The organism is Candidatus Pseudomonas adelgestsugas, from assembly GCF_004124255.1.
GTDB classification, from domain to species: domain Bacteria; phylum Pseudomonadota; class Gammaproteobacteria; order Pseudomonadales; family Pseudomonadaceae; genus Aquipseudomonas; species Aquipseudomonas adelgestsugas.
Genome location: NZ_CP026512.1, coordinates 1,441,785 through 1,557,127, shown reverse-complemented (window position 1 = coordinate 1,557,127; position 115,343 = coordinate 1,441,785). Strand labels below are relative to the sequence as shown.

Here is a 115,343-nt window from a genome sequence, read left to right as displayed (position 1 = left end):
CATAATGCCTTGCATAGCGATATTGTAGATAAGCGCTATATGGCGCTTGTGCGCGGCAATTGGGCTGGTTCAATTAAGAGCGTGTGTGTTCCGTTATGTAAAAGCAGCTTACGCTCTGGCGAGCGTATTGTCACGGTAGGCGAAAATGGCAAAGAAGCCAAGACCATGTTTAAGGTATTGCATCGCTTCGGTAACTTCGCCACCATGGTTGAGGTTAAACCAATGACCGGGCGTACCCACCAGATTCGCGTACACAGCTTGTACGCAGGTCACTGTATTGCTGGTGACACTAAGTATGGTGAAGAGTATTTCTCCAAGAAAATCTACGACCTGGGTGGTAAGCGCCTATTTTTGCACGCTCATATGCTAACCATACCGCTACCTAATGGTGGCGAGTTAAAGCTTCAAGCGCCGGTTGATGAGATGTGGGCTAAAACTGTGGAGCGTTTGAATTTAGAGCCTCGACTATAAAGCTGCTAATTTTTGATTGAGGTCACACGCTATGTAATTATTGATTTTGATCGTAGAAGTAATGCGCGCAGCCCCAGCCTCCTCTGACTCTTCAGTCATATGCTGATTTAATGGTTAATAGTATTATGAGACTGAACTTGCCTGAGGCAATTCTTACTTTGTACCCTAAAGCTTAGGCCGGTTGAGCCAGATCAAGTATTCCACGTCTATTTATTTCGATTACTTACCATCGCGCCATCGCGTTAAAAAACTACACCTTCACCGTTGCTTAACAGTGTGCTGTAATTGTTTGAGGTCTGTTGTACCAAGTCTTAGCTACTCGGTACACCTGGTTGTTAGCCAGACTAAGGTGCTTAAGTTAACGGTTTAGATAACTGCATGCATCGCCTGCGCTACAAATAAAATAAATAGCAAATATCAATCTTTAATGCTAGAGCAGATTTTACGTATCATAGTTTGGCATTGCCGCCAGACAATAATATTATAGTGACGCTGTTTTAACTTAAAAATAGCTCAAAGTGCAGGCATGAATAGCGTGGTGGCTAATGATTGCGCTCAGTTTGTTAAAACTTTGCAGCAATATAAGAGCTTAAGTAAAATAATTAATCATCTTTCTGAACTGTAAACTTTAGCTTACTGCGAGTCCAAAAAGTTTTTACTGGGGTTAATGGCATGAGTGATGATTGGGGAGCGCTCAAAAAGACTGAAAGCGCTAATGATAAAAGTTGGAAGCTATTGGAAAAAACCATACTAGCTAGCGTTAATGAGCAGCGTCGTGCGCGATACTGGGGGATTTTCTTTAAGTTGCTGACTTTTGCTTACCTGATAGCCATATTAGCGTTATTTAACTCGCTAATAGAAATAGAAAAAAGTGGTAGCCGTAGTAACAACTACATTGCTTTGATCGAAGTACGTGGGATGATTGCAGACAAGGAATCTGCCAGTGCTGACAATATAGTTAGCAGTCTGCGTGCCGCATTTGAAGATTCTAAGGTTAAGGGTATAATTATGCGTATCAACAGCCCGGGCGGTAGTCCGGTACAGTCAGGCTATGTGTATGATGAGATTCGTCGTCTGCGCACTCTGCACCCAGAAACCAAGCTGTATGCAGTTATCTCTGATCTTGGTGCTTCGGGTGCCTATTATATTGCCAGCGCAGCAGATCAAATTTATGCTGATAAGGCTAGCCTGGTTGGCTCTATAGGTATAACGGCAGTTGGTTATGGTTTTGTGGGTACCATGGAGAAACTAGGCGTGGAGCGCCGCACATACATTTCAGGTGAGCACAAATCATTTCTGGACCCATTCCAGCCACAAAAAGCCGATGAAACTCAGTTCTGGCAAAGTGTACTCGACACTGCTCACCACCAGTTCATTGCCAGCGTTAAGCAAGGACGTGGCGATCGTCTACAGGATAAAGATCATCCGGAGTTATTTTCAGGGTTAGTATGGTCTGGTGAGCAGGCATTACCACTTGGTTTAATCGACGGTTTAGGTAGTGTAAGCTCAGTAGCTTGGGATGTGATTGGTGAGAAAGATTTGGTAGATTTCACCGTTCAAGAGTCGCCGCTTGATCGCTTTTCTAAGAAGCTTGGCGCTAGTGTGATAGATAAGCTGGCTTTGTATTTAGGCTTCCAAGGCCAAACTTTTCAGTAAATTTTAAATTATAGAATAATTAATTTAAGAAATTTGCATATTGCAGTCAGATTATCAGACTACTACGTATCAGTAGTACGCTAACTTAGATCTGTAGTGTATTAATGTCTCCAGTGCTGTGCAGCAAGCCACTTTTGCTTAGCCTGTCAGCTTGTATGCCGTTCGCGTATTTATAAGGTTTTTATGCTCATGCTGCTTGGTGTATGTATATAAACGGTAAGCCATTAAATGGTAATGATAGCTCAGCTGATAGGGCTGTATCTTAACTACTGCATCAATCCATAAATAAAGGTGGCTTATGCGTTGGTTACCAGTGATATATTTGCTATAGTCTTGACATGTGTGGGATTTGCTAAATATTCGTTTGCCTATCATAGACAGTCTGATTTAAGCCTACAATCAGATGTCATTAACAGTTAGTAGCAAAAACGTTAGCTGCTTTCGACCAGGTGCCTAACCAGTTCGATAGCTGATTTATTTTCACGATTGCTTTTGTCAGTATTTGGCGAACAGCTTGTGATGGTCAGTGTAGGTGAAATAGCAAGTGGAATCTAGTTTGCAATTTTATGTGATAAGTCGAGCTAGATTCGAACAGTATTAGCGACTATTTTAAAGACAAGATAAATTTTAGTAGTGTGGTTAAGTCGATGTGTATAGTTAAATTTTCTTTGACATGTCTAGGTATGTACTTATAATGTTTACGCCGATGCTAAATAATGCGTTTCCAATTCAAGTTAATCCGTATAAATTAGCTGATAGCAACATTTCTCTTCAAGGTGAAATGTTGCTAGCTTGTTTTGATAGACTTTGCAGCCAGTCTTTCAATACTTTAAATATGGTGCAAATAAAATTTATTTTTAAGCGAGATGAACGTAAGTCTGTAGTAATCAATAGTATTATTAATACTGAAGGGCAAATGGTCTGCCAGCGTTGTCTGGAGCTATTTACCATGCCAATACACAGTAAGTGCAATTATGTTGTAGTGAAGGAAGGTGCAGATACCCAGTCACTACTAAAAGATTATGAAGTGCTGGAACTTAGCGCAGATCATTTGAATCTGCATGAATTGATTGAGGATGAGTTACTGCTTGCATTGCCTATCGTGCCTGTTCATAATGCGGAAGAATGCCAGCAGCCGACATGGCTAAATGCTGAACCTAAATTGAGCGATAACGAGATAATACGGTACAGCCCGTTCAGTATATTGGCACAGTTTAAGCATAACTTAAACGTTTAAGAGTTAAGCAATCATGGCTGTTCAACAGAACAAAAAATCTCGCTCTGCCCGTAATATGCGCCGTTCGCATGACGCTCTCAAGGCTAACACCTTGTCCATAGAAAAGACTACTGGTGAAGTTTACCGCCGTCACCACGTATCGCTAGAAGGCGTATATCGTGGCCGTAGAGTGATTATCAAAGGCACTATTAAGTGATTAATTGCTTATTAGTGCAAATATCGTTGCGATGATATGCAAGTACTTGGTCATAGTCTCTTTAATATTATTAGTGTTCTTATTACCAGTTTGTCTGCTATGTTATCATTAAATACGATCATTGTAGATTAGCTTTTTATTCTTTAAAAAACTATGACCTTTGAGCTTTTTTTAACAAAAAGTATGCGCGTTTAATAGTTACAGCAGCCAGTAAAACTATAATAATGAATAAAAACTGATGTCAGCCTGAACGGTAAGTTTAACTCTTCAATGTTGGTGACTCTGGTCTATTGAGTGATAAGCAACAATCTTAAGACTGGCAGGTTGCCATGTGTCGGCCTACCAATTGACATGGTGGTGTGCATGGTATTGCAGCTTCATGTATTGAAGACGTCTCCTTGTATTAATTAGCCTAGCTATATATTTATGGTGATTTTAACTAGGAAACACTATTATCAGTTGCTAGATTTTAGTGTAAACGTCAATTACAGAGTTAAGCATCTGTTACGATTTACGGTAACAGGCTCAGTAGCAGTAAAAGTTTTAGCATAATCTAGCCATGTATTGCGTTGTTTAATCAATATAGGCACCGAAGACATTAAAGGTAAAAATAAGCAGGTTAAGTTGGCTATTACATTGCTTTAAGGTGTGGAGTGGTTGAATCGTATTTGGTTTTGTCGAAGTTTAATGGTGTGTACCGTAAGTGAGATAGATGCGTTGGTATGTAACTGGTTTATCGATAATATTCTGTTTATGCGGTTGCCTGCAGGTTTGTCTTGTATCAGCACAACATAATAGTCAGCACAACATAATAATGTGAGTTTTCTGGAGCTACATGGTATTGCAGTGAAAGATTATAGCTCTATGTATAAATAAATTTTATAGCACGACTGTATGAGTGTTAATCAAAATTCAAGAAAACTTACCGCCATACTTAAGGGTGTGTGGCCTTGAAAGTTTGTTGCTTTAGGCGAATTAGCTAGGAAGTGCTTAAATATAACTGACTAGTTGCATTAACTATTTAATCTGTTCATTCTGTTTATTTTATGAGTTCCCATTGTAGACGTGAGTGTTTTTTGATAATTAGATCATTAGGTGGAGGCTTGTTACATGTCTGCAACCTTTGCATTCGTCTTCCCTGGTCAGGGTTCGCAGTCTATAGGAATGCTGGCTGAGTTAAGTGCGCAATATCCACTTATTCAGGAAACTTTTAAGGAAGCGTCCGATGTTTTAGGTTACGACATGTGGTCACTAACCCAGCATGGGCCGAAAAAGTATCTCAGTCAAACCGATAAAACCCAGCCAGCTATCCTGACTGCTTCAATTGCTTTATGGCGCTTATGGCTATCTAAAGGTGGCGAGCGCCCAGCTTATGTCGCCGGTCATAGTTTGGGCGAATATAGCGCTTTAGTTGCTACTGATAGCGTGTCCTTTGTTGAGGCGGTCAAGCTAGTTGAGCGTCGTGGCCAGTTAATGCAAGAAGCCGTTCCGGCTGGTCATGGCGGTATGGCCGCTATCCTTGGTTTGGATAATATTGTTGTAATTGAAGTTTGCGCTGAAGCGGCACATGATGAAGTCGTTAGCGTAGCTAATTTCAATTCCCCTGGCCATGTAGTGATTTCCGGTACCAAAGCGGCTGTAGTTCGCGCTATTGAAGGCTGCAAGGCTCGTGGTGCTAAACTTACCTTGCCTTTGCTAGTCAGCGTGCCGTCCCACTGTAAGTTAATGCGCCCTGCTGCAGAGCGTTTTGCCGAGTCAATCTTTGCCATTAACTGGCAAACGCCGCAAATTCCGCTAGTACAAAATGTTAGCGCGACTTTTGCTGCAGACCTTAACACTCTTCAGTGCGATCTGCTGAGGCAGCTATACAAGCCTGTGCGATGGGTTGAATTAATCCAGACTTTAGTTGCCAATAGTGTTACTAAGTTAGTTGAGTGTGGTCCTGGTAAAGTTTTAACTGGTTTAAACAAGCGTTGTGCTGACGGCGTGTCGGTTGCTAACCTCAATACTCTGGATGCCTTCGCTGCCGCTCGTGCAGCATTGTCCTGAAAATCTTTAGGAGAAGCCTGTATGAGTCTACAAGGTAGAGTTGCACTGGTTACGGGTGCAAGTCGTGGTATTGGCCAGGCTATAGCCCTTGAACTAGGTCGTCACGGTGCCGTTGTGATAGGCACCGCTACTTCTGTTTTAGGTGCTGAACGCATTGCCACAGTGTTGAAGGAAAACAGCATACAAGGCACTGGCTTCGAGTTAAACGTGACTAGCGATGAGTCTGTTTCTGTCATTTTGGCTAAAATTACCGCGCAGTTTGGCGCACCAGCTATTTTAGTGAATAATGCCGGTGTCACCCATGACAACCTCATGATACGCATGAAAGATGACGAATGGCACGACGTAATCGATACTAATTTGAACAGTCTATTTCGCCTGTCTAAAGGTGTTTTACGCGACATGACTAAGATGCGTTGGGGCCGAATTATTAATATTGGTTCCGTAGTAGGTGCCATGGGCCGCACAGGCCAAGTAAACTACGCAGCGGCAAAGGCTGGTTTAGAGGGTTTCAGTCGTGCATTAGCACGTGAAGTTGGATCTCGTTCGATTACTGTTAATTCGGTAGTTCCAGGTTTTATTGATACCGATATGACCAGAAAGCTTTCGGAAGCACAGCGTCAGGTATTGTTGGCTCAGATTCCGTTGGGCCGCCTTGGTCATGCTCAAGAGATTGCGAATGTGGTTACTTTCCTGGCATCCGACGGTGCTGTATACGTGACTGGGGCTTCAATCCCAGTTAATGGTGGAATGTATATGAGTTAGATTTTGATTGATCACTTCAAAAAGTGTCATACGAATTTACTAAAATAAGTTATAAAGCTGCAACTATAATTTATAGGCAGGTGGCCTGCTGGGTAACAGGGGCAGATCTTTCAGTTGAAAAGTTGAAAATAGCTTTATATACACTGATCAGCTGGCCAACTGCCTAAATTTATCCATTAGGAGTGAAAATAAGGTATGAGCACCATCGAAGAGCGCGTCAAGAAAATAGTTGCTGAGCAACTGGGTGTTAAAGAAGAAGTGACCAGTTCTGCTTCCTTCGTTGAAGATCTGGGTGCCGACTCCCTTGACACAGTCGAGCTAGTGATGGCCTTGGAAGAGGAATTTGAAACTGAAATCCCAGACGAAGAAGCTGAAAAAATTACCACTGTGCAAGCTGCTATTGACTACGTTACTGCCCATCAAGCGTAAAATAGTTTGTAGTTATCACTTGCCGTGAAAGAAAAAACCGCACAACTATAACGGCGTGCGGTTTTTTCTTTCAACTATGATAAGAATAAGCCGCGAAACAAGGTGTTATAATTAGACAAAGGAGAATGCTGTGTCGCGTAGACGTGTCGTAGTCACCGGTATGGGTATGCTGTCACCATTGGGTACAGACGTGCCAAGCAGTTGGCAGGGTGTCCTAGCTGGCCACAGTGGTATTAGTCTGATTAAGCACACGGATTTTTCTGCCTATTCCACCCGTTTTGGCGGTTCAATAAAGGGTTTTAATGTTGCAGAGTATCTCTCGATTAAAGAGTCCCGCAAACTCGACCTATTTATTCAATACGGTTTAGCAGCCGGTTTTCAGGCAGTACGTAATTCTGGTCTAGAAATCACTGACGCTAACCGTGAACGTATTGGTGTAGTGATGAGTTCGGGTATTGGTGGTTTAACTAATATCGAAGAAACTAGCCGCACATTGCACAATGCAGGTCCACGTCGAATTTCACCGTTCTTTGTGTCCGGTTCAATCATCAATATGATTTCTGGTTTTTTGTCGATCCACTTGGGCGCGCAGGGTCCTAACTACGCTATTACCACTGCGTGCACTACCGGTACGCACTGTATAGGTATGGCGGCACGTAATATTGCTTATGATGAAGCCAATGTGATGATCGCTGGCGGTGCCGAAATGGCTGCTTGTGGTCTCGGTATAGGTGGCTTTAGTGCGTCTCGTGCACTATCGACGCGCAATGACGAACCAACCCGGGCTAGCCGTCCATGGGACAGGGGACGTGACGGTTTTGTATTGTCTGATGGTGCTGGTGCATTAGTGCTAGAAGAGCTAGAGCACGCTAAAATGCGTGGCGCTACTATCTATGCTGAGCTGATCGGCTTCGGTATGAGTGGCGACGCTTACCACATGACATCGCCACCGTCTGATGGTGCTGGTGCTGCACGATGTATCACGAATGCCTTGCGTGATGCAAAGATTAATGCTAACCAGGTGCAGTACATTAATGCCCATGGTACCTCAACTCTGACTGGCGACCTAGCAGAAGTTAAGGCTATTAAGTCTGTATTTGGTGAGTATGCTTATAAGTTGGCGGTCAGCTCTACCAAGTCCATGACTGGCCACCTTTTGGGTGCGGCTGGCGCAGTTGAGGCGATCTTTAGTATGATGGCCATTAAAGATCAGATCGCTCCGCCGACCATAAATCTTGATGAGCCGGATGCAGGCTGCAACTTAAACTTCGTGCCTCACGAAGCACAACCGATGTTGATTGATGTGGCTATTTCCAACTCGTTTGGTTTTGGTGGTACTAATGGTTCTCTAGTTTTCCGTAGGTTCGTCTAGTGAATGTGCAGTGATTATTGGCGGTCCGTAAGAAGACAATGTGCTACTGCAAGGTTGAGGGTGTGCACATGGTGCGATTTGTTCTAGACTAACATTCCTTATCCAGACTGAGTAATTAGTGTTTGTTTGAATGCTGCTTGTAATGCCCTAGGTAGGGGTTGTAAATGCATCGTCTTTAGTATGGATAAAACGCTAATCAACAGCATAACACCGACTTATGCTGCTACTTTGAGTATAAGTGTTGTTCACATTGAACTTTTACCAAGGCAATAGTTCACACTGGTATATTACTAATTAAGATGCGCCTGTTATGCTGTATTTTATATGGTAATTTGCTAGTTTACTTATATGTATATTTATGGAATTGATAGTATTCATCTTTTCCGTGTCCTACTAGTTCGGCCAAGCATCATAGTTACTTTTAAGTAAGTGATCACCAGATCTAAAGTAGAATATTAAATACATGGCAGGCTTGATGTGAGATATGTCTGGTGGAGTTATTGGAGGCGTGTCAAGTAAACTATTCTTTATGCACGGCGATAGCTTGTTATTAATCTGGATTTTGCATTGTTGCAACTTCACCGCTCATGTGCACTAAAATTTTAGTGCAGGCTAAAATCCTATCGATAAGTTTTGATACTATTCTTGTTTACTTAAATTAAACCAATGGAGTTTTTGTGCAGTATTATTAATTGCCTTTTGCCATATATGTGGTTCGCGTTTAGATGAGTGATCAGTTTAGGCAACTCACCTATAAACTATAGAGCATTGTTCTCGTACTATTGGATGCTTAAGTTGACACGAAAAATAGTTCTGTTATTACAGATTAGTTTAGTCTCTGCTGGTTTGTTATCATGCTTAGCAGCCTGGAAATTTGACGCTATTTTAAAGCAGCCTCTAAATTTAACTCAGGTAAAATTACTTAATGTGTCAGTCGGTGCAACCCCAACAGGTACCTTTAATCACCTTAAAAATGATGGTTTGCTCGATAGTCCATTTTGGTTAAGCCTTTATTGGCGCCTTAACTTGGCTAACCAGCCGCTACAATGCGGCGAATACCGTATGATTCCAGGTATGACCGCCAAAGGCTTGATTAGCCTGTGGCAGCGTGGTGAAGTGGTGCAATACAGCTTAACGCTTGTGGAGGGTTGGAATTTTAATCGGGTACGCTTAGCTTTAGTCAAGCATGAAAAGATCGTACAGACCTTATCTGGCTTGAGTAATAGTGATGTAATGGAAAAACTTGGTCATCCCGGTGTGTTTCCTGAAGGGCGTTTTTTTCCAGATACTTATCGCTTCGTTCGCGGTATGACTGATGTTGAATTTCTAAAAAAAGCTTATAATCGCTTGGATTATATCCTGGCTCAGGAGTGGAGTAAACGTGCTGCTGATGCATCTTACGCTGATTCTTATCAAGCGTTAATTATGGCTACTCTGATAGAAAAAGAAACCAGCGTACCAGAAGAGCGCGGGCAAATCGCTGGCGTATTTATGCGCCGTATGAAGATTGGTATGCTCCTACAGGCTGATCCAACAGTAATCTATGGCCTTGGTGAGCGATATACAGGTAGGCTTACTCGTGTGCACCTAAAAGAAGCTAACCCATACAATACCTATATGGTTGCAGGTCTACCACCAACACCGATCGCAATGGCTGGTCGCAAGTCTATTCACGCAGCCTTGAACTATGTGCCCAGTAATCATTTGTATTTCGTTGCCCGTGGTGATGGCAGCCATATTTTTTCTGATGACCTAAATTCTCATAATGCTGCTGTGCGCGAGTTCCAACTCAAGCGTTGCACCTACTACCGATCTAGCCCAGCACCTACAGTAAAATCAATGCAAGATACGATACTATCAGCTGATTCCGCACCAGCTAAACAGTCTACTAATTTTGTGCCAAACACGGCTACGCCATAAAGCCCATAATGACTCTCACTAAGGACCGTCTATGACTGGTTTATTTATTACTCTGGAAGGTCTAGAAGGTGCTGGTAAAAGCACTAATCAAAATTACTTGGCTAATCGTTTGCGTGCTGAAGGTATTGAAGTAGTGCTGACGAGAGAACCAGGCGGTACAACGTTAACCGAGCGAATGCGTGATGTACTGTTAGCCCCCAGTGCAGAACAGATGAATTCGGATACTGAATTATTGCTGATATTTGCTGCTCGCGCCCAGCATTTAGCTAAAGTTATTCGCCCGGCACTAGCGCGTGGTGTCGTGGTTATTTGCGACCGTTTTACTGATTCTACTTACGCCTATCAAGGGGGTGGCCGGGGATTGCCTCTGGAGCGCATTGCTACCTTGGAAAGCTTTGTACAAGGCGATTTACGCCCTGACTTAACCATGTTATTCGATCTTCCTATAGAAGTAGGTATAGCCCGCACCAGTGTATATGGCCGTTTAGACCGTTTCGAGTTAGAAAATCGAGCATTTTTTGATGCTGTACGCATGGTATTCCTTGAACTCGCCAAGGCTAAACCGGCGCGTTATTCTCTTATTGACGCAGCCCAACCGTTGACCCAAGTACAGCAAGCAATCGATGCTTTACTACCTGTATGCCTGGAGCGTGTTCGTGGTTGAAGCCTATCCATGGCAAGACAGTGCCTGGAAAAGATTGACTAGCCGCAACAACTATGCTCATGCCTATTTGCTGCATGGTCCAATCGGCATTGGCAAGCGCGCTTTATCTGAGCGTTTTATGGCGAGTTTGCTATGCCATGGTCAAATTAATTTGCCAGCATGCGGTGAATGTAAATCTTGTCTGCTGCTTAAGGCTGACAGCCATCCAGATATTTATCTATTGGAGCCAGAGGATGCTGACAAGGCGATCAAGGTCGATCAGGTACGTAATCTTGTTAGCTTTGTGGCGCAGACTGCACAGATGGGATGGCGAAAAGTAGTGCTTATTGAACCAGTAGAGGCAATGAATATTAATGCCGCTAATGCCTTACTTAAAAGCTTGGAAGAACCTTCGGGCAATACAGTATTTTTATTGGTTAGTCATCAGTTTAGCCGTCTCTTACCAACTATTCGCAGTCGCTGTATACAGCAGGCTTGCCAATTGCCTAGTAAAGCCATGAGCTTACAGTGGTTAGCTAAAGTCTTACCTGAATGTTCAGAGGATCAGCGTGTCGAGCTGCTGACCCTAGTTTCTGGTTCGCCTTTAGCGGCCGTAAAAATGCACGCTCAAGGCGTATGCGAACAGCGCATCTTAGTAGTGGATGGTGTAAAAAAGTTACTTAAGCGGGAACTATTTGCCACGCAGCTAGCCGAAAGTACCTGGAAAGATATTCCGTTACTGTTGCTATTTGATTGGTTTTATGACTGGTCTAGTCTGATTATACGTTATCAGTTAACCCATGACAAAAACTACCTTGGCCTGTCAGATATGCGTAAAGTAGTTCAGTACTTATCGCAGAAAAGTGCACATGGCAAGGTGTTGAATATTCAAGATTGGATTCTTGCTCAGCGTCAAAAAGTTCTTGATAAAGCTAACCTTAACCGCGTATTATTACTTGAAGCATTATTAGTGCAATGGGTAAGCTTACCAGGCCGCCGTTAATTCGTATCTAACAAACGTGTTATTGGCAATATACTTACAGTGACTTAAGTTGTATTATCCTATGCTCGTAGATTCTCATTGTCATCTTGATCTCCTTGATCTTGTCCAGAATAGAGATTCCCTTGATGCGGTCCTCGAAGCCGCTCGTCATCGCGGAGTTGGGCATTTTCTGTGTATTGGTGTAAGCGCTAAGAATGCTGCCAGTGTTAAAACTATAGCTGAAAGATATGTGGATGTTGATTGCTCGGTTGGCATCCATCCACTAGACCTTAAAAATAATAAAATGCCAACGTTTGATTGGTTGTTAAATGAACTCAATCACCAGCGCGTGGTGGCGATTGGCGAAACAGGTCTGGATTATCACTATGAGCCTAAAACAGCCAAGCTGCAGCAAGTTTCTTTTGATATGCATCTGCAAGCCGCTAAGCAGACTGGCAAACCTGTGATTGTACATACGCGTAACGCTCGTGCTGATACCTTAGCTATGTTGCGTGAAGCTGCTTTGCCTCAGGCTGGCGTGTTGCACTGCTTTACCGAAGACATAAATATGGCTAATGCAGCCCTAGACTTAGGGTTTTATATTTCCATGTCTGGTATCGTCACGTTCCGCAATGCTAACGCTTTACGCAATGTAGCGCGCCAAATACCGGCCGATCGCTTATTAGTGGAAACCGATTCTCCGTATCTTACACCAACTCCTCATCGTGGCAAGCAAAACTTACCGGAGTATGTGCGCGACGTAGCGGATTACCTAGCAATACTGCGTGGTGAATCCTTTGAGCGCCTTGCTGAGCAGACTACAAAAAACTTCAAGCAGATATTCCCACTAGCTCATTTAAAGCCAGCACTGGTTTAAGTGTATTGGTCTTTGTCTAGCAATAATAATTGCCTTGTTGGTTCTCACTCCAATCAGTCATAGCGAAGATCGCTTAGGCAACTTTAGTTACGGAAGTAGACTTATGCAGACTAAAAGCGTAGTAATGGCTTAAGTGGTTAGCAAGTGCACTGTCCACTTCTAATGGCATGGCTCAAGATAACTTGAGTGTCGTTACTTCTGGTAGTCATAAAGTCATGTATATATTATTATGTTGGCTGCTGATGTTTTGTATGAAGCATTCAATCTTTGTCGATTTAATGCAAATCTAGCACATTATGTTGATGGTTAAGTCTAAAAAGTTAGTTGGTACATTGCTATTAGATTAGCAAGATCGTCATAGCTTGTAATAAAAAATATCGCCGATAGATGCCGTATTGCGGTGATTTATTTTTTGTATTTGCTAAGTCGTGCTTTAGAGTTAAAGCTAACTTATTTGCTAATAAATGGTCTCTCTAGTCATAGCTGGCGTGCATTTGTCTAAATTGTAGGTATATATAGACGAAAATACTTAATATCTTAAAAAACTGGTGTATTTCATTTATTCAGTAACCCTGAGTGCATTATTGCTGAATGGTTCAAAATGTTTATAGAGATGCTGCACGTTATTGTCTACTGTTGTACTCTCTAAAGAGTTTGCGATTGCTTCAGTGTAGCAGTTTATTAAAAGTAATATGGATTGAGTAGAATATGAAATGCGCAATGTTTTAATATCCAGAGTACTTAACAATTAAGTGAAGAGTATAAAAATATTGTTGAGTAAGATTAGGTGAATAGTGTAAAATGTCGATATCATTGATTAAGACTAAGTCAATGTACAAATAAAAAACTCCTCACAAGAGCATTTTAAGTCGTAAACTTACTTACATATTCTGGTAAGTTGGTCCACCTGCACCTTCTGGTGTTATCCAGGTAATGTTTTGAGAGGGGTCTTTGATATCACAAGTTTTGCAGTGTACGCAGTTCTGGGCATTAATCTGGAAGTGTTGATCGCTACCATCTTTGGTTGTTACTTCATATACGTTAGCCGGGCAGTAGCGTTGCGCTGGTTCATCATAGAGTGGCAGGTTAGTACTAATTGGAATGCTCTGGTCTGTTAACTTCAAGTGGCACGGCTGCTCTTTTTTATGGTTGGTACCAGAGATAAACACTGAGCTTAGCTTGTCGAAGCTTAATTTGCCGTCAGGTTTTGGGTAATAAATTTTTTTGCTATTCTGCATGAGTTTCAAGCAAGCGTAATCAGGCTTCGTATCATGCAAAGTGAACGGCATTTTGCCGCTAAGGATATTCTGATCGAACCAGTTAAAACCAGCGCCGATAATCGGGCCAAATTTATGTATAGCTGGGCCAAAGTTTCGGCCAGTGAATAGTTCTTTATAGAGCCAACTTGCTTCAAAGCTATCAGTATAGCTAGTTAGTTCATCGCCGCCCCTAGATGCAGCACATAGTCGCTCTGCTATGGCGTCGGCGGCGAGCATTCCAGATTTCATTGCTGTATGGCTACCTTTAATCTTGGCTACGTTCATGGTGCCTAGGTCGCACCCTATAATGGCTCCGCCATTGAACACCATCTTTGGTAATGAGTTAATACCGCCCTTAGCTAATGCTCGTGCACCATAGCTGATGCGCTTGCCGCCTTCTAGGTATTGTGCTAGCACCGGGTGATGCTTAAGGCGCTGAAACTCATCAAACGGCGATAAAAAAGTATTGCTATAAGATAGATCGACAATTAGTCCTACGACCACCTGGTTATTTTCTAGGTGGTAAAGAAACGCGCCACCAGTATTTTCGTTGCTTATGATGTCTAGTGGCCAACCAGTAGTATGTATGACTAAACCTGGCTTATGTTTAGCCTGGTCAATCTCCCAAATTTCCTTGAGACCGATGCCGTAGTGTTGCACATCGGTACCAATATCTAAATTAAAACGCTGAATCAGGTGTTTGCCAATGTGGCCTCGGCAGCCTTCAGCGAACAGAGTATATTTGCCGCGTAGCTCTATGCCAGGGGTGTACATGCCTTTTTGTGAACGACCTTCGCAGTCGATACCAAAATCACCGGTAATGATGCCGCGCACTATACCATTTTTATCGAACAACGCTGTCTGAGCGGCGAAGCCTGGGTAGATTTCTACTCCTAAATTTTCGGCTTGCTGGCCTAGCCAGCGGCATAGATTGCCTAGGGAAATAATGTAATTGCCTTTGTTTTGCATAGTCTTAGGCATAAAGAAGTTAGGTACTTTAGTGGAGGTTTTAGAACTGCGCAGTACATAAAAATCATCGCGCATAACTGGTGTCTTGAGCGGGGCTCCCAGCTTTTTCCAGTCTGGAAATAATTCATTTAGAGCGCTTGGTTCAAACACTGTGCCGGAGAGGATATGAGCGCCAACTTCGGATCCTTTCTCGACAACGCATACGTCAATTTTTTGATTGGCTTCAGCAGCCTTTTGCTTTAATCGGCAGGCAGCAGATAGACCTGCCGGGCCTGCACCAACAATAACCACGTCAAATTCTGCGTACTCACGCTCCACAGGTTATCTCCAAGTCTTAACAGATGTTTTATAGATGACAGGTTGGGTGCTGTCTCTTATATAATTAAAAATTATCTTTTTCTCTTTATATCTACACCACTGTCGGCGTTTAATACAAATATTTATGTAAATTATTTTTTTGCTAAATAAATCAACCCAACGCAACTCAGCTTACGACTAACTATTGTGTTGTATTGACCAGAATAAATATTCAGGTCAATATATAGCCAGTTTTGCATGTATCATAAGCAGTGCTACTGGTTTAAAGGCACGTCTAAGAGTAATACAGGTAACTCTGGTGCTAAAATAGTGTGTAATTTACACTATTATAAAAAGGCATGATCCTGTAGTTACCTTGCTATCTAATGATCACAATTTTTTGTAAGCATGATCATTTGCCAAAGTTTTTTGGAGTTATTCTTGTCTGACAATGAGCATCAAACTGCTAGTTTTGCTTAGGCGGCTTTCTTTTCACCAGACAGTAAAGAGGAACTCATGAAGGTTTTTGTAGCTATTAAACGTGTTGTTGATCACAATGTAAAAGTGCGCGTCAAGGCGGATCATTCTGGCGTTGATCTTCTTAACGTCAAGATGTCGATGAACCCTTTCTGTGAAATTGCTGTAGAAGAGGCTATACGCTTAAAAGAAAAAGGCGTAGCGACTGAAATTGTGGTGGTGTCTATTGGTCCAAGTACCGCTCAAGAGCAGTTGCGTGCCGCTCTAGCATTAGGTGCTGACCGTGCTGTCCTGATTGAGTTTGCTGGGGAGCTAACCTCTCTGGCCACAGCCAGGCTACTCAAAGCAATTATTGACAAAGAACAGCCTAAGCTAGTAATCCTCGGCAAGCAGGCTATTGATAGCGATAACAATCAGACTGGTCAGATGCTTGCTGCACTGACTGGTTATGGCCAGGGCACTTTCGCTTCTAAAGTTAAAGTTAACGGTGAAAACATATCTGTAACTCGTGAAATTGATAGTGGTACACAGATAGTTTCTCTAAAACTACCGGCTATCATTACCACTGATCTACGTTTGAATGAGCCACGTTATGCGACCCTGCCAAATATCATGAAAGCTAAAAAAAAGCTGCTCGAGACGGTAACTCCAGATGTTTTAGGTATTTCCATTGCTTCTACTAATAAGACTATTAAAGTTGAAGCACCAGCTGTACGCAGTGCAGGTATAAAGGTTAAATCAGTAGCTGAATTAGTCGAGAAACTGAAAAACGAAGCTAAGGTCATCTAACTATGACTATCTTGGTAATCGTAGAGCACAATAATAAAGTACTATCTCCGTCTGCCTCAAATACTGTGGCAGCTGCTGCTAAAATTGGCGGCGATATCCACATACTAGTTGCTGGTTATGGTGCTGGTTCTGTAGCTGAAGCTGCTACAAAAATCGCAGGCGTGAGTAAAGTGCTACTAGCTGACAATGTCGCGTACGCTTATCAATTACCGGAAAATGTTGCACCGTTAGTTGCAGAGCTTAGCTCTGATTACAGCCATATCCTGAGCGCTGCTACGTCTAATGGCAAAAATATCTTGCCATGCGTTGCCGCGCAGTTAGACGTTGATCAGATCTCTGAAATTATCTCGGTTGAAAGTGCTAATACCTTTAAGCGCTTGATCTATGCAGGTACCGTCGTTGCGACCGTACAATCGACTGCTGCTATTAAAGTGATTACTGTACGTACCATTAGTTTTAATCCAGTTACTACTACAGGTGCTTCGGCTATTATAGAAACAGTGTCCATTGTCCATAACAATAGCACTTCTAACTTTGTTAGCGAAGAATTAGTCATGTCTGATCGTCCTGAACTGACTGCTGCTAAAATCGTTATTTCTGGCGGCCGTGGCATGCAGAACAGTGATAACTTTAAGCGCTTATATGCGCTGGCTGACAAGCTTGGCGCTGCAGTGGGTGCTTCTCGTGCGGCTGTTGACGCAGGCTTTGCACACAATGACATACAGATTGGTCAGACCGGTAAAATTGTTGCGCCACAGCTATATATAGCTATTGGTATTTCTGGCGCAATCCAGCATTTGGCCGGTATGAAAGACTCTAAAGTTATCGTTGCGATTAATAGGGATGAAACAGCTTTGATCTTCCAAATAGCTGATTATGGACTGGTTTCAGACTTGTTTGAAGCTCTACTAGAGTTAGAGAAGTTGGTCTAATTTAGTTGCTTTACCTATTATAAAGCTAGGTCTTATGGATGGGCTTTATGTGTGTTTCTTTTTTAATCCATAGAAATTACTATGGACATATATCCTGTATTGCTAGCTATATTGCTGCTGCCAAGCTTGGCATTTAGCCAGCCAGTAATACAATTAATTAATCTATGGCGACAAGTGGTTACTAACTATAAATACAGTATACAGCAGGCGCATGGATATTTATCACTGATATACCGATAAATGTAGGCAAGTTAAAGACTTGTAACTGCTACTCATCTAACAACTAATATTGTTGATGGAATATCTAGCGTGTACACATAGGGACTTACCGTTAGTTCCTACATAAAGTCATTGACTAATCTGGTGATTATACATAGGTGTATACTCAGAGTGTATGCGCTTGATTGATTATTTTAGAATCTGCGCGAGCTAGTAACTTAACCAGGAACATCGCAGCCAAGCTTTAGCAGGATACTTTCTATACATTTTCTTTGTAGCGATCTATGACTGCACGTTGCGTCGTTTAATAAAGATGAAGGAATTGCTTTCCATGTCTGGTATTGCGCCAGCCGCCTTACAGCGTAACTTTAAACCTTAGATGGTGCAATTACAGCAATCTGTTAGCAGAGAATAAAAGCAAAAGTTTTAGTGATTCTCAGATCTTTTATGGCCTTTAACTATTTTAGTTTTGGCGAGCACATAGCCTCTATGCGTCGCATGGATAAATATATCTCACCTAGCAATCCATGAACAGACTAACGATATAAGTGCTAACATAAATAACTCGTTTGAACTAAAACTGTCTGAAGATATATTTGTTCAATCTAAAGCTCACAATAACTGAGCCAAGCGTATGCCATGTCCAAGTAAAGACTTCTGACCAATAATAGCCAGCAACATCTAAACGTACTGGATATTTTCATTATATATCTATATAAGCATTGTTAGTTTAGAGAAGTTTAATGAGTTGGCTTGGCTTGCCATTTGAACTGTATGTTACCGTTAAACGAATATATTGTGGGTATTGCGTGCTAGCCAACTAGGTAAGCACATAAATCTTGTAGCTCAGGTTGGCAATGGCTTCTAGATGATTATTGAAAACACCAATATAATACTACGTTTTACGTCTAAGGATGTAGCTCAGGCCGATTATTAATCATCTAGTACTAGTCCACAAAACTTAGTTTATACCGTGCTGAAGACTATACAGTTACTACAATTAAACTATAAGTATGTATTGCGTATTGAGAGCTATATAGATAACACCGTCAGTTATTAGGAAAACCTTAAGTTATCCTGCGACCGTGCGTAATCAACAGCTAATGTTCTAATGGACATTAGTAGGTCGACTAAAAGTGTATTTAGGTCTACGGCCATGGTAGCTATCATGGTTAAATTATAGAGAATAATTCTAAATGTAGTCGCGCGTACTGAACTGTCAGTTAAAAATTATGTTCTTTTGTCAGAATGTCTTAGCTGAGTACACTGCCTGCTTAAGGTTTAGTGCATTTTTCACAGTTACTGTGCATAGTTTTTTATCGCTGTCGTCAGTGCTTGATTTTTATAGCAACAATCCTAACACTTTTTCTAAAATGTACATATTTTTTTCACATAAAAAATAAAATACTTGTGATATCGAGTACTAATCATGATAAAATTATTAATTTATCAATACTAGGTAGCTGGCCGAAGATATTCGGCCAGTGGTTATCAACCAGGTGAGCGAGTACCTTCTGTGCGTAAAATGAGCTCACAACTGAACGTTAGTTACTCTACAGTAAGGCTCGACAACAGCCTGGTTATTACGTATACCAAACCGTCTTCATTGACGGCATCTGCGCCGGATATTACATGGGTAGAGTGTCATTGGTTAATTACTCATAGCAGTATCATCTAGTAAATATTAATTAATTCGCGTCGTAATGGTGTGTGTCCGTTAGGTGCAGCAGTGCCGAGTATCGATCAATTGCCGGTGCGCGCGTTGCATCAACAGCTGGCTACGGTCATGCGCTTTCATAGCCAACGTGGATTCAGCTATATGTTTAGCCCTGGTTTTGAACCGTTGCGGCGTTAGATAGCAATTCGCATGCGCGATGCTGGAGTTGGTGGACCCCCTGCTGAAGTAGTCATCACTCATGGTTGTGTCGACGCATTACAGATGTCTTTACGTGTGCTGACTCATTCAGGTGATTTAATTGCCGCTGAAGTTGCCAACTTATTATGGTGTATTGCAATTAGCAGATGTGCTTGGTCTCAAGGATATCTAGATATCTAGTGATTCATCTAATGATATAAGTCTTGAAGTACTACAATTGGCAGCTAAGCAATGGTTGATTAAAGCCTTAGTGCTAACTACCAGACTGAATAACTCCTGGGCGCTACTATGCCTGAGGAGTGATAGAAACAGTTGTTGCGCTTGGCCTTTGATTTTGATATCCAAATTGCTGAAGGACAACCTCTGCAGTGAGCTGATGTTCGAGCTGGGCCGTACTAAGGCCATGAAAGCCCATGATCACTTAGGCCTGGTGGATTTACTGCTCTAACTTTTCTAAAGCTTAGTCACCAGGCGTTCGCATTAGTTGTATGATTGCCAGCAAGTATCAGCAGGAAATTCAGCAGTTGTAGATGTTTAGCACCAACTCGGCGTGCAGTGTTACCCAAATTGGTGTTGTGACATACTTGGAAAACGATTGGTACGATTGGCATCTGCGTTAGATCCGTCAGGAATGCAGCAAGAATCTCAGCGCATTTCAGCTAGCAGTACAGTAGTATTTTCCTGAGGGTACAACAGATGACCAGTCCAATCGACGGCTTTATTATATAAGTTAAAGTTTACCGTGGCTGGTCAATACTCAGCAACTGCATGTACGTGCACTACAGCAAGAAATCAGTATTGCACCTGGGATTATCTTTAGTAATACAGAGCAGTTCAATCACTACATTCGCCTCAACTGCAGAATGGCCTGGAATCGTGAAGCAGGGCAGGCGCTAATGACGCTGGGTATATTTGGCTAGCCAATTATGCCAAGAGACTGCAGTAGGCTTCCGATTGACATAAAAAGCGCTGTATAGTTCGTCAAAGTAATCAACATGTTTATCATGCAACGCATAACGAGTGAATGTATTTTTTATTTTTAATGCTACTGGTAATATATATATTGTATATAGATTTGTTATCGTGATGAGTCCGTTAATTCCATGTAATACAAGCATAGTGCTGGCAAGAGCTATTCATGCCTACGAAAATAGTTATAAATTTATACTTTATTATCATCATGCTCATATGCGAAATTGTGCCTTTATGGTCATCTACATTTTATGTTTATGCAAATAACTATTTACGATAGCATTTTAATAAATAACCGCTAGCAGCTACAAATAACTATCATTGCATCTGCGTAACTAATAACTATGCAATATTGAAGATGCTGCACTAGACGTTGAATTTAGATAATACATGTACACGTATAGATAATATATGTTATTGATTGTCTATTATTAAAATAATAAAAAGCTCTTGTTTTTTGTGTGTATTGATTGCATATGTCAATTATAAAAAATGCTCAAGACTAGACAGTTAACAATAGTTAAATTTACATCACGCTTATGGTGCCATTTTAATGATTAGTTATAGACAGCGACATGTGAGTCACGCTATCTTTAGATCTGCTGATGGTGCTCTTGATTTGTAAATTATTACAAATGTTAATTCAATCGTTTACAATATTGCGCTCAGGTTATAGCAGTGTGCTATTGTGATTGACCTACAAGATTATGTATGGCGTACCTTTCGGTACTGTAGAAACCTTAAAAGAAAATATATGTCAAATACGCGCAGTCATTAAAGTAACTATTGCTTTAAGTGTAGCACTGGCCAATTTCTTAAGATTAAGATATATAAACTTATATATCTAGATTTAGCGATTAGGCACTGGATATCACTAACATAAAAGTGTTAGATCGCCTACGTAGGTAATCAAGATATTTATTACGTAGAGCAAGCTCGAGCTTGCCTGCTTATAAAAGTCTATATGTTAAGGTTAGCGGCCAAAGTTATCTACAACAAACTAGTACCTATAAGCTAGTAATTTTGTTCTCAATGAGCTGGATTTTCGCAACACCTTGAGACTATGGTTGTTGTCCTCAATGATCAAAATATCATCCCTATCTTTAACATCTCTACATCGTTTAAATATTCCATAACTATTAATTAATTCACCTCTGGTACAGGTGATGGGTTCGCGCTACTCTCTATAATTGAGATTAGCAAATACATCGTGAGAGTCTGGTCTTGTTTTAATTATGCGCTGCTTTATAGCAAAAATGTTATTGCTGTAGCCCTAAAGCCAATATACTATAGTTTTGGTAAACACGGAAAGTCTATCCATCGGTTTTGAGGGGGACGTTTCATGATCACCGTTTATCAAGAAGACATCAGCACTAACGTATTACGTCGCATGAAAGAAGGCGGCTTTGATTTTTCACGTTTTCACCCTATCGAGTTTTATGCTATCTTCCCGGATGAAGAACTGGCACGCAGGGCTGCTGATCGATTTCGTGGGGAATCTTTAAATGCCCAGGTCAGCGCTTGTGATAATGGCGCCTGGCACCTAGAGCTAAGTAAAATCATGTTCGCAACCTATGATGGTATAGGAGACTTTGAGCAAGATTTTGAAGCAGTGGTCGGGCCTCTTGGTGGGATTATGGAGGGGTGGGGCGTTAAACAGGAGGTGCGTGGGTTGTCTATGTAATTTATTGTATAGTAATATAAAATGCCTCGTGTAGAATGACCTTTTAGTCAGTCTTACCATGTCTGTATTATCTGAAAAAATTTTCACACAGATGGCATGTTTTGAGATACTAAAAAGTTATCTAACCTTGTGTAACCTAACGAAAATAATAGGAATAGTAACTCGTTGAAATGTTATAGCTTATTCTGATAAGCCATTTGAAGTATGTCTAATCTATAGGAAATGGCAAATAGTGAAATCAATAATGATTTATACTATTGATAGTTCAAACATGCATTAAAATGATGCACGGGAAATAGCATACGTGCCTTTTACATATAAAGGCGTCAGTATGCATTCAAATATTTATTCGACTTACTGGTTTTAAGTGTTTACGATGATAGTATCAGCCATGCAACAGTGCTTACGTTTTACTCATAACAAATACAGATCATGCTGTATTTGTTATGATGGTATATACGGTGAAGTAAGACACGCTTGCATGGGCCATTCTTGCGAATTTCTTGCTATAAGTTAGTCAAAGCTAATACAGTGCTACTAGCTTAGCGCTGACATGAGGTAGATTTGCTGTTCTATCTCTCAGATATCAACTGTATCATATTTACGTAGATAAATACATGGCTACTGAGTGCCTACTCATTGAATCGTGTAAAGATTTTAAAAAAATCTTTACTATAATAAAAGCTTTCGCCTATATTATAGCGCTGTTGACAGACATAACTGATTTAATGAGATACGGTGAAGTGTCCGAGTGGTTTAAGGAGCACGCCTGGAAAGTGTGTATACAAGAGATTGTATCGAGAGTTCGAATCTCTTCTTCGCCGCCACATTTGTTAAGCAAGAACTAACTGAGTTAGGCTTGCTTTATATTAAAATAATCTTGACAAAAGCTAAATTTGTAAATATTTGTAAAAAGCGGTGAATGTGTTCGCCGTCGTCATGTTACCACGTCAGTAAACAATCATCCAAGCAGTCAATGCACTTGGTAGCATTTTCCATAATATTAGCCAAGTTGATTAAGATAATTAATAGAAATCCAAGAGTAAGATCCATAGAAATAAATCTATATTAGCTGGTATGAGTTAGTCAAAATATGAAAGTAGTTAAGACCAAAGATAACCACACCTAATAATGCGGCTACGGCAAGTTTAGATTGAATATTAAAGTTTATAGTCATATTTAAAAGCCTGGTTCAGGATACGCCGTTTAGCCTTATCCAGTATCCTGATAATTTTATGCTAATCGTGTTTTTTACTTAATCACATCACCATAAACTTTAACTTTATAATAATTCATTACCTGGCACATAACCATTGTGTCTGCGTTTTAATATTAATCACTATGTCGTCGCTTATAATCTTAATGATTTATTCTGGGCGCTCATAAAACAGCTTATCTAGTCGATAAATATACTGCAGAGTATTAGAATGCCACTAGCAATGCTTCGCTGTGACCTAAAACAAGTATATTAGTTGCTATTATACTATTTTATAGCAAGCCAGCGTACTTATCAAGGCACATAAAGTAAGCTACAAAATTAGAGCTAATCATTATTGAACAACCCAAGTCAATCATAGATAAAGCCGTGTCAAACTTGCTCGCCGTCATTGCTAGATGCTAGCGGTACTTAGGATATGTGGTGTAATCATGTTTTATGCGTGAGAATATTGTCGCTACTAACTAAATCATGATCTTGATTGCAGTAATTGCTTGTGTCGCTGTAATGATGATAGTATGACACATATGTTACTTTTGTGATTCCACTCCTATGCAGTCAGTCTAACTTTTAGCCTGCTAAAACGTATAGCTTTTCTTATGATCACTTTGGTAGGAGGTTAGTCCTATCCTTGTAATGGTTACGGTATCTATACTAAAATATGCATTGTCAGTTCTGTTAGATTGTTGTTGACCAGATTTAGTTTGCAGTACTATTTATCTAGCTGGCTGTTCTTGGTCTTTAATGGTGGTAGCAGCTTACTTTTATCTATTATCACTCTTGCCTGCTTTGCTTTCATAATGAGCTGCTTACTAGCAGTTCATTATGACGTTAAAGATACCATAAACTTAGTTGTTACCGCAACTGTAGGTGTAGATTATATCTATTTTGTGAGAACAGTGTACTTTGAAGGCTTTGTACATCGGAGCGCTTATGGGTTAGGCTGGGAAAACTAATTTTTTATCAATAAAGCCATTTGATTTTATACGGAACGTAGTCAATTTTATACTAGTGCATCAAATTTTATTCAGCAGAGCTGACTTGTTGTGCAGGTTTCTTGTACCGTTCAGCCATGTTTTTCTTTGAAAACAGACGCTTTCTGTGGAAGGCTTCACTATATAATTGTCAGCCATGTTAGTATAATGGTTCAGATATTAGTACCTGCACAGATCCGTGCTAATTATATCTCAGCGCTGTCACTGCTAAGAATAAGGATGCTGCGCTTAAAAATTTTGCTAGTAAGTTGTATAAATAAACATGCTTTGCCAATCAAAGCTAATTACTGTGGTTATATGCTAGGTTTATATGCGCAGCAAGATGTATTGTTATTTCACAAATAGTTACGAATATGCAAAGCCAACTTCGATCAAGCTACGCACTACGTTATAAGGTTATTCTTTGCTGAGTATGGATTGTTCGCATGAAAATATAAGTTAGCTATTTGTAGTTATTCACTCAAATAATCAGTCAGTATCATTTCGGTTTATAGGTAAACTGGCAATTAATGTTGCGCTTATTTAGGATATAAATACCGCCAATATACTCTCTAAGCATATACTTTGTGATGTGAATTTATCATGTAGTTACTGTGGTCTGTCTTTCAGCGAAAAATGAAAGTAATAACTGGTAAAGTTCTCATTTAATTGAGCTATTTGATGTATAAATGTACAACATCTATATAGTCTGTAGCCATTTCTCTGTAGCAGTTGCCATATACAACGCTGTTTTCGTGCTGTATAAAGTTACGAGTGAAGTTCTAGCACTGGGCTCAATCATTAAAATTATTAGCTTAGCAGTACAACTGTATAAGTTTAACAGACTTAGAAGGTTTATGCGCTAGCTTTTGTGCAAGGTACGTTTTGACGATGCTGGTTGATCCTAAATCACTAGCGATGTGATTAATTGTGATGATGAAATGCTTGCTACCTTTCGCGGTTTTATGATAATTATGCTAAAAAAATTTAGCAGCACCAAGATAAGAAGTATTTTGCTTATGTTAGGATTTAACCTTAGCGTAACTAATACGTTCAGTTAGTTATTTAGGCATAGCTTGTGGTGTGTATTGTTAGTTAACTTTTGTCAAATGATATAGTAGCTATGTTTGAATTGGTTGTACACTAGGCAAGTGATCAAGCAAATCTAGCTTATGACAGCTGTAAAATTAGCTATCACTTATTAGTTAGTGTGGGCAGTTTTTAGTAGTTGTTAATATCGGCTGTGTTTTTCAGTATCTGAATACTATATTCAGGAGATGAGTGACCTGCAGTAAGTTGGCTGAGCCGTACAGCTAATCGCTAGATAACAGTTTGGCTATGAGCCACATATACGCCACTAAAATAAATGACGGAAGTTACATTGATTGGCCGGAGTTACTTGTTAATGTTTTCCTGCATGCTAATAGTTCTGAGGTCAGCGTAATAAATACTATTTATTTAGTAAGGTTGCATCCACGTTTTTAACGTTTTAATAATGTTACTAAGCTTGCAAGCGTAAGTATTATCGAAAGCGTTATCTTAAGAAGTCATCTCACTAGATATCATAATACTGTCGGTTAAACTGAACTAGTTTTAATAACTAAATTTTGGCATGCAGCTAATGAAATTTAGCATGCCATCTACGATTATCTTGATATGATGGTAGTAAATACTAACTAAGTGCTTAGTTACGGCAGTAAAGTCAAGCAACTGCAATTATGCTTGGGGCCTGCAAGCTCTCTTTATGTTTACGTGTATCATAGTAAATCGTTAAGCGCTAAATTTTAGGCGTATTGGCTTTAGGTTATTTATGGTATATATTTTTCTAGATAAGGCATGATGATAGAAGTACATTAATGATTATAATAGTTGCTAGTTATCGATATTGATTGGTTTTAACAAGATTTTTGAGTTTTTTCTTTCAGGTTTTATTGTGATGAATGCACCGCACATTATAGTTAATCCGATTAAGGCCGTGATTTTCGATATGGACGGATTATTGCTGGATACAGAAGGTATTTATACTGAAGTTATACAGATAATCGCTCAACGCTACGGTCGTACCTATGACTGGAGTATAAAGCAACACATTATTGGTTGCGGTGCACAGGACCTAGCCAAGTACATAGTTAAGGCGCTAGATTTACCGATTACACCAGATGAATTTCTAGTTATCCGCGAGCCACTGATGAGCGAGCGATTCTCTAATACAGTAAGTATGCCAGGCGCTGAAGAGTTAGTAAGGCATCTGAAGGCACATAATATTCTAATCGCTGTAGGTACCAGTTCGTCACGCAATTTGTTTAATCATAAAACTGCCTTGCATCGCGAATGGTTTGGTTTGTTTGATACGATTGTTGCTGCTGATGATCAGGAGATTAGTGCTGCTAAACCGGCGCCAGATATATTCCTAGCCGCTGCACACCGCCTCAGCGTGGCGCCAGAGGACTGCCTAGTATTTGAGGATTCGCCATTCGGTGTGACTGCTGCCAAGGTTGCTAAGATGACCGCCATCGCTATACCTGATGAAGCTATGGCTAATAGTAAATATAAGCATGCCGATCAGATTATCCGTAAACTTGCTGATTTTGATCTTGCTGCCTATGGCCTACCGCCAATATGCTAAATTAATTTTGTTATAAAAATGTTTTTGTGACAGTTATCTAGAATCATTGTGCACTAAAACTATCGTTAATAGTCAAGTTTGCTATAGCAATATAGCCAGCGTGAGGTCTAGCCAGACAGGCTGGAAAGTAGTAACTTACACTATCTGTATTTATAAATGTACTGCGATTAGCCCAATTAGATTCGTCATAAAATGATTAATCGCCGCTTCAGTAATGTTTATTACTAGATCGTTTAGTAATTCTTGCAAGTTTTTAAGTTTATTAGCTTAGACTACCGTATCAGGCTGAGTGTGTGTGGCCGTTTGCTAAATATAACAGTTTTGTAATGTCAGCGTGATCTGGTTAAGAAAACAGCAAAAAGTTAAAATCAAGCCGACACTTTAGCTGCTCTAGCTATTATGCTAGACGCTATTTAGGCTCAACTATACAAATGTAACAAATTTGGCGTGGGCTATTGCAAAGTAGATAGTAATTGACTGTGATCATTATAAAATTAGTCCAAGTAGTAACACTAGGCTAGGTAAGGAGATATGTAACGCTAGCTGGTTGCTATAGAACATCTACAGTATGATTACTGCTACGGTAATGGTTATATTTGCTATGAAAAAATTTTAGATACCTGGATACTAGCTAGCTCAACACAAGGTAGAAACGTGAATACGGTCGCAGAAGTTGAGAATAAATATACCGTCAAATATTTATCTATAGAGTGCCATTATAACTAGAGTCATAAGTTTAGTGCGGCCCTCTCCTATAGCAGTACAGAAATATCCTGGTACACCAAGATAGCAAGTTGTTTAAACTAGATTGTGACAAACACCTCCAGTACAGTGTTAAATAAACAAATAGCAAATAAATAGTTAGCGATATTATGTGTGTTGTTAGTCTATAGCGCAAAGATATTATAGAGGCTACTGCTATCTAAATAGATTTTGATTTTAGTAAGTGCCAAGTTATTACTTTGTAATGTAGGCCAAGTGTTAAATAGAAATAAGTTTGTATTTGTTGTTTTAGAGTTTATGGCAAAGGAGAGCAATTTGAGTGCAATTTTATTGCAAGGAGCATTTCCGTATTCAGGTGATATAGTGTATATATGTTTTGTTTTTTGTATAAAATATTTTGTATATTAAGTTATATATGTGTTAGCATTTGCTATATGAAAACTAAATTTAGTTGAGTATGTATAGGTATTTATGGTAAATATTTACCTTTAAAACGATATACATAAATAGTTTTAAATAGATATTTTTTAGCTGGTAGGCATATAAGCTTTTGGTACATAATTTCATGGCTATACGCAAAAAATGGCACTAAATAGCACCATTTTTTGCGTGTAAATTTTTAATTACTCTTTACTGATTATATTTCTAGTGTGTAATCCACACTCTTTGTGTGTATCTTCTTCCCACCACCAGCGGCCTTCGCGCTCATGTTGGTTTGGTAATACTGGACGGGTGCATGGCTCACAACCAATGCTAATAAACCCGCGTTTATGTAGACTATTGTACGGTAACTCCAGCATGCGGATGTAGTTCCAGGCTTCTTCGCTAGCCATCTGTATTAGCGGGTTAAACTTATATAAAGTACGTTTTGGCGTTGAGAAGTTAGCATCAACCTCTAGTGCCGCCACCTTGCTGCGGGTGCTTGGACTTTGGTCGCTGCGCTGCCCTGTGACCCAGGCGCTTACACCGGATAATTTACGGCGTAGCGGTTCAATCTTACGTATACCACAACACTCGTCATGGCGGTCCTTATAGAAGCTAAAGAGCCCCTTTTCCTTGATAAATGGTTCTAACTTGACATGGTCTGGTGAGATCAGTTCTATGTCTATTTTATAGAACTCACGCACCTGTTCGATAAACTGATATGTTTCTGGATATAAACGACCAGTATCAAGACTAAATACTTTAACATTTTTATTTAGTTTCCAAGCTATATCGATTAACACTACATCTTCAGCACCGCTAAAAGAAACCCATAAGCCATCACCAAACTGATGAAATGCTAGTTTTAGAATATCATGGGCAGATTTGTTAGCATAAATCTTAGCTAGTTTAGCAACGTTGAAAGTTTGGTTCATTAAAAAATTTTCCTGCAGATCAGTAGTGCTAAGTGCTTTATAACTGAGTAATGAGATTAAAATCTGCCCAGCGTTATGGCACATTGTTTCAATAGCTGCAACTTGATAGTTCTGTTGCTTGCTCAATCTCATGGGAGTTCTTTTAGAAAGTGTTTGTCGAGATTTCGAGGGGTAGTGCTGATTCATGCTATCTCAGTAGATTTTCCTCGAAATAAACCGACAGCTAGTATTGACTAAGCCAACCAACCTAGCGTTCCAAACTATAACTTTATGATAAAATAGTACCTATGCATTTCTAATAGATCTGGGCTTAAACTTTCCGGCATTCAAAGTTTAATCGCTACTATAAAAATGTCTGACAGTGTACCATAGTGGTTAGTTAATTAGCTGTATAAGAGTGTCTAGGTAGAAATTCTATTAGACATTTGCAGTGAATTCTTACAAACATTCATTTGTTAACTGATTTTCTTGGTTTTGTTAGAGCACTGCTAAATTAGCAATAAAGCGATAGTTTTGAGAGTGCTTGTAATTTTTAGCAGTCTATACGCTTGATACTTGAATCAAGAATTTATTAAGGCGTTAAATCAGCAGTTAAGCTTTGAGGCTACCTAATACAACGTCTACAAATTTCCTCGCTATAGTCAATAGCTGCATCACAGATGATGTCTAAACTTTTTTAATCCTGCAACTAGTAGGTAGATAGTCAAGCGTATATTGAGATGATACCAACATATACAAATATGTCTAGAGTATTACTCCAGAGCGAGCTATGTTTATAAGATGATCAAATTAGTCTTATCGAGTCAATAGGTGTAGAGCGCCATCGATTATTATCGATGTGTAAGTTTACAATCTCGATACGCTATATATAATGGTTGTATCCAATAGCTAGGATAGCTATTCTACATAGAAGGGGTGCTCAATTCGCTATTATTCTAAGGACGTTAAGAGCGCGGAAATAATATCAATGATGCTAACAAAAAAGTTGAGTAAAATTATGTTTGAAATGATCGGCTAAAAATTAGCCTCGCAGTTATTAGACAAATCTATTGTACTATTGGTAAGCACTTTTATCCGTATTCTTTATATAAAGATTTTTATATTTAGTTGAGATAATCTTTTCGAACCGCACAAGCAGGTTCTGATATAAAGTGTTCAGTGTAATTGCTGTGCCTGCAGAGATAAAAAGCATATTGTGTTATTTAGGCTATCAGACTAAAGCCGATGCGTATCTTAGATACTATAAGCGTGATTTTGTTATTACGCATTTAGTTGCATTGTACTTATTCCTTAGGTTAAAACATATAAACGTTAGCATTTTTTCCTACTGAAGTTATCATTATTATGAGCTTTTCTGATACTTTTTTAAAAGTGGCAAGATTTTTAGTCAGTTTGGTACAAAGTAGTTTTTTATTATCTAAACATGTATAGTTTAAGGCATGTGTCGATGCAATAGCGCATTGCCTCAACCAGAGAATGAATAATCTTGTAGATTTTAATGTCTTGGTGCTTATAGGTTTACCATAACGGTCTAAGTGTTCGCGTTTTACTCGAGCTCAGCTGTTTAAATGCTTAATTTTGCATTAAGCTGGATGCACCTAATGCTAATAATATTAATAGTTCTCCAGCTAAGAGCCAGTATTTAGATTTGCGCATAGATTACTATATATGCTATTTTTTTGAGACATCTTATGAAGATTAGCTTATTAATTCTTGGTTTAGAAAATATAATTTGCACAGCCAGCACAGGTACCTGTGCTGGCTGTGCAAAAAAAATTAGTATATTTCTCTTAACACGCACATCAAGATTTTGGCAATAAGTAGTAACTATGACTACTGATCTAATACGTTGCGCGTAGAACTTTACAAATCCAGTATTTGTCTACTTATTATTGATAATAAGTACTAAATTTGCTTTTCGTGATACAATGTTTATTGTTGATAACTAGGCAAAAACTAAATACCGGTCAGTTAATGTTGCTGCTTAATTAGATCCCTATGGAACAGTAGGTCGCTAGCTGTTAATCCGGTAAACACTGCTCAATATATGCAGCACAAAACCTGGCATTCGGGTTATAGTGAATATTGATTTCACGATCCGCGTGACTTGTTTTGAGTAAAGTTTAAATGTAAGTCGCGCGTTATGATTTACTTGAGATTTTGAATGAAGACTTGGTCGTTTGTTCGTATATATAGTCGTTTTATGAAACATAAGTGCAAAAAATTGATGAGTAGGTATAAATGTTTGTTTAATATATTTAGGGGGGGGGGCAATAAAGATGCGGATGATGTTTGTTAGGGGGTCATGTTTAATTTTGCTGTACGGTTTGAAGAGTTTTAAAAGTGGATATCAAAATTTGATGCATAGATTTTTATAAGCTCATATACTACGAACGTATCACGTAGTCTCTTAAAAAAGATAAAATGTTGCTTAATAGATGCATAAAGTTAAAACATCTTTTGATGTAACGTTTAAAGAAAAGACGTTAACTTCTAAGTTGAAAAGCAGATTTTATTGATTGTTCTATGCATATAGACTAGACTGCTCATAAAATTCTAGTGCTATAATTTATTGCATAACTTAAACTTCAGAAAATTGCCAACAATATGTATATGAGTTTTTGTGCTACAAAAAATATGTTACAAGCATGTCTTTGATAAATTACGTAAATAATTTGTTAGTAACGCTAAAATTTAGCTCAGTATAAATATCTCTTACTTATAAGTAAGTTCTGTTAGACTTGTTGCAAAGTTTTACATATGGTTTATGGGGCTGTTTTACAATCATTAGATAGGGAGTTAACGGATGAAACTGAAAAATACTTTGAGCTTTGCTTTTGGTGCTGTTATTGTTGCTGCTGCCTTTAGTGCTCTGGCGCAAGGCCAAGGAGCAGTTGAAGGGCAGCTGTTTTACGAAAAGCAGTATAACAATAGCGTTACGCATATCGAAGATGGATTTCACCCTTTCGCAGGTATCGGTTACTTTTTAACTGATGATGTGTCGCTTAACCTGAGCTATAATAATACCAACTATAGTCATTCCGGTAATGGTATTGGTAATAATAAAATAAAGGGTGACGCTAGCAGCGTGACCGCTCAGTATCATTTAGGTCAGGCTAATGTTAATTCATTGCGTCCATATATTGAAGGTGGCTTCGCTCATCAAAGCCATACTAATATTACTACTCACGGCCATACTGGCCGCAACCAGACTACTCTGGCAATCGCTGGGGCTGGTGCAAAGTATTACTTTACCAATAACCTATTTGCTCGTGCTGGTGTAGAAGCTGACTATGCCATCGACAATGGTAAGTTAGATTATGCTGCGCTAGTTGGTTTAGGTGTGAATTTTGGCGGTAACGCTAGTGCAGTTGATTCAATTTCTACTCCAGTACACACTTCAGAACCAGAAGCTCCAGTTGCTCAGGCTATTCGTGTTGAGCTAGACGTAAAGTTTGATTTTTCTAAGTCAGTTGTGAATTACAATAGCTATGGTGATGTGCAGCGTATAGCTAATCTCATGAAACAGTACCCACACATTACTATCGTTCTTAAAGGTCACACTGACTCAGTTGGTTCAGATGCTTATAATCAGAAACTCTCACAGCATCGTGCCGATGCTATTAAACAACTCTTAGTCGAAGATGGTATTGCTCCTGGTCGTGTAAGTTCAGTTGGTTATGGCAAACTCCGTCCAGTTGCTGACAATTCAACTGAAGCTGGTCGCGCCATCAACCGTCGTGTAGAAGCTACGATTGAAGTTCAAGCTAATCAGTAACTACTGACGAAAAAAAGCCCGGCTTAGCCGGGCTTTTTTTCGTCAGTAGTTTATCTTAAACACTTACTCCCCTGCTACTAATGCAGTTCACTGTATTAGTGTCAATAATATTACTAAGAACTAGGATTAATAATATCTGCAGGCTGCATATCCTGTAGATTTACATGAATATATGTAAATTCTGACTATAAGTCATTTTTCTTTTTAGTTTGCGCTACGCCACCCATATATAGCCTCTGATATCACCTTGCTTTCAACTATAACGTACCAGTTTTGACTGCTGTCGTTCTGAGTGCAGGCCCAAGGCTAAAGTTACGTTACGATTATTAATGTGTAATAGTAGTTTTATGTCACAGTTCTTTGTATTTACTAAACTAAGTCTTAGTTATTCAACTAACTTGTCCTACTAAATTTCATATGCACTTAACAATATCACTTTTTACTATCTCAACCAAAAAATACACGTATAAATCATCACTTTTAATTCGATTCTCGGTAAATAATAGTTATATGGCATGCCATAATCAAATTCTTACTTAATCTAAATTACATATAGAATACAATGCATCTTCTAGATGTGTATAAAACAATAAAGCGTTAGTTCTGACACACACTGCCGTCGCTAATGCGATGGCTTTTCAGGCTGACTAATATTGCTTTCTATGAATCGATAACAATATAATTTATCCTGTTATCCAGTAACAAGTAATTATAGAAATACGAATGACCACTGTCAACCGAAAACATACTATTCAAGGACAGACGAGGCATCCCGAATTATGTACTTACATTAATCAACTATTGATATAATTAGAAGTTCTGATCGAGCAGCAGCATAAATGATGCTTGATAAATTGAGATTGCGGTCGCTGACCAATAACTTGTATTTATTAAAGATCTACGATGATTGCTAGAAAGCAAAAAAAGCTTAGTAAGTCTAAACGACAACATTTTGTGTACTGTAATAAACACAGTGATTGCCATATGAAACCAATAGCTAGCACTTAACAGTATAATGCGGTAAACTTTTATGCAGTTTACCGCAATGAAAGTCTAGCGCTAGTTATTGATCTAAACCGATGGCGCATTTAAATAGTGTCTAGCTGTCAGCATTATCAAACGCATGCATCAGTCATAGCGGCTAAACTTTTAGTAGTTTTTTTTGAGCAACGCTGTAACTTCGTACAGACTAAGTTAAGTCTAGAAAAGACTGACGTTAAAAATTCAATGTTAAACTGCATAGTTTAGTGCAGTTTTAAGCGGCATTAGTCATTTACAAAGCGAAATCGGTTAATGTTATGAAGTATAACATTAACTTTGCTTTTTAGGTGTAACTACCATTTATCTACGCTAGTAGATTACATACTTGGTCATTACTAATTAAAAATTTTAATAGTATTTGATTTTTTCTCAAAAGAGCATTGTGCTCTAGCATGAAAATGTAGTTTATTGCAAGTATGAAAATACTTTTATCTATAAGCATACCTCGATATTAGCGTACACTCTAATATCAACTCTATAGTCAATATGCACAAACTAGGCAGGTAAAGCCTGCTATCAACTTTACATTAAAATTCAAAAATAGAGCATCTTACAGCGTAGCTGCTTTTTTATGCTGCGTCGGCATAGATACTTACGATACCTGTTATACTGTACGATAGTTATCGTCTCACATGGAGAACGCGCTAGCTTGTTGTATATTGTTGTTGTAGGTTAAACATTTTAGCTTAAAGAGAAAACCTCTAGGCGCAGAATGAATGTTTATATACCTTGTCAGCATATTTGCAATGCTTTTGTAGTTATCTATTCTTGCTAATCGTGCTATATAGTTTCACTATATCTTTATAACATAAAAAATTTAGGTAAGAACAGCAGCATTTAGAATCATTTGCAGAACAATTAAGTAATTAGCCGGTTAAGTAGATTAGCAGTTTTCCTGCATATGTAAAATACGCTTTGTATTATCGCTTTAGCATACTCTGCTCCACAGGTTTAGATGTTTTGTGCATCAAGTATAGCTTATGGATAACGTTGCCACCGCCATCTCTCATGGATAGTGGTAACGTTATATTTTATATGACTAAGCTTTTAAGCATCACATAATGCACGTATAGCGTATAATCTAACTGATAGCAAGATCATGAACTGAAGCATGCGTAAATAAACAAGCCCATAACATAGTGCAAGATTGCTCAATACCTGCGTGAACAATCATAAGTACGCCATACATGACGAATAGGTTTATCTACGATTTAAATCATAAATTTCAATAATCAAAAGCCTATCTGTGATCAAGTAGAAGGATCTTACATAGCGACCATTGTAGCTAATAACTAATATACGTTTTATAGTAATTTTGTATATTGATTAAATAATTTGTTGGTCAAACCTACTAAGGTAAAATGATTAACAAAGTTGGTGACAAGCTAAGCACATCAAATCATCCAATTGAGGTGTTGCCGTAGTAAGTAGATGTGAATGTAGATTCTGGTAACTTTGAAAAATACGCTTGACCTAGAGCTAAATAAACTAGCACTGGGATGAGCTCGATGCGCGTTCTGTAGCATTTGAATAATAACTACTTAGGTAGTATAGTGCGGTATTTTAGAATGCCGACGTAAGGTTTGGATGATTGCGTTTATCATGATTTAATCAAATAAAATGTTTCGATGGTTTTTTAGGATAGAGATAATGTTAACTGTTGAGGTTTGGGTCTAGTGCCGACAATAGCAAAATGGTGTCTCGCAGTATAATAACGCCCCCCTCAATGCACTCCACCCCTCCATGCCTCTATAGCAGTGAAACAGATTGAAATACAACTAACCATTGAAAAAGATGAGTAGTCAACTGGCTGGAACACTAAAGCTTGGCCTAGAAATGGCTACTGGATAGCTAAAATTAGACAGGAGTTATTAATCTGGAGCCGATATGAGTAAATGCAAAATTTATATATATGCAAAAAATGTTAAGCTCTTGAAACCCCATAATCTATTGCATGTATTATCAATGTCTTTCTAGACACTTACTGCATACTAATCACAAATAGTCTCTTATGTAGCCTCACGCTAAGAGCCTCGATTATATAAATTTATTGTTAAAATTATTAAAGGCTAAGGCTTGTATAGCTGTGTAGTTAATATATTAATTATTTCTAGAATCAAGTAATGTAATATCAGCAGTTAAATGTAGAAGTGTATACAGGAATCGTGAATAATAAACTGATAATCGTATTGTCGTTGATAATTGAGTTTTTATAGTGATAAACTATTTACCAGCAAGAGTACGGATATTATTAGGTTGCCTCTCCAGAACAAAACAACAGAGAAATATGTAACGCATCTAGTGGGTCATGTAGCTAGTGAACCAATAATTAAAATGATGTGCACAAAACTACTTGTTGAGTCTGTTAACGGTTATGAGTCAGACCTGAGTAAGTCACTGGAATGATTTGCCTATTTATACAACAACCATGGGGCAAACGCCTAGGTCTGCAGTCAGTTATGACTGACGCGATATTAGATTGATATCAATCAACAGTATTTTACTACACCTTATTTGTTAAATAAAAAATACAAAAAACAATTGCTATATAAACCGCACTTATCAGTTTAGAGTGAATCATAGATTATTGCTAGTTCTAATCAACTCTTTTATTGTTCACTGAACACCATTTCAGGTTTTTTATAAAGGCCGGTATAGAAGCTATGCGTAAAACGTTACGCATACATTATATATATTTAATTTGGATGGCAGTATCAGGTGTTGATTGTATAGCGATATTAATGAATATACAGATACACTTTGCATCTGGTGTATAATTCAGATTATAATTTTTTACAATCTTTGTCACCTTCCTACAACCATTAAACGATAGCTAGTGAATGTATACCTTAATCCGCAAGCTGCTATTTAAGCTTTCTACGGAGAGTTCACACGATCTATCCCTAGAGTTGATCGGGACTGGTGGCCGCCTAGGACTTAATCGCCTAATATGTAAAAAGCCAGCAAAGATACTAGTGTCAGTAATGGGTTTAAAATTCCCTAATCCAGTTGGGCTAGCTGCTGGTCTTGATAAAAACGGTATAGCTATTGATGGTTTTGCGCAAATGGGTTTTGGCTTTGTTGAGATAGGCACGGTAACACCACGTCCGCAGTTTGGCAACCCAAAGTCACGCATGTTTCGTTTGCAGAAAGCTGAGGCAATTATTAACCGCATGGGCTTTAATAACCTAGGCGTTGATTATTTGCTTTCGCGGATTCGGACTGCAAAGTACAACGGCATTCTTGGTATTAATATTGGTAAGAACTTTGACACGCCAATAGAGCGTGCCATTGATGATTACTTGATCTGCCTGAATAAGGTTTACTCATGGGCTAGTTATATCACAGTCAACATAAGTTCGCCTAATACACCGAGCTTGTCTAGCCTGCAGTTTGGTGACTCCCTCAAGCGATTACTTGAAGCCTTAAGTCGACGTCAGGAATACCTAGCCGTTTACTATGGGAAACGCGTGCCGCTAGTGATCAAAATTTCCCCAGACATACACGATAAGGAAATCGTATTAATTGTTCAGGCCTTAATAAATTTTGGCATGGACGCGGTCATTTCTACGAATACTACCATCAGCCGGGTTGGCGTTGAAGGGTTACGCCATGGTAATGAAGCTGGTGGGCTATCTGGCGCACCATTGCGAGATAAGAGTACCCATATCGTCAAAGTACTGGCCGCTGAACTAGCTGGGCGTTTACCGATTATTGCCGTAGGAGGTATTACCGAAGGTAAGCACGCAGCCGAAAAAATCGCCGCTGGTGCAAGCTTAGTACAACTATATTCCGGTTTTGTCTACAAAGGCCCAGCGTTGATTCGCGAATCAGTAGAAGCTATTATTGCTTTACTAGAGCGATGACTAAAACTAAAAGCTTTAACCATATAAAATTTATACCAAAAAAACTATTTTGTCCAGAATTTACTTGCTAGATTGAGTAGCTATATAAAGCTATAAGTTGACCGGCATATTTAGTACCATATACAAGATGATGGTCTGAATGGCGTTAAGTCTAGAGTTTTTTTAATCAAGCTTGTAATACTGCCTCTATTATCGCAGCATTCTTCTAGTCAACCGTTAATTCAGGTTCTGATATAAACAATAGAATCAATAAGTCAATCAAAGTTTATAATACTGTATATTAGCGTCATACCTATTTTATATCAGCATAAAGACTCTTTTTATCAGCGTATCACACTGAAGTGATCTCATAAGTAAAGCATTTCTTTCACTTGTAGACCGTCTGAATATTTTTAGCTTTGTTCTAAGCCAGTAGGTTTTACTATTAATAGCTCACCACTAGTATGGCTAGCTAATGTGTTGGTATTGTTATGGTGCTAACTTTTATTAAATTAAAAGTAATAAGTTATATTGCAGCAATAATCGTTTTATTATTAACCATGATACGCTTGACTACATTAGCATGCCTGACGCTACGGCTAACTTTAGAGATCAGATCATTAACATGTAACGCAGCAAGCTTCGTCTGGATTTAACTATGGAGTGATAGTGAAATTTGTTTTGCGGTGATAAAGCTCTAAGTAGCTTAAAACAAATACGGTTTGCTGCCTGTTGTATGTTTTTCCATGGCGGTTATACCGCTGCAGGTAATACTAACCACACTAATTATACCATTTTTTAATCCTTATATTAACAGTATCGTATATAGCAAAGATATCATCGTCTAGACGTTTAAAAGTTTTATAGACACGGAATCAAGAATAACTGTTTATCATTGCTTATTATTTTTAATAAGCTGATTATATAGATGTACAGTTACACGGTATTTAATGTAATAGTTTCTTTAACGCTGATATGCGGTGTATATGGCTTTTACATAGTATGATTTATGCATTAAAAATAATTAGTAGCAGTGGACATATTTTTGATAGGCGAGGTATGTTCAAGATTGTTATCTAACACGACATAATTGCGAATCTGAAAAAGTCTTAAATAGATCGTAACAGCGTTAGTATTTATGATGTAATGCGATATAGCAATCAGACATTGTAGTGGCAGTGCTTGTCGCCAGTGCTGGCATATCGGTTGTTGTTAAAACAACGGCTTTATTAGCTTATAAGTAAGTGTATAATAGACTTTTGTGTTTGTGGGTATCGTTATTATTTTATAGAGCAAACAGCAACACCATAAAACCATGTGTACAAAGCTATATTAAGCGCTATGAAGCGCAACCATAACTTTTACAGGCTGTGATGGGTGCATCCTAATACTTTAAATCTTTTAATTTTGATTAATTTTAATTGTGTAATGAATACATAAAATATTAGGTACGAGTTTAGTATGTAATAATAAACCTACTCGGCACTGTAATAACATGAGGGCGTAGCTTTCTTGATGATGAATTGATTCAAGTGTTTATGTTGGTGTCTGAATGCGGTGAAGTTGGTGATTTAGAGCATATTCACTAGGAAGTTTGTAGTTTCATAAAAATTTTATCATACAAAATGTACATAGGCTCAACCAATATTGCTTAATGTTAATTTAGCTCATAATTATATTCGATTTATTTGGTTTATAGTTTTTTAACTATTAAGCTAGCAAAGCTATTTGATTGTCAATCATGCATAATTTATATGCTGCTAGCAGACTAACTCTAATTCAATGCTGCGTAACTGAACTAAGCTGATGTGCGACGCCTGATAAATGCGAATTTCTTGGCTGCGTGCGTGAGAATGTGCGCCAGCGCACAGACCATTCCTATCAACCGTTGGCATGCTTTGGTTCTTTTCAAGCGTACACCTCTATAATACGCATCAAGCTTTTGGCATATAAATGTGTAATTTTAACGTCTTACAGAAAAGCGTGAATCGTTAATTCTCAATCCAGAAAAGCAGGAAGAGTTATCGGAAGAAGCTAATCGTAAATTATGCCACGTATAAAAATAGCAGGCCTAGATTAGGTATTACCCATTCAGTTAATTTACAGCTAGCTTTAACAGTAGCATATGGCATTAAACCCATCCATATCCAATGGGAAAAACCTTCAAGAGAAACTTGAGTAAGTTTATAGATTTAATACAAGTTGTGCGGTGCGATATAATCTTGTAGTTACATATCAACATCATTAGCAGTTTAAGCGTAAACGTTACTTGAATAATTGAGATTCTGATTTTGTAATGTTGCTGAATACTGCAAAACATGTCTCATGATATCAATAAAGAAACTAGCAAGATGATCAAAAATATCTTTAATTAGATTGCTAATGGTTTAGAAACGTTATTCTGAACTTGTTAGTAAAAGCAGTGCTTACTTCGAACTGACTGACAAAGATTTACTTGATACAAAAAACAATCATAGCTCGTTTATTAGGTAAGAAGAATAGAGCCATCCATTTGCTTTGTTAACCAATAGCGAACAGGTAATAACCGTATTCATTCCTAATATTTATTATCTTTACGGTAAACTCAGCGATATCTTTATGCTTAACAAAGCTAGCGTGCTACTGGATAATGCTAATGCTAAATGCTACAACTGATTTTAAAAAAATATCTTAGACTATATAGTCTATATATAACTTATAATGATATTTTCATAAACATGATTGATCTGTTTATTAAACATTAATAATGTGTCAACTAGATCTTACGTGATTAGTGGCTGTTGATGTTGCGAAGATAATAGTGATATTAGAGTTTGTATCAGTAGAGAATTTTAGCCTACTGTAATCTAGTTTACTGCTTTGACGAAAGCAGTCAATAAACATATTTATTGCAGGTATTTTTAATAGATTGTTAAAGTTATCTTTAGTTATGTTAGTTTAATAGCAATTTATTATGCGTAGTACAATATACTGGCTACAACATATATTTGTTATTGTGTTTTAAAGTGGTTTGCACGATGCTAAACTCTTTTGCTTTGCAGTATTTTTTATCAGAGGGATAGGATTACATGAAAATCGGTCTGCGCGAGTGGCTGATCATCATTATTGCAATTATTATTGTCGCTATTATTTTTAATATCTGGCGCTGTATGTGCAGCGGTAAAGGTAAGCTTAAATTTCGCCTAAAGCGCAACTTATCTAACTTGTCTACCGACAGTAGTACCGAGTTGCTGTTGCCAGCTTGCGCTCTAGATACTCATATAAAACCACAATTAGACGAGCACGACTTACCGTCGCTAAGTGCGTCAGTACGTGAAGTATGCAAGCCTTCTTTCAAGCATAAAAATCGTTATGGTATACAGGTTACTAAATCACATAATGGTAATTTTAATCTCTACGTTAATGAATCTCTTAATTTGAACGGCCAGAATAGTACTTTCTATGATGAAAACGTTAGTAAGCAAGCGGCTATGCCGCGGCAATCAGTAAATACTCAGTCAATTACTGAAGAAGTTCTGGTGATTAGCGTAATAAGCCGTGATGCTGCTGGTTTTAAAGGTCCAGTACTATTACAAAACATCCTTGAGAGCGGGTTAAGGTTTGGAAAAATGAATATTTTTCACTGTCATGAAAATATTTCCGGTAATAGCAAAGTGCTATTTTCTATGGCGAATGCAGTTAAACCGGGCACGTTTGACTTGAACGATATAGACTTATTCAGCACACCGGCAGTGAGCTTTTTCCTGGGTCTGCCAAGCTCATGCCATCCTAAACAAGCATTTAACATGATGGTGGCTGCAGCGCGTAAGTTGTCGCAAGAACTCAATGGTGAGCTAAAGGATGACCAGCGTAGCGTCATGACCGTACAGACTATTGAGCATTACCGTCAACGCATTGTTGAGTTTGAGCGTCGCGCTCTAACACAAAAACGCTGATGGCTGGTTTTTAGTATTGTCGATAAAATAAGCGCACTGATATTTTGGCAGCTTTGCTGTTCTTTTGCTTTATATGAGCATACTTATGATTGCTACCCATGACCATATTCTTAAACTACGCGCTGAATTAGATCAGCATAACTACCATTACCATGTACTTGACGAACCAAGTATCTCAGACGCTGAATATGACTGTTTGTTTCGCAATCTTAAGGCACTGGAAGCTGCGCATCCTGAGCTAGTGACACGTAATTCGCCGACACAGCGGATTGGTGGTACAGCGCTGTTAGCGTTTACCAAGGTTAAACATGAAATTCCTATGCTTAGCTTGGGTAACGCGTTTGATGCAACTACTATGGTCGAGTTTGATCGCCTGGTTGTCGAAGCTCTCGATTTACCAATTGAAGATGATTGTACCACGGTAGAATACAGTTGCGAACCTAAGCTAGACGGTCTAGCTGTTAGTTTATTATATCGAAATGGCGAGTTAGTACGTGGCGCTACACGTGGCGACAGCACTATCGGTGAAGACGTCAGCATTAATGTGCGCACAGTACGCAATATTCCGCTTAAATTGCACGGTAGTGGTTGGCCAATAAACATGGAAGTGCGTGGCGAAGTGTTTATATCTAAAGCTGGCTTTAAACGGCTGAATGTGTCGCAGATGGAAGTTGGTGGTAAGATTTTTGCTAATGCGCGTAATGCTGCTGGTGGCAGCTTGCGACAGCTAGATTCGAAGATTACCGCTAGCCGCCCACTAGAGTTTTGCTGCTATAGTGTGACTACTGATATTTGCGCTACCCATACCGATAATTTGCAGCAGCTGCAGAATTGGGGTATGCCTATTAGTCATGAGCTAAAGCTGGCCAATGGTATCCAAAATTGTCTTGATTATTATCGTGATATCAAAGAACGGCGCAACAGTCTGCCGTATGAGATTGATGGCGCGGTATTTAAGGTCAATAGCATTGCATTGCAACGTAAACTGGGTTTTCGCACCCGTGAACCGCGTTGGGCTATTGCGTATAAGTTCCCGTCTATGGAGACGTTGACCGAGCTAGTTGACGTAGCATTTCAGGTTGGCCGTACTGGTATTATAACGCCGGTAGCACGCCTGAAACCAGTGAAGCTTACTGGTGTCCTAGTATCTAGTGCCACTTTACATAACATGGACGAAATAGCGCGTCTTGGTGTAATGATTGGTGATACTGTGATTATCCACCGTGCTGGTGACGTAATTCCGCAAGTCGTGTCAGTAGTTATTGAGCGTCGCCCAGAAAATGCTTATGCCGTACAAATGCCTGAAAGTTGTCCAGTGTGTGGTTCTCCAGTGGAGCGCACAAAGTTAGTCAAACGCAGAAAAGGTAAGGAAATCGTAAGCAATGGCGTATTATACCGCTGTGCTAGGCGCTTGACCTGTAGTGCGCAACTCAAGCAGTCGATTATTCATTTTGTCTCACGCCGCGCTATAAATATTAGCGGTCTAGGCGACAAAACTATTGAGCAACTAGTGGATAAAAAGCTTATTTGCTCTCCTGCAGATATCTATAAACTTAAGCCTGAACAGATTATCACTTTACAAGGCGTTGCTGATATTGCTAGCAGGAAATTGATTGTAGCTATTAAAAATAGCAAGATGCCGACCTTAGCACGGTTTATCTATGCCTTGGGCATTGCTAACGTTGGTGAGGAGATCGCTAAGGTGTTGGCGCAATCGCTGTTATCTCTAGAACGCGTACAAAAGGCCTTACCGGAAGTGCTGACGTATTTACCAGATGTAGGACTAGAAGTGGCGCATGAAATTCGTAGTTTTTTTGACGATAGCTATAATCAAGGTATTATTAGTATGCTGCTTTCGCCAGATGAATGCGGCCTGCAATTACAGAATCAGCTTGACCTAAGCGCTCCATTTACCATTAGCGCCACTTTGGGCAGCTTGCTTGATAAGTTACATATTCCGAGTATTGGGTCTGGCGTTGCGCAAAAACTTGCGAATAGGTTTAGCAGTCTAGAAGGCGTCGTCAATGCTGATTGGCTTGAGATGCGCCATATTCTACCAGCAAAACAGGCTAAGGCTGTTCGAAATTTTTTCAATAACTCTGACAATACGAATTATGCCATTGCTATCGAACAGCAGCTCAAAGATTTTGGTATGCATTGGCAAAGTAAGAAGAAGTTTGTTAAAAACTTGCCGGAAGTAGGGCATACTTGGGTGTTAACCGGCTCACTAAAGTTAATAAGCCGTACTTTAGTTAAAGACATGCTGGAAAGCTTGGGAGCCAAGGTAGTCAGTTCAGTTTCTGCAAGAACTTATTGCGTAGTTGCCGGATTAGGCGCCACATCGAACTTAGCTAAAGCTGCTCAGCTTGGCCTTCAGGTGTTAGATGAAGAGGAGTTTGTCTCCTTCCTGGCCAAGCACAATATTACTGTTTAATTAGGTCTTGAATCAGAAAACGTATTATAGTAAACCAGTTTAATGTCTGTATGAGATTGTGAAGCATTACTTACAAAAAGCGTAGCAATCTTTAGAGTCTAAATCAAGATTTCTATATTCGTTATTTCAAGCAGCTAAGTTTGCACATCGCGCGCTATTCATGACTATATTCTGCTATAATAGCAAAATATAGAAATATTAGTGCTAATAACTATCCGTTTGCACTAGGCAACGCCTAGACTTATCTAGCATAGTGCTTAGTTACCAACTGTAACAAAATCTATTAGTTTCTATAGCCTGACCACGTAATCAGCATGTGACTAAAAGACTTGGTAACCTAGACGGTAGGCGCTTTAAGTTGTTGTGCGGATTAACCAATTACAGCTTTGATCACTTTGTGGCTAGCTAATCCCCTCTATAGAACAGTAGAGCTGTGCTTAGTCTTGCAGCACCAACTGCACTATTCCAGCGATCTTGTCAATCTAGGATAACTCTTAAAACTGCTGTAAGATTGGAATCTGCTCAGCGCTGACCAGTAGATTCATTAATCTACTGTAATTTACAAGTAGTATCCAGCAGCATTTATGCAGCAGCCCACTTTTTTGATCTTCGACTTCATAAGAATCAACTACCTCTAGTAAATAACGCGCTAATCAGATTAGATGATAATAGTGCGATCGCCATGAGCATCAAGGATGCCACCGTTGTCAATGGCGACATAGTTTATATGCAAGTGCGCAAGCTATGTTACATATAGCTCAACTGCTACTGCCATTAGGCAAGTTAATTACTAATAGTTACTAGACCAACAGTCATCAGTTCAAGCATTATGTTACCTATTTATCAGTACACTCGCCATTGACGCCGTAATTTTTTCGAGTATTATCTTTTATCAAAATAGGTAGCGTCAGGATTGTTGATAAATGTGCGTTAGCGCTTATGTACACCATGTACTTGTTGCTGGATGTGACTAGAACCTAAGTATGCCATGTAATATGTGGTAGATGTTGCAGGTACTGTTCTGAGTTTTAATATAAACGTCCATGAGACTGGTTTAGATTGCCAGATGTTCCTATTGCTATATTTTGTTTATACTGAATACCGTAGTAGTGTAGTATTCAGTAATGCCTATATCCAGCTAGCCTTATGTTTATTACCGCTGGTATTTAGTGCTAAATTATGTATAATTAATTTGGTTATGCAAAAAAGTCAACATTGCTGACTGAATTGTAATTTTGTAGCAGTTTAGCTGCTAAAGCTATTTTATATTTGTAATCCTGAAATAATTATTATAATATTCGACATTATAGATATAATGACAAAATTCGTTATAACGGTGACCACATTGGTCACCCCGCAACAATCACCCGTAAACCTGGTCAGATCTGGAAAGAAGCAGCCATAGCGTGGTATATTGTGTGCGGGGCACGGCTAGTGTGGTCGCCACCATAATGCTTTTTGAAAGCAATTAAAAATTTAAAATTTTAGCCAATTTACTAGCAATCACTGTCTTCAAGAATATTCCTTAAGCTGCGTTTAGTAATAAAATAAATATTACCTAGGAAGCAACTTAACTACTATCACCATTTCATGGTTTATTATCCTAACGGTTTTGTCTCTAGTGCCTGTGAGGCAGTTAGTATATTGATAGCGAAATAAAAGATAATAATATAGTCAGTACTACTGTCTTGATGGTAGTTACAGAAACTGTGCTTATGGAAGTCTTACATTTTTTTGCGTAAAGATAAAGAACAAATAGTATTAAATACAAGACTACAATTCTGTTGTCTGTAGCTAGAATAGTAGAAGTTTTTAAGTTGTCCCTATGAAAGTAATTGAGCAGTGCATTTACCTAAGTCTAGCAGCTCAAGGTAGTTTTAAGTGAAATATAGAATAGTGAAGTCCACCGTTTCGGTCAACCTATTTAAGTTTTCGTTTTTTAAAATGTTTTATAAACTGCAATTTAGTATTGCAATGAGTATCTCTTATTGACCAATACTATAGACTTAATTTCAGTAATAAAGGTGAATGAGAATTTTGTAGTGATAACTACCAAAGACGAGATATAATTAGCCTGCATAAACTAGGGCACTATAAGATAATAAGCATAAATGTTTTTACGTCAAAACTAAGATAGTTCGAGATGCTTGCGTAGGTACAAAATAGTGCATAAGCAGCTGAATACGTTTGATTAAATAATGTATATAATAATTTTTATTTACAATATTGATTGTCATGACTGGCCCTGCAAAGTTTACTGATAATTATCAATTATTCAGTCAATGCTCAATACAAAATGTTTGCATGCTTGCTAATTTGTAATATATGCAGTATAGAGCTGATATAATCACTAGAGAAGCTGCTCTATCTGTAGCGAATCGCTTAAAATTCTACCAAGTTATATTTAAGAAAGCACAACAATCTGGGTGCGTTGGTATTTTGAAGAACTTTATTTAAGGTATCTACCACAGTTAAGTCAAGCAGCTCTGCCTAGTTATACCCAGCATTATAAAGGTTGTACGTTGGCTGGTTATACTTGAGCATTCAGTTAAACTTTGCTATACAGAAAAAATAGGCGATGATCATGTAATTAATATATGATATGTTTGTTTACAAAATATATCATAAGCACTTATCATCTGACTATATGGTGTCCGATTAGGCATCGTGTTGCCTATTTAAAGATAACCATGAACTTGCATAGACCACGCTGGCTGAGAAACAGTAATCGGTTCAGCAATATTTGATTGCTAATATAGCCAGTTTTGCTGGTACGCTTAGTCTTTGGCTAGAATAAGGTAAGGTTTATCAATGCCGAATATCGTTCGTTTATCGATTGTATTAGTTAAAATAAATGTGCACGGATCGTGAGTCTAAAGAAACTAATCAATTACAGGTGGCAGCATAGCAATTAGTTAAATACACTCAACGCTAGATGTTACTGGGTATTTATATGTCAAAAAAGTTTTTTTACAGAATGCAAGTTATTAAATTAATAAAAGCTATTTGGTAAATTTGCTTATAAGAAACCAAGTTGCATTGTTACATCAAAGCTACACCAATCTATAGACTGATACAGTTGATTATTATCTCTTAGCTAGCATAGCTCGCTCTGCTAGATTTGAATCTCTTTGGGTTAACTTGGTTTTCTAGTGTAATACTTATTTTAAGCTTACGCCTAATCTGAATACATTACGGTGTAATTGTGCTGTCCTGTGTCACCGTAATCGGCTTAGAGAGGCACTGCTAGTCAGTTGTTTAGGTTGAACTCACGCAGCCGATAGCCGGCCGAAGTCCTGATCGCAGAAGATGTAGGTGACATCTGCAATGATCGATAATTAGATAATTGCAGTTTATATAAATAAATAACTAAACAGCCAAACAATTTATTAAAAATTAATAGAGGTTCTTTGGCTATTCAACTAAATCTAGAAGTTATAGGAACCATATATGTGGTTTCCTTAAACGCCCGTCGGTTGATCAAGTCCACAATTTAAAACAATGGAGTTCTGAGAAGTAAGTAGAAGCTGTGCATGTTTCCAGGTGTACAAAGTGTAACAATGTTATCAATCTTGCCCCAGAGCGTTATCCGTAGGAACTCATATAAAATCTGCCACACTAGTATGTGTGCTGGTAATTACACGTAATATAATTGTTACAGGAAATCTGAGCAGGTTAACTTGATTGTACATTAATTTATTGATGATATTGCATTCAAAACTTTTACTGCTTAGGCTTTTCTGTAAAAGTCTTCGCTACGTTAATCGTTACGGATTAATTGATTATCGGTAAACATAAGTAGCAAGCTCTCTTATAGAGCAGTACTATAGCACTGTGTAGATCGACGCTGGCGTTGCGTATAGCACGCAATTGCTTGCGTGCGTTATAGTTGCTAACTCACTAATACTAGTTAATAACATTGAGTAACGTGATTAGTGTTACGGCATGCCTCAGATACAGCCATGTACAAGTTGTGATCTATTGTTAATCGCTATAATAGCGCATATTAATGTCGCCGTATTCTATAATTCCAGCAATAAAGTAGCCCAGGATTCATGCCTGAAATTCTACTTGGCATTTGCCTCAGTGGCTAGACTCAACATCAAAGTATATAGCATGCCCTTAAATGTGCAGACTATCCTTGACCTAGAAATTGCTATAGCCCAGCTATCAAAGATCAAAAATATCATCGTACAGGAGCTATGCGGATAGCAGTGGAGAAATAGAAAATCCCCATAACATACTATGACTAAGAGGATATACTCTATTAAAATAAGCTTTTCTGAGCTAGGCTCGACAATCTGATCTAGATTAAACGAGCATGCTGGATGCAATTTTTCTCTTTCTTAGCTAACATTGCTAACATTATTAGTTTCCGCTTCCTAGTTATGACGGTTTTCGATGAGTTATCAGGTTCTTGCACGTAAATGGCGTCCACTTTTGTTCCGCGAGATAGTTGGTCAGACCCATGTGCTTAAGGCTTTGATTAATGCTTTTAACAGTAAACGGTTGCACCATGCCTACCTGTTTACCGGTACTCGTGGGGTAGGCAAGACTACAATTGCACGTATTATTGCTAAATGTTTCAACTGTGAAACCGATATTACTTCCACGCCATGTGGTACCTGTTCAGTTTGTCGGGAAATTGATGAGGGGCGTTTTATTGATCTTATTGAGATCGATGCTGCAAGTCGCACCAAGATTGAAGACATTCGCGAGTTACTAGATAATGTGCAGTATGCGCCGAGCCGTGGGCGCTTTAAAGTCTATCTAATTGACGAAGTGCACATGCTCTCCGGTCACTCTTTTAATGCCTTATTAAAAACTCTTGAAGAACCGCCGCTTCACGTTAAATTTATTCTTGCGACAACTGACCAGCAAAAACTTCCTGCAACAATTTTATCGCGGTGCTTGCAATTTTCACTAAAAAATATTACCACAGAGCACATAGTTAAACATTTAAGTTATGTGCTAAATATTGAAAATGTGCCATTTGAAGATGATGCGCTGTGGTTGCTTAGCCGTGCGGCTGATGGTTCTATGCGTGATGCTATGAGTCTAACTGACCAGGCCATTGCTTTTGGTGAAGGCAAGATTATGGCTGCTGATGTATATTCTATGCTGGGTACCCTTGATCATACTCAGGTGTTTCGCATATTGCACGAGCTCATTAAATGCGACGCTAAAGCGTTGCTCGAAGCTGTGTGCCACCTGTCAGAGCATGGCCCTGATTGGAATAGCGTGCTCTCTGAAATCCTTAATGTGTTGCACTATGTCGCCATTGCCCAAATTTTACCTGATGGTATCGATAACAGCTATAGCGTCAGCAACCGTAAACGTATATTAGCTCTGGCCCATACATTGTCAGCTGAAGATATCCAATTCTACTATCAGATTGGTCTGATAGGTCGCCGGGATTTGCCATTAGCGCCAGACCCGCGTGGTGGCTTTGAAATGGTTTTGCTGCGAATGTTAGCCTGTCGGTCAGATAACTCGGCAGATATATTGCAGCAAACGCCAAAGCCAGTAAGGACTGACCAGGCCATCTCTAGTTTAGCCAAGCCGGCTACAGGTACAGTGTTAATCAATCCATTAGTTTCTACTGCACTGAAGTCTGAGTCTGAGTCTGAGCCTGTAATTGCTGGATTACTAGCTGAATGTAGTCTTTCGATTAACCATGAGTCTAAATTTGTTCCAGTGGTAAACTTACTATGTAATAGTTTGGTAGAAGTTGAGGTTAAATCTAAACTGCAGCATACAGTAGATCATGTGCTAGAAGTCGCCAGTAAGCAGTCATGGTTGACGCCAATATATTCGCTGACTCAGGTGCAAGACTATCCAAAGTTAGTGGAGCAGGTTTATGCGCTAGTTCCAAAATCAACTGCTTTGCAGGTAGTTAAGAGTGTACCTAGGATTGATCTAGGTAACCAGTTACCGCTAGATGAAGCCCGTATCGAGCTAAACATAGATTCGGCTTACAGCTACCTAGATGATCTGACTAGCAATAACATTACAGAGTTAGCCTATGAACATAAAGTAGTTGACGCTGCCAGTCTTGCGTTGCAATGGTTGGACTTGTTTCCAAAATTACCAATCTCCGGCATAACTAGCAATATCGCCGCTAACTGTCAATTAATTGCAATTGATGGTGATCGCTGGTTGTTTCACTTGGACTACACCCATAGCGCTATATTGAATGCAACACAACAACACTACCTCAATACAGCGCTGAATTGGTACTACGGGCGTACTCTAACCATTGTCATTAAACTGATTAAGCCTAAGCAAGTAATTCCTGCCCAAACCGTGATCAGCCAAAGTCTCAATCGTCAGCGTAAGGCTGAAGACGTGATACATAGTGATCCGCTTATTCAGCAGTTGATACAACAGTTTGGTGCGGTACTATGTCATATTGAACTTATAGAATCTCCAGTGCCATAAGCATTACAAACTACGTCACTCATTAATTTATCCACGTACTTAAAAAATTTTTATAATAAAAAGCTGATACAGTCAGTCGCCCTACGACTAGTAAATGAGCGCGCCAGCAGTGCATGCGTGTGCAGCTATCTAATGTTTCAGCTGGTAACAAGATTTTTACTCTAGCTGTTACTGAACAAAATTACAGTTCCACTGTAACCAATTTACAACACTAGCATCATTCGTTATGACAAATAACTCCGCATAAATGTTAGCAATATATTTATTACTAGCGGTAACTGCACACGTTTTTATGTGGTTGCCGTGCTAAATAGTAGTTTAGGCTTTATTGATATCAGCAAAAAAATGCACTGGTTTGCATTGTTAATTGGAATCTAAAAGAAAGTCTATTGGTAATTACTGGATACAGTTTTTTATTTTTTATAATGATTTCTTAGCGTAGGTAGATGACTTTATCTGTGTGAAAATATTTACTTTGTGCATTCACCATGGTCTTTGATAGCTATATCTAGCTTATAGCGCTGATAGCTAACATGACTGCGTAGCTTGCCTAAAAGAAAATTTTTATATGGGCTTACTTGTCACGAAGCGTTTCAGTAAACTTATCAGTAAATTCTAGTCACTTAAACATTGACTGACAGCGATGGTAGTGATGATAGAAGTGTCGCAGGAGTTTATCTCGCATCATATATAGAATATGGCAGCCCGTAAGAGTATTGTAATCATGAGTTCCCTGGCCAAAGTGTGCAAGATAAGTCTTGTGGGATGGTTGGTAACTACACAGAGACAGCCGCATTATGTAAGCTTAGTGGCAGTATGCGTGAAGCAATAAATAGCGTTATTAATAAGTTATAGGTGACCACATTCCAATAGTAATTTTGGACTTGTCTACGATTAGGTCATTATAAACAACTATTACGGTTCAGTGAGGGTAAACTGTGTTAAAAAAAACGTGGGAATCTTCATATCTTCCAGTCGCTGCGAGCCACCTAACTCAGGTAAATCAATAATTGCTGCCACTTCAAAGATTTTTGCGCCTATTCTGTGCACTAAGTTGGCAGCGGCAATCAAAGTACCGCCAGTAGCGATTAGGTCATCAAACATTAGTACTGAATCGCCATTACCTAGGCTGTCAGCATGTACCTCAAGGAAAGCTTCGCCATATTCTGTCTGGTAACTTTCAGCCAGCACTCTTGCCGGTAGCTTACCCTGCTTGCGAAATAGAATCAGCGGCTTATTTAACTGGTAGGCAATTATCGAGCCTATCAAGAAACCGCGGGCATCCATTGCGCCAATGTGAGTAAAGTCTGCTTCTACATAACGTTGGGCGAAGCTGTCGGCTGTTAGGCGAAAGGCACGTGGTGATTGAAATAACGGAGTTATATCACGAAAGATTACCCCTGGCTTAGGGAAGTCGATGACAGTGCGGATCAGAGATTTGATATCGAATGCATCGAAAGTCATTATAGAAGAGTCCTAGAAGTGGAAAAAATAGACTCAAAGTATACCTGCGGTCTTGCCAATTAGCGCGGCTACAAGCGTACGCTACAACTATGTTATACTAACTTGATAAGCTGGCTACCGACTAGTATGTAAAAACTAAGTCTGGTCAAGGATATGCGCTTCTTTGTTTTTTCGGCGGTAATCAACTCACTTTTTAAAAGTTAGTATGTACTTTTGATACAGTCTCTATAGCTATGCCAAGGTGCATCGCTAAGCTTATTAAGCGCAATACTTAGGCGAAATCAACTGACCAATAATTCACGGATACAGAAACGTGCATGAACTAGCGGCACAATTATGACCATTGTACTGCTAATTTATCCAGATATTCTAAAGCAATGTTGCACGTTGAGGTTATCTCCAGAATTTAGGTTAGCACTTATTGGATTTCAGTATGTATACCATATAATTAGACTAACTCATTAGATAGACGAAAACTGGTTATTTGTTTTTTACCATTCAGGCTTTAGTTAAACATCTGAAATGCCTCAGAACGTATCACATGAAAATGATTTAAATTTATTGCTTTCGCAAAATAAAACTTTCTTTGCTTTTATTAATCAACCGTATTTCAAGATTTTATCTAGTGTTTCTATTACTGTCGAATTCAAAGCAATTAGCAGGCAAGGGAGCGCTATAATCATTACAGTCAGTCTAAAGCTAAACAAAAATTTAACTAGTTTGGCTATTTATGATTGTCTCATGAGACAATACAGATAAGACACAAAAATAATGTACGGAGAATAGTTGAAGCTGGCGTATGCTCAAACTAGTAACAATATAAAACCATGTATATCAATGCTGATACATAAGCACCGTTTATGGGCTAATACTGTAGATATGTCAATTAACACAGTAGAAAGTCTAATCATAAATGTGTTAGTGGTTTTAATGTAAAATTCTATCAATATAGCTAATAATAAAGATGCTTTTATAATAAACTAGCTAAGACTAAAGCGGTTGAACCAACGTTTATCGATAGTGTTAAGGCGTTCATTTCTGGTAATGCATGGTATAGTCTTGTGTGAGAGATTTTTTAGTAATGATATTAATTGTAGAAATCCGATAGAACAACCAAACACTCGCTCTAAATAATTTTAGAGTCAAACAGTCAGCTTGATGATAGTGTGATTTAACCATGAGCAGTAATGAGCACTAACGCGATGATACTGGAATTACGCCAAGTAAAAGTCGCTATTTTGCAAGTTGATGTCGAGTTGATATAGCTAGTTTTAATAAACGTTCATACGTAACGATGAAAGAACTGAATTTAATGGTGAAGTAATTCAGGTTTAAACCACCAATGAAAAGCGTTTACTATGTTATTGCTCTATATTTAGTACTAATAAACATGTATGCCTAATGCTGTGAGCGTTTTAATTTAGCTAGATAATTAGAAGCCATTACCCATAACTATGAGTTATGTAGAGATTGATTAAGCAAAATTGTATGGTTATGCTGTATATGGATCACCGTATAATTTTTTAGCCTTTTACAAGCGGTTCATTGCACATTAACAATACACTTAGGTTATAGTGCTCCTACTATTGCAAAACTTAATGTTGGCGTGGTTTCAACCAAATTTATACAGCAGAATCCAGTTGTCGCTCAGTGGTTCGTCTATGGGTTGATCTTGATACCGTATTTGCGATAATCATTCTAAGGTAAATTAAAATTATACGTAGTAGTAACAGGCGTTTGTACAGAGTAGCTTGCAAACATATAGCGAGAATTTTCATGCCTGCCTATTGGCAAAGTTGCATCAAGCGTATTTAACAAGTCAGATGTGCTTAGATTCACTGTCTAGTTAGTTATGTGTCTTAGGGTTTTGGTTGAGGTGTAGAGTGGTCCTGTCAAATTGTAGCGATGTCTAGAGTAATGACGTATAAACCTATTGATCTATATCAGCGTGCAGAGTTATTATGAAGAATTGTCATCTAAATAATCTATTAACTAGTTAAACCAGATAAATATTCAGCTGGTCAATACGTAACTAGTACCTAATTACGCAGTCCTTTAATTATAGCTTAGTATAGTATATCTTAATGTTTTTGACTTAGATGCGTCCTAGAAAAAACAGCTGGATAATCCAGGTCCAGCTATTGATTGATTACGGCAATCAACTATCATCAGTAATAATTAGAAAATACTTACTTTGTCATAAATAAATTACGAAGCCTTGGTTGTTATATAATCTATTCACGGTTATCTCTTCACATATAATAAATATTATGTTGACATACAGCTCGATAAGCAAATCATCTTTGCATGTATCATTAGTTTGGCTTGCTTCTACAAGATATTAGATGTTGTTTATGCAGACTGTATTAGTACAAAACAAGATCTCTGTTTAGATCATGACTTCAATTATCGTTATCTAGAATATATGCTTGTTAATTATTAGCATACCGTTTTAGTTATATTTCTAGTTTTAGCGCTTTAGCCGGTTAGTGTAATATAAAGCACTAGCCTGCATATATTATTGGCTTGGCACAAGCTGTGATTAGTTATCCATATTATTAGCGGCTGGCGTGGGTAATTCAATTAGCCATCATCAAGCTTCGAATGGTTCTTAACTGTTGACAGCTGTCGCATATTAATAACGTGATATTTATAGGTGCGTAACGGCTTATATCGTTAAGCTAAATATAGTGGTTGGCGTCAATGGCAAGAGTATAAGTATGGGTACTAATGCGATATTTAGTATGACTAATTGTAAAGTAGACGCCAATTATTTCGTTATCTTTGATTTTTGAACGTAAACACTATTTTAAATTAGTTAGTGACCTTTACAGGTTAAGCAAAAGTTTTTATTAGCTTTGTAGCTGATCAATACTTATTGCTTACTATTATAAGTGCGACACCATTAAAACAAATGTCCATTAAATTTATTCGATATACTTTTGGAGTGCTAATTATTCTAATTCAAGCAAAATAATCTCAAGTGTTTTAGGCCGTATATCAAAGTATAGTCGTTGTATTAGGGTATTTGAGTTAGTGGTGGAGCTGGATCATGCGATCCGCTTAAGGTGTGCTGGTTGCGATTGGGATGATTATTTTAAAACTCAGTCTTTGCGAAGACTGGTGGAATGCTTTGGTAGTTTGCTGAACAACGTTCTCGTTGCACCAGATGAAATCTATCTGGTCGATAGCTATGGATAGCCTAGTACATGCTTATTAGAGGCACTAGATAAAGCATATTGGCTTAGTGTAGCGTTAGTATACATGAACGTGTATCAATCAAAATTACTATAAAATTAGCGATCGATGCGTCAATCACTATTTGTATGTGTATTACTTATAATCTGGGATGCTGACATCAATAAATTTTGATCATGCTTTTGCACGAGACAGGCTTCATTTGCTAGATTAAGGATAGATTCTAAAATTCTAGTGCTATACAAATATCCATATTTCTTTTTTTATTTTGATACTGGAAGTGCAGTTATCGCTAATCGCTTGGCCTTGTCGATCGGACTAACTAGACCCAAGCGGTTACAATATTATATTGGCAACAGTAAAGGCATTTGACACTAATTAACTAGTGAGTATTAGATAGCAGTCAAGCGTTCGACACGCGCATGGTACGTTTCAATTTTTTTAGCTGGCAGTAACTTAATATATAAATTATATATAATAATCGCTACATTGTGACGGCTAATGATTAGCCTTTGTTTTGCGAAACATAAAGGAATTTAGTGGATGTTATCCTGGTGTATATATTACTAGATATTGAGTTTTGTTCAGTCAGGCAATGGATAACTAAAAGTACTTTTGCTAGAGTTTTTGTAAGTATTGCAGAAGTTTTATTTCTCGATATGCTGATTTTTTAAATTTTATTCATAGGTTTCGTTTTATAACGAAAACATGCCTTTTAGCGCGATACTTTTATTCGTTATATCTAGACATACTAAACACTAAATCACTTTTATATTTATCTACGACTTATTAAAAACTGTAAGTTTTTAGTCAGGGTAGCGTGCAACATATGGCTATGATTGAAAAAGTGTATGTTTTTATTGATTATCTTTAGATTGAAAAAACCATAGTTTTAGTGGAACTATGCATTAACCATAAAATTCAGTTGGTGAATTAGAATACATGATACTAAGGTTTGCAAAACCGGCAATTAACCATATCGCTAAATAACGGTTAACTTGCTTTGGTATATGCTTTAATAGAGTACATTATTTATACAATATGCTTAGCTATTGGCTTGACGTATACCAATTTATTAACAATGAGTCTTATAAATATTTTTGACGATAATACTTATGGAGTGTATTATAGATGAAATATGCTAATTCTGACAGAAGTGTAGTGATGGTAGGTAGTAATGTATTTGACGTCTGTAGTGGTTAAGATCACTAGTTGCTGCACTGGCATAATACGTTTATGCCTTGGTATGCTGGTTGATTATTGACCATAATCGCTCGGTCTTCCATGTTCTGCAGGAGTGCCAGCTATTGCAGGTGCTTATTTAACTAGTTTATATAATAATTAATTAATTAGCATTAATCATATAAGCAGCTAAAATAAAGCACATATAGCACTAAAGTTTGTAATGTTTATAGTAAAAAAATCCACTTAGATAATATGATTAGGCAATTACTACTAGTCGTGATATTTTAGAAGCTTGCAGCGCGTGTCGATATACAGCAACTGAGTGATCAACATCGAGTAATATAAATAGCGTTGTGGACAAAGACAGCGTAGGTTGCGTTTCAGATTTGGCTACTGCTTAGCTGGTAAAAAATTATGTTGGAGAAATGTAGCGTATATAGCTGGCTATTGTCTTTAGTATAATGCTAACGCGTAACTGGGTACGCCTCAACCGTAATCTAACTATTACGCTTATCTGTCCCCATATAGCAGCGAGGTGAAAGATTTGGAAGAAATGATCAACTTGTCTGTATATGTTTATCAGAATTATAGCTAGTTTAGCTATGTCTGTATATAAATAAATATAGCCTTAAGCGGCAGTTAGCTGCAAACGCTTCTAGCGTTACTAGTATGTAAAAAGTAATGGTTATTAATTTTATAGAATAATTGTATTGCTATCACTAGTTTGTGTCTATTGATAGGTTAAATGTATATTCCATATGTGGAGCACACAAGCTAAGCAAATTTAAATGATGTATACTATTTTGTGATATTATATGTAATTTTTTATTAAAAAATCATTTAGCTATCTTGTTTTGTGTGGTTTGCTGTTTTTTGTATATAAGCAAAACTGCAGTATGCTCATTTTAATTTTTGTTAATGATAACATATGTGTGATGTGCCTGCGTAAAGATATTTTATCTTTATTACAGTTTTATACTGTTACTGCTAGTCCTATAGTGAGGCTGTGCTGACTGTCTGCAAGTTAATTGTTTAGATAGATAAATGCGCCATTAAATGGTTAGTTATGTTTTTATATGGTGTATATCAAAGCAAACTACGCTTAGCGTTCGATATAAAATCCTGTTACTTGGTAAAATCACTAAGTTAGCTGGCAGCTTTAACGCCGCCTATCTTCTTTAGGTCAAGTGTTTATGCTTGACTTAAAAACTAACATTGTTGCGGTGACTAACATTAATTATTTTACATAAAACGTTTACTTCATCTTTGTCAAGTATAATGTTATGATCCTAATGTATTCGTACAATTAAGATTTTCCATGTAAACAGCTCGACCATAGAACAACTTGACTCCATTAAGCGACATCGTCACTGTAATAACATATGAGTCATTTTTGATAACAGCTTCATAAGCGACTATAGCTGGCCATTTTGAGCGGTATTGCAGCTTTTGAGGAATGTACTAGTTAAGTTCTTATTTACTTTTTGCAAGCTTTATAGCTACTGTTGTTGACGTGTCATATAGATATCCAGACAAATTATTTTACATAGTGTAATTAAAATGAAGTCTGTAGTGATGCTATATAGTCGTTATTTTGGACAACTAATTAATGTCTTCTATAACCTTTAAGCGCTGCTACTTCTAGTAAATTTCTATTTTTACTTTTACTATCTATGCATATCTATGACCAGGTGTTGATCACCTTTCGGCATATTTTCTTATATGCAGCATAAGTAAAAATATGCTAAGAAAGCAATAATTAAACAGATTTACAAACATTGTCTACCTAATGCTTGCTCGTACAGGCATGGTAATCTGTATCCTTGTGCTGAGTATTAATCTTCACCATGAATCATTTGATCTTGTAGTTGCAGTATAATCATACATTTCTATGAAAGTGATGATTCTTGCGATCGGCCTGGTAATTAGTCTTGTGAATATGTTTAACTTGATGATGTGGATGGCACGTTATGCATATTTAATATTATTTATATAATATAAGGTTAGTTTTAAATCATTGTCTTGCTGCTTGCAATAGCCAACTGCGAAAATACTCCGCACTTGAACGCACTGTATAGTGAAGTGCGTTTGGAGTAAAGAGATTTCGAATACTATAAAAAAAGAACAAGATCATTTATGTCCTGAACTTTGAACTTAAGACAGAAGACGAGCTAGGTTTAACTAGTTCGTTTAGTATTAGCTAATTGACTTATAGGTAGGTAACTGACTTGCTGCACTGGTAATGCGTTACAGCAGTTTACTATAAGCTAGGCTGAATGTTACTAATGCAACATTAACCATTATCTGCAAGACGCGTACTTATAAGTTTGTTTAGCTGCTTGCTAGATGTTGCGAACTGTATCTAGCTTAAATTAAGTAGTTCAGAACTTTCTTCAGAGTCAGAGTCAGCATATCATTGCTGTTCGGTTGCTGCTATCAAAGATATACTGATTCTCAGTATTGACCAAATATCCTTGGTGTTAAATATATCAATGAAAGCTACGTTCTAAATAAAAAGTTTAGATACCATAATGCATGGCAAGGCTGTGGTTGCAATTACGCATTAATTACTTACTTTATATGGTGTATAAACTAGTTAGTAGTACTGAAGAACGCTAGGTTATCTTGGTGTATAGCCAGGCTACGTTTTTAGAGGTTTGTACGTATAGTTTAAATTTAGACGTTACTGTTAGTTATTCTTTTACAATCAGAATCACTATGTGTAGTTTTAAATAATTTTTTAAGAGTTATAGCGGCATTATCATTAGTTCTTCGCGTATAAGCCTAACAAAGATTACTTATTGTGAGTAATAAATTTACCTCAAAATGCCAGACAAAATTCAAAACAATTATTTGCTATCATGAATAGCGAGCTATCTAAATAATTATATTTACTATTATACATAAGTAAGCCATTTCTGCAGCACTGTTGAGCAAGCCAAAATTATTGCGGATGTTATTGGGGAATTTGGTTGATGGCGTAGCGCTGACTATGTCAAGCTGATATTGATAGTTGTTAGAATCACACACTTAAGGATTAAGGCCGTAGTCACCTTACCTAAAATGAAGTAGCTACCAAATAACAGGTAGTTAGTATCAACTTCCTGGTTGACCATAATAATAGTTTAAACCTGTAGCAGTTTTCTGCTGTTCTTAGAGTTCTGTATGCTAATACAGCCAAGAAATATGCAGCCTACACTTCAAAGCCAAAATTTGGATGCTTAAGGCTTTCTTAATTTCAATAGTAATAATCTGGATGATGCTTTTAGGTTAGAATACTCGATAATTACGCTGTAAATATTAGCGTAGTTTGATCTGTACGCTATAGAGCTTGCATAAGGATGCGAGCAATTAACACATTTAGTAGTGTTATGCAAAGCTAAAGTATATCTGTAATTGATCCACGATCATTCTTGAATGCATTAAACTGAATTATGTTCGCACCAATTAACAATTACGTCACTGGTTCGCTAATATCTTTTAGGGGAAATAGGAAAATTCTGTATTAAATTACATACCTTAGCAGCTGACCATAGTTACCATTTAGTATTTTTTGCCAAAAGAGTTGGCGTGCTATCAATTGATTACTTAACTGTTAAGCTTGAAATATCCTAAACAATGCAACTATCTGGAACCAAACTATAATAATTAGTGCTTTTTTAGAGCTATTTCGCAGACTCATTTAACGACTATAAATATTTAAGTCAAGTTTTTCTAGATCTATGGTTAGCTATTGTTTTTTAATGCTTAACATTTCCTTCACCTATGTGCTGAGAGCTATAAAGTCTGTACTGGTGTCAGCAGCTATATACAAACCTCATCACACACTACATAAACTAGCCTGCATTGAGTTTAGTAGACGTTGCAAATGTCTGCGCGCAATACATTTTTAGCAGAGCAAGAGTTATTATCTGGATTGTACTTTAATATAACGATATATAGCGCTTCAAACTGCTTTTGAGTACAATTCTTAAAAGCTATACTTATCATCAAAAAACTCTAGCATTTATTAAAATAATATATAGTAGCGCTAGTTTTCAGTGTTTCATAAAATGAATTTTTTAGCTTAGCAGACATTTAATATATAGTTCATAACTTTACTTTAAATAAAGATATAGGCTAAACGTTATAGCTGTTATTTAACAATCCTATGATGATCAAAAGCAATTCACTACCATCAAGATAGGTAACTTTAAATTTTTAACATAGTTTAAGCATAATTATATAGCTCCTGGCTTTGAAATAACAAAATCATGGGTATGCTATTTGTTCAGCTATGCATAGCTATAACCTATAGCCAGAAGACGTAATAGCTTGTTCATATGTAAAGACAGTTGATTTTGGTAAGTTCTAGCTCACTATGCTGCAATAATGTGATGTTTGTGGCGATTTCAGCTATGCCATGATCATAGAAATATAGACCAGTAACACAGTATAGCTGAATGTTGGTTTCAGAAATTTTTTCTGTTGGGCAATCTTTGCCTAGTATTTTGGCATCAAATTCGGTAACGCTATAATACTCATGACTGCTAAGTGACAAGCGTATAATATTTATACCATCTTAAAATAGCATCAATACTATTAAGTGACTTATTAAAAATATAGCCATCATAGAGATTATTGTCTGGTACCAATGCTTATAGGTTCGTACCGATGCAGTCTGCATTTATAATAAAATACCTGCGTTATCGCTATTATCCTTAGGATTGTACATGGTGAATAAAATATCCAAGCCTTAATTTCTGTTGTTACCTAACAGGCACTCGAAACACGTAGTGTTCTATAAATTAGAAATAATTAAAATGTTGCAAATATTACGCAAGCATTAACGTGACCAACGAGCAGTAAGTCATTAGTTTATCGTAAATTAGTAGTAACTGTTTAGAAGTTGCCAAGATTACAGAGTATAGACAAGTCCTTAGGCCAACTAAGACAAAAATAATTAATTTATGTTTAAGTATGTTTATCTCTTAGAATGTTTAGAAACCATCAATTCTACACCTTCTTGCCATTTAGGTAAGTGCAATGATAAAACATTTTGTAGTTTTTGGGTATTGAGTCTAGAGTTACCTGGGCGCTTAGCTGGCGTCGGATAGGCTGCTGTGGTAATAGCACTCACGTTGGCTGGTTCTACTTTGAGTTGCACACCAGCTGCTTGCGCCTGTTCTAGCACAAAACAAGCATAGCGGTACCATGTAGTTTCCCCCGCAGCAGCCAGGTGGTATATTCCACTTAATTGCTGGTTTAGGCCTATAGTACGGATCGCTTGAGCAGTGACGTCGGCTAGCAGGTCCGCCCCAGTTGGGGTACCAAATTGGTCATCAATCACATTTAGGCTGTCGCGCTCAATAGCCAAGCGTAGCATGGTTTTAGCGAAGTTATTGCCACGCGCTGCGTACACCCAGCTAGTACGAAAAATTAAATGTGCACAACCGCTAGTCTGAATAGCCCGCTCGCCTTTTAGCTTGGTTATACCGTAGACGCTTAACGGTCCTACCGGATCGTTTTCTAGCCAAGGTATATTACCTGTGCCGGCAAATACATAGTCAGTAGAATAGTGTACCAGTAAGGCGTTCAGCTTTAATGCCTCGGTAGCCAATACTGCTGGGGCTTCTGCGTTAATACGCAGAGCTTTGGCTGGTTCGCTTTCGGCTTTATCTACGGAGGTGTAGGCAGCGGCATTAACGATGATATTAGGCGCACATTGCCGCACAGTTGCGGCTAATCCATATAGATTATTTAGGTCACCGCAGTAGTTCTGGCTTTTTGAGTCAAGCACAAGAACTTGACCTAAAGGGGCTAGGCTGCGTTGAAGCTCCCAGCCAATCTGGCCATTTTTACCAAATAGAAGAATTTTCATGCCGAGCGCCTGGCATAGTTTTTTGATCCACTCATAGTAAGAACCAAATTGGATATTGCTGAACCAATCCTGGTTATCCAGGCACTAATCTACATTTTTGTGGGTATGAATCTAGAAATATTTAGTTAGTCTCCAATTAAGCTTTGGTTTTATCGTACATGCATTGATTCAGCAAATGGTAATCATTGCTATGGTAATCAGTCACGTATGGAATCTGGTTTCCGTAAAGTGCATTACTCACTTGATGTCATAACTCATATAGCAAGGTATACATTGTGTAGACGATATTTATGTTAGCTGCTTTTAAAACAGTCTATATTGCAAGTTTTGCTTAACGTATTAGGTCCCAGTATACAACGGATAGTGCTATAGTAGTTTTTTTAACGTATAACTAGCTATGAATGTGCTTACTATAGCCGTATACCAGCAGTAATTTACCTGCCAGAGTTTAGACGATAATCAAAGGAGTTAGCTTTTCCGAGAAAAGGTACGAACTGCTATTCCAGTAATTAGTAGTCGATACTAGCAAGCTAGAGATATCCTAATAGGAGCCTGTCAAGTTTTCTCTCGCAGCCTTATTTGACCTAGTAAAAGCTGTTAGCTCTTGCGCTGGTCTGTTTAAGTAAACGCTTAGTTGTTCTTAGCCATGGAGATATAGACTTATTCGAGTGTAATATACAAAATAGTTAAAAGTAAAAGCGTGACTGAGCAGCTTATTTAAAGATGGCACATAGTTTATATTGCAGTAAGCAAGCTAAGGTTTACTAAATTGCTAGTATAGATTATCTTATTCAGATTCATGATTAATCTCATAAGTTTAGCTGAATAGGCTCTAATAGAATGTATGCACTAATAAAAAATTAGTACTGCTAGTTACTAAGATAGTCATTTAGTTAAGTCTTTTATAGTCGTATTAGAGGTATTAACCATAGGTTTTCTATAAACCGTCTGCCAATAAAAAATGGCTGACTAAAATTTAAACTATAGTTTAAATAATATTAAATTCCGTACACTTTTAAGTAGTATGAAAGTCTTTTGATGTATTTTGTAAATACGATTCTGCATAAATTTGCAGTATATAAATGTTTTGTTCATGTTAATCATGATAACGTTTTTTTGAAATATTCACCAATAGTTAACTTAGTAAGCTTTATAGCTGGAGTTGTTACTAATTAGGTTTTATCATGCTAGCGGTATTATATTCTAGGTTTTAAATTATAGCGAATGGTGTCTTGCGCTTATGTAATAAGTTAATTACAATTAGCTAATCGTAAAACAGTACTACTACACTAAAACGAACCTCTATTATCATCAACTCACAAATATCCTGGTTAAAGAATGCGGTATTGCTATCCGCAATTTTCTAAATAAATACGTTCAAAAAGTGCGCAGCCGTAGTAGACAGCAGCAAGAAAACAAACGCACTGTTAAGTCATCTGTAAACTGCATACGACCACAGCAAAGTGTCTCTATATCTATAGACTAATTCTATACATAGTTAGCGGCTATCTATAGTTTTTTTATTAGGTGCTTAGTGCCTTGTAGGCACCGCATAAACCGCCTACTGATCTCAGCGCAATAAGTTTTGCTTATTTGATAAGCATAATCAAAATTGATCGGCATACTCTACATACCATGCTTTTTGATAGTCTGCTGGTTAATGATGATGTAGATTATATCATATGTTTTCGACTATTTTATAATATAAACATACCCCGTATTATAGTTAAAGTTATGGAATATATCGTTAGTAATGTTAATTATGAATTAGTTGATAGCTGAATGAATATCCTTAATATGTATTATCGATAAGGTATTATACACTTTATAGATGCTATTGCTGGTTTTATTCTTGATTAGTGCTACAGTAGATTTATGCTATGTCTGTGTATTAATTCTGCTGTTATAAACTATAAAAATCTGGATTTTATAGTTATAAATTGTGTTTATATTAACACTATTCTTGATATGAATGAGAAAGTTTCTTGTTCTTATTAAGGTCTTGATCTGGTTTAGGTTAATTCTGATATCAACTACTAGTTGTGGTAATTAAAACGTAAGCGTGGACTGAATGTAGTTGATACAACAGGTTTTTTGTGTGTTAATATGCTGTAACAGCTATCAAATTAGCTGTAGACAGAACATAGTTTTTTTGGTAATGGCAATTTTTTAGTATGTGTCAATGATATTGGGTAATAGTTTCAAGTATTTTTAAAAAATTGTCAGATAACGTTAAAGATTTCTAGTGAACTAAAGAACCTAGCATAACAAAAATCTTCGCTAACTGCTAACTATACCTTTGATAGTAGTTTTATGCTGATGCCATTTGCCAAATGGAGTTATTTGAACATATTATTTTGGAATGTGTTTGATCACATGCCTCAATAATCTAGTTAAGTTTAAGTTATCTGCTAACATTCTAGCGCTATTCTTCGTCTAGCGCATTTACATTTAGAGATTACCTCCATAAGGAGTGACCAATCAACATCTCATGACTATAGTTGTCCAGCTCCTAAAAAGTTATATAGTGATTTCAGCTATGCAATGAATAGTATAGTAGGTCATAGTAAAAATGCTACATTATTCATTTTAGTGCTGAAATTCCCAGAATATGCTGGATCAGCTATATAGGCTATAATCTCACTGTATGCTACAATCTATTATAGCTATGTTTTAGATGTCAAAAACTGGCCTAAGAGCTTAAATAAAGATATTTGTTTTACTGGCATAGATCACGTAAAAAATATCCTACGTGTTATAGAGATGGCTAAATAGGTGAATTCGTACATGGCTGATCCGGCGTCTTGACTGAGTGTATTTTGCTATTCAAAAAAAATAGTAGCCAATACTAAACCTGGATTTAGTACTCATAATGCTGATGAGGTATTTTGTAATTAGAGTAGTACGACATAAACAGGTATCTACTGTACCCGTATAACTTGCAGTAGGTACTTTCTCCGGTCATTACTGTATAGACACCATTAACCATGGATAGACATAAGTAATTTAATGCTAGTTTATATCTGTAGCTCAAGTTATTTTTAATTAGTACTTGTTGAGCTGTAACATAACACTGAGCTTGTAAAGCTATAGTTATAATAAAGATTATCTTCCTGCTAGATAATTTTGATTGAATATGTATGTAGTTTTCTGATGTTGAGTTTAGTGGCAAAGTTTAAGTTTGCTAGATTAGTCTTAAAAAGCTTTTGTTGCACTTTGACGAAGAGTGCGTGTTGCTCGTACAGTTAATAAGCCATATTAATTTTTAGTTTTTTATGATGGGCAGTTTTACGTCTTTTTAGAAAACACTAGCTATAGCATTATATGCCTAGTTATATCACTCAAATAAACGCTAGAAGGTACTTAAGTGTTTGACTAGACTGTCTATAACGAGTTTGAGTTATTGATAGTCTATATTGTTCTGTATCAGAGACTGCAAGAAGACCTAGCCTGACAATAGCAGGCAGACAGATAAAACGTATTAATTTTTCTTCTCAAGTTTTGTATTTTGTTCACTAATTAAGATCTAAAAAGTCTTAAGTAAACACTTTTTAGGTTGGCAATATTATTGCTGACTACTGCCGAAAACTTTGGACGCAGCACAGCAACTTCCTGCATTTTGCGATGATACCAGCTGGCATTAATTTTGTAATCCTTTTCTAGCACTTCTCGATGTCTATCTGAGCTGAGGAGTCGATTGAGCTTGAGTATACCAACTATCTCATATACTTTGCTAAATGCTTTGTTTGGCATGAAAAAAAGCAGCGTTTTCTCGATGTTAAGATGTATGTCACTAGGTATGTTAGGATATTTCAGTAGGTCACAAAATCCATCTTTAAGCTCTTGAGCTCTAACGTTCTGAAAGAATGAGGTGGCAATTAAGTAGTGCTCATTCATTGAGCGTATAGAATTGGCCACTGTTTGGCTGCTAGCGCTGTGCCTTGGTAACACACGGAAGCTAATTAGCTGCTGCTCAGATATATAAATCTGGTATTTTTTTACTAGTCGGACCCACATATCAAAATCAGGCAGCTGTCGAAGGTTGTTATTGTAAACACCTATATTATTATAACATGCACGCCTAATCAGTATTGTCGGGTGGCAAATGCAGTTACCTTGATCGAAAAAAAGGCGTAACCACTTGCCCCTAGATCGATTTTGTTGCTCAAATACTGAGCCAAAGGTCAGTCGGTTTTTACTAATATGGTTGCCATGTTTATCAATAAAATATGCTTGACTAAAAGTTGCCCCTAACTGTGGATTCTTAAGCAATATCTGCAATTGATAGGCTAACTTGTTGTTGTCGCACCAAAAATCATCTGAGTTAATCAGTGCTATAAATTGCCCTTTTGAAAGGGCAATCAACTCATTGGTAACTGTGCAGGCACCACGATTTTTATAATGAGGAAAAAAACGAATCCTAGGGTCGATCATTGATTCAATAATCTCACGGGTACCATCAGTAGAACCGTCATCTGCAATCAAAAATTCCAGTTCGCCATGCTGATTTAATACGCTAGTAATTGCTTCTTTTACGTAACTCGCATGATTAAAGGTCGCCATTATCACGCTAATTAAAGTATTACTCATGAATTCTCTCTATGGTTTGAGAATCTTAAGGATGATCTTTTTAATTAATGGAGGTATAATTTCGTCGAAAAGTCTGATCACTATTGGCGATATAAACTGTTCAAGGTTAGCTGAGCTCCATGCTACCGCGCGTGCAACTTTGCTTGACCATTTATCGTTACGTGAAAGCACTAGCGCTCTGCGCAAATCAAGTTGCAGCTTGAAGAAGCTGGCATGAAATACATAATTTGTAAGCTGGTCGTATGTAGGAATCAGGCTCAGCTGCATTTCTAATTGCTTAGTACGATTAGCTTGATGCCAAGCATTTTTTAAATGTATGCGATAAACTGACATGGGTGCTTCAATAAAACCAATTAGACTGCTTCTAGCTACGCAGATATTGATGATCCAATCGTAAGATTGGATGTTAAACAACTCAACAGGCAATGCTTCTAATGCTGACTTTCTATAGAGGCAAGTAGAAAAATTACCCACTAGATTATCTAAAATCAAGTCACGCGCATTCAAAAGGCGATAACCATCGCCGCGCTTGACTCGACTGACAAAGCTTGCATTATTTTCATAATAAATAAAGTAATTGACGGAGCAAAGGTCACATTCCCAATGCTCATCGAGAAATTGAGTCTGGCGTGTCAACTTGTATGGACTGCTCCAATAATCATCGCCTTCTAGCACCGCGACATAGCGGCTAGAACAAGCAAGAAAACCGCGTTGATAGTTTTTAGTGATGCCTAAGTTTGCTGAAGGCGAAAGGTACTTAAAAGTAAAACGGGCGTCTGTACCTTCATAGCGCTGAATATATTGTAGCGTATTATCAGAGGAAGCATCGTCAGTTACTACTAACTCAATAGAGCCGTAAAAATCTTGGCTAAAAAGTGAGTTTAAGGTGCGCTCAATATATAACTCGTGATTATAGGTAACCAATAGCACCGATACATCAAAGTGCAAGCTTGCATTTGACATTACTTCACCATTAACCTGGCAGGGTTACCTACTACAGTCGTATATGGCTCAACATCTTTAATAACAACTGCACCCATGCCAACAAATGCTCCTGCACCAATCTTTAATGGAGCCTCTGGCTTGCCTTGCTTAATCAGAGCACCGGCGCCAATATAAGCATGATCACCAATTGTGACGTTTCCATTACATCTCACTCCAGGTCCAAATGTCACAAAATCGCCTATAATACAATCATGAGAAATATTGCACTGGTTATTGACTTGAAAGAAACGACCAATTTTTACATTAGAAGTAATGATGGTTTGCGTAGAGATCATGACTCCTTCGCCAATCTCGTTACTATCCAATAAAATTGCACTAGGAGCAATCAACGAAAAAGGTAAAACACCTTGAGCCATGCAACTTTCTGCAATTCTCTGCCGCTTTTTAGAATTACTGATTGTAATGTTAAATCGCTTAATGCCATGAAGCCTAAAAAAGGCTTGTAGGCTAATTACGGGATATTCATTAATATAAGTTGGTGTTTTGAGATTCTCTACGATAAATAATAATTCATAGTTTGATCCTGCTAGTGTACTCTCAATCATCGATCGTAGCATGGGCATTATTTCTTTACCATGTCCACCGGCACCAATAAGACCAAAAAATGTTTTCATAATAATCTCTAAAAATTTTTCGCTATTCTGGCAGGCGTATGCTGATGTGCATTTGATCTGCTTGCTTTAACTTAAAGGTCCTAAGTATTGATACGCTATCGCTCTTGGCGTAAGTGGCGTACTATGCATTTTAAAAAGTAGATAATACGACCTTGTTTTAACGTGTTTATGTTGATTTCATCTACCGAAGTAGATATAGGAATAGGAGCTTGATTGGCAGCCATAAAAAAATGGCCAAACCCAGCCTGCCCAGTTATCTGGTAGAAATCAAAAATTGAAAACATATATTCATCGCGCAATACACGCTCGAATTCAGGATTTGTGCACCTCTTGATAAACCAGGATAATGCCGCAGCCTTACCAGAGGCTTGCACAAACGCACTTTCTAACAGCAAGAAGAATTTCTCGGCTTCTAGCCTAGCCTGAGTAACAGGTACTCCTTTGAGTTTAAAGTATTCAGAAAACCCATCAGTAAAGACTTCATCCGCAAGCGACTCAAAGAATAAACTAAATATCTCGACTAACTCTGTTAAGTTTCGTGCTGAGTTTTCTAGCGAAACTGCACTGATATTATTGCCACTGCGCATATGGGTAACTAGGTTCTCTTGGATAATATAAATCGGAAACTGCTTAACTAGCCGGATCCACATATCAAAATCTGGCAGTTGTCTTAAACCAGGGTTGTAATAACCAAGCTTATCAAACACTTCTTTGCGCACTAGCATGCTCGGATGACAAATGCTGTTACCTTTTAAAAAGAAGTATTTCAGCCATTCTGCTTGAGTGCGGTTAGGTTGTCTAAATACATCATTCCAAATCACCTCTGGCCCGGATATTCCTTTACCTGTTTCATTGACTAACTTTGCCCATGTAAAGCAGGCGCCTAATTTAGGTTGCGCGGTAAGGATCATAACTTGCTTGCTAAGTTTTAATGGGTACCAGGTATCATCAGAATTTAGCAGCGCAATATATTTGCCACGTGCCTGTTGAATTAGAAATATAAGGTTACCAACAGGCCCAAGGTTTTTTTCTTGTTGGAAAGTCCGAATACGTGGATCATTAAAGTTACAAATTACTTCCCAGCTATTATCTAGTGAGCAGTCATCAGAGATCAGTAATTCAAAGTTTGAAAAGCTCTGGTTTATGACACTATTAATAGCTTTGCTAATATATTTTGCATAGTTATAAGACGGCACTACGACGCTGACTAGCGGAATACTATCAGTGTTACGTAATATATTCGATTTTTCAACAGACATAACTGGTCTCCCAAGGGCGATAAACTTTTTATCGGTTTAGGGCAATATTTAAGCAATCTGCTAAGTCGGCCATGTACACCAGGTGCTGGATATATAGAAGTGATGTCTTTCGTACTACCTAGTGCTCACTATATGTATTGCATTAGCAAAAGGTTGATTCTCGCAGACAAAATATCGGATTATTTACGACTTGAGGTCGTACTTCTAAGCTTAATGCAAGTTGAGCGTTATGGCTGTACAATATGCAAACACGACTGATACCAGTCTCACCAAATGTTTTTAAAGCTTCATTATTAGCATAATATTTTCTAACCAATCTTACGATATCCCATAGATCGTATTTAATCGGTAAAATATCTTACCGGCCGTAAACCGGCCTGTAGTGGAGTTGAACTCATCATAGGCAAAAACCGCGATACTACGCAGCGCAATTTTAGTGCGGCTAACGGTAGAGAAACAATCAAATGAGCTAGGGAAGATTTTTCCGCTAATATTAGGCAACATCATGATATCCAGATTCTGGAAGAAGCTATGAAATTAATCACGGTTTCGGGAATCATGAAACTTGATTTGATCAGCAAAGAAATTAACGCTGATAACTCTTTTATTAAAGAGATCGACTACATGAAAAAAAGGCTGCCATAGCCTTAGAATAAAATTCTGGCCGTGCTGATAAAAAAACATCATAATCCATGTACTTTACTATGTAGCGTATATTTATACGCCATAAAGTAAATATCCAGACGTTATTTTATTGACCACCACAATAGCTTTTCTTAGCCAGTAGCTGTTTACTAGTAAGTTCAAGCATTGCTACACCGAAAATCATCTCGATTTTATTAGTCTGGTGCAAATGTTGATCAGTGATATAATGATAAATTACTTGCTGGGTAATAATAACTTTCTCGAAGCACAGTGAATCAAATGACTTGATCCTCTTGTCACATTCGATGTTATGCAGTATAAGCTTCGCGCTCTGGTATAACGTAAAGATAAATAAAATATTAAACTTTTCAGAGTGTGGCAACAGCAAGTAAGCATTCATACTTACATCGTTGCCCACGTATACATATGTACTATTATGTACAGTTATTTTCAATATTTATATTTACAAAAAAACCGCTAGCCAAGACTAATTGTATTTAACTAGTCGGCATATCATATCTACCTCTTCCAAAGAAAGGGTGTGATAAAGTGGTAAGCATAAAATTCTGCGAGAAATATCTTCTGCAACACTGGCGTTTTGCCCATGGATATACGGAAGTTTAGTTAATGATGGGTAGAAATAACGACGCGGGTAGATGCTGTTTAAATTAAAAATCTCCACTAACTTCAAAAGTGTTGCCTCGCTTTCAAACATTACCGGAAAATACGCGTAATTATATTCTGTCTTTGGTAAAATTTTCTGTAAGCTAACTGGCAGTCCTTTAAGGTTTTGCACATAACGTTCGCACAGCCGCCGGCGTACTTTCAGGATTTCTGGCATATGCTTAATATTGCATAAACCCATCGCAGCATGGAACTCTGAGTTTTTACCGTTGATACCGACGTCGCCGAAATCGTTAGCCGAGGAATGACCAAAGTTTCTCATCATTGCCATACGTTTAGAGATATTTGCATGTGGGCTAATTACCGCACCACCTTCCACAGTATGAAAAAGCTTTGTAGAGTGAAAACTGCACGTCGATACGTCACCGTAAGCAAGCAAAGACTTACCTTTGTGCTGAGTGCCAAAAGCGTGCGCCGCATCATAAATCATTTTTAAGTTATACTTTTTAGTAATAACAGCAATCGCTTCTACGTCGCATGGGTTACCGAAGACATGCGTCGCAAGGATAGCAGTAGTCTTTTCGGTGATAGCTTGTTCGATCAAGTTAGCATCAATGTTCAGCGTGTCCGGGCAGATATCGACCATGACAGGCGTGCAATGCTCCCAGACGATACTGGAAGTGGTTGCGACATAACTGAATGGCGTAGTGATGATTTCGCCATGAAGCTCAAGCGCGCGGATTGCAATTTGCAGCGCAGCAGTGCCGTTGCTCAAAAATAGTAGATTTTTAACAGAGAGACACTCCTTGAGCTTAATTTCTAGCTCATTTAACAAAGGGCCATTATTAGTTAACCACTCGCGAGACCATATGCCAGCTAGGTAGCGTTGATAGTCGGCATATGGCGGCATAAATGGTTTGGTAACTGTAATATTCATGAGGCTCTCAAGTAAACATTAATGATATCTCATTTACTAAGATGCTTTCTTAGGACTCCATACCACGAATACTTAAATTCATTAAGATAAACTTTCAAATCCTGAATTAATAGTTACTTATCTACGATTTTTTAAACGTTTTCTAAATAAGTTGAGAATTTGTATTAACACTGATAATGTCACTAAGCATTAGATGTGTGATTTCTTTTGTGTACTATTGACTTATTAAATTCAATACATCAACTAAAATAGTTTGTTGTGAAATTAAACTCTCTCTACACGTAGAGATATTTTGGTAATTTTTTACTATTTTATCTATTTGGCTGGTGTTATCTTAAGCATATTCATGCGCTTACTATAATTTATACTGTATATTTTAGAGTTTCATTAACTTTGTTAGTTTACTTGAGAATTTGTTCACTTACTTGCAGCGCTTACTCAAGTGCTACGGTCTGCTCTGCATAAACAACTAATTGATTGCTTAGTTCCCAGCAATCAATTAGTGCAATCATCAATCTTTTGTCTCAAATCGTTTATCTTTTGCTCTACCTCGTCAAGCTGGTTTTCCTTAGCTATCTGTTTTTGCTCTATAGCTTGTACTTCTTTGTTCTGCCTTATAAATATTTTCTTTAATGCATAACTTTTGTCTACGTGCTCAGTATTATCATGCCTCATGACGTGAACAGCACTGTTTAAATGGTCTAGTAATTCGCTATGAGCAGCACGGTTATTCTCAACTAGATTTAACGTTACCAATATGAGTATGTTGAACGTAATCAGCCACAGACTGTTCTAGCGTCTGAATATGCTGGGACTTTTCTATATTGTCTTGTTCTAACGCATTTAGGCTGTATTCACGAAGATGAAGATTTGCCGTCTCAGCCTCATCAGTAAATTCGATTGGATATCCATAATAAGACAACCAGCTAGAGATCTCTGACGGGAGGCTTCTATCAAAAGCAATATCATTTTTGCGCCAGGCCTCAACGTTATCTGCAAACACAGTTTGATTTTTTTGTTTATACCACACTGAGTAGGCCTGTGACGAAACCTGATCTAGGTCAAACTTACAAAATTGGTTATAATCAATGAAGCCATGTGGATCTAGCATCGCTATATCAAAATTAACACCAAGGAATTGACAGATTTTTTTCAGTTCTACCGCAGTATCTGCTACTAGGTTTTCATATTTAACTTCCAAATAAGCCTCAGGTTTAAGGAAATACTGTGCGTCCAGTGCAATTTTCTTGACTTCTCTCTGCCACCTGGAAAGGTTCAAACGTGTAGATTGATGCCACCATGTAGTACGCGAGAACGACAACGCGACGTCACGCCCATCACGCACAACATGAATAAATTGTGCATCTGGAAACAGGCTTGTAGCTAAATCAATGCGCTGTCCATACCACGGAGTTTGCTCAATAAGCCAAAGTTTACCATGGCTTTTAGCAATAGCTGAATAAAAAGCGGTAACGAACTCGCGCAGTGAACGTTTTGGCGTAGTGTGTTGACGGCAGAATGCGGGGTAGTCAAAAAACTGATAAAGATTATGCGGGCAACCACGTTCAATGATTGAAATTAATTGGTTTGTATCGAGCCCCTGCTCTTTGGTAAGCAAGTATTCTTCATACAGCCGGTTACCATTGCCTGAATATTCGAATAGTAATTGAATTTCTGGCGGCACACAAAGTACCGGGTTACTGTTCAACATTTGTCCAAGCCAAGTCGTACCACAGCGTCCTGTACCTATGATAAAGGCTTGTTTGATTTGTTCGCTCACTGTAGCTCCTCAAGCTTCAGTTTTGCGAACTGATGGACTTGAGACCAAACCCTAGCGTTTTCCCAACGAGCAACATGGAAAATGACGGCATCATTGATCAAATCAAGGAACTCTACAGATTCGTTATCAACAATAACCGAAGAAATATTGATTCTTAACGAGTAGCATCCCTCTTGTAACGGCATTCTGAATATATACTCCGCAAGGTATCTGCCACCAGGCCTGGTTAGCAGGTAAGGTTGATTTACATGCTGGAATCCACATCCAGTGATGTTGTTTTTTTTCTCATCAAAAACACTGACATTGAGTGTCACGAATTTCTCGGTGTAAGCCTCGAAGTGTACTCTAATTTTTACCTGCTGGTTAAAATCAAGAAAAGTTATGAACTCATTATTCATATCTAATAATATGACAGAGCGCGCTTTTACTTGACCTGTACCGTAACGGTGTTGAGCGACTCGAGCCTCAAACTCGTGGTCAACTCTGAAAACCTTTTCTGCTATAATCGGAAGCCTATTTGTAGCCTCAATTAAATTAATTGACTTGGCAAATGGTTTTAATGCGCATGAAAGCTTGCGGTGTTCCGCATTCATTGCTTCGTGCATTGAGCGTATATACAGCTCAGCCACATCAGCTGATGACCCTACGGCAACTATCTTGCCATTATCCAGGTATATACAGCGGGAGCAAAGGCTTTTAACGGTCCCCATATCATGGCTCACAAAAAGAATGGTTGCCCCACTTTCTTTAATTTGCATAAGCGCTGTCATGCACTTAGCATGAAAATTCATATCGCCAACAGACAACGCCTCGTCGATGATCATGATTTCTGGATCAGACATAATGTTGCAGGCAAAAGCAAGTCGCACAAACATGCCATTAGAGTAAGTTTTCACTGGCTGTTCTAGGAATAAACCGATATCGGCAAATGCAGCAATATCATCGAAACGATCTTCTATTTTCTGTCTGTTTAAGCCCATAATAGCGCCATTCATGTAAATATTTTCGCGTCCTGTGAGCTCCTGGTTAAACCCTGAGCCGAGCTCTAGCAGAGCTGCGATACGCCCATTTGTCTTGCTTGAGCCTGCAGTCTGGCTGAGCGTTCCACAAATAACCTGCAATAGTGTAGACTTGCCGCTACCATTGCGACCGATAATACCAACTGTCTCACCTTTTTTGATTTCGAAGGACACATCTCGCAACGACCAAAACTCATTGAAGTACTGTTTTTTTTGTATGCCAAAAAACTCTTGAATACGTGGATAAATTGACTGCTTCAAGCGGTCATACGGTTTAGCGTAAAGCTGGTAGCACTTACTAAGATTTTGTACTGTAATAACGTTATTAGAGGACATCTGCAAACCCTTTACGAGTTTTTTGGAACCAAGCAAAACCTAGCCATACAATGAAAAGAGAAACTACAAAATAAATAGCAAGGAACTGTAAATCTGGCACCACACCCCAGAACAGCACATCACGTCCACCTTCTATAATAGAAGTCAGAGGATTCAGCAGTAGTAGGATCTTGAAACGCTCAGGTAGGGCGTTTGCTGGATAAAAGATTGGGGACAGAAACATGGTTACTGTGGTTACAAGCGCCACAAACTGTGTGATATTTCGCAAATAAACCCCAAGCGAAGCTAAAAACCAAGTTAGTCCCATGATTAAAAGCAGCAATGGCAGCACGACAAATGGTAGCAGTAGCACGGTCAAATGGGGCAGACCAAAAAGGATCACGTAGGCAGTCAACCAAACAGTAATGCTTACTACAGCACGGAACAGTGCACCCCCCAACGAAACCCATGGCAGTACTTCTAGCGGGAACACTACTTTTTTAACGTAATTCACGTGAGCCAGAATAAGTGTTGGGCCTTTGTTGAGGCATTCAGCAAAAATATTAAATATGATTAACCCTACAAACAACACCATGCCAAATTCTGACATCGAGGTGCTTTCTGAATTCCAGCGCGCTTTGAAGATTCCACTGAAGACGAAGATGTACACTGCAAGCATTATGGTTGGCGTTATGAAAGACCAGAGCACGCCTATAATTGAACCATTAAAGTTTCCTAACACTTCGTGCTTAATTAAGGTAAGTATTAATTGGCGATTACGCCATAAGCTCCCCACTATCTCTCTGGGAGACGCAGAAAAATGCTGCATTAGCCAAACACCTTAGCAGCCGACAGCAACTGCCCTTGAGTATCTTTTTCTGAGAGAGTTGGTGTGCCAATAATTGGCCACTTAATTGCTAAGCTTGGATCATCCCAAGCAATGCAATGCTCATAAGCTGGCGCATAATAGTTGGTGCTCTTATAAAGCAGCTCTGCAGATTCGCTCAGCACTACAAATCCATGAGCAAAGCCTTCCGGAACCCAGAGCTGGCGCTTGTTTTCTGCGCTTAAAACTTCTCCCACCCATTGGCCGAAAGTTGCGGAGCCTTTGCGGATATCGACAGCTACATCAAAAATCTCGCCTGATACTACACGAACTAGCTTTCCTTGAGGCTGGCAGACTTGATAATGAAGACCACGTAATACGTTGCGCATAGAGTGCGAGTGATTATCTTGAACAAACTTAACTGAACGGCCGATAGCGCTCTCAAACTGTTTTTTATTGAAGCTTTCAAAAAAAAACCCACGCTTGTCACTAAAAATTCTTGGTTCGATTAAAACAACGCCTGATATTGCTAGCTCTGAGTGCTTCATTGAATGAATTTTCTCGGTCATTAGACATTTTAGGTATTGGCCATAACTATTCTTAAGTAGAGGTGTAGCTAGACGCTCTAGTTGCTCTGCATCGATCCAATTTTTACGGAAAGCAATCTCTTCAGGGCAAGCAATTTTAAAGTTTTGGCGGCGCTCAAGTGTAGCGATAAAGCTGCTGGCTTCGAATAAGGAATCATGAGTGCCTGTATCAAGCCATGCATAGCTGCGGCCTATGATCTCGACTGATAGCTTGCCACGTTCCATGTAGATACGGTTGAGGTCGGTGATTTCTAGTTCGCCACGCTGCGATGGCTTGATATTCCTAGCGATTTCAATCACGTCCTGATCATAGAAGTACAGACCGGTAATGGCATAGTTTGATTTTGGTTTGAGGGGCTTTTCTTCAAGGCTGATCGCCCTGCCATGGGCATCGAACTCGACAACACCATAACGCTCAGGGTCGTTCACTTGATAAGCGAAAACGCTGGCGCCGTCCTGATGGCGCGTTGCTTTTTTGAGCAATTTATTAAAATTATGACCATGATGAATGTTGTCGCCTAGCACCAACACAGACAAGTCTTTGCCAATAAAGTCTTTGCCGATGAGGAAGGCTTGCACCAAGCCATCTGGTGAGTTTTGTACGGTGTATGAAATATTTAGACCCCAATTGCTGCCGTCACCTAACAGTTGTTCAAAGCGCGGAGTATCTTGTGGTGTAGAAATTATTAAAATATCGCGAATATCTGCTAGCATTAGCGTAGTTAGTGGATAGTAGATCATTGGCTTGTTGTAGACTGGTAACAACTGTTTAGAAATTGCTAAGGTTGTAGGGTGTAGACGAGTGCCTGAACCACCAGCCAAAATAATTCCTTTACGTTTAAGCATGTTGATTTCTCTAGAATATCTATAAGCATACATGCCACGCTGTACCCCTCATTCCAGTAAGCGTAGCGAGAAGGCATTCTGCATTTTTTGGTGTTGAGTCTTGAATTGCCGTGATGCTTGGCTGGCTTCGAGTAGGCTTAATAATCATTATTAATGCTAGCCAGTTTTTCTGGGTCAATTTCTAATTACATGATATTGCTAGTGCCAGCGAATACATAGTTGATACAATAGTGAATAAGCTAAAATTAACTTAATGCTACAGCGGTTAACACTGCTATGATTATTACGTTGATACACTAGCTTTGGTTAAGCTAACTACATTTTGGTCGATAAAAATTGTAGACGGCCTTAACGATAGAGTCAGAGACAAATCGTTCACGGTAAGCACTGGATTGGATATTGCTAACCAAAGTCTTTTATCCAGATACCACTCGACTGTCTTATGGATAGCGGTTTCGACAGATTTAACTAGCCTCGACTTAATGCTCTAGCTTGTTAGCACTGATGGCGTACTGGTGATCATGGCTATGGTAATCCGGTCATGTAAGCACTCTGATTTTGGTGAGGTTTACTGCTCATTTGACAATGCAGTTCATCGAGCAAGACATAAAATGTGTGGACGATATTCATATTTAGTTTTTTTGTTTTAGTCGTTTATCTTACTTGCAGGTATTATTTCATGTGCTGGTTTCCAGTGCACTAAAGAATAGCGTTCTGCGGTAGTTTTGTACGTGTTACTAGACACGAAATTGCTGACTGTCGCCATATATCGATCGTATTTTTTGCCTGCAAGAGTGTTCACAGTTATCGATGAAAGCATTTTTTCCGTGAAACTGTATGGACTACAGTAATTTAAGTAATTATTCATTAGTGTTTGTAAGTTGTAGGTACAGCGATAAGCACATATTAGGTGGTCGCTTGTAGCTATGCTAGTCAAGTGAATGTTGTTAGTCTAATATCTCTTGAGTCTCAATACATATAATATTATTATTATCTGGTGGCTATAGACTTCGTTGTTCGAAATCTGCAGAAATTGGTAAGACCGTTAATTATTGGTATCCAGGACTTTCCTTTAGGCGTATTCTACTTCCAAAAGATAGAAAATACCGACAATATCAGTCAAAAAAAACCTTTTGTTCGAAGAAAGCTGTAAGCATATAATTTAGTAGCGCATTCCAGGGTAGCGTGTGATTTATATTCAGCAAATCAACACCAAAATAGTTTGGTATTTATGATATAATTACGAATTAATACATAGAGTTTGTCACCATTAAGCGAGCTGATTTTTTCTGAATTACTGGCACGCATCGGCTAGTCTAGATCAATAATAGACTCATCTATTTAGATTAACTAGTTCAATAGATAGTTTGCACTAAAAAAGCCAGCACAGCCAGTTATTAAGATAATTATTGAGTGAAATATTTTCATGCGCGTTACAAGCTATTAACCATAGCTACATGAATGTTTATTGATATAAACTGGTTAACTAAAAAAACTTTAGGTGCTCATCTCGATAATGCTTGACTCCATTCATTCTTGCGGCAGCCCTGAGTTTGTTTGATGCATCTTTATCAAAAGATGCCGCATATCTTTGTATTGTACGAATATTTCGTCAGTTTTACTTGTAGCTATATTCTTAAAAGATTGCTTTTTGTAGTTGCTACCTATCAAATTTTTTATCATATTAGTAGTAATTTATTTTAACTTTAAAGCTATAGTAAACAATACTTCCAACCTATTTCATAGGTTAAGATGCCTATTCATCTAATTTTAAGAAGGTTAGACTACATTCAAACTAATCTTCATTATCATCAATCTATGACTAGCTTAGCTGAAGCCTGTTAGTGTTGTTGCACGCCATTCCCTGAATAAAAGCGTTTAAAAAGTGCGTAACTTTCGCAAACAGTTATGAGGAAAGAAGTGTACCATGAGAGTTACTAACTAACTGTGTACGGCCGCAGTAAAGTGCCAGTACATCTGTAGACTGGTTCTGTAAACAGCAAAATAGCTATTTTTTGATAGTGTTTTATTATTTCATGCGTCATTCAGATCACATCATATAAACCTAATAGTTAAATACTAAGCTTGGCAGGTCGCTATCTAAACAACCGCAACACTGCTAAAAAATGTTGATGTGATAGCTTTTAAAGCTGTAATCATAAATGACTAATATTCAGTAATAGTAACTATATTGCTTGGCGTGGTCGGGTTATCCCTGACTCAAGCTATTCCTTAAAGGGCGTCTCAATTATACGAATACATTAAGACCGCTACTTGTATAAAGTAAGTATTGTCAGGCATGACAAATAAGGTTACTGCAGTCGTCTCGTTTTTTGTAGTGGTAGGCAATCTTTTAACCCACAGCAATGGGGCCGCATTAAAGTTTCCAGCTAACTTAACTATTTTACTAAAATGAAAATTTTTATGCTGAGTGCTCGGTGTAATATTTTTCGATTTGCTCACGGCAATAATTTAGTTAGCTGTTTCATAGTGGATTAATCTTTTCAGACAATTAACTCGCAAGTATCTGGTACAACCATGTTGTAGACTAAAATAGTGACAGTATAAATCAGCAATAAAATTGAGGCAGTTATACGTAGGCATTGAATGTTCAATCATGATTGATATTAAGCAGCGTTCTTTATGCCGTAAGTAGTTTATTGCAAATAATATAAACAATGTATCGTAATAGATATCAAGAAATATATTGCATAATGCTATAAAAGCTAGAATAATCAATTCTAACAAGAATAGCTTCGGTGTTTTTTCATATATGGTGGATGCGCATTTAGCTTATGAATATTTTGCATCACTCGAAATAGTTGACACTAGGTATACAATATATTTACTACTACAATAAGCTGTGCTTGATGCACACTGAATTAAGTAGACACAACTAACTAAATAAGCTATAAAATACCATATAGTTTGCCATTACTTTAGATTTTGAAAAAACTTTCAACAATCATAAAATAATAATACATACAACTATATTAGTATAACTAACAACCATACTTTTATGTATATTGATAATGTTAGAGGCGCACGCTACTGACTACTGCCTTAGCTATATTGCTCAATTTTTAGACACTATTATAAACTTAATGCAATGCTTATAAACACGCACCTACTAGTGTATATTGATATACTAGTAGGTGTCTCACCATCCTATTAAGATAGGTATGACGCACTAGCTGTAATATATGATTAGCGTTGCTTAGTTTGCGCTAGTATTAGATGTAAGCCTATTACGTACGTCATATTGCCCAGGTAAAGTCTTTACTTTGTACTTGGAGTCGCTTAAGTCAAAAGCGTACAAATCATCTACAACTTAACCGCATAGGAGGGTATTGTTAAGAGTTACTACAAAATTGTAGATAACGGTTAGATTGACGCCGGATGTAATCCAGTCTTCATAGTAAATTATTTATTTGCTAAGAATTAGTGTGCATAAGGCCTATTGCTGAGCAGATCTGTTAGATTCAAGCGCTTCATCAATACATCAACTATAGTAAGTCAGTTACGCCATAACCAGACAAATAGTTGCTTGTGTTGTAGAGCTGGCTGCTCATTATTCTAATTAGCCAACTGAGCTTCATGGTCAATGCATTACTTTACGCTAGCCTGTGGACAGTTATCAATTACGCAATGATCAATAAAACATAAACCTCTTTGACTATAGTTTTGCACTGCACGTATACTGGACTAAAACTACAAGATTATAGCAAGTTTTAGGTAATAATAAAATTAACCTAGTATTAAATATAGTACTCGCAGTGATGAAGTGAAAGCTGCGCTAAAGTACGTATTGCACTTTACAGCTAAACTAATCAATAAGAGCTATGACCATGGTTATAAAAAGCAAAACTCCTGTAGCACTTATAAGGATTTTATCAAATCGTATTTGCGTATTCCCATTGCAAAACTAAGCAAAACTTTATATTTGGCAATATATCTATTAAAAATACCAATTTCATTAGTCCATCTATATTTAGTAAAATTAAAACTAGGCGTCATGTATAGCGGTAATGCACTTATCATATATGATTCATGTATAAAGTGACTGTCAGATAAAAAAATTAAATACGCAACTGGCGCTTTCTTGCGTTTATTTGTGATTTGCTAATTAGCTGGTTGGAGTCAAATGCCATAACGCCACTGATATAATACTAGAACTACTAAGGTCTATGTACTCCAATCAACAAAACCTAGCGATTGACGTCGACTGTACCTCTAGTATTAAAACAAAGAAAATAGTGTAAATATCTGATTGCACCTTAATCACTTGTGTCAATACGTGATTAAGTAGTAGAAAGTTTATTTCGCTCAACAGAATAATTATGACCAGATATACTTTATCACCTATCAAGGGTTGATAGAAAATTGGATTACGATACAGGACGTTGGTCAGACTTTTATTGTAGGATACACTGCAGCCTATTGACCATTAGTTGATAACACCGCAAACCGACTTAAGAAAATATACTATTCATAGTATAAATCTTTATTTCGCATCACTCGTTAGATAGCCTGTACGTAAAACTTGATCAAGACATAATCATTGATGTTGCCTACCGTTTTTACTATTAAATGTAAATTTTTTGTCACGAACACACTACTAGTTACGAGCAACACACGCATAATATAGTCACTTGCACGTCGATCACCGATATTGCAATAATTTTGATTGGCACTAATCAAGGTTGGCTAATGCAAATCCATAGGTATATTTACCTGATATCTATAGTAGGTATATTACAGGTTATCTGAACTATATATAAGATAGATTTAGTCTGACTCGACTAGCGTATTATTTGGCAAATTATTGATAATCTTTATCGGTTTTCACAAAGCCTAAATTTCGAGAAAATCGTTCGTATATTACTCGGCGCACCCTAGGATGACAACATTACCAAGCTTTTACTGCAACGCCTTGGTATAACGGCATATACTTGACATGTGGCCTAAAAACCTTGGAGGTTGCTTCTTTTGGATGCAGATGATTAATATTTCTTGGTGTAATTGGTAAATTGATTATACGTTTTGTGCCGAGAATGCAATGACTGTATTGCTGCAGGGCGGGTCTACGTTAGTAACAAAATTTATGCAGGCCGCTCCAGCTAAGTCACTACGATTCATGACATAATTAACATGAATAGTTCAATGCGGTCTACTGCTAGTGTAGATAAGGTTATATCTAAAACTGAGTAAGGAAATCGACGTATCGTAGGGAGATATATTTTATTGAGCTAGAGCTCAATAGAGATCACCGATTAGTTCTAAATAGTATAGAGCTGGATAAATAAAAATGCAGCGCTGCATAGTTGTTATAATATTATACTAGCGATACGATGGATGTTTACTTCAAGTACCAACATAAAATTTCACAGTGATATTAACACTTTTACTCGTGACGCTAGTCGCAATCTTTTGCTTAACGATATCAGAGCTTCTGCGCTCATAACTACTAAACCGTTAGTATGCGATAACCATCAACAGTCAAAAATCTTTAGAAGTTTTATTCTGGTTGATGGCATCATAGCCTGCCGCAATCGCGGTAGGCTATGACTAATCATAACCTGCGTCGAGTACAAAACATACATAGGCAAATACTCTCAGTTACGCGGGAGGACCGTGAAAAGCTGAATGGCCACAAAGGAAAAGTCATCTGGTTTACGGGGCTGTCAGGATCAGGAAAATCTACCCTGGCCAACGCCTTAGAACTTGAATTGCATGCTAAAAACTATCGTACATATATTTTGGATGGCGATAACCTACGTCATGGCTTAAGCAGAGATTTGGGTTTTACTGATATAGATCGTGCAGAAAATATTCGACGTATTGCAGAAGTAGCTAAGCTAATGATGGATGCTGGACTTACCGTATTGACAGCGTTTATCTCGCCGTTTAGAAGAGAGCGGCAAATGGCAAAAGAGTTAATTGGGAATGATCGTTTTGTCGAGGTATATGTAAGCACAACACTTGAGGTGTGTGAAAAGCGGGATGTAAAGGGACTATATAAAAAAGCTAGGGCCGGGCAATTGCTAAATTTTTCTGGCGTTGGCAGCCCTTATGAAGTACCCGTGGAGGCCACTCTTGAAATTGATACAGCACATATAAATCTTAACTTAGCGCTCGAGCTTCTGCTGGACATCATCAAATAATTCTTGTAGTGCAACGGTTGATAACACCTGCCTTGCAGATGACAGGGTAGGTGCTAATCTTCAGCTATCAATTCATGCACCATAAACTGCGAAAGAACATCAGCTTGTTTCCCTTGCTGATAGTGCTTATTGTAAATAACAGGCGACTTTACCCAGATCATTCAGCTATTCTTCTAGAGCTTTACTAAGTGGTATAGTTACGCTGATTTATAGATTATGAATCTAACCAAACTGGTGCTTGCAGTACATGTACAAATCGATCTTGAGATTCTTAGTAGAGAGCTGATTTGTATTGAGCAAAACAATTTGCCGAAATATAAGTTGTTATTGTGGCTCATGTTTAGACTGCGATAGAATGAACTGTTTGCTAGATTAAGCACACTTAATTATGTTTTTAACATACTGCAACTCTAGGCGTAGTGCTCAATCTGTACTTGAAGCTTACGGATTCGACATTGCAATGTCCACGCCTGCGCATGATAGTTGACCGAGAAAGCAGTCATAATAAAAAATCTAGCAGGCCAACTTGTGCTAGATGTATGCAAATATGTCAGCGAATACTGAGTAGTGAGCTATGTTGTGGATGAGTGCATTAGGAGATGTAACAGAAAAATACTTTTTTATTCGAGTCCTGGCGCCTTTATAGTAAGACGCCAAGAGCCAGACATATTTAATAGGTATTACTTTTTGTCTAGGCCAACCTGCTTGGATAGACCGAAAGTCTGGCCACTTACGCCCTTGGCAATTTGCTGAATTTTGCCGCCTGATTTGAGAAAATCAGCAATCTGGCTGTTTATTGATTCGCTGGTTTCAACAGCCGGAGCTGGCTTTGCTTTACTATTAGATGTTTTTATGCGCATATTGACCACTAACCTATAGAAAATGAACTTAGTTAACTATAGTATAGGAAACAATTGTCAATTGCTTGTCAAAATACCTACTATAATAGCAGGTTATTGTTGTAACCAACCAAAGCTTCATGCAGGCATTACCACCATAACTTGCGTTTTTAGTTATATACTAAAGTGGTAGTGCATGGCTGATGCCATCTACTAAAATTTAGTCTCTTAAATAAGATGGACATAGTAGAGCTATGGCGAAGTTATGTTAACTTGCGATTTTTATGTATAAACGTGTATTCGGTGCAACTCAGGATGTAATTTCAATAAAGTAATGATAATATTTTTGTAAATATCTCTAGTATAGCGCTATAATAACTTGCAAGTATTTAGATTACACTAGCTTTAGTTTTTATCTGGATAGCGCACAAAATAGTAATTTTCTCTTACCCAGTTAAGGTATACCTAACAATATTCCTAGTGAAATACGAAAATTAGCTTAATATTTTTATGTATTGAGATAGCGATGACGAACTTATCGCGACAGCTAAACAAACTGAAAGTTTGAGTTGGCCACTCAGCTAGTTTTAGCTATAGGTCAAAGCCAATAGCATTTGGTATGTTACTCAACTAAGATTCGCTAAAAGATCTATTGCTGCTATATTTTGAAGAAAAAACTAGTCAACTATAGTTAGTGGCTGCGATAGTGCACGTATATCTGATCAGCGCATTGAGAAATATTATCGATATTGCGCGCTTAGACTGCTGTCCAGATAAAACCTAGCTAACTCTCAAATTGACCAAGCAGGTACCTACCTTGTCCCCTGTCGTTACTGGTGTGTTAGTTGATCAAAGCAGTAATTCATGATAAGAAAAATGAAGTATCAAGACTGCTGCATTTAAACAGCAAAGATACAAGATTTATTAAGAAATCTGCACCCATAGAAATATTACCCTAAGCTTGCAGCTCTTATACATAAGAAGCAGCTTCTAGTTAAAAATTGAAGATTTTTGTTAAGTTAAGTGACAGAAGTAGTATTTTTAGTACTACAATAGTTTGTAGCTCGGTGTTGTTATTAATTTGACTGGTAAATTTTTATCGCGTACGCTAATATGCTTAAGCATATTAGCGTACCGTTTGCTGTGCTCTTTTATCTCCTGCATATCATCGATTATATAATATTAGTGATTTCTACCAATGATAGTCGACGGTTTACTTCTTTAACTGTAATTATAAGCCTGGTAGCTATTCTTATGATGTGAGCATAAGCTGCGCTTGCATGGCTGATCAGCTTAGCTGGTGTTGCATAACGAAATCTGAATCGTAGCACGGTGTTTGTTGTAACCGTGTTTGTGATTTTTTGTTTGGTGATATGTATGTCACTTTTGTAATTTATTTGCCAAAGCTATTGGCACGCATTCATAATATATGTCTAACTATGAGCATAAATGTATAATACTAGGGTAGGTAATATGCAGTATACCTCTATAAAGAACGACATGTATAGATTTGCTATGTCTATAAACTTACTAGTATGCTTGTTCCGTGATATAATTTGTCTTGAGGTGTATATTTTCTGAGACAGTTACGTGTATACCGCACGTATTTAAATAACTAACGTTCTTACGAACGCGCGATCATAAGTGTGTCATAAAAACTAAATCTTACCAAGGTATGCTACGTTGTGCGCTTACGATATTTATCGTATACATTGATTTCTAAATTGATACTCAATAGTTTGCCAAGTAAAGATAGTATATCTGCTCATTTATTGAGCTAAATTTTATCACTGCCATCATTTTGTTTATTTAGCGTAAGGGCATGCTGGGCATTAATCTGCAATGTTTCAATTGATCTGCATCAACATAATAATGTTGATATATGTATATTATGCGCGTAAGATTACTTGAATAATCTAAAAATATTTTTTTTAAAAAAATTTCTTATTGTGTTGCTTGAGTATGATGTAGGGCTGATGGATGTTATCAATGTAGTGATAGTCGATAAAACTTCAGTATACTAGTGCTCTCTTTAAAAGATAGCAACGATAAAAACTTAAACTAGTTACACCTGGTTGGCTTGGTTAACGTAATATTCGACTCAAACGATTTATTGCTATAACTGGTGCAACGCTCGACTTCGCTTTCTGCTGAAGCAATCGCTTTACAGCATATTTTATAAATTGTCAGACTTGTTAAAGTCTTTAGTTAGCGCAACAATAAAATTATTATAAACCTGACAAAGTCAATGTTAGGTTATATTGGTTAGGTATTGTTATTTTTAAACTATATTTAAACGCAAGCACTTGTGTTGTAATAAATTTTACAGTTAAAATGTAATGGTTTCTTACATGGTTGTTGGCTTTCAGAGTATCGTCGCTATTAGTAATAATTAGCATAATGTGTACTACACGTATTACAGGTTAAAGTTAGTATGCTAGTAATATTTAATTATCAGTGCAACACCTAGGGTGTAATAACCTCAGTTAGCATAGCGAGTAGGCGCAGGCATTGTATGGTTTGGATTTTATGTGAGAAGAGCTCTATATTTTGTGGTGCTCAATAAAGATAAAAAGCTTGAATATGTGTACTTACAAAGGTTACTGATCAATACTAAAAGTCTATAACACAAAGCATATGTAAGTCTATTAATACGTTTAAGCTTGAAGCATTGCTGCAATTATGCACTGCGTTGAGAATATTAATTGGCGAACAGGATATCTAATCTAGCGTTATATGGATTTAGGTTTATTATCTCTTATTGCTAAGTTGAGTCTGGCATGTCTGACATTATGGTTAGGATAGAGAAGTAATAATCGCTAGCGTTAGTATGTAGTAACGCTACCCGTATAATCTACAATAAGTATGACTGCCACGAACAATTCCTGTCATATTAATCTAGCTGATATTAGTTATTTGGATCATGATAATCAATACTACTTGCTAATGATTCATTTGCGCTGGTGTGCTAGATCGAACGTTACTTGTAACTTAAGCGGTAACTTGAGTCAGCGTTGCTGGTTAATGCTGAGTTAGGGGTGGTCCATATTAATAATTTGTCTTGCACTGAATTTAAGTTAGTGCTGATAGAGTTCTTGTAATGTATTATTACTGATTAGGTTGAGACATATAGAAATACTTTTTGTGCTTTATGCTATGAATAGCATTAACTGTTTTGAGCTCAATTAATAGATATAGCTAGGCAATATTTCAGCTTTGCACTATGGTATAATCTAAAAATTTCTTACATAGTTTTATTGTCGATAGCTGTAAAAGTGTTTTTGGATTCTTCTGGAATCTGATTTAGTGGCTTGTTATATCACAGTTATAATCGTTCGTGGGCTGCGATGAGTGTCAAGTATTATTTTGTAATGTCTATAGCTAAGGTTATAGACGAGTGTCTTGGTAAGTTTACGAAACCCCTACCTGATCATGCCAGAAGATTAGTTATATGTAAAATGCGGTCAAGATATGTTATATCTTTAATCGTGTGTGTTTGTTATATTACACCTCTGTTTAAAGTAAACAGCAGGCGCTGGTTAATAAACTTATATGTTTTATGTTGACTATCAGCGAATTAGTTTTGATTGACACTAAGGTAGTATTTAGTTTAGTGCTAACTTCTGTATTCAGTTTACAGGAGTGATTGGAGTGAATACGGTTTTTGCTATATTTATTGCTTGGACAGATGTCGGTTAAGGATGGCCATAAAGCGTCGGAAGGTAACTTTAGTAACTATGCCACAGTACTAATAAATAGCTGATTGTGTACTGGCTTCATTAAAAGCGTGATACTTTACTGGTTGCTTTTGTTGCTGACTATCATAAAGCAATATACTGTCCTCATAAATAATATTTTATAACAGACCGCTACTATTAGATTGCGCCTGCGTACAGATACTGATTCGCAACAGTATATTTGCATGGTTACATAAATAGATAAAATTATTAACTTCGGGCGGGTAAAAAATATTGTATCGCTTAGCTATTTTAGCTAACAGATTGAGCCTGAATGCTATCGATATGATTGAGCAAATTAGCAACATGACACCGGTTATTGTGTAGCGAGTGTATGCGTATAATAAATTTTCACGAACAAATATTGGTTAAGAACAATGAACGGTTCACTATTTATTGGTGACTTAAGATACAGATGCATGGAGTGAAAACCGCTAAGATCTTAGCGGCATGACTAAATATGCTTCATCAACTGCCGTGATTTTAAATCAGCCCTGCGATAGGGCTAACTAAATTATGATTGTTAGAGGCTAGATTAATTTTAGACAAGTTATAATGAGAATACCTTGTAAGGTTTTTCGCTATAAAAGAAAATAGTTAACTAAGTGTTTTTTGTAGGTGCTATAGCGTTGTTTTTCTAGCTTGATGGCGTTAGCTGCCGAGAACCTAGTGTGTTAAGCATAACCTAGTTATATACAGAGTTTGGAGAGACAGCCTTTTACTCGTGGTCTTAATGTCTTGAGTATATTGTTAGTTTGTAGACTTAGAACAAACTAAAGTATTGCATGGTGTGTATTTATCCGCTAAGACAAGCAATAGGTTAATTAAAAATTAATTCTTCATACCTTTATACATTAACTGGCATAACTTTGCTAAGTTATGCCTTGTGCTGGTAAAGGAGTAAGACTCAGGATAACATCAATAGCATAGGTTTATTCAATAACAATAGCAGTTGTTGAGATTTGATATTGCTGTCGAGCATGACATAGTTCGCTAGTAGTATCGCTGTAGAACTTAATCTAGAAAGAGTTGAATCCGGTACATTCTTCTAAATTTAAGTACATATTTTGGATATACGACAGTGTTTGGCTTACAACAAGTAAGTACCTGGCGGCGTTATCAGAAAACTTTCTCAGAAGCTTTTTGATTCTGTAGGTTAGTTGTTTACTGGCTAGCCTAGATCTAGCTATTTATTGGATTTAAACTTGATTTGCTGACTTGGCCTAGTCAGTCTTATCTATTCATATTCATTCTGCGATTTATGAACGCAAGAAACATACTAGGCAGTCCACTTGTAGCCTAATCGTAGCAAAATTGTGTTGACTAAACTAGTTATGATAATAATGTCAACCATCAATATACACCATAGAATACGTTGAATAGTTATTCGCGAATATAAAAAACTACTATATAGTAGTAGTTACTCTCCTGAACCTGCACAAGTTTTTATAGTATTATGTGGGTATTTAATGTGCCTGTCGTTAAATAAATACTGATTTCGTGAATACTATTTGTCAAAATGTTTTGCGTTAAGAGCTAAGCACTAATTAGTCTAAGCAAGTACAGAAGGTAGTTTCTTGATAAAGTTTTTAACGTATAAACATGCTGACAGATGCATACCTTAATTAGAGAAGCATGGTCTATTTTTTAGAAATCACGGTTAATAATGTGTAGTAATAGAGTAAATGATAAAAACTAAATTTAACTACATTGCATAGTAGCAATTCTTACAGTGCATAAAGATTAGTTAGTTTAGTCAGAAATTAATATTTAAAAATTAACTGCTTTCATAATAGTATGATTTATCGCCGATGCTTTTAAGTCATATAAAGTATATTACGCAATATAGTTAACCAGCTTTTCCAGGTATGATGTTTGCTTATAGCAGTCTGGATTACGAATACGCCATGATCTTGCAGTACCCTACAATCGCCGATTGTGTCGGTAATACTCCTATAATCCGCTTGCAACGCATGGCAGATAAAACCACTAATACTTTGTTGTTGAAGCTCGAAGGGAATAACCCGGCTGGCTCCGTCAAGGATCGCCCAGCACTCTCAATGATTACTCGTGCAGAGCTACGTGGGCAGATCAAACCAGGTGACACCTTAGTTGAAGCTACCTCTGGCAATACTGGTATTGCCCTGGCTATGGCTGCGACTATTAAGGGCTATAAGATGGTGTTGATCATGCCAGATAACGGTAGTGCTGAGCGTAAAGCAGCCATAACCGCCTATGGCGCTCAGCTGATCTTGGTTACCCGGGAAGAAGGTATGGAAGGTGCTCGTGACTTAGCCAAATGCATGGCTGCTGAAGGCCATGCATTTGTGTTGGACCAGTTTGCCAACAGCGATAATCCTGAGGTTCATTATAATAGTACTGGCCCGGAAATCTGGCATCAAACCCACGGAACCATTACCCATTTTGTCAGCTCTATGGGTACCACTGGTACCATTATGGGCAACGCCCGTTACCTCAAGGAGCAGAACTCGGCTATCCAGATTGTTGGTATGCAACCGATGGAAGGCGCAGTTATCCCTGGTATACGCCGCTGGTCTGAAGAATATTTGCCAAAAATCTATAACGCGACGCGTGTAGACCGCATCATCGATATAGCTCAGCGTGAAGCCGAAGACACTACACGCTGCTTGGCCCGTGAAGAGGGTATTTTCTGTGGCGTATCTTCTGGCGGTGCTGTAGCTGGTATGTTGCGTTTGTCTCATGAAGTAGATAACGCAGTTATCGTTGCTATCATCTGTGACCGAGGTGACCGCTATTTATCGACTGGTATCTTCAATGAGCCAAATTAATAGCTAAACATGAGCCATGAGACATAAGCATAGTTTTACGACGACTAGCTAATAGGTGGCCACTAGAATCTGCAGATTCTAGTCAGCAAAAAATAACACTTAATTATTGAGCATCTACCTAAAATAGCTATTTTATCACGTTCTTTAAAAAATTAAACTTTGTTTATAAATACCGCAATCATAGTTCAGGTTTTCGAATAATATAACTGGCACCAACTAGCCTAGTTAGGCTAGTTTTAGATTTATTTTTTCTAGCCTAGACAGCTATGCCAGTCTTTCATTGATGTGGAATTGGTTAAGCATAGCGTTCTGCGATATTCTTGGACCTAACTAATATGTATGCATAAACCTGTTACTTATTAAGGGTATAAGCGTTTGATGTAGCATATCTGTTCTACAACTTAGTCTCGCTAGTATGAGTACTGTTTAGTTAGTTAAACAAAACTGCAGGCTAAAACAGACCGGGATCTTCGACATGTTTTTATGGATGGCTTATGTCGAAGTTGTGATGTTCTTTAATGCTAGTTAAAATGCACATTTAATCAGAGTAGCTTATTGTCCATGGGTTGTGGTCTATCAGAAAGCTGTGTTGTTGCTTATGGTTGTAAGCTCATAGTTATATAGCAGGTCAGCAATGACTTTTGGCGTATTTTAAAGATGCGGCATAGGGAAGGTAAGCAATATGGTACAAGTGAGAGCATACCAGCCGATCAATAATGACGGCAGTATTGATCTCGAAGCATGGCTTAATCATGTCATTAGAGTGGACCGGACATTGGACCGTGCAGCATTGAATTCAGCTTGCAAGTTTGCTCGTGAGTCTAAACAGCAAGACAGTGCAGCAAAAAACTTCTGGACCGAAGATACTTTAAGTTTTCGTACTGAGTTAGAGATTGCTGAGATCCTCGCAGGTCTTGAGTTAGGCCAAGATTCACTAATCGCCATTATACTCTATCGTGGTGTACTTGAAGGGTACATTTCATTATTGATTGTTAATCAGCGTTTTGGTGCTATGGTAGCCAAGCTAATTAACGGTGTGCTACGTATGGTAGCCATTAGTGCTAGCCTCAGCCAGCGCCATTCCATTATACCGAGTACTCATAGTCAGGTCGAAAACATTCGCAATATGCTAGCAGCGATGGTAGACGACGTACGCGTTGCCCTTATCAAGTTGGCCGAGCGCACCTGCGCTATCCGTGCGGTAAAGACTGTTGGTAACGAAAAGCGTACTCGTGCAGCACGCGAAGTATTCGATATATATGCACCTTTGGTGCATCGCTTAGGTATTGGCCATATTAAGTGGGAGCTTGAGGATTTATCCTTCCGCTACCTAAAGCCAGACCAATATAGGCAGATTGCTATACTACTGCATGAGCGTCGTCTTGACCGTGAGCGTTTTATTGTTAATGTAATAAGTCAACTACGTTTCGAGTTGCAGGCTACTAGTGTGGATGCTGATATCAGTGGTCGCGCTAAGCATATTTATTCTATCTGGCGTAAAATGCAGCGTAAAGGCTTAGCGTTCAGTCAAATTTATGACGTACGCGCTGTAAGAATACTAGTGCCGGAAATTCGTGATTGCTACACTGCCCTAAGTATCGTGCACACATTGTGGCGGCATATTCCCAAAGAATTTGATGATTATATCGCTAACCCTAAGGAAAATGGTTATCGTTCGCTACACACTGCAGTGATTGGTCCTGAGAGCAAGGTATTAGAAGTGCAGATCCGCACTCACGCCATGCACGAAGATGCTGAGCTAGGGGTTTGCGCGCACTGGCGTTACAAAGGTGCAGACGTCAAGGCTAAATCTAACCAGTGCAAAGAGAAAATCTCTTGGCTGCATCAAGTGTTTCAATGGCACGAAGAACTCGGCTATATAAGCGGCCTAGCTTAGCAGCTGCGGGTAGGTTATTTAAGCATGACTGGATCTACATTTTCCTCCTGATGGTCATGCTATTGATATATCTAAGAGTGCTACGCTAGTAGACTTTGCCTACCGAGTATATATTGAAATCGGCCATCGTTGCCTATGCGCTAAAATTAACGATTATATTGTGCCGCTCAACAACAGTTTACAAACAGGTAAACAGGTTGAGATTATTACAAGTAATCAAGGTACTCCAAGTCGCGATTTGACGAATCCGAGCTTAGGCTATATCACTACGTCGCTGGCGCCGGCAAAGATTGCTGGCTGATTTAAACTACAAACACGCACCTATAACATGTCTGCTGATACATCTTTGCTTAATTGCGAATTAGCCAGCTTGGGCTTGCCCATGGTTAGATTTTAATAGGTCGACTGAAAAGTCAAGCATAAAATTGCTTAAGACATGTTTGCTAACCTGGGTGCTGGTAGCCCAGAGTTAGGCGAAACTAGTAAATCTAGTGCAGCAATTAGTTGAACAAGAATGCGTTAGCGATCAATTAAAAATACTCATACAAAAGGGCTGCAGGCTACTAGTCGAGCAAGAGCATAGATATTCAGATCCGTGTGGCGCGAGTGTTCGCTGCCGAAATTGTGCTTCGGTGTTACTATTGTGCTAGCGTAAGCTAGAACTGATTACCTAAGTCAGTTGTGGTGGGCTTTATATCGGTACTGACCTTTGCTGATTAAACGGATATTATCCTTTGTGTTTATGATTGTTTTGTGTAATGGCGTATGTATCGTAGATTTTGCTCAGCGAGCAGCTCAATGAGCTTTCGGTCAAGGATACACTTGAACTACGAAAATATCATTGAACTAATATTCCTGACTATCATAATTTCTGAGTGATACGCATTAAAATATTTTTTGGATACATTTTCTAGTTTTTACATATAATTGAGATGTATTATAATCGCACACCATAAAAATACGCATAAATGTATGTGAGTCATCTTGTGCGGAAGCTAGTTTCTAGTTGATAGTATCGCCTAAGTCTATCTTGTATATTAAGCTATATATCAAAAGCATGTCAGCTATTCAAAAAAATAGTAGATATAGATTGATCATGATGTATTTGCTTTAAGATTTACCATGTCTGATAGGTTGTCTGTAGAACCTGCAACACGAATTTTACAGGTGTCAAGTAAAACCTATGTAAAAGCATTGTCAAGCGTATAGATACAATGGTAAATATCTTATAGAAGGCTAGTATATAACGTACTAGTGGGAGCGTGTTGCAGATGCCAGTTAATTATTTTTTAGCCTAGATAAGCTGGTGTCGTAAATGCTTTATTAGTTGAAGCATATTGGCCTCAATACTGTAGGCTAAGTGTAAGTTATGGCTGGTAGTGGCTTTCTACTTGCTTCTTGATTAGGCTATCATGATGTAACCTATTATTAAGAGTGTATTTTCTTAGTATAAGAACGCCATGATGTGCCTGGTACCTTTGTGTGTGGTTAATTGTTTACTGGTGACTCGATTTACATGCACTGAGCGCTATTGATTTTTTGCTATTTAGTGTGTGTTAAGTTGTTTGGTTAGACTGGTATGTGACTAGCGCTTCTGATGGCTGTATGCGGTTTGGTATTAGTTGGTTAAATATATAATATATTATATAAAGATTTGGATACACATACAAATGGTTAAATACTTAGATCTGTAATTGTTTTGGAACAAACCCGGCCTAAGCCGGGTTTGTTCCTTATATGGCACAAGGATATCAAATAATTTACGCAAATTGTTCCATTCAACACAAACCTTTGATTTTGCTTGTATCTGCTGCATTGTGCGTAAGGTTTTGCAGGTACAAAATTTTTTGCAAAATTTGTACAAACGTCACTAACGGTTCTTTTGGAGTCGTTCAGTCAGCATGAAACCGATTCAGCTACCATTAGGTGTTCGTCTAAGTGACGATGCCACCTTTATTAATTATTATCCAGGTGCTAATGCTGCTGCGTTAGGCTATGTTAAGCGACTCTGTGAAGCCGATGCTGGGTGGACTGAAAGTCTTATCTATCTATGGGGTAAGCATAATGTAGGGCGTACTCACCTATTGCAGGCTGCGTGCTTGCGCTTCGAACAAATAGACGAACCTGCAATTTATCTACCACTAGCAGAGCTGATAGACCAAGGTATTGGCATCTTCGACCACCTTGAGCAATATGAGTTGGTATGTCTAGATGATCTGCAGGCAATCGCAGGCAGGACTGACTGGGAAGAAGCGTTATTTCACCTATTTAACCGCTTACGCGATAGTGGTCGACGCCTGTTGATTACTGCTTCTACCTCGCCGCGTGAGCTACCTGTCAAGCTGGCTGACCTCAAGTCGCGTTTGACCTTGGCGTTAATCTTTCAGATGCACCCACTGTCCGATGACGTAGATAAGGTACGCGCTCTGCAATTATGTGCGTTGCGTCGTGGCCTGCATCTTACTGATGAAGTTGGGTACTTTATTTTAACTCGAGGCACTCGTAGCATGAGCGCATTATTCGATTTGCTTGAACAGCTTGATCAAGCCTCCTTGCAAGCTCAGCGTAAATTGACTATTCCGTTCCTCAGAGAAATCCTTGGCTGGTAACTAAATATTATGTCTCGCTACTTTCAGTAACCATTAAGTTTTAAGAAGCCTGCGTTTAAATTAGTTTCTAAATGCAACATTTAGAAATAAGATTCTCATGTTTTAGATGTTATAGTCTAAATAGAAAGTCATTTAGTCATGATTAAATTTTGTAAATTGATGTGATAGAAAAATACAATCTAGACTTATTTATGTATCAACTATTAGTATGCTCATACTAAAGCTCTTCGCACTATTTTATGCTTCCCGTACTTGTTACTGTGCTGCTTAGTTGAGTTGCCTATACTAAAAAATAATTAATTTAGATATACTATTGATCACACGCAATAATCTTGCGTTTAATAATTTGTTTTTTAGTATTATTATCAGTAGTTGTGCAAGCGATATCGGTATCGCTATTTAGATGATAACTAATTTATCTGCTTTTAGCGGTTAGCGTAGTAGCTGTATTTGAGTTGACAACTTGAGCGATAGCGACGTAACAAAATCTTTATCAAAGTTAAGCATATACGACTCTTTCTTCATGGCTACAGCTATAAATAGCAAGTACGACTCAAATGGTACTTGATATATAAGTGTTAATATCCATAAATATTATTATTACTAGCTCGTGCGTCTTACGTGTTGTATTTATGGTTTGTAGTGTTTAGCAGTACAAGTTGCATATATAACACGACTATTTTGTCCACGTCAACTGCAGCTTGTTTCATTTTTGATGCGCATTATATTTTTTAGTTCTATTAAAAAGCCGTAAACTATTGACAATGCTTAATATGGTCAAGCTGAAGTCAATGTAAAACTATGCAATATATAGTGCTCAAAACTATTTTTAGATATGCTCTTTTTGTGCTAGTTCGAGGCTGCACGTCTTATCGCTATGGTAATCGTATGTTGGATCTAAGTTTAATTACAGCGACCGAATTAGTAATGTCATTACATTAATAATGTTTTCATTCATTTGCTTCTCTTCATTAGTAAATAGAACGTAATACATGTTTAAGACGTTAGAGAAAATAACTTGTAAATCGTTGATGTCATTTTTATCACTACCGGCTACGGTTTGTGGGTGAACCGTTCCGTAATCTACGTAGAAGAATGGTATTTATACATGCCTAACAAAATTTGCAGTACAGTGTTGGTGTTTGCTTTAAAAACAGCATATGAAGTCGATTTGACCCTAATCGAAAACGCAATGAACTTGATATATATTACGTTATTTTGCTTTAACTTAGCGCAACACCTCAGTCTGCTGCAAATCTTAGTATTATAGATTGCATAGCCTATGGGTAGCCTATAAACTTTTAGTACATTGTTTTCTAAGTTTCTGGATCTATGTGTATTATTATTTAGAACTTACCGTTCACTGATGTATTTGCCAATCACATTGGCAATTTGCGTCATGCGTAACTGTTTGCAGTGATAGCTATTATGTGATCAATGTATGTATTATAGTAGCTCTTGACTGGTTCCCGATAAAGCTTTGCTTTTACCTGCTAGAGATTAGTTGTAACATCATTACAGGCAATTGGTAGGCAATAGGCAAAATTTTGCCTATTAATGACAGCCAAGTTATCTGAAGTCGATTGTTGATACTTACTAGGCATGTACCAGAAAAGCATTATTAAATGTTTAGTGTTAGTCTGATATAGTTCTCGTGGTTTGCCTGCATCAGCAACTGCGAGTTGTTGTAATTAAATCTCACAGCTAGCAGATAAACGTGAGTGATATGTCTTTGCTTAGCGTATTAAGCTGACATAGTAACGATATAATTGTATAGTTTATCATGGAGTGGTTGCCTCCTATTTCATGTTGGTTGCAGCATTCGAATTATCGTAGACCATTTATTAATGAGGGACTGAGCACTATAGATTTTGGTGCTATATTAAGTTCTTGGTATGCCTATTCTTGGCAGGCTACGATTTTGATCGCCTAGACGTTGCATAGTGATGACCTGACTAAAGTATGTAGACGTGTGGGCTATCTGGTAACTCGCTAATATGAGTGAACTTGATACTATCAAAGTCGATTGCGCTACTATCGAATAAGTAATAAAATAAGCATAGCTACATTATTTACAGCGTTTTCTAGTTTTCTTGACTAGCATACTAAGTATTAGACATTTGTAACGAAGACTCAACAATAGTTATTGTAACAAACATCTTGTATGTTTAACTAGGCGATGTAACGTTTTATCACTGTGAGTTATACTAGCCGCCTGCAGTTAAGGTAAACTATTCGGCTAACACTGACTATATCTACTACTAGTGCATCGTAAAATATAATTTATAGCTGTTAATCCTTTGCGTATTGGGCATAACTTTATACTTAATTACAGTTGGCCCCTGCATAAGCTAGTTTTATCTAGCTGTTATTACGCTTAAATTATTTTAGGTAAAGCCACTATACTATTTAGTATATGCCAAAACATATTGTGATATAAGTTATGTAGTGCTTGAAGTATAGGGGGCAGGAGCAGGATCTTGACTAATTTTTAACGGCTGTGATGTGCTTATATTAGTCAATTAAAACAATCCCACTGTCTTAAGTTTTGCTCTATGATGTTGTTTGGACTAGCGCTGCGATTACCCGGTACCCACATACACGTATTAATTCAGCGCATAATGGACAATTGACGGAATATTGCTGATTTTAACGTCATTCTTTATTGCTGTAGAAACGGTCACCAGAACTGTTTCTAAGCTAGAAATGCGGTCGTTTTTACGACAAATAGCATCCATAATTTAATTAAAAAAACTTTTGTATCGCTGTAGTTAGTATGATAAGTGCTAATACTGGTGTTTTAATGTCGGATCTAGCGTTAGCAGATGAGCCGTTGACAGTGTTTGTTAGCGATAGTGCTTATATCTACGATGGGTCAATAGTTCGCCATAGAGCTAATACTTATCTTTCACTGTTACCACTAACACTGTACTCTTATGAAAATAAAGATGCTCACGAATAATTATTATATTATGGCAATTATAATAGCAATCGTTTGGTATGATTTTAAGTATCACTTTTAATTTTGGAGCTCTATTATAGCAAACGTTGCATAAAGTAACAAAAAATTCCTAATTTATGATTTATAACTTGTAAACTTAAGAAATACAGAAATTCTGTAAGGTAATACTATAAAAATCAACGTCTTAGCTAAATTTTGTTAAACACATTATCAATAAGTTACTATGACTCACTACAGAATGTAGTCAAGTTAATGCTTAGTTAATAATCTAGTTAACAGTCAAAAATAGTTTTGACCCTGGAATATTAATCTAGATACATGCATTAGTTGCTAAAAGCAACATTATTAAATTACTTGACAGTAATACTATCTGCGATTGATTAGATGAAGATTTAGTAAAAAATCACCTAATTGAACATGTTAATATTCTGTATATATAGCCGATAAAAAAAGAAAAGCATAGTAGCCATAATAGCTTCATGGTTCATCTAGAAAGTTGCGATAAATTAGCACTCTAAATGGTGGCAGCTAGAGATCTACCAAGTTAATAGTCTGTAAAATAAAATGTTACAGATAGTCTGTCTTGATCACTTTTCATTAAGTAGCGCATGTAATTTGATTTTACTTTTATCTAATGTAAAGCATATGCTTGCTATAAGCAAAGACAGCAGATAATAGTATAGCCATAGCAGTTAGTGCACTTTCTAGCGAAGGCAAATAATTGTAGGCATAAAGTAAGCAATAAATAATAAGATTGCTTGTATTGGCTTTAGCATTAGTTCGCATGATATCTTGTAGTAAAGCTGTATGGAAAACTTACGCAGTTTTGAAAAGTCTCCTAACTTGACTTATCAGTAAACTTTTAGACATATTTTATAGCAAAAGCGTTATTGATCATAATCAGTATATAAATGGTTATGCATATGAATTGCATTTCATATAAACTATCATAAAGTTTCGCAGTTTATCTATAACACATTAAATTAACAGTAATATTTACTTATTCTGAATAAGAAATATAATTAGTTTGATTGTGTATTATACACTGTAGTGTTTTACATAAATGAAAATTAGTAATTTACTAAATTATCTGTGACTTTTATGGATGATCTCGAGCGTGTTTTTTAGAGCTGGAGCGTAAGATCTTCCTAGATTTATATTTGCAAAAAGCAGACTGGGTAAGTTTCTTTTTTACTGTACAATATTATATGAAGCTTTGCTTTATATAATATTGTATTAATCACATTCTTAAAGTTATTAAAGTACTTAGGCGTTTATCCTTATAGAGTTGCCTTTTTTGGTTGTGCGACAGCTAGCATCTGAATCACAATATTAACGTCAATCAACTTTGCAGATTTACGTAAGCAGCTGACTACGTATATGAGTGGTTGCTTCATAGACTTTCTCAAGCATGACTATGCACTATAACTGCGGCAACGTCAAAAATTTGCTGTACAGATTACAGGTTGTTACGTATTGTCTGTCTACGCTAATTTTATTGTGCTTAACTTGCGCTCGGTCGGTTTTAAGATTTAGCTGTTCTTAAGTCTTGCGCTTAGTTAAGCTTGCTGTTTTTAGTGATGACATAAATAGCTATGGTGTTTGACTGGACCAGTTTTGCTTTAGTGATTACCGGCACTGCCGTGCCGTTATTGGCCGTATGTTGTCAAATGCAACTAAAGCTTAATACACGTATAGTGGACTGTAAGTTACTGGAAGAACGCCTGACTACCGCGCAGTTGCTCCAAGAAGGACTGCAAATACAACTTGATACTTGTCACGATAAAATAAACAAGCTTAGCCAGGCCAATGCTGCTAAACAAGCTGACTTGGCTGCTATGCGCCGTGAAGCAGAATTACTGCAGATCAACTGCGATCGTGCCCGTGACGCTGCTAATGCCTGGAACCTTGATTGTAAAACTAAAGAAACTGAGCTGCGCCGTCTTGACGCATTATCGGCAGCTTTGAACGCCGAACTGCGTGAACAACAAGACAGCCACAAACAACGCCTCGCCGATCTTCAGGGTTCGCGAGATGAGTTACGTGCACAGTTTGCAGAGCTAGCCGGGAAGATCTTTGACGAACGCGAGCAACGTTTTTCTGAGACCAGTCACAAAAGCCTTAGCCATTTACTTGATCCGCTGAAGGAACGTATCCAGTCTTTTGAAAAACGCGTAGAAGAAAGTTATCAGAACGAATCACGCGAACGCTTTTCTCTAGCAAAAGAGCTGGAGCGTCTACAGCAACTAAACCTTCGACTATCTGACGAAGCTACTAATCTAACCCGCGCTCTTAAAGGTCAGAAAACCCAGGGCAATTGGGGCGAACTAATCCTTGAGCAAGTACTAGAGCATGCTGGGCTAGAAAAGGGTCGTGAGTATCAGACGCAAGTTAGTCTCAAAGGGTCTGACGGTGAACGCTTTCAGCTGGATGTGCTGATTATGTTGCCAGGTAATAAACAGGTGGTGGTAGACTCTAAGGTAAGTCTTACGGCTTACCAGCAATATGTTGCTGCAAATAGCGAAGCAATTAGTCAAGCTGCCCTCAGGCAGCATGTGCTATCCCTGCGTAACCACGTCAAAAGCTTGGCCGGTAAGGATTATAAGCGTCTAGAGGGGTTGCATAGTTTAGATTTCGTGTTGCTATTTGTATCTATTGAGGCAGCTTTTTCTGCTGCTCTTCAGATTGAGCCGAATTTATTCCAGGAAGCGTTCGACCATCATATCATTATTGTTAGCCCAACTACGTTACTCGCTACCCTGCTGGTGATTGACAGCTTTTGGAGGCATGAGCGTCAGAATAAAAATGCCAGGGAAATTGCCGAGCGCGCTGGCTGGTTATACGATAAGTTCGTGTTGTTTATTCAGGATTTAGATGAGGTTGGCAGTCGTCTGCAACAGTTGGATAAAGCTTATAGTGCAGCGCGAAACAAGCTGACGGATGGGCGAGGGAATCTCGTTGGTCGTATTGAGCAATTAAGGTTGTTAGGTGCTCGGGCCAGTAAAAACCTGCCGGCTAATTTGCTTGAGCAGGCGATGACTGATTCGGACAGCATAGCGCATCTGTTTGAATAAAATGAGCCAAAATATGAGAGTTCATTTACTTGTGATAACTGTTGGTCAGTCAATCTCTCTATTTTAAACTATTGGGTACATATAAAGTATGGAGTACAGTTATTCCAAAGAGAGGTACTAGCTTAAAAACTACCTGTAGTTATCTTTAACTCAGTGCTAATTTCGCTGTGGTTTAAGTAGTAAATCCACTAATGTCAATTGCTAGTGTAGACCATCGATTAATAGCGTACTATTTTTTCTAGTGAGTAGCGATTCTATACCTCATAACCTTGTTGCATAGATAGATCAAATATTACTGTTTAGGTAGCTCTATTTATGAGTTATGCATGCTAACTGTGCGTAGCCTAGCATTAACTTATTATTTTAGATAATCTTGACTTGTGGATTAATTGAGTTATGAGTTAGCAGCATGCGTATACTACATGTCTTGCCTGTACCTAGAGCCATGAATATATAAGCTAGGTGAACCTGACAGGTTATCAATTAACCAAAAACCTCATGGTTAATTGATTATCGTTGATATTACTAACGAGGTGCGCCTTTCTTTGTGCTAATCTAGTAGTTGTCCATGCGCTGATATCTTTCTAAGATCACTAGTACTTTATCCACTAAAGTACATGAATTAGTTACGGGTATTACGTTATCTTGGTCGTAGTCCTTATGGTTTGATATAACTAAAATTCCCACTATCGGTCATGATAGCCTGTGTCTAGGCCTAGCTTACAATTGCTGAAGATCAGGTTAATGTTATAGTTAATGCATGGAAAATGCATGTTATTCAGCCATATTTAGTAGTGCTCTAGTTTCTAGAATCTATCATTGATGCGCATATTTAGTAGGTCATCATCACCAATACGCACATTCGCCATACTTTAAGTAGTATAAAACGATAGATTACTGTACAGAACTAGATTGATATTCTGCGCTTAAGCCTAAATATAAGTTATTCCTCAATACTGTAAGCCTATATCTAGTTACCGATAAAACTGTAGTTAACATTTTAGCGGTCATTAAATCTACACCTGTGCTAGCTATTCGGAACCGATATGGTCGTTTCCGTTTATACGGTAACTAGCGCCTAGGTTAAATGGCTATTACTGTTGCCTGTTTAAATATGTAGCATTTTATTTGCTTAAAGTATTCTAAACATATATGATATGCCCATACAGGATTTGTAGCTACCCTAGTTTTGGCGGTCCGTACCCATGGTTGCATACGGCCTATATATTACGCGTATATGTCAAGGATTCTAGTAGCACTATAATTAGTGTCAATTATATCCTTGTATAGCTAAAGCTAGCCATATCATAAGTGGCAATGGATGATTGAATTGTTATATCTACGTGATACAGAGGCTTGAGTAATTTTTCAGGATTAAGCATGGATATGAACGTGATAGTTTAATAAAACACATTCACAATCGTCGGTAGTTATTTGTAATAATGCAGCAGCAAATTAATATTTGCAACTATATTAATATCAATGCCTATATTGCTTGTTAGATCTAAAGGAATATTATTGGTTATTTTGTTTTCTACCAGAAAACAACTGTTAAATTTTACATGGGTAGATACCGCTAAGATTGACATCTTAGCTAACATAGATTATTTGAGGTAAACAGGTTCTGTCAGGCAATACTTTGTCACTGGTAGTCATGTTAATTGTTACTGCATGCAACTGGATTGAGAGCTTCTTCAGGTTAAGCGTGTTGCTGATTTGAATAAATATGCTTTCTAATAGTAGTGTAATATTTTGGCTCTAAATAATGCTAAGAAACATTCTCAGATTATCGTTTTCGTATTAGTTAAGTATTTGTTTGATTGTGCAATGTTAGTTATTCTATTTTTGTTGCAACAGTATACTTTGCCATGTTTTTTTGTAATATGATAGCAACAAAACGATTTTAGAAAATTGTCTTGCGATAGCATCAATAAGGAATGGTAGACATAATGGTAAACATGACAACAGGTGTCGCACCATAAATACTGATAGTTGAACATTGCAATTCAGTAATATAAAGATATTTGATCTGCTAAACTGGTTATGTCAACAAACCAGCCAGCTTAAATCCATCAACAAACTACAATCTTCATTACTTGATATACCTTATGCTAGTGTTTGCCGTATACCGTGTGCTGTGAGGCTAATCTTACAATTATTACGTACGCTTGCTGACGATCTATTCGTATAGCATTAGATTATGACCATGGATTGTATTATTTCGTATTAACTGTGACAGCATGTCACTCTATAAGTGCCGGGCTGATAGTGGCTTCCTTGAAAGCTAAGATGCTTAGATAACGCGTATATTATTAGATCTACCTGCAGTGCAACTTTAGTGGTTTAACGACCTTAATGTTTAAAACTGATACAGTCACCGTAGTTTTGTTTAACTAAACCACCGTAACCTATAATTGTTTATATGTTCATCAAGTACTTCTGCTGTCACTGGTAGCAGGCAAGCTATAAACAGCTGAGCTTTGGCATAGTACGGTCGGTATTGCTAAAATATGTCTGTAGCTTGCACAGCTAAAGTTTAGCGTCATTAGCGGTTCAACGTGGCTTAGCACTCCAGCAAGTACTTTATTGGCCCGTGAATAGGCTCATGGAATCATTATCTATTCAATAATTACAGTGAATGTTGAGTACTTAGCAAGAACAACCATAGGATAATAATAGCGACATTAGAAACTTTGATAGTAATTAAGAGAGCTACCAAGTGCCGGTAATCAACAGTTCAGCGATATGTGCAAAGGTAGCAATTTGTAAAGATTTAGAGAAATAGTCGCTAGATAAGGTGTATCAATCGCATCATAGATTAGATGCTTACCTGGCTTTAGTCATTCTAACGGATGATCAGAGCTGTCCAATAAGTGTCATATCTTGCTGGCAATTAGCGTAATATTTACTTGGTTCGTGCGTTAATTATTGCGCGAACTGGTTTAGATAAGTGTTTAGAGCCATTCACTTCTATATTTATATGGTCACATTAAGCTTTAATGTTGTCTACGCTTAGTAATAGTTGCAGGCAGGCGATCCTTGGATGTAGTAGCGCGGCATGAGATTCTAATTTTTTATTATTGGCTACTTTAAGTAGGCTAGTTATTAAAATAGTAGCGCTAATCTACAATGCCTGATTGAGGTAAGCAATACAATCAGATTGATTCAAGATTGTTCTGTTGGTAATCAAGCTATCCAGGTGTACTACCTAATAAAGTACTTTAGAAAATGCCAGTGACTACTATCTTAGTAAACGGCAAGGTATGCTGTAATCGTCGGCAGTCAGTGTTTGCTAGTAACATCTCGCAAGCAATTTCATGTGATTACTAATTATTATTATCGTTAGCTGGCATTCCTTAGCTGTTTTGCTTACGAGCTTGATATTAAGCTAAATCATTAGTTATATAACTATTGCAAAAGGTGTGACCATTGTCATTTTGCGCTGTTAGTATACTTAAAGTTTAAAGTTAAAAAGATGGTAAATTTAATTAATAATTTTAAAAAACAATAATTTATAAAGTAAAACTAGATTTTAGCTATATTAATGTGGCATACCAATACATTTCGTAGGCTGAAATTTACAAGTTTAGTGAAGTTAGATTACTTGCAGTACATCGGATAAAATCGCTCACAGATGTAGATCTAGCATCTTAGATAAGATATATTCAGTAATATCAGTTATCGGATATACAAAACAAAGCAGTATAGTTAAAGGTTTAGGTGGTTGCATGTTATAGGTCAACACAATCTAAATATGAAAGAAGACAAGCTGGTTACCGTAATTTAATTTATTTGCTGCAGTTAGAAACATCTGCGATGGCTTGTGCCAGAATGGTTAATCGTGTCGCATCAATACCGGCGATATTAACTCGCCCTGAACTGACCATATACACGCTGTACTTTTTACGTAGTTGCTTGACCTGCTCTGCGCTTAGGCCGGTATATGAAAACATCCCGCGTTGTGTGTCAATATGAGCAAACTGCTCAACTAATCCGTGTAGCGCTAGCGCCTTTACTAGTTCTGAGCGTAACTGAATAATTCGTAAACGCATAGCTTCAACTTCGTTACTCCACACCTGTTTAAGTTTGGTGTCAGCTAGAATAGTTGCGACCACTGACGCACCATGATCTGGTGGTGTTGCCCATAGATTGCAGGCAATATTAGCTAATTGGCTGCGTACGTTAGAGAGCTTCTTGGCGTCCGCAGAGCATACAATTAGCGCACCTACACGATCGCTGTAAAGACTAAAATTTTTTGAACAGGAGCTAGTAATCAGAACTTCTGGTAGCTCTTCTGCAAATAGGCGTACCGCCCAGGCATCTTGCTCTACGCCATCGCCAAAGCCTTGGTAAGCGAAGTCGATTAGTGGCAATAATTGACGCTTGCGAACGATCTGCAGTACTTGCCGCCAGTTATTTTGAGACAGGTCAAAACCGGTTGGGTTATGGCAGCAAGCTTGCAATAGAACCACGTCACCCTTAGGTATGGTGGCAAGTGTTGCAAGCATTGCGGTTATGTCTAGACGATTATGAGTACTAACGTACTGATAGTGGTTAACTGTGAGGCCTGCCTTAGCAAAGATGGTTTCGTGAATCGGCCAAGTTGGGTTGCTGAGCCATACATTGCAGCCTTTTAGGTTGTGGTTAATAAAGTCAGCACTTAGGCGTAGGGCGCCAGTACCTCCTGGAGTTTGCGTAACACTGACGCGCCGATCGTGAATTAGTGCTGAATTGGTGTTTAGTACTAGTTGGCTGATCAGTGCGCCAAAGGTTCGGTTGCCATGACTGCTGATGTAGGTCTTGGTGATTTGCGTCTCCACTAGGCGTTGTTCAGCAAGTTTTACTGAGTGTAAAATAGGCGTAAAACCTTGGTTATTTTTATATACGCCCACGCCTAAATCAAACTTGTTCGGGTTATTGTCTTTGGAATAACTACTCATTAACCCGAGAATTGGATCGCTAGACACGCGACCAATAGCATTGAAGTGCATTACTTACAGCCTCCATGGCTTCTTTATCCACTTCATTATTGCTAGTATTATCAATAATAATGAAGTTGTTGCGGTGCGAATTTAGAATCAAGTAGTTCCACAAACTTACGGTTGCTCAGCAATACACTATGAGTGAGGCCAGAGCAATAGTCTTCGGTTTAGTAGATTTTATTTATTGCACTAATGCAGACTACAGAAAATTCTAAATTTTAGATATGCAGGTGTCTTGAATTCAAATATTTTTATTTTTAGGCTAATGGTATCGCCATAAAGCAGTGCGTGGCTAAGGAATAGATACCTGTTTAACTTTCATTTAAGAAATGCCAATGCAGTTTTAGCTTAGGTGACAATGTTAATTGTGTGCAAGCCCTAATGTATGCCATGTTAATCAGGCTATAATTTTGCTTGCGCCACTTTAGGCAGTTGCTTAAGCTTTCGGTAAAACGAAAGACAGTGTGTGCTAGATTATTTATAAGATAAAGTTTACACATTTTTCGAGGTGTATTTAAGACTTAATTCACAGGTTTATGTAATAGACAAATACACGTTTGTTTTAGCTGTTATAAAGTATCTTTATCATAACCACATTAGATCTGCGGTATATTCACCAAACAGAATTCGATAACTGCTTAAATAAAAGCGCGCTAGATATACTAGTTAAGATTTTTGGTGGCTAATTCAAACTTGCTGTAGGGATAATTAAAGTGTCAAATAAATACTTGAACACTAGCTGGCATTGGCTAAATTTTTTGCGAAAAAATATTCGGCTTGTGCTGGTAGCTTAAGCCTGTGGCTGTTTCGAATAGAGATTCGTCAATAATAACGAAATTGTGTTAACACTCATTTCCAATGCATGTATTGTCTGCTCTTAGACTAGTTTTATTTACTAGTGCGTATCAGTTTAGTGATTTCAACCGTTTTTCTTGGCCTGTTGGTTTGTTTATAAATATTTATCTTCATAGTTAAATATTTGCCTGTATTATTGATGACTTTGAGCATAAGAGCTAACTGCTAAACGATTAAAGACGTTGCTAGCATTGCTACGTGTACACTCTACTTAATTCATTAGCTGCGGTCTGGTAAGTAGGAGCACACACAGTAGAAATTTATCTATCAGACTAACCAAATTATATTTTTGGCTATAGGCTTTTCAAAAAAATATACTATAGCAGTTCAGTATTAAGGTGTTGACTAGCTCTAGCAACGTACAGTGTAATCACTTTGCAATTATATGGATCATTAATGATTTATCAGTGCTATCAAGGTCGAGTGAATTGGCTAATATATCACGATAAATGTGCTGTCAGTCAGCATGTATTATAGGTAGTGCTGCAATTAAATGCACTATGACTAGCGGTCTCAGGTATAGCAACATGTCTAATTTTATATTGCGACCGTATAAGTAATATGCTTGCTAATCGATTCATCGATAAGATCAACGATACATGCTTAGGCCTCGGTTATCGGTGGTAGCTTAATCAACGTCACTTAGTCACTCTACTCAAATCATTTGTATTGACTATATATCAATTTTAAAAAATCTTGAAGTTAACCTATGTTAGGCCACAGCAAAAACCATTATCAACTTATGCACTAGTATAAATTATGACTAGCGAGGTCGTAGTATTGCCGCTGTTGATGTGCTAATGCTCAGCAAGAAATTGAGCCGATATTTGGCTCAGTTCTTAAAGCTAACCCTGAATGAGAATATCTGTGCGCTAAACTAGGATAGCGCAGTGCTAAAATTGATTTAGTAGCAATCTCTAAGTTATGAAACATAGTCACCTATTTTACAGGCTAACCTAATTATGATCTAGAGGCCGTCATTATGGAAATACACAAGAACTAATTTACTAGCACGGCTGTACTTATGAATTTACTATAGTTAACACTAGCTAGGGCTTAGCATCGACAAAAATAGTGCAAACAATATGTATGTGGTGGTGTATACGAAATATATAACCAGTCATTAGCGGTTTTAATAGCTAATAAAATGGTGACTTTAAGTTTAGCTGACAACTGATACGCAATATACAAAAGAATAAGCTGGTTTCAGCCAAGTTGTAGATTTTGCACAGCCTCTTAAGCATGTCGATGTACCTACTAAAATTATAGATAGCACTAAAGCGGATGGATCTTTGGGTTGTGCTAAAGCCTGACCACCGTTAGAGCCAGTGAAAACGCATGTAGTTTGTAGGATAAATGTGTTTACCATACTACTCGTGACTAAGGTCGTAATCGAGTGTATTGTGATCGATCCAAAGTATTTATTGATCTAGACTGCCATAGAGTCTAGTTAGTATAAATCAGTAATGAATTCTGAAAATTGTAGCAGCAATCATAATCTGTTTTATATAAAGCCGAGCAAAGTTGGCTTATAAGCTCATGAGTGAGCGTTGTACTGCTGGTGATGGTTAAGAAAATAACTAAGTTTATATTTTATGGTTTATAATAAAACCACTTCTATAATTTGATATTATTACTATATAGCAATTATAGCTATAAAAAGTTGCGAAATTAGCAGATTATCAAAAATAATCAGTGTGCACATTGCATAAAATCTTTATAAATAACCAATTTAGATCGGTACCAGTAATATTTCGTAGATAGCAAAAAGATAAGCAATTATTAGAATTACGTTTCTATGGCGTGAATATTAATTTACAAGATGTAAAGTATATTGTATTTAATGTCTCAATGTCAGAGCTTTACTCTATTTAAAAATTAATATAATCATTCAGTAGTAATCATTACTATTACCAATAACTTTACAGATACTAGTATTGGTAAAGCACTAATAATGCTATCGCCAAATAGTATGTGTTCGTATTTATATACGGGAAGTGGCGCTGCCCTAGCTACAGTGCAGCGCATGTATAATTAGTTTTAGGCGTTATCTACCAGAGCGGTGCTGCGCTGAATAGCGATATCAAAGCGTACACAGATAATAGCGCAGTAATCAATAAGTCCACTTGCCTTACTGCACGAGTAGTAAGTTTTGACTACTTAGTAAACTAATATAGTGATGCCTTGTAATGTTATCTGTGCAGTCAATGCTTATCACTAGAGTCGAGCTCTTAGCAAGGATTTATAATATTATTTTTATATGGTTAACTCAGTATATAAAAGGCATAAATACCAAATATGACTAATATTAGTAATTAAGTTAATAAGATGTCTTCGTCAATTGTTTCGCTGAACAGTAAAATCACTACGGTTTATAGCTTCTTGACTAATGTCTCAGCCTAGCTTGCTAGATACACATATCAAAATAGTATATTTGCTCAATAAGCTAATTGGTATGATCTTAACTAAGAATAACAGTTAGCCCAGCATTACCACGTGTATTTACTAGTCGTTAGTAGCAATTAGTGTCGCTATATGATTTTAGCTGTGTCGGGTAATGTTAGCAGTAGTCAGTACATTATTCAGCTGTATATTAGCTATATACCGATAGAAGTTTATAATGTAGTTAGTGGTGTTAGTATGAGTAGTTAATTTGGTTATTACAGTGATGTGCTAATGTCAATTAGTATTGATTTAAGTTGTATTGATATTGCTATCATTGATACTATCAAAAGCTAGTTGAGTTATAGTGTTAATCTTACGTCGATTTTAGTGTTTAGCTTTTTAGCAACATTAATAGCGTCGTATCGATTGTTCAGAGAGGTCAGTTATGATTCATGCAAATAAGCGCAGGTATGGGCAACTTGAATATGACCATAGCGTCAACGGTAACTAATATAACGTAGTGTTTTCCAATGGTTCAAGCCATAAGCTTGTTTGATGATATTACTGCGCTCTAGTTAGGAGTAAATTGATAGTGTTACTCTAAAGTTGAATAGTAAATAATAGGTAGCGATTGGTGGTAGCTTCAAGATCAGACTGACGATTATACGTGTTATCAATATCAATATCATGGTCAATTTTAAAAAAATTAGAAAAAACGCACATTTTGCTATGCCGCACAGTTAGCAATGCTAGTACTGCTAACACTAGCGCTTGACTTGGCGACACATAAGTTAGTGATTGGCTGCGTGTTAATAGTCAACCTAGACAGAGGAGGCTGGCAATACAATTAGATTCTATTAGTGCAACAATAGTGCTGCCAGAGCTTATTAAGTTTGCGTAAACAATATTAAGCACATGAATTAGTGTTTTTTTTGTAAAAAAAGTATCAAACAAGTACGTATTTATACATAATAATAATATTACTAGATTTGCCATAGCAAGTATACAAATAACTATTTTTGTATGGGTGAAGGTTTAGAATTATACTGGTTTATGTATATGCATTCATATAGCCATTGGTTTCGCACTGCAAGCGTGGCACGCTCAATTTCAGCAACAAGGTGTAAATACTTGCTGCGTAAGTTAGTGTGCTTACAGGCCACGTGTTAGGTTTGTTCAAAACCAAGAATTTTAGTAGCAACTAAATATTCTCCTCAGCCGAGACTGGTACGCTGACTTATAGTCATAACAATGATTATATTTGTGTCTGATTAGAGTTATGATACACCGTTGACTCTGCAAGTATCGAATAACCTGCAAATTTATATTTACGATACTAGTAAAATCTAGCTTAAGAGTTCCTGGACTCTTAGACTTGATTAACCTCTGGTACAGCCTATCACAATAGATTTATCCGATAGCCGGTTATATAAGCTAGCCTTCTCCAGTAGCACTAAATATATCGTAATTGATAAAAAAGAGTGATGATATTCTGAGATCGCTAGTAACACAGTACGTTTGATTACTGCCAAGGAAGACGCTTCCAGCGTTAGTTTGTTCATGATTGAGTTTGATATTAGCCTACATTTTGAGATGGATATAGCAAAGAGTGTGCTGCTTAATGCGTTGGTAGTAAGCGTAGGTTTTATGTATGTAAGGTAGATAAGCAGATAAGGTAGTTCATGTACGGTAAATAATATTTTTACGGTTTAGTTAACCAGTAGTCTGAGTGACTATCTATGTTGTTAATACGCTTATGTTGTTGGTAACTAGTTTACTATCAATAATATCAGATAATAAGTATCTGAATACTCAGGATAGTTTTAGGCAATATTTAGGTCTGATTGACCATGTATGCAACTTGATTGATACGTACAATAACGCTATGGATATTCAGGGTTATAAAATACTAGCTTAAGCTTAGCTAGCACTTTTACTATGTCATCTCTAGTTAGCGTTAATATTTAGCATGTTGCTATTGACCTGATATTGCGCTAGGTCTTGCTGTAAGCTTAGTAACTGTTTTTTTGTAAAAAACCTCTTAGTTGGGCTTGTTTGATTGTATGTATTAGATGACAAATTATGCGATTTACTCTGGTCATAGGATAAGTAGGTCGTTGTTTTTCTATTGGAGGGAAATGTTGCACAGCTTTGTATAAAACACTAAAAATTGAGTTACCTATGAATCATAAAGCGCATTTTTACTGTGTCATGTGAAAAAGATAAGTCGCCTACGAGTCTTTACGTGGCAGCTTTCAGCGAAAATTTTACGGGGTTTACCCCCCCTTTATTGTCAGCGCTCTAGGCTTAGCTAGAGGGATGTCATCCAGCTATTTAGTATTGGGAAGCCACAATGATTGGCATAAAAAGCATCGCCAGTTACGTGCCTGTAGACGGGGTCGACAATTACGCCCAGGGCGTTAAATTCTCTAAAAATGAGGATTTTATCATTAGTAAGATTGGTTCAGCGTTTCTGCCACGCAAGGCTGCTACGCAGGAAACCTCTGATCTATGCGTTGAGGCGATCAATGCTTTGTTTATTAATAATCCTGATTTGAAGCGTGAAGCCATCGATGCACTAATTGTTGTAACTCAGAATGGCGATGAAGAAGGCTTACCACACACAACTGCTATCGTACAAGCAAAATTGGGTCTACCGACGAATGTGGCTGCGTTTGATATCTCCCTTGGTTGCTCCGGCTACGTCTATGGTATTTATGCAATGAAAGGTTTCATGGAAGCTACTGGTTTAAAAAACGGTTTGCTTATTACTGCTGATCCATATTCGAAGATTATAAACCCGGAAGATCGCAACACTACAATGCTCTTTGGTGATGCCGCTACCGCTACTTGGATGGGTGAAAGTGCTACATGGTTGCTCGGCAAGTCTAGATTTGGTACGGACGGTTCCGGTGCGCCGTACTTGAAGGTTAGCGATGGAGTATTTTTTATGAATGGTCGTCAGGTATTTAATTTTGCTTTGCTTAAAGTGCCGGCGCATTTACACGAGTTACTAAACGACTCTGATCTTAAAGCTGACAAGATTGACGCATTTTGTATTCATCAAGGCAGTGCGGCAATTGTAGACGCTGTGGCTCGCCGTTTCGAAGGTGTACCAGTAGAGAAATTTATTAAGGATATGGCTGGTACTGGTAATACGGTATCATCTAGTATCCCTCTCCTGCTAGAGAAGCATATGATAGATGGTGACTGGAAGCGTATCGCCATAAGTGGCTTTGGTGTTGGTTTGTCATGGGGATCAGCGATTCTTTATCGCCAATAGTGTATTGGCAGCATAGTATGCTAAAATGCCCAGGACTTTTACGCCTTAGGCATTTTGGTGTGAATCAGGTTTTAAGCTATCCTAAATGTTTACATTATAATTAATAGGTTGATGCTAGTAAAAAATTTAAAATACGCTTAACTAATTTGTTTTCTCGATGATAATCATCCGGAATATTTCCTGGACCTATACTTGGTAGGTGCCAGTGCTGGCAGCCTTATAAAACACTACCCACGAGAATTGCGGCATGATTTTATCAATACTAACAACGCTTCCTTTGGCTATCAAGAATAATCTCCAGCAAGTTTTTGGCGTCTTGTGAATGTTTAACTTTATGAGCAGCCAGGCTAGCTAGTTTAGCGTTGCGATTCAGGTTACCGAGGACTATAAGTTAAACTTATATGAAATATTCAGTTTTTACTGCTAAATTGGCCGCTAATAGTGCTAGCAGCACTGCTAGCAGTAGAACTTGCTGGATAGTATTATAAATATTTGGTTATTCTATATTGTCATTAACGCCTATCAGAATATTGATATAAATATTTGTAACGTTATAGCTAATGGTACTAGTTTACAGCATCTAAAAAATAAGGTGTTACTTGAAGCAAAAGCTGGTATCGTCAGCAGCGTAAGTAACATTCTTGGTTGTAGTGGCAGTTAGATTTAAACAAAACTTACTATTACTTTTAACGTTTCTTACCAAACAGATCAATGCCTATACACATAGCTCTTTCACTAGCCATAGTCACTTACTGTAAGTAATGTTGCTTGGTGTGTTGTTTATTTCACTGTTATATTAATGTTATATCTTCAACATTGATATAACTCTATAGATATTCGTTACCAGCAGTTTATTTGCGTAGTTAACACTTCTGACTTCGCTGAGTCACTTACACTAGCCAAGCTAGTCACTAGTATCAGCTACCATTCGACAACAATGCTATAATTAGTCAGTAATGCAACATTGATGCAATCTTTTTAAACGACTCTAGTATTTACTCGTTAAAAGGTAGAAGTATAATTCATTTATTAGTAGATGCTAGTACTTCTGTTAACTCAACTAGACGTTACCACTATAATACTAATATTATCCTGCTGCAAAAAGTATAGAACTCTATTTACGTGGTTATTAAGGCGATTTCGAATATTGCATCATTGTTATGTTTATCTCGGTTTTGCACAGAACCATGTAGATAATTTCAGCGCTGCTTGCGGTGAGATTTAGTATGCTCACTATAATGTGAAAACTGTTTAAGCTTGAAGCAGCAACATCTTACTTATTTTTTTTTGCATTGATCATGGTGCAAGACATAGATATGAGAGTAAAGTGCTGACTTACTCGTCAGGCATCAACGCTGCAGAACGTGCCTGTCAAGCGCTGCTATAGTTCAAGCAAGGTAGGATTTAAAAATATTAGATTTAAAGCAGGTAGTTATAGATATTAATAAATTTATTTAAGTTGTTTAGCACTAAACCTAAGGTTTTCCTTGAATTATGCCACTCATCAGGCAGGCAGTAGTGATTGAGGTAATTACGTTTAACCTCAGTAAGTTAATTCGCTAAATCTATTCAAGAATTATATTAAAATTTACCTGAAAACTTCATAAAGTCAGCAATGTATTGTGTAAAAAGTTCTGGGCTAGTATCAATTTTGTCGTAGCTGCTTCTTGTATTGCAGTCTATTTTCAATTAATATATTGGCCAGTTACTGGCACATCAAAGCTCCTGACTTAATTTATTATAAATACTAATTTAAGCGCAGGTAGTACGGTTGAAATTAATATAAAAAAATTTTTGGTACTACGCTATAAACTACCACATTTAAAATCTTCTTTTACATTCTTAAGCATTTGAGATTCCATGGCTTAACTGCAGTGTTAATGGATAGTCAGATTATCTATTTTTTATAATAGTTAACTAAAGTTAAAAATTAAATGTACTGGACGATGTCTTTGGCTTATAAATAGTAACTGGTCATACGGTTTTTAATCTTTACTAAAACTTACTAATTATCGAAAAATATCTACACGAATGGTGTCGTCATACCTGCCTATGTATACTTGTTCAGTCATAGAAACTACCTTATTGCAAAATAGTTCAAAGGATATTTAACTGATAGCTTCTATATATCAAGCAATAACTATGCCTGATAGTAATCATAATTAAATATTATGCGCTAATTTTATATTGTCGCGCATGATGTAATCATGCCTCACTCTTTTTCAGCGATTCATTATTTTCTGATGCTAGTTACTAATTCTTCTAGATGATATGGTTAGTAGCGAAAAAGCTAAGGATTAGCGCCAGTAGAAGAATGAAATATATTGTTATCTTACATAACAAATGTATTGTGTTTCAAGTTATAAGCGAATTTAAAACTTTTAACTGATAAGCGTTTTACGCGACTATACCTATCCTATAGTTATCATTATTTTGATAAATACTTATCACGTAATGCATACTAAACGAGTTTAAGAGTTTACCGATAGCATTGGGATATTAAGATTGCTAATATAATAACTAGGCTAAATCTACTCTCTAACCACTAAC

General features: G+C 37.7%; 43 protein-coding genes, 1 tRNA gene, 1 other RNA gene and 3 pseudogenes (1 of these 48 only partly in view). 31 read left to right on the top strand and 17 right to left on the bottom strand.

The window, feature by feature from the left end:
• From rluC to C3B55_RS03845, 12 genes are all read left to right on the top strand, one after another.
• Positions 1-471, top strand: the 3' portion of a protein-coding gene (gene rluC, locus C3B55_RS03900) for a 23S rRNA pseudouridine(955/2504/2580) synthase RluC (RefSeq protein ID WP_129211638.1). It extends 495 nt beyond the left edge of the window; the window shows 471 of its 966 coding nt (coding positions 496-966); its start codon lies beyond the left edge, outside the window; it ends in the stop codon at positions 469-471.
• A gap of 672 nt (positions 472-1,143) precedes the next feature.
• The gene (locus C3B55_RS03895) at positions 1,144-2,127 is read left to right on the top strand and encodes a S49 family peptidase (RefSeq protein ID WP_129211636.1); all 984 of its coding nucleotides are present in this window, start codon (positions 1,144-1,146) and stop codon (positions 2,125-2,127) included.
• A gap of 706 nt (positions 2,128-2,833) precedes the next feature.
• Positions 2,834-3,364 (top strand): YceD family protein, encoded by a 531-nt coding sequence (locus tag C3B55_RS03890; RefSeq protein WP_129211927.1) that lies wholly within the window; start codon positions 2,834-2,836, stop codon positions 3,362-3,364.
• Between the two features lie 13 nt (positions 3,365-3,377).
• Positions 3,378-3,560, top strand: coding sequence for a 50S ribosomal protein L32 (rpmF, locus tag C3B55_RS03885; RefSeq protein ID WP_129211634.1), 183 nt, complete (start codon positions 3,378-3,380; stop codon positions 3,558-3,560).
• A gap of 1,110 nt (positions 3,561-4,670) precedes the next feature.
• Positions 4,671-5,609, top strand: coding sequence for an ACP S-malonyltransferase (gene fabD / locus C3B55_RS03880; RefSeq protein ID WP_129211631.1), 939 nt, complete (start codon positions 4,671-4,673; stop codon positions 5,607-5,609).
• A gap of 21 nt (positions 5,610-5,630) precedes the next feature.
• Complete coding sequence (gene fabG, locus C3B55_RS03875; protein ID WP_129211629.1) at positions 5,631-6,374, top strand: 3-oxoacyl-ACP reductase FabG; 744 nt, start codon at positions 5,631-5,633, stop codon at positions 6,372-6,374.
• A gap of 195 nt (positions 6,375-6,569) precedes the next feature.
• The gene (gene acpP, locus C3B55_RS03870) at positions 6,570-6,803 is read left to right on the top strand and encodes an acyl carrier protein (RefSeq protein WP_129211627.1); all 234 of its coding nucleotides are present in this window, start codon (positions 6,570-6,572) and stop codon (positions 6,801-6,803) included.
• A gap of 130 nt (positions 6,804-6,933) precedes the next feature.
• Positions 6,934-8,175: a beta-ketoacyl-ACP synthase II gene (gene fabF / locus C3B55_RS03865; protein WP_129211625.1), complete on the top strand. Its 1,242-nt coding sequence runs from the start codon at positions 6,934-6,936 to the stop codon at positions 8,173-8,175.
• Between the two features lie 795 nt (positions 8,176-8,970).
• Positions 8,971-10,095 carry an endolytic transglycosylase MltG gene (mltG, locus tag C3B55_RS03860; protein ID WP_129211623.1) on the top strand — a complete coding sequence of 375 codons (1,125 nt, stop codon included), beginning with the start codon at positions 8,971-8,973 and terminating at the stop codon, positions 10,093-10,095.
• Positions 10,096-10,126: 31 nt separating this feature from the next.
• Positions 10,127-10,759 carry a dTMP kinase gene (gene tmk, locus C3B55_RS03855; RefSeq protein ID WP_129211621.1) on the top strand — a complete coding sequence of 211 codons (633 nt, stop codon included), beginning with the start codon at positions 10,127-10,129 and terminating at the stop codon, positions 10,757-10,759.
• Positions 10,752-11,741 (top strand): DNA polymerase III subunit delta', encoded by a 990-nt coding sequence (locus tag C3B55_RS03850; protein ID WP_129211925.1) that lies wholly within the window; start codon positions 10,752-10,754, stop codon positions 11,739-11,741. The genes tmk and C3B55_RS03850 overlap by 8 nt, the downstream gene beginning before the upstream one ends.
• A 61-nt stretch (positions 11,742-11,802) precedes the next feature.
• Positions 11,803-12,597: a TatD family hydrolase gene (locus tag C3B55_RS03845; RefSeq protein ID WP_129211619.1), complete on the top strand. Its 795-nt coding sequence runs from the start codon at positions 11,803-11,805 to the stop codon at positions 12,595-12,597.
• Between the two features lie 881 nt (positions 12,598-13,478).
• On the opposite strand, the gene C3B55_RS03840 is transcribed toward C3B55_RS03845, so the two are convergent.
• Positions 13,479-15,143, bottom strand: a complete 1,665-nt coding sequence (locus tag C3B55_RS03840; RefSeq protein ID WP_129211618.1) for an electron transfer flavoprotein-ubiquinone oxidoreductase — start codon at positions 15,141-15,143, stop codon at positions 13,479-13,481.
• 495 nt (positions 15,144-15,638) lie between these two features.
• On the opposite strand from C3B55_RS03840, the gene C3B55_RS03835 reads away from it, so the two are divergent.
• The 6 genes and pseudogenes from C3B55_RS03835 (at position 15,639) to C3B55_RS03810 (ending at position 26,887) form a co-directional block, all read left to right on the top strand.
• Positions 15,639-16,388 carry an electron transfer flavoprotein subunit beta/FixA family protein gene (locus tag C3B55_RS03835; protein WP_129211616.1) on the top strand — a complete coding sequence of 250 codons (750 nt, stop codon included), beginning with the start codon at positions 15,639-15,641 and terminating at the stop codon, positions 16,386-16,388.
• Positions 16,389-16,390: 2 nt separating this feature from the next.
• Positions 16,391-17,320 (top strand): electron transfer flavoprotein subunit alpha/FixB family protein, encoded by a 930-nt coding sequence (locus tag C3B55_RS03830; protein WP_129211614.1) that lies wholly within the window; start codon positions 16,391-16,393, stop codon positions 17,318-17,320.
• Between the two features lie 1,682 nt (positions 17,321-19,002).
• Positions 19,003-20,378 (top strand): annotated as a pseudogene (locus C3B55_RS03825) (aminotransferase-like domain-containing protein).
• Between the two features lie 1,351 nt (positions 20,379-21,729).
• A complete protein-coding gene (locus tag C3B55_RS03820) occupies positions 21,730-22,071 on the top strand; it encodes a ribonuclease E inhibitor RraB (protein WP_129211612.1) in 342 nt (113 codons plus the stop codon).
• Positions 22,072-22,808: 737 nt separating this feature from the next.
• A tRNA-Ser gene (locus tag C3B55_RS03815) sits at positions 22,809-22,898 on the top strand.
• 3,299 nt (positions 22,899-26,197) lie between these two features.
• The gene (locus C3B55_RS03810; protein ID WP_129211610.1) at positions 26,198-26,887 is read left to right on the top strand and encodes an HAD-IA family hydrolase; all 690 of its coding nucleotides are present in this window, start codon (positions 26,198-26,200) and stop codon (positions 26,885-26,887) included.
• A gap of 1,346 nt (positions 26,888-28,233) precedes the next feature.
• On the opposite strand, the gene C3B55_RS03805 is transcribed toward C3B55_RS03810, so the two are convergent.
• Positions 28,234-28,968 carry a phosphoadenylyl-sulfate reductase gene (locus C3B55_RS03805; protein ID WP_129211608.1) on the bottom strand — a complete coding sequence of 245 codons (735 nt, stop codon included), beginning with the start codon at positions 28,966-28,968 and terminating at the stop codon, positions 28,234-28,236.
• A gap of 2,806 nt (positions 28,969-31,774) precedes the next feature.
• Between C3B55_RS03805 and C3B55_RS03800 the strand changes: the two genes are divergently transcribed.
• The 6 genes from C3B55_RS03800 (at position 31,775) to dnaX (ending at position 50,442) form a co-directional block, all read left to right on the top strand.
• Positions 31,775-32,746: an OmpA family protein gene (locus C3B55_RS03800; RefSeq protein WP_129211606.1), complete on the top strand. Its 972-nt coding sequence runs from the start codon at positions 31,775-31,777 to the stop codon at positions 32,744-32,746.
• 3,881 nt (positions 32,747-36,627) lie between these two features.
• On the top strand, positions 36,628-37,653 hold the full coding sequence (locus C3B55_RS03795; RefSeq protein WP_129211604.1) for a quinone-dependent dihydroorotate dehydrogenase: 1,026 nt from the start codon (positions 36,628-36,630) through the stop codon (positions 37,651-37,653).
• A gap of 3,047 nt (positions 37,654-40,700) precedes the next feature.
• Positions 40,701-41,567: a cell division protein ZipA gene (gene zipA, locus C3B55_RS03790; protein ID WP_129211602.1), complete on the top strand. Its 867-nt coding sequence runs from the start codon at positions 40,701-40,703 to the stop codon at positions 41,565-41,567.
• Between the two features lie 85 nt (positions 41,568-41,652).
• Complete coding sequence (gene ligA, locus C3B55_RS03785; protein WP_129211600.1) at positions 41,653-44,001, top strand: NAD-dependent DNA ligase LigA; 2,349 nt, start codon at positions 41,653-41,655, stop codon at positions 43,999-44,001.
• 1,343 nt (positions 44,002-45,344) lie between these two features.
• An RNA gene (gene ffs / locus C3B55_RS03780) (signal recognition particle sRNA small type) lies at positions 45,345-45,441 on the top strand.
• Positions 45,442-48,402: 2,961 nt separating this feature from the next.
• Positions 48,403-50,442 carry a DNA polymerase III subunit gamma/tau gene (gene dnaX, locus C3B55_RS03775; protein WP_129211598.1) on the top strand — a complete coding sequence of 680 codons (2,040 nt, stop codon included), beginning with the start codon at positions 48,403-48,405 and terminating at the stop codon, positions 50,440-50,442.
• A gap of 915 nt (positions 50,443-51,357) precedes the next feature.
• Here dnaX and C3B55_RS03770 read toward each other — a convergent pair.
• The 13 genes and pseudogenes from C3B55_RS03770 to rfbA all read right to left on the bottom strand — a co-directional run.
• A complete protein-coding gene (locus C3B55_RS03770) occupies positions 51,358-51,906 on the bottom strand; it encodes an adenine phosphoribosyltransferase (protein WP_129211596.1) in 549 nt (182 codons plus the stop codon).
• Positions 51,907-61,252: 9,346 nt separating this feature from the next.
• Complete coding sequence (rfbD, locus tag C3B55_RS03765) at positions 61,253-62,176, bottom strand: dTDP-4-dehydrorhamnose reductase (RefSeq protein WP_457912702.1); 924 nt, start codon at positions 62,174-62,176, stop codon at positions 61,253-61,255.
• A 3,492-nt stretch (positions 62,177-65,668) separates the two neighbouring features.
• Entirely contained in the window at positions 65,669-66,739 is a 1,071-nt protein-coding gene (locus tag C3B55_RS03760) for a glycosyltransferase (protein ID WP_129211592.1), read from the bottom strand.
• Positions 66,740-66,748: 9 nt separating this feature from the next.
• Positions 66,749-67,702: a glycosyltransferase gene (locus C3B55_RS03755; protein ID WP_129211590.1), complete on the bottom strand. Its 954-nt coding sequence runs from the start codon at positions 67,700-67,702 to the stop codon at positions 66,749-66,751.
• On the bottom strand, positions 67,702-68,358 hold the full coding sequence (locus tag C3B55_RS03750; protein ID WP_129211588.1) for an acetyltransferase: 657 nt from the start codon (positions 68,356-68,358) through the stop codon (positions 67,702-67,704). The genes C3B55_RS03755 and C3B55_RS03750 overlap by 1 nt, the downstream gene beginning before the upstream one ends.
• 95 nt (positions 68,359-68,453) lie before the next feature.
• Complete coding sequence (locus tag C3B55_RS03745) at positions 68,454-69,617, bottom strand: glycosyltransferase (RefSeq protein ID WP_129211586.1); 1,164 nt, start codon at positions 69,615-69,617, stop codon at positions 68,454-68,456.
• A gap of 318 nt (positions 69,618-69,935) precedes the next feature.
• On the bottom strand, positions 69,936-70,124 hold the full coding sequence (locus C3B55_RS03740; protein ID WP_129211584.1) for a hypothetical protein: 189 nt from the start codon (positions 70,122-70,124) through the stop codon (positions 69,936-69,938).
• Between the two features lie 625 nt (positions 70,125-70,749).
• Positions 70,750-71,823, bottom strand: coding sequence for a DegT/DnrJ/EryC1/StrS family aminotransferase (locus tag C3B55_RS03730; protein WP_129211580.1), 1,074 nt, complete (start codon positions 71,821-71,823; stop codon positions 70,750-70,752).
• 733 nt (positions 71,824-72,556) lie between these two features.
• On the bottom strand, positions 72,557-73,603 hold the full coding sequence (locus C3B55_RS03725; protein WP_129211578.1) for a sulfotransferase family protein: 1,047 nt from the start codon (positions 73,601-73,603) through the stop codon (positions 72,557-72,559).
• Positions 73,600-74,958: an ABC transporter ATP-binding protein gene (locus tag C3B55_RS03720; protein WP_129211576.1), complete on the bottom strand. Its 1,359-nt coding sequence runs from the start codon at positions 74,956-74,958 to the stop codon at positions 73,600-73,602. The genes C3B55_RS03725 and C3B55_RS03720 overlap by 4 nt, the downstream gene beginning before the upstream one ends.
• Complete coding sequence (locus C3B55_RS03715) at positions 74,948-75,766, bottom strand: ABC transporter permease (RefSeq protein ID WP_129211575.1); 819 nt, start codon at positions 75,764-75,766, stop codon at positions 74,948-74,950. The genes C3B55_RS03720 and C3B55_RS03715 overlap by 11 nt, the downstream gene beginning before the upstream one ends.
• Positions 75,766-76,311: a dTDP-4-dehydrorhamnose 3,5-epimerase gene (gene rfbC / locus C3B55_RS04705; RefSeq protein WP_129211923.1), complete on the bottom strand. Its 546-nt coding sequence runs from the start codon at positions 76,309-76,311 to the stop codon at positions 75,766-75,768. Before rfbC ends, C3B55_RS03715 begins: the two co-directional genes overlap by 1 nt.
• Positions 76,312-76,314: 3 nt before the next feature.
• Positions 76,315-77,196, bottom strand: a pseudogene (gene rfbA, locus C3B55_RS04700) (glucose-1-phosphate thymidylyltransferase RfbA); the annotation flags it as partial.
• A gap of 5,564 nt (positions 77,197-82,760) precedes the next feature.
• Here rfbA and cysC point away from each other — a divergent pair.
• A complete protein-coding gene (cysC, locus tag C3B55_RS03700; RefSeq protein ID WP_129211573.1) occupies positions 82,761-83,360 on the top strand; it encodes an adenylyl-sulfate kinase in 600 nt (199 codons plus the stop codon).
• A gap of 680 nt (positions 83,361-84,040) precedes the next feature.
• Here cysC and C3B55_RS03695 read toward each other — a convergent pair.
• Positions 84,041-84,220, bottom strand: coding sequence for a hypothetical protein (locus C3B55_RS03695; RefSeq protein ID WP_129211571.1), 180 nt, complete (start codon positions 84,218-84,220; stop codon positions 84,041-84,043).
• Between the two features lie 5,623 nt (positions 84,221-89,843).
• Between C3B55_RS03695 and cysM the strand changes: the two genes are divergently transcribed.
• From cysM to rmuC, 5 genes and pseudogenes are all read left to right on the top strand, one after another.
• A complete protein-coding gene (cysM, locus tag C3B55_RS03690) occupies positions 89,844-90,746 on the top strand; it encodes a cysteine synthase CysM (protein WP_129211921.1) in 903 nt (300 codons plus the stop codon).
• Positions 90,747-91,428: 682 nt separating this feature from the next.
• Positions 91,429-93,194, top strand: a pseudogene (locus tag C3B55_RS03685) (RelA/SpoT family protein); the annotation flags it as partial.
• A gap of 1,350 nt (positions 93,195-94,544) precedes the next feature.
• Positions 94,545-95,252 (top strand): DnaA regulatory inactivator Hda, encoded by a 708-nt coding sequence (gene hda, locus C3B55_RS03680; protein ID WP_129211569.1) that lies wholly within the window; start codon positions 94,545-94,547, stop codon positions 95,250-95,252.
• Between the two features lie 2,776 nt (positions 95,253-98,028).
• Positions 98,029-98,214 (top strand): hypothetical protein, encoded by a 186-nt coding sequence (locus C3B55_RS04595; RefSeq protein WP_457912678.1) that lies wholly within the window; start codon positions 98,029-98,031, stop codon positions 98,212-98,214.
• A 1,595-nt stretch (positions 98,215-99,809) separates the two neighbouring features.
• Positions 99,810-101,288: a DNA recombination protein RmuC gene (rmuC, locus tag C3B55_RS03675; RefSeq protein WP_129211567.1), complete on the top strand. Its 1,479-nt coding sequence runs from the start codon at positions 99,810-99,812 to the stop codon at positions 101,286-101,288.
• A gap of 3,788 nt (positions 101,289-105,076) precedes the next feature.
• Here rmuC and C3B55_RS03670 read toward each other — a convergent pair.
• Positions 105,077-106,279 (bottom strand): amino acid aminotransferase, encoded by a 1,203-nt coding sequence (locus C3B55_RS03670; RefSeq protein ID WP_129211565.1) that lies wholly within the window; start codon positions 106,277-106,279, stop codon positions 105,077-105,079.
• Between the two features lie 5,584 nt (positions 106,280-111,863).
• Here C3B55_RS03670 and C3B55_RS03665 point away from each other — a divergent pair.
• Positions 111,864-112,793 (top strand): ketoacyl-ACP synthase III, encoded by a 930-nt coding sequence (locus tag C3B55_RS03665; protein ID WP_129211563.1) that lies wholly within the window; start codon positions 111,864-111,866, stop codon positions 112,791-112,793.
• Positions 112,794-115,343: the final 2,550 nt, after the last annotated feature.

What these genes read in the sequence shown, in the direction of transcription:
- C3B55_RS03895 (WP_129211636.1), top strand. Translation starts at nt 1,144, where the DNA reads ATGAGTGATGATTGGGGAGCGCTCAAAAAGACTGAAAGCGCTAATGAT.
- C3B55_RS03890 (WP_129211927.1), top strand. Translation starts at nt 2,834, where the DNA reads ATGCTAAATAATGCGTTTCCAATTCAAGTTAATCCGTATAAATTAGCT.
- rpmF (WP_129211634.1), top strand. Translation starts at nt 3,378, where the DNA reads ATGGCTGTTCAACAGAACAAAAAATCTCGCTCTGCCCGTAATATGCGC.
- fabD (WP_129211631.1), top strand. Translation starts at nt 4,671, where the DNA reads ATGTCTGCAACCTTTGCATTCGTCTTCCCTGGTCAGGGTTCGCAGTCT.
- fabG (WP_129211629.1), top strand. Translation starts at nt 5,631, where the DNA reads ATGAGTCTACAAGGTAGAGTTGCACTGGTTACGGGTGCAAGTCGTGGT.
- acpP (WP_129211627.1), top strand. Translation starts at nt 6,570, where the DNA reads ATGAGCACCATCGAAGAGCGCGTCAAGAAAATAGTTGCTGAGCAACTG.
- tmk (WP_129211621.1), top strand. Translation starts at nt 10,127, where the DNA reads ATGACTGGTTTATTTATTACTCTGGAAGGTCTAGAAGGTGCTGGTAAA.
- C3B55_RS03845 (WP_129211619.1), top strand. Translation starts at nt 11,803, where the DNA reads ATGCTCGTAGATTCTCATTGTCATCTTGATCTCCTTGATCTTGTCCAG.
- C3B55_RS03835 (WP_129211616.1), top strand. Translation starts at nt 15,639, where the DNA reads ATGAAGGTTTTTGTAGCTATTAAACGTGTTGTTGATCACAATGTAAAA.
- C3B55_RS03830 (WP_129211614.1), top strand. Translation starts at nt 16,391, where the DNA reads ATGACTATCTTGGTAATCGTAGAGCACAATAATAAAGTACTATCTCCG.
- C3B55_RS03820 (WP_129211612.1), top strand. Translation starts at nt 21,730, where the DNA reads ATGATCACCGTTTATCAAGAAGACATCAGCACTAACGTATTACGTCGC.
- C3B55_RS03810 (WP_129211610.1), top strand. Translation starts at nt 26,198, where the DNA reads ATGAATGCACCGCACATTATAGTTAATCCGATTAAGGCCGTGATTTTC.
- C3B55_RS03805 (WP_129211608.1), bottom strand. Translation starts at nt 28,968, where the DNA reads ATGAACCAAACTTTCAACGTTGCTAAACTAGCTAAGATTTATGCTAAC.
- C3B55_RS03800 (WP_129211606.1), top strand. Translation starts at nt 31,775, where the DNA reads ATGAAACTGAAAAATACTTTGAGCTTTGCTTTTGGTGCTGTTATTGTT.
- C3B55_RS03795 (WP_129211604.1), top strand. Translation starts at nt 36,628, where the DNA reads ATGTATACCTTAATCCGCAAGCTGCTATTTAAGCTTTCTACGGAGAGT.
- zipA (WP_129211602.1), top strand. Translation starts at nt 40,701, where the DNA reads ATGAAAATCGGTCTGCGCGAGTGGCTGATCATCATTATTGCAATTATT.
- ligA (WP_129211600.1), top strand. Translation starts at nt 41,653, where the DNA reads ATGATTGCTACCCATGACCATATTCTTAAACTACGCGCTGAATTAGAT.
- dnaX (WP_129211598.1), top strand. Translation starts at nt 48,403, where the DNA reads ATGAGTTATCAGGTTCTTGCACGTAAATGGCGTCCACTTTTGTTCCGC.
- C3B55_RS03770 (WP_129211596.1), bottom strand. Translation starts at nt 51,906, where the DNA reads ATGACTTTCGATGCATTCGATATCAAATCTCTGATCCGCACTGTCATC.
- C3B55_RS03760 (WP_129211592.1), bottom strand. Translation starts at nt 66,739, where the DNA reads ATGAGTAATACTTTAATTAGCGTGATAATGGCGACCTTTAATCATGCG.
- C3B55_RS03755 (WP_129211590.1), bottom strand. Translation starts at nt 67,702, where the DNA reads ATGTCAAATGCAAGCTTGCACTTTGATGTATCGGTGCTATTGGTTACC.
- C3B55_RS03750 (WP_129211588.1), bottom strand. Translation starts at nt 68,358, where the DNA reads ATGAAAACATTTTTTGGTCTTATTGGTGCCGGTGGACATGGTAAAGAA.
- C3B55_RS03745 (WP_129211586.1), bottom strand. Translation starts at nt 69,617, where the DNA reads ATGTCTGTTGAAAAATCGAATATATTACGTAACACTGATAGTATTCCG.
- C3B55_RS03740 (WP_129211584.1), bottom strand. Translation starts at nt 70,124, where the DNA reads ATGATGTTGCCTAATATTAGCGGAAAAATCTTCCCTAGCTCATTTGAT.
- C3B55_RS03730 (WP_129211580.1), bottom strand. Translation starts at nt 71,823, where the DNA reads ATGAATATTACAGTTACCAAACCATTTATGCCGCCATATGCCGACTAT.
- C3B55_RS03720 (WP_129211576.1), bottom strand. Translation starts at nt 74,958, where the DNA reads ATGTCCTCTAATAACGTTATTACAGTACAAAATCTTAGTAAGTGCTAC.
- C3B55_RS03715 (WP_129211575.1), bottom strand. Translation starts at nt 75,766, where the DNA reads ATGCAGCATTTTTCTGCGTCTCCCAGAGAGATAGTGGGGAGCTTATGG.
- rfbC (WP_129211923.1), bottom strand. Translation starts at nt 76,311, where the DNA reads ATGAAGCACTCAGAGCTAGCAATATCAGGCGTTGTTTTAATCGAACCA.
- cysC (WP_129211573.1), top strand. Translation starts at nt 82,761, where the DNA reads ATGACTAATCATAACCTGCGTCGAGTACAAAACATACATAGGCAAATA.
- C3B55_RS03695 (WP_129211571.1), bottom strand. Translation starts at nt 84,220, where the DNA reads ATGCGCATAAAAACATCTAATAGTAAAGCAAAGCCAGCTCCGGCTGTT.
- cysM (WP_129211921.1), top strand. Translation starts at nt 89,844, where the DNA reads ATGATCTTGCAGTACCCTACAATCGCCGATTGTGTCGGTAATACTCCT.
- hda (WP_129211569.1), top strand. Translation starts at nt 94,545, where the DNA reads ATGAAACCGATTCAGCTACCATTAGGTGTTCGTCTAAGTGACGATGCC.
- C3B55_RS04595 (WP_457912678.1), top strand. Translation starts at nt 98,029, where the DNA reads ATGATAAGTGCTAATACTGGTGTTTTAATGTCGGATCTAGCGTTAGCA.
- rmuC (WP_129211567.1), top strand. Translation starts at nt 99,810, where the DNA reads ATGGTGTTTGACTGGACCAGTTTTGCTTTAGTGATTACCGGCACTGCC.
- C3B55_RS03670 (WP_129211565.1), bottom strand. Translation starts at nt 106,279, where the DNA reads ATGCACTTCAATGCTATTGGTCGCGTGTCTAGCGATCCAATTCTCGGG.
- C3B55_RS03665 (WP_129211563.1), top strand. Translation starts at nt 111,864, where the DNA reads ATGATTGGCATAAAAAGCATCGCCAGTTACGTGCCTGTAGACGGGGTC.